Annotated in this window: 90 protein-coding genes and 3 pseudogenes; 60 read left to right on the forward strand and 33 right to left on the reverse strand. The window is 72.8% G+C overall.

The features are described 5' to 3' along the window. Positions 1-202: 202 nt before the first annotated feature. On the reverse strand, positions 203-676 hold the full coding sequence (locus tag ABTW87_RS21235) for a universal stress protein (protein ID WP_350652616.1): 474 nt from the start codon (positions 674-676) through the stop codon (positions 203-205). A gap of 240 nt (positions 677-916) precedes the next feature. Here ABTW87_RS21235 and ABTW87_RS21240 point away from each other — a divergent pair, with 240 nt between their 5' ends. Further along, positions 917-1,885, forward strand: a complete 969-nt coding sequence (locus tag ABTW87_RS21240) for a TerC family protein (protein WP_502891625.1) — start codon at positions 917-919, stop codon at positions 1,883-1,885. Here the strand turns inward: ABTW87_RS21240 and ABTW87_RS21245 are convergent. Beyond that, entirely contained in the window at positions 1,866-2,597 is a 732-nt protein-coding gene (locus ABTW87_RS21245) for a helical backbone metal receptor (RefSeq protein WP_350652618.1), read from the reverse strand. The genes ABTW87_RS21240 and ABTW87_RS21245 overlap by 20 nt on opposite strands. Before the next feature lie 172 nt (positions 2,598-2,769). Here ABTW87_RS21245 and ABTW87_RS21250 point away from each other — a divergent pair, with 172 nt between their 5' ends. Then, positions 2,770-3,630, forward strand: a complete 861-nt coding sequence (locus ABTW87_RS21250; protein WP_350652620.1) for a PDDEXK family nuclease — start codon at positions 2,770-2,772, stop codon at positions 3,628-3,630. Between the two features lie 250 nt (positions 3,631-3,880). Further along, positions 3,881-5,143: a hypothetical protein gene (locus ABTW87_RS21255; RefSeq protein ID WP_350652621.1), complete on the forward strand. Its 1,263-nt coding sequence runs from the start codon at positions 3,881-3,883 to the stop codon at positions 5,141-5,143. Positions 5,144-5,203: 60 nt separating this feature from the next. On the opposite strand, the gene ABTW87_RS21260 is transcribed toward ABTW87_RS21255, so the two are convergent. The 3 genes and pseudogenes from ABTW87_RS21260 to ABTW87_RS21270 all read right to left on the reverse strand — a co-directional run. Further along, on the reverse strand, positions 5,204-6,454 hold the full coding sequence (locus ABTW87_RS21260; protein ID WP_350652623.1) for an MFS transporter: 1,251 nt from the start codon (positions 6,452-6,454) through the stop codon (positions 5,204-5,206). A 192-nt stretch (positions 6,455-6,646) separates the two neighbouring features. Continuing rightward, complete coding sequence (locus ABTW87_RS21265) at positions 6,647-6,991, reverse strand: histone-like nucleoid-structuring protein Lsr2 (RefSeq protein ID WP_350652625.1); 345 nt, start codon at positions 6,989-6,991, stop codon at positions 6,647-6,649. 150 nt (positions 6,992-7,141) lie between these two features. Next, positions 7,142-7,285: pseudogene (locus ABTW87_RS21270) on the reverse strand (DNA-binding response regulator); the annotation flags it as partial. A 191-nt stretch (positions 7,286-7,476) separates the two neighbouring features. Here ABTW87_RS21270 and lon point away from each other — a divergent pair. Further along, positions 7,477-9,813 carry an endopeptidase La gene (gene lon, locus ABTW87_RS21275; protein ID WP_350652626.1) on the forward strand — a complete coding sequence of 779 codons (2,337 nt, stop codon included), beginning with the start codon at positions 7,477-7,479 and terminating at the stop codon, positions 9,811-9,813. A 172-nt stretch (positions 9,814-9,985) separates the two neighbouring features. Here lon and ABTW87_RS21280 read toward each other — a convergent pair whose 3' ends face one another. Next, positions 9,986-11,764 carry a DEAD/DEAH box helicase gene (locus ABTW87_RS21280; protein WP_350652628.1) on the reverse strand — a complete coding sequence of 593 codons (1,779 nt, stop codon included), beginning with the start codon at positions 11,762-11,764 and terminating at the stop codon, positions 9,986-9,988. A 120-nt stretch (positions 11,765-11,884) separates the two neighbouring features. Further along, positions 11,885-12,748: a hypothetical protein gene (locus tag ABTW87_RS21285; protein ID WP_350652629.1), complete on the reverse strand. Its 864-nt coding sequence runs from the start codon at positions 12,746-12,748 to the stop codon at positions 11,885-11,887. Between the two features lie 133 nt (positions 12,749-12,881). Here ABTW87_RS21285 and ABTW87_RS21290 point away from each other — a divergent pair, with 133 nt between their 5' ends. From ABTW87_RS21290 to ABTW87_RS21300, 3 genes are all read left to right on the forward strand, one after another. Then, complete coding sequence (locus ABTW87_RS21290) at positions 12,882-14,036, forward strand: sensor histidine kinase (protein ID WP_350652631.1); 1,155 nt, start codon at positions 12,882-12,884, stop codon at positions 14,034-14,036. After that, positions 14,033-14,638: a response regulator transcription factor gene (locus tag ABTW87_RS21295; RefSeq protein ID WP_350652633.1), complete on the forward strand. Its 606-nt coding sequence runs from the start codon at positions 14,033-14,035 to the stop codon at positions 14,636-14,638. The genes ABTW87_RS21290 and ABTW87_RS21295 overlap by 4 nt, the downstream gene beginning before the upstream one ends. Positions 14,639-14,736: 98 nt before the next feature. Continuing rightward, positions 14,737-15,255, forward strand: a complete 519-nt coding sequence (locus tag ABTW87_RS21300) for a 2'-5' RNA ligase family protein (RefSeq protein WP_350652635.1) — start codon at positions 14,737-14,739, stop codon at positions 15,253-15,255. Between the two features lie 70 nt (positions 15,256-15,325). Here the strand turns inward: ABTW87_RS21300 and ABTW87_RS21305 are convergent, their stop codons facing one another. Further along, on the reverse strand, positions 15,326-17,365 hold the full coding sequence (locus ABTW87_RS21305; RefSeq protein WP_350652637.1) for a tachylectin-related carbohydrate-binding protein: 2,040 nt from the start codon (positions 17,363-17,365) through the stop codon (positions 15,326-15,328). A gap of 590 nt (positions 17,366-17,955) precedes the next feature. Between ABTW87_RS21305 and ABTW87_RS21310 the strand changes: the two genes are divergently transcribed. The 7 genes from ABTW87_RS21310 (at position 17,956) to ABTW87_RS21340 (ending at position 35,263) form a co-directional block, all read left to right on the forward strand. Then, entirely contained in the window at positions 17,956-27,768 is a 9,813-nt protein-coding gene (locus tag ABTW87_RS21310; RefSeq protein ID WP_350652639.1) for a polymorphic toxin-type HINT domain-containing protein, read from the forward strand. Next, on the forward strand, positions 27,768-28,274 hold the full coding sequence (locus tag ABTW87_RS21315) for a hypothetical protein (RefSeq protein WP_350652640.1): 507 nt from the start codon (positions 27,768-27,770) through the stop codon (positions 28,272-28,274). Before ABTW87_RS21310 ends, ABTW87_RS21315 begins: the two co-directional genes overlap by 1 nt. Positions 28,275-28,450: 176 nt before the next feature. Then, positions 28,451-30,721 carry a DUF8189 domain-containing protein gene (locus ABTW87_RS21320; protein WP_350652642.1) on the forward strand — a complete coding sequence of 757 codons (2,271 nt, stop codon included), beginning with the start codon at positions 28,451-28,453 and terminating at the stop codon, positions 30,719-30,721. A gap of 156 nt (positions 30,722-30,877) precedes the next feature. Next, the gene (locus ABTW87_RS21325; protein WP_350652643.1) at positions 30,878-31,717 is read left to right on the forward strand and encodes an ABC transporter ATP-binding protein; all 840 of its coding nucleotides are present in this window, start codon (positions 30,878-30,880) and stop codon (positions 31,715-31,717) included. Beyond that, on the forward strand, positions 31,714-32,493 hold the full coding sequence (locus tag ABTW87_RS21330; RefSeq protein ID WP_350652645.1) for an ABC transporter ATP-binding protein: 780 nt from the start codon (positions 31,714-31,716) through the stop codon (positions 32,491-32,493). The genes ABTW87_RS21325 and ABTW87_RS21330 overlap by 4 nt, the downstream gene beginning before the upstream one ends. Further along, on the forward strand, positions 32,490-34,382 hold the full coding sequence (locus tag ABTW87_RS21335) for an AMP-dependent synthetase/ligase (RefSeq protein WP_350652647.1): 1,893 nt from the start codon (positions 32,490-32,492) through the stop codon (positions 34,380-34,382). Before ABTW87_RS21330 ends, ABTW87_RS21335 begins: the two co-directional genes overlap by 4 nt. Then, a complete protein-coding gene (locus ABTW87_RS21340; RefSeq protein WP_350652649.1) occupies positions 34,379-35,263 on the forward strand; it encodes a branched-chain amino acid ABC transporter permease in 885 nt (294 codons plus the stop codon). Before ABTW87_RS21335 ends, ABTW87_RS21340 begins: the two co-directional genes overlap by 4 nt. A gap of 123 nt (positions 35,264-35,386) precedes the next feature. Here the strand turns inward: ABTW87_RS21340 and ABTW87_RS21345 are convergent. Further along, positions 35,387-36,445, reverse strand: a pseudogene (locus ABTW87_RS21345) (RNA-guided endonuclease InsQ/TnpB family protein); the annotation flags it as partial. A gap of 71 nt (positions 36,446-36,516) precedes the next feature. On the opposite strand from ABTW87_RS21345, the gene ABTW87_RS21350 reads away from it, so the two are divergent. The 6 genes from ABTW87_RS21350 to ABTW87_RS21375 all read left to right on the forward strand — a co-directional run bounded on the left by ABTW87_RS21350 (position 36,517) and on the right by ABTW87_RS21375 (position 44,057). Next, entirely contained in the window at positions 36,517-37,617 is a 1,101-nt protein-coding gene (locus ABTW87_RS21350) for a branched-chain amino acid ABC transporter permease (RefSeq protein ID WP_350652651.1), read from the forward strand. Positions 37,618-37,635: 18 nt separating this feature from the next. Then, on the forward strand, positions 37,636-38,934 hold the full coding sequence (locus ABTW87_RS21355; RefSeq protein ID WP_350652653.1) for an ABC transporter substrate-binding protein: 1,299 nt from the start codon (positions 37,636-37,638) through the stop codon (positions 38,932-38,934). Positions 38,935-39,206: 272 nt separating this feature from the next. Next, a complete protein-coding gene (locus ABTW87_RS21360) occupies positions 39,207-40,271 on the forward strand; it encodes an endonuclease/exonuclease/phosphatase family protein (RefSeq protein WP_350652655.1) in 1,065 nt (354 codons plus the stop codon). Between the two features lie 330 nt (positions 40,272-40,601). Beyond that, positions 40,602-41,567: a DUF5715 family protein gene (locus ABTW87_RS21365; RefSeq protein ID WP_350652657.1), complete on the forward strand. Its 966-nt coding sequence runs from the start codon at positions 40,602-40,604 to the stop codon at positions 41,565-41,567. A 4-nt stretch (positions 41,568-41,571) separates the two neighbouring features. Beyond that, positions 41,572-43,182 carry an asparagine synthetase B family protein gene (locus ABTW87_RS21370; RefSeq protein WP_350652658.1) on the forward strand — a complete coding sequence of 537 codons (1,611 nt, stop codon included), beginning with the start codon at positions 41,572-41,574 and terminating at the stop codon, positions 43,180-43,182. 50 nt (positions 43,183-43,232) lie between these two features. Continuing rightward, positions 43,233-44,057 (forward strand): MerR family transcriptional regulator, encoded by an 825-nt coding sequence (locus ABTW87_RS21375; protein WP_350652659.1) that lies wholly within the window; start codon positions 43,233-43,235, stop codon positions 44,055-44,057. A gap of 42 nt (positions 44,058-44,099) precedes the next feature. Here ABTW87_RS21375 and ABTW87_RS21380 read toward each other — a convergent pair whose 3' ends face one another. The 6 genes and pseudogenes from ABTW87_RS21380 to ABTW87_RS21405 all read right to left on the reverse strand — a co-directional run bounded on the left by ABTW87_RS21380 (position 44,100) and on the right by ABTW87_RS21405 (position 49,584). Next, a complete protein-coding gene (locus ABTW87_RS21380) occupies positions 44,100-44,435 on the reverse strand; it encodes a winged helix-turn-helix domain-containing protein (RefSeq protein ID WP_350652660.1) in 336 nt (111 codons plus the stop codon). After that, complete coding sequence (locus tag ABTW87_RS21385) at positions 44,428-45,156, reverse strand: hypothetical protein (RefSeq protein ID WP_350652661.1); 729 nt, start codon at positions 45,154-45,156, stop codon at positions 44,428-44,430. Before ABTW87_RS21385 ends, ABTW87_RS21380 begins: the two co-directional genes overlap by 8 nt. Positions 45,157-45,332: 176 nt before the next feature. Continuing rightward, positions 45,333-45,671: pseudogene (locus tag ABTW87_RS21390) on the reverse strand (transcriptional regulator); the annotation flags it as partial. Beyond that, a complete protein-coding gene (locus tag ABTW87_RS21395) occupies positions 45,668-46,372 on the reverse strand; it encodes a hypothetical protein (RefSeq protein ID WP_350652662.1) in 705 nt (234 codons plus the stop codon). The gene ABTW87_RS21395 and the pseudogene ABTW87_RS21390, both read right to left, overlap by 4 nt. A gap of 108 nt (positions 46,373-46,480) precedes the next feature. Beyond that, positions 46,481-47,911, reverse strand: a complete 1,431-nt coding sequence (locus ABTW87_RS21400) for an LVIVD repeat-containing protein (protein ID WP_350652664.1) — start codon at positions 47,909-47,911, stop codon at positions 46,481-46,483. A gap of 248 nt (positions 47,912-48,159) precedes the next feature. Beyond that, positions 48,160-49,584 carry an LVIVD repeat-containing protein gene (locus tag ABTW87_RS21405; RefSeq protein WP_350652666.1) on the reverse strand — a complete coding sequence of 475 codons (1,425 nt, stop codon included), beginning with the start codon at positions 49,582-49,584 and terminating at the stop codon, positions 48,160-48,162. Positions 49,585-49,724: 140 nt separating this feature from the next. Between ABTW87_RS21405 and ABTW87_RS21410 the strand changes: the two genes are divergently transcribed. The 5 genes from ABTW87_RS21410 (at position 49,725) to ABTW87_RS21430 (ending at position 55,774) form a co-directional block, all read left to right on the forward strand. Further along, complete coding sequence (locus ABTW87_RS21410; protein WP_350652668.1) at positions 49,725-50,408, forward strand: DUF305 domain-containing protein; 684 nt, start codon at positions 49,725-49,727, stop codon at positions 50,406-50,408. 49 nt (positions 50,409-50,457) lie between these two features. Continuing rightward, positions 50,458-51,696 (forward strand): sensor histidine kinase, encoded by a 1,239-nt coding sequence (locus tag ABTW87_RS21415; protein ID WP_350652669.1) that lies wholly within the window; start codon positions 50,458-50,460, stop codon positions 51,694-51,696. Continuing rightward, entirely contained in the window at positions 51,693-52,358 is a 666-nt protein-coding gene (locus tag ABTW87_RS21420; RefSeq protein WP_350652671.1) for a response regulator, read from the forward strand. Before ABTW87_RS21415 ends, ABTW87_RS21420 begins: the two co-directional genes overlap by 4 nt. A gap of 147 nt (positions 52,359-52,505) precedes the next feature. Continuing rightward, the gene (locus ABTW87_RS21425) at positions 52,506-53,294 is read left to right on the forward strand and encodes an ABC transporter ATP-binding protein (protein WP_350652673.1); all 789 of its coding nucleotides are present in this window, start codon (positions 52,506-52,508) and stop codon (positions 53,292-53,294) included. Further along, positions 53,291-55,774, forward strand: a complete 2,484-nt coding sequence (locus ABTW87_RS21430) for an ABC transporter permease (RefSeq protein WP_350652675.1) — start codon at positions 53,291-53,293, stop codon at positions 55,772-55,774. The genes ABTW87_RS21425 and ABTW87_RS21430 overlap by 4 nt, the downstream gene beginning before the upstream one ends. Before the next feature lie 22 nt (positions 55,775-55,796). Here ABTW87_RS21430 and ABTW87_RS21435 read toward each other — a convergent pair whose 3' ends face one another. Then, on the reverse strand, positions 55,797-57,164 hold the full coding sequence (locus ABTW87_RS21435; protein ID WP_350652677.1) for a serine/threonine-protein kinase: 1,368 nt from the start codon (positions 57,162-57,164) through the stop codon (positions 55,797-55,799). A 542-nt stretch (positions 57,165-57,706) separates the two neighbouring features. Here ABTW87_RS21435 and ABTW87_RS21440 point away from each other — a divergent pair. The 8 genes from ABTW87_RS21440 to ABTW87_RS21475 all read left to right on the forward strand — a co-directional run bounded on the left by ABTW87_RS21440 (position 57,707) and on the right by ABTW87_RS21475 (position 64,657). Then, positions 57,707-58,336: an RNA polymerase sigma factor gene (locus ABTW87_RS21440; RefSeq protein WP_350652679.1), complete on the forward strand. Its 630-nt coding sequence runs from the start codon at positions 57,707-57,709 to the stop codon at positions 58,334-58,336. A gap of 16 nt (positions 58,337-58,352) precedes the next feature. Next, positions 58,353-59,081 (forward strand): hypothetical protein, encoded by a 729-nt coding sequence (locus ABTW87_RS21445; protein WP_350652681.1) that lies wholly within the window; start codon positions 58,353-58,355, stop codon positions 59,079-59,081. Positions 59,082-59,222: 141 nt separating this feature from the next. Then, positions 59,223-60,455: an ergothioneine biosynthesis glutamate--cysteine ligase EgtA gene (gene egtA, locus ABTW87_RS21450; protein ID WP_350652682.1), complete on the forward strand. Its 1,233-nt coding sequence runs from the start codon at positions 59,223-59,225 to the stop codon at positions 60,453-60,455. After that, on the forward strand, positions 60,452-61,789 hold the full coding sequence (egtB, locus tag ABTW87_RS21455; RefSeq protein ID WP_350652684.1) for an ergothioneine biosynthesis protein EgtB: 1,338 nt from the start codon (positions 60,452-60,454) through the stop codon (positions 61,787-61,789). The genes egtA and egtB overlap by 4 nt, the downstream gene beginning before the upstream one ends. Before the next feature lie 13 nt (positions 61,790-61,802). Continuing rightward, positions 61,803-62,549, forward strand: coding sequence for an ergothioneine biosynthesis protein EgtC (gene egtC, locus ABTW87_RS21460; RefSeq protein WP_350652686.1), 747 nt, complete (start codon positions 61,803-61,805; stop codon positions 62,547-62,549). Between the two features lie 36 nt (positions 62,550-62,585). Further along, the gene (egtD, locus tag ABTW87_RS21465) at positions 62,586-63,551 is read left to right on the forward strand and encodes an L-histidine N(alpha)-methyltransferase (protein WP_350652687.1); all 966 of its coding nucleotides are present in this window, start codon (positions 62,586-62,588) and stop codon (positions 63,549-63,551) included. Positions 63,552-63,771: 220 nt separating this feature from the next. After that, positions 63,772-64,359, forward strand: coding sequence for a TMEM165/GDT1 family protein (locus ABTW87_RS21470; protein ID WP_350652689.1), 588 nt, complete (start codon positions 63,772-63,774; stop codon positions 64,357-64,359). 100 nt (positions 64,360-64,459) lie between these two features. Further along, the gene (locus ABTW87_RS21475; RefSeq protein ID WP_350652691.1) at positions 64,460-64,657 is read left to right on the forward strand and encodes a hypothetical protein; all 198 of its coding nucleotides are present in this window, start codon (positions 64,460-64,462) and stop codon (positions 64,655-64,657) included. 87 nt (positions 64,658-64,744) lie between these two features. Here ABTW87_RS21475 and nhaA read toward each other — a convergent pair whose 3' ends face one another. Then, positions 64,745-66,058 carry a Na+/H+ antiporter NhaA gene (gene nhaA, locus ABTW87_RS21480; RefSeq protein WP_350652693.1) on the reverse strand — a complete coding sequence of 438 codons (1,314 nt, stop codon included), beginning with the start codon at positions 66,056-66,058 and terminating at the stop codon, positions 64,745-64,747. A gap of 301 nt (positions 66,059-66,359) precedes the next feature. Between nhaA and ABTW87_RS21485 the strand changes: the two genes are divergently transcribed. Next, positions 66,360-67,814: a tyrosine-protein kinase domain-containing protein gene (locus tag ABTW87_RS21485; protein WP_350652694.1), complete on the forward strand. Its 1,455-nt coding sequence runs from the start codon at positions 66,360-66,362 to the stop codon at positions 67,812-67,814. Here ABTW87_RS21485 and ABTW87_RS21490 read toward each other — a convergent pair. After that, on the reverse strand, positions 67,795-68,343 hold the full coding sequence (locus tag ABTW87_RS21490; protein WP_350652696.1) for an arsenate reductase/protein-tyrosine-phosphatase family protein: 549 nt from the start codon (positions 68,341-68,343) through the stop codon (positions 67,795-67,797). The genes ABTW87_RS21485 and ABTW87_RS21490 overlap by 20 nt on opposite strands. 126 nt (positions 68,344-68,469) lie before the next feature. Here ABTW87_RS21490 and ABTW87_RS21495 point away from each other — a divergent pair, with 126 nt between their 5' ends. From ABTW87_RS21495 to ABTW87_RS21505, 3 genes are all read left to right on the forward strand, one after another. Further along, entirely contained in the window at positions 68,470-69,681 is a 1,212-nt protein-coding gene (locus tag ABTW87_RS21495) for a glycosyltransferase family 4 protein (protein WP_350652698.1), read from the forward strand. A gap of 123 nt (positions 69,682-69,804) precedes the next feature. After that, on the forward strand, positions 69,805-71,589 hold the full coding sequence (locus ABTW87_RS21500) for a DUF4012 domain-containing protein (protein ID WP_350652700.1): 1,785 nt from the start codon (positions 69,805-69,807) through the stop codon (positions 71,587-71,589). Positions 71,590-71,602: 13 nt separating this feature from the next. Beyond that, entirely contained in the window at positions 71,603-72,223 is a 621-nt protein-coding gene (locus tag ABTW87_RS21505) for a hypothetical protein (RefSeq protein WP_350652702.1), read from the forward strand. A 129-nt stretch (positions 72,224-72,352) separates the two neighbouring features. Here the strand turns inward: ABTW87_RS21505 and ABTW87_RS21510 are convergent, their stop codons facing one another. Continuing rightward, on the reverse strand, positions 72,353-73,726 hold the full coding sequence (locus ABTW87_RS21510) for a hypothetical protein (RefSeq protein ID WP_350652704.1): 1,374 nt from the start codon (positions 73,724-73,726) through the stop codon (positions 72,353-72,355). Positions 73,727-73,854: 128 nt separating this feature from the next. Further along, positions 73,855-75,192 (reverse strand): NADP-specific glutamate dehydrogenase, encoded by a 1,338-nt coding sequence (gdhA, locus tag ABTW87_RS21515; RefSeq protein ID WP_350652706.1) that lies wholly within the window; start codon positions 75,190-75,192, stop codon positions 73,855-73,857. Positions 75,193-75,498: 306 nt separating this feature from the next. Here gdhA and ABTW87_RS21520 point away from each other — a divergent pair, with 306 nt between their 5' ends. Together ABTW87_RS21520 and ABTW87_RS21525 are read left to right on the forward strand one after the other, a co-directional pair. Continuing rightward, positions 75,499-76,452, forward strand: a complete 954-nt coding sequence (locus tag ABTW87_RS21520; protein WP_502891627.1) for a pirin family protein — start codon at positions 75,499-75,501, stop codon at positions 76,450-76,452. Positions 76,453-76,503: 51 nt separating this feature from the next. Next, entirely contained in the window at positions 76,504-77,163 is a 660-nt protein-coding gene (locus ABTW87_RS21525; protein ID WP_350652710.1) for a hypothetical protein, read from the forward strand. A 210-nt stretch (positions 77,164-77,373) separates the two neighbouring features. On the opposite strand, the gene ABTW87_RS21530 is transcribed toward ABTW87_RS21525, so the two are convergent. Then, complete coding sequence (locus tag ABTW87_RS21530) at positions 77,374-77,667, reverse strand: DUF2795 domain-containing protein (RefSeq protein WP_350652712.1); 294 nt, start codon at positions 77,665-77,667, stop codon at positions 77,374-77,376. 206 nt (positions 77,668-77,873) lie between these two features. Between ABTW87_RS21530 and ABTW87_RS21535 the strand changes: the two genes are divergently transcribed. Continuing rightward, positions 77,874-78,284, forward strand: coding sequence for a DUF2267 domain-containing protein (locus ABTW87_RS21535; protein WP_350652714.1), 411 nt, complete (start codon positions 77,874-77,876; stop codon positions 78,282-78,284). Between the two features lie 89 nt (positions 78,285-78,373). Here the strand turns inward: ABTW87_RS21535 and ABTW87_RS21540 are convergent, their stop codons facing one another. Continuing rightward, entirely contained in the window at positions 78,374-79,540 is a 1,167-nt protein-coding gene (locus ABTW87_RS21540) for a CaiB/BaiF CoA transferase family protein (protein WP_350652716.1), read from the reverse strand. Between the two features lie 240 nt (positions 79,541-79,780). On the opposite strand from ABTW87_RS21540, the gene ABTW87_RS21545 reads away from it, so the two are divergent. The 6 genes from ABTW87_RS21545 (at position 79,781) to ABTW87_RS21570 (ending at position 83,484) form a co-directional block, all read left to right on the forward strand. Then, the gene (locus tag ABTW87_RS21545; RefSeq protein WP_350652718.1) at positions 79,781-80,788 is read left to right on the forward strand and encodes a TerC/Alx family metal homeostasis membrane protein; all 1,008 of its coding nucleotides are present in this window, start codon (positions 79,781-79,783) and stop codon (positions 80,786-80,788) included. 95 nt (positions 80,789-80,883) lie between these two features. Beyond that, positions 80,884-81,474, forward strand: coding sequence for a sulfite oxidase-like oxidoreductase (locus ABTW87_RS21550; RefSeq protein WP_350652760.1), 591 nt, complete (start codon positions 80,884-80,886; stop codon positions 81,472-81,474). Beyond that, on the forward strand, positions 81,474-82,232 hold the full coding sequence (locus ABTW87_RS21555; protein ID WP_350652720.1) for a ferredoxin reductase: 759 nt from the start codon (positions 81,474-81,476) through the stop codon (positions 82,230-82,232). Before ABTW87_RS21550 ends, ABTW87_RS21555 begins: the two co-directional genes overlap by 1 nt. A 17-nt stretch (positions 82,233-82,249) precedes the next feature. Beyond that, the gene (locus tag ABTW87_RS21560; protein ID WP_350652722.1) at positions 82,250-82,543 is read left to right on the forward strand and encodes a DUF6510 family protein; all 294 of its coding nucleotides are present in this window, start codon (positions 82,250-82,252) and stop codon (positions 82,541-82,543) included. 2 nt (positions 82,544-82,545) lie between these two features. Next, on the forward strand, positions 82,546-82,911 hold the full coding sequence (locus ABTW87_RS21565; RefSeq protein WP_350652724.1) for a nuclear transport factor 2 family protein: 366 nt from the start codon (positions 82,546-82,548) through the stop codon (positions 82,909-82,911). Between the two features lie 54 nt (positions 82,912-82,965). Beyond that, the gene (locus ABTW87_RS21570; RefSeq protein ID WP_350652726.1) at positions 82,966-83,484 is read left to right on the forward strand and encodes a GNAT family N-acetyltransferase; all 519 of its coding nucleotides are present in this window, start codon (positions 82,966-82,968) and stop codon (positions 83,482-83,484) included. Positions 83,485-83,528: 44 nt separating this feature from the next. Here the strand turns inward: ABTW87_RS21570 and ABTW87_RS21575 are convergent, their stop codons facing one another. Together ABTW87_RS21575 and ABTW87_RS21580 are read right to left on the reverse strand one after the other, a co-directional pair. Further along, entirely contained in the window at positions 83,529-83,690 is a 162-nt protein-coding gene (locus tag ABTW87_RS21575; RefSeq protein ID WP_350652728.1) for a hypothetical protein, read from the reverse strand. Positions 83,691-83,768: 78 nt separating this feature from the next. Then, on the reverse strand, positions 83,769-84,854 hold the full coding sequence (locus tag ABTW87_RS21580) for a hypothetical protein (protein WP_350652730.1): 1,086 nt from the start codon (positions 84,852-84,854) through the stop codon (positions 83,769-83,771). A gap of 218 nt (positions 84,855-85,072) precedes the next feature. On the opposite strand from ABTW87_RS21580, the gene ABTW87_RS21585 reads away from it, so the two are divergent. Next, positions 85,073-86,371: an NAD(P)/FAD-dependent oxidoreductase gene (locus tag ABTW87_RS21585; RefSeq protein WP_350652732.1), complete on the forward strand. Its 1,299-nt coding sequence runs from the start codon at positions 85,073-85,075 to the stop codon at positions 86,369-86,371. Positions 86,372-86,416: 45 nt separating this feature from the next. Here the strand turns inward: ABTW87_RS21585 and ABTW87_RS21590 are convergent, their stop codons facing one another. Together ABTW87_RS21590 and ABTW87_RS21595 are read right to left on the reverse strand one after the other, a co-directional pair. After that, positions 86,417-87,202 (reverse strand): spermidine synthase, encoded by a 786-nt coding sequence (locus tag ABTW87_RS21590; RefSeq protein ID WP_350652734.1) that lies wholly within the window; start codon positions 87,200-87,202, stop codon positions 86,417-86,419. Positions 87,203-87,321: 119 nt separating this feature from the next. After that, positions 87,322-88,293: a DUF2267 domain-containing protein gene (locus tag ABTW87_RS21595; RefSeq protein WP_350652736.1), complete on the reverse strand. Its 972-nt coding sequence runs from the start codon at positions 88,291-88,293 to the stop codon at positions 87,322-87,324. A gap of 222 nt (positions 88,294-88,515) precedes the next feature. On the opposite strand from ABTW87_RS21595, the gene ABTW87_RS21600 reads away from it, so the two are divergent. Continuing rightward, entirely contained in the window at positions 88,516-88,830 is a 315-nt protein-coding gene (locus tag ABTW87_RS21600) for a hypothetical protein (RefSeq protein ID WP_350652738.1), read from the forward strand. 60 nt (positions 88,831-88,890) lie between these two features. Here ABTW87_RS21600 and ABTW87_RS21605 read toward each other — a convergent pair whose 3' ends face one another. Continuing rightward, a complete protein-coding gene (locus ABTW87_RS21605; protein ID WP_350652740.1) occupies positions 88,891-89,247 on the reverse strand; it encodes an STAS domain-containing protein in 357 nt (118 codons plus the stop codon). Between the two features lie 69 nt (positions 89,248-89,316). After that, positions 89,317-89,703, reverse strand: a complete 387-nt coding sequence (locus tag ABTW87_RS21610; protein ID WP_350652742.1) for an STAS domain-containing protein — start codon at positions 89,701-89,703, stop codon at positions 89,317-89,319. Between the two features lie 207 nt (positions 89,704-89,910). On the opposite strand from ABTW87_RS21610, the gene ABTW87_RS21615 reads away from it, so the two are divergent. The 4 genes from ABTW87_RS21615 (at position 89,911) to ABTW87_RS21630 (ending at position 93,819) form a co-directional block, all read left to right on the forward strand. Then, the gene (locus ABTW87_RS21615) at positions 89,911-91,599 is read left to right on the forward strand and encodes a PP2C family protein-serine/threonine phosphatase (RefSeq protein ID WP_350652743.1); all 1,689 of its coding nucleotides are present in this window, start codon (positions 89,911-89,913) and stop codon (positions 91,597-91,599) included. Continuing rightward, entirely contained in the window at positions 91,596-92,627 is a 1,032-nt protein-coding gene (locus ABTW87_RS21620) for a cobalamin B12-binding domain-containing protein (protein WP_350652744.1), read from the forward strand. The genes ABTW87_RS21615 and ABTW87_RS21620 overlap by 4 nt, the downstream gene beginning before the upstream one ends. Positions 92,628-92,753: 126 nt before the next feature. Continuing rightward, positions 92,754-93,200 (forward strand): response regulator, encoded by a 447-nt coding sequence (locus tag ABTW87_RS21625; protein ID WP_350652745.1) that lies wholly within the window; start codon positions 92,754-92,756, stop codon positions 93,198-93,200. A gap of 124 nt (positions 93,201-93,324) precedes the next feature. Next, entirely contained in the window at positions 93,325-93,819 is a 495-nt protein-coding gene (locus ABTW87_RS21630; RefSeq protein ID WP_350652746.1) for an ATPase, read from the forward strand. Between the two features lie 21 nt (positions 93,820-93,840). On the opposite strand, the gene ABTW87_RS21635 is transcribed toward ABTW87_RS21630, so the two are convergent. The 3 genes from ABTW87_RS21635 to ABTW87_RS21645 form a co-directional block, all read right to left on the reverse strand. Next, positions 93,841-94,695, reverse strand: a complete 855-nt coding sequence (locus ABTW87_RS21635) for a hypothetical protein (protein ID WP_350652747.1) — start codon at positions 94,693-94,695, stop codon at positions 93,841-93,843. Between the two features lie 282 nt (positions 94,696-94,977). Then, a complete protein-coding gene (locus ABTW87_RS21640; RefSeq protein WP_350652748.1) occupies positions 94,978-95,406 on the reverse strand; it encodes an OsmC family protein in 429 nt (142 codons plus the stop codon). Between the two features lie 81 nt (positions 95,407-95,487). Then, the gene (locus tag ABTW87_RS21645) at positions 95,488-96,420 is read right to left on the reverse strand and encodes a serine/threonine-protein kinase (RefSeq protein ID WP_350652749.1); all 933 of its coding nucleotides are present in this window, start codon (positions 96,418-96,420) and stop codon (positions 95,488-95,490) included. Positions 96,421-96,584: 164 nt separating this feature from the next. Here ABTW87_RS21645 and ABTW87_RS21650 point away from each other — a divergent pair, with 164 nt between their 5' ends. From ABTW87_RS21650 to ABTW87_RS21660, 3 genes are all read left to right on the forward strand, one after another. Continuing rightward, entirely contained in the window at positions 96,585-96,818 is a 234-nt protein-coding gene (locus ABTW87_RS21650) for a DUF8847 domain-containing protein (RefSeq protein ID WP_350652750.1), read from the forward strand. A gap of 66 nt (positions 96,819-96,884) precedes the next feature. Further along, entirely contained in the window at positions 96,885-97,631 is a 747-nt protein-coding gene (locus tag ABTW87_RS21655) for a response regulator transcription factor (protein WP_350652751.1), read from the forward strand. Beyond that, complete coding sequence (locus ABTW87_RS21660; RefSeq protein ID WP_350652752.1) at positions 97,609-99,069, forward strand: sensor histidine kinase; 1,461 nt, start codon at positions 97,609-97,611, stop codon at positions 99,067-99,069. Before ABTW87_RS21655 ends, ABTW87_RS21660 begins: the two co-directional genes overlap by 23 nt. 7 nt (positions 99,070-99,076) lie before the next feature. Here the strand turns inward: ABTW87_RS21660 and ABTW87_RS21665 are convergent, their stop codons facing one another. Then, complete coding sequence (locus tag ABTW87_RS21665; RefSeq protein WP_350652753.1) at positions 99,077-99,931, reverse strand: arginase family protein; 855 nt, start codon at positions 99,929-99,931, stop codon at positions 99,077-99,079. A gap of 146 nt (positions 99,932-100,077) precedes the next feature. Here ABTW87_RS21665 and ABTW87_RS21670 point away from each other — a divergent pair, with 146 nt between their 5' ends. After that, a complete protein-coding gene (locus tag ABTW87_RS21670) occupies positions 100,078-100,779 on the forward strand; it encodes a helix-turn-helix domain-containing protein (RefSeq protein WP_350652754.1) in 702 nt (233 codons plus the stop codon). Here ABTW87_RS21670 and ABTW87_RS21675 read toward each other — a convergent pair. Beyond that, the gene (locus ABTW87_RS21675) at positions 100,776-101,171 is read right to left on the reverse strand and encodes a VOC family protein (RefSeq protein WP_350652755.1); all 396 of its coding nucleotides are present in this window, start codon (positions 101,169-101,171) and stop codon (positions 100,776-100,778) included. The two genes, ABTW87_RS21670 and ABTW87_RS21675, sit on opposite strands and share 4 nt — an antisense overlap. A gap of 172 nt (positions 101,172-101,343) precedes the next feature. Here ABTW87_RS21675 and ABTW87_RS21680 point away from each other — a divergent pair, with 172 nt between their 5' ends. From ABTW87_RS21680 to ABTW87_RS21695, 4 genes are all read left to right on the forward strand, one after another. Further along, positions 101,344-101,493 carry a hypothetical protein gene (locus ABTW87_RS21680; protein WP_165438019.1) on the forward strand — a complete coding sequence of 50 codons (150 nt, stop codon included), beginning with the start codon at positions 101,344-101,346 and terminating at the stop codon, positions 101,491-101,493. A 6-nt stretch (positions 101,494-101,499) separates the two neighbouring features. Next, a complete protein-coding gene (locus ABTW87_RS21685; RefSeq protein WP_350652756.1) occupies positions 101,500-102,912 on the forward strand; it encodes a class I SAM-dependent methyltransferase in 1,413 nt (470 codons plus the stop codon). Next, positions 102,905-105,070, forward strand: a complete 2,166-nt coding sequence (locus tag ABTW87_RS21690) for a sulfatase-like hydrolase/transferase (protein ID WP_502891626.1) — start codon at positions 102,905-102,907, stop codon at positions 105,068-105,070. The genes ABTW87_RS21685 and ABTW87_RS21690 overlap by 8 nt, the downstream gene beginning before the upstream one ends. 168 nt (positions 105,071-105,238) lie before the next feature. Next, positions 105,239-106,522, forward strand: coding sequence for a citrate synthase (locus tag ABTW87_RS21695; RefSeq protein ID WP_350652758.1), 1,284 nt, complete (start codon positions 105,239-105,241; stop codon positions 106,520-106,522). Positions 106,523-106,756: the final 234 nt, after the last annotated feature.

Genomic DNA, 106,756 nt, shown 5'->3' on the forward strand with positions numbered 1-106,756 from the left:
CTCAAAACCGGCACCCACTACGACGAAACCACCGCCTGGGCCCACCGCACCCAACCCGCCGCCGCTTGACGCCCCAACGACATGGGATGTCTGACCCGCACCGGCAACGGGCCCCGCCGCGCGGCGGGGCCCGTTGCCGTCCCCGCCGCAGCGGGTCGCGGGTGGCCGCACCGGACGGACGGGGTGGCCACCCGCGACGGGATCAGCCGTGCAGCACCGGCTCGCCCGCGGTCCGCGGAGCCGCGACCGGCACCGGAACCACCACCACGGGGCAGCTCGCCTTGCGGACGCATTCCTCGCTCACCGAACCGAGGACGGTGTGCCGCAGCCGGCTGTGCCCGTGACTGCCCAGTACCAGCAGGTCCGCGGTCCGGGCGGCGGCGGTCAGCGCGTCGGCGGGCCGTCCCTCGACGACCTCGCCGGCGACCGGGTGACCGGGGCCCTGCCACGCGAGCAGGTCGGCCATCTCCCGCCGCAGCACGTCGTACGCGCGCTGGCGCTCGGCATCCGGATTGGTCGCGGCCGTCGGGCCGGTCTCGATGCCGTCCCACCGCCACGCCACCACGATCTGCACGGTGCCGCCCCGGGCCGCCGCCTCGCCGGCTGCCCACCGCAGCGCACGACGCCCACCCTCGGAGCCGTCGACGCCCACCACGATCAGTCGGTTGTTCTCCATCGTCTGCCTCCTTTCCTCCTGACCGCAGTGCACCTCCGCGCCGAGCGGCGCACCAGGCGCGAAGGGCCCGTGCCGTCGGGTCCTTCGGCGGGGGCCGAGTTCGGCGGAGCGCCACCGGCGGGTCGGGCGGCTCGCCTAGGCTCGGAGGCGACGTGGTCCGGCCTCGTGGGTACGCGACGGGTGGCCGTGCCTCGGGCCCGCCGCCCCGGGACGAGGCGTCACGGATGCGGAGGGCGCCGGTTGGACGAGGCGACGTTCACGGTGCCGCTGTGGGGCTGGGCGGCGGTCGGCGCGGTCATCGCCGTCATGCTCGCGGTCGACGTGCTGTCGCACCGGGACAACCACGTCATCGAGCTGCGCGAGGCGATCACCTGGTCGGCCGTGTGGATCACCGCCGGGCTGGTGTTCGGCGTGGTGGTCCTGCTCTGGCTGGGCGGTGAGCCGGCGGGCGCGTACTACTCCGGCTACCTGCTGGAGAAGGCCCTGTCGGTGGACAACGTCTTCGTGTTCGCGCTGCTCTTCCGCTACTTCCGGGTGCCGGAGGAGTTCCAGCACAAGGTGCTGTTCTGGGGCGTGGTCGGCGCACTCGCGTTCCGGCTGGTCTTCATCTTCGCCGGGGCGCACCTGCTGGACCGGCTCGCCTGGGCGGGGCTGGGCCTCGGGGCGTTCCTGATCTGGACCGGCTGGCGACTCGCGGTGCGCGGCGAGCCGGAGGTCGACCCCGGGCGCAACATCGCGGTCCGGCTGTTCCGCCGGTTGGTCCCCACCGACGCCCGGTACCACGGCGGTCGCTTCACCGCCCGGGTGGACGGCCGGCGGCACGCCACGCTGCTGCTGGTCGCGCTGGTCGCGATCGAGGGCACCGACGTGGTGTTCGCGGTCGACTCGGTGGCGGCGATCCTCGCCATCACCACCGACACGTTCCTGGTCTGGACGGCCACCGCGTTCGCCGTGCTCGGCCTGCGCAGCCTCTACTTCTGCCTGGCCGGCCTGCTGCGGCACTTCGGCTGCCTGCGCTACGGGCTCGCGGTGGTGCTCGCCTTCGCCGGGGTGAAGCTGATCCTCGCCGAGACGCCGGTGGGGAAGGTGCCGGTCTGGCTCACCCTGGCGGTGGTGGTGGTCGCGCTGTCCACGTCGATCCTGTGGAGCGTGGTGGACCTGCGACGGACCCGGCGGCGGGCCAGCCGGGTCAACCCGCCGGGTGGGTGACCGGCGCGGCGAGCTGGGCCGCCAGGACGGCGGGAGCCTCCGCCAGGGACGGCCCGTACCAGGTCAGGTGGCGCCCGGAGAGCAGGGCGCACGGCACGCCCGGAAACGCCTCCGGTCCGTCGGCCGCGGTGAACCGGTACGGCTCGTCGGGCAGCACCACCAGCTCCGGCGCCCGGTCGCGCAGCTCGGCCAGGGTCGGTCGGGGGTACCGCTCGGCGTGGCCCCCGTACAGGTTGGCGACGCCGAGCCGGCGCAGCACGTCCCCGGCGAACGTGTCGCTGCCCAGCACCACCCACGGCCGCCGCCACACCGGCACCACCGCGCGGTGTCGCGTCGTGTCGCCGGGCAGCGCCGCCCAGGCGCGGCGGGCGGCCGCCAGCCATGCCGGCTCGGCCGGCGCACCCAACTCGGCAAGCAGCCCGGACAGCTCGGCGAGCGCCTGGTCGACGGTGCGCGGGTAGGTGACCCGCACCGGTACGCCGGCCGCCGCCAGGGCGTCGGCGTCCTCGCGTCGGTTCTCCTCGATGTTGAGCAGCACCACGTCGGGCCGCAGAGCGCGAACCCGGTCCAGGTCGGGGTACTTGCTACCGCCGACCCGCGGCACGTCCAGCCCGGCCGGGTGGGTGCACCAGTCGGTCGCGCCGACGAGCGCCCCGGGCAGCGTCACCGCGACCGCCTCGGTCAACGACGGAACCAACGACACCACCCGCATCCGACCTCCTCGAAGGAAGGGCCCCTTCTTAACGCCTGGTGCACTGAAAGGGCCCCTTCTTAACATGGCATCCGCCGCGGACGCCGGACCACCGGGGCGCCGACGATGATCGACGTCCTAGACTCGGCCGGTCGCCGGCTGGGGCGACGGAACGGCGGACGGACACAGGGCGATGACGAGCAGCGGCGTGGACGGCGGCTGGCTGCGGGCGCTGCCCGCGGAGAGCGGGCCGGTGCTGGCCCGGGGCGGTCAGGTCGTGCACGGCCCCCGCCGGCTGAGCGACCTGGTGCACCGGCGGCCGCCGGGCGTCACCGGCCACCAGTGGACCACCTCCCTGCGGGAGACCTTCGACCTCGTCGTCTGCGCCGCCGACACCGGGTATCCGACGGTGGCGGTCGAGATCGGCCCGCCTCCGCCCGCGGGCTCGTCCGCCCAGCGCGTGGAGCGGATGAAGGACGCCGTCAGCGCCGCCGTCGGCCTGCCGGTGCTGCGGATCGGCTCGCCGACGCTGCGGGCCGCCGACCACGGCGCGGCGATCCTCGCGTACGTGATCGACGCCCGCGGTTACGCCGAGCGGTGGGCCGGGGAGCCGGGGGTGACCGGGTTCCGTGAGATCCTCGGGCGGCTTCCGGACGGGCGGACCGGCGCGGTCAACGACCTGGGCGCGCTGACCCGGACCGCGGCCGTGGAGGCGTACGTGTCGCGGCGGCTGGCGGACCCCATCGTGCGCGGGTTGCACGTGCAGTGGTCCGGCGGCCCGGCCGAGGGGTGGAGCTGGGTGGCGATCCGCCCCGACGCGCTCCTGGTGGAGCGGGTGACCGTGACGGAGCACCGCTTCGCCTCCGGCGTCGACCCGGCCCGGCTCGCCGAGGATCTCGCCACCCTGGCCGTCGGCGAGCGGTTGCGTGCCCAGGACGACGGCACACCGGCGCTTACCGCACCCGACCAGCTGCGTGCGGAGATCCGCGGGTTGGCCGCGCGCCGCGACGAGCTGGCCGGCGGGTTCGCGTTCGACCACCTCTGCGTCGACTGATCCGCGCCTCCCGGCCCGGCCGAGAAAATTTCTCCGCCCGCCGTTGAACCATCGTCCGCACCCTCCCGTACTCAAGCGGGAATGGACAGGATCTCCCCGACCGCGTCGCCAGGCGCGGAAGACGGTGCGGAAAGGGCATCGTCGTTCATCGACGTGCCGCCGGTTACGTCCCGATGGGTCGTGCCGTCTCAATTCCGTCGGTCCGCCGAGGTCTCGAATCAAATACCGGATCGCGAAGGAGAGCAATTCAATGCGCAGGTCCACACGGGCGCGCCGGTCATCCGGTAACGCGCGGAGCAAGCGGCTGGTGGCCGTGGTCGGCACGCTGGTGGTCTTCGGCGGTGTGGTCGCCGTGACCCAGATCTCGTCGGCCGGCGAACGGCGGAAGGAGCGAACCCGCCCGGCGGCCGCCGCCTGCGTGGAGCCCAGCCCCGGCGCGACCGCGCCGGCCGGGACCGGCACGACGACCCGCACCTGGCAGAACGGCCGTTGGGTACGCAACCACTGGGGCGACGGCCAGCAGTCGGTCGAGGAGTGCCAGGAGACCCGGGACGGCGAGGCCCCGGCGAACAACGGTGGGTCCGCGGTGGCCTGCCCGGACGTCGCCAGCCGGCTGCCGCAGATCCCCGAGCGGGCCCGCGCCGAGGTGGACCGGAACCTCGCCCAGCTGCAGAACCAGATCAACGAGGCCGACCGGCGGCTCGCCGCCGAGGGCAACCGCGGCGACGCCTTCGTCCGCAACGCCATCCTGAGGCCGCTGGCGGACAAGCGACGGGCGACGTTGCAGCGGATCACCATCGCCGTCGACCGGTTCGGTCCGCGGCCGCGCGGGTTGGCCGAACTCGCCGAGTGCCAGGTCGCCCCGACCGGTAACCCCAACGACGGCAACAACGGGGGGAACAACGGCGGTGACAATGGCGGTGACAACGACGGCGGAAACAACGGCGGTAACGCCCCGGGTGCCGGCTTGGGCGTGCTCGCGAACAATTGCGACGAGAGCCGCCTGCAGCCGCACGACGGTTTCCAGAACGGCAACCGCTGCGTCAGCACGTCCTTCGGTGAGGTGGGCGCCGCCGAGAACAACCCGTCCCTGCTGATCACCGACTTCCCGCAGGAGGTCGGCGCCAACCAGCCGTTCACCCTGCGGGTGAGCACCCGGAACCTGATCCGGGACCGCTTCCTCGCCGCCGGCCAGGGCGGGTACTACGTCGAGAGCTCGCTGCTCAACGAGGACGGGCTGACCCGTGGTCACTTCCACACGGCCTGCCGGATGCTGCAGAGCACCGACGAGGCGCCGGCGAACCCGGAGGCCGTGCCGGCGTTCTTCGTCGCCACCGAGGACAGCCAGGGTGGCCGCGACGCGGACGAGGTCGTCATCCAGGTCCCGGGCCTCCCGGAGGCGGGCCTCGCGCAGTGCGCGGTCTGGGCCGGTGACGGCTCGCACCGCATCCCGATGATGGAGCGGGCCAACCAGACCCCCGCGTTCGACGCGGTGCGGATCGAGGTCAACTGAGTGACGGGTGCGGGGCCGTCCGGGGTGTACGACCCGGGGCGGCCCCGCACCGTGCCGGCCTCAGGCCGCCACCGCGACCGCCGGAGGGGTCGGCGCGGCCGTGGCGGCCCGGAGCGCGGCGATCCGCCGGTTGCGGGAGCGGGCGGCGAAGAGGTTGGCGGCGGCCACCACCAGCGCCAGCCCGGACAGGCCCAGCCACAGCGCGTCGACCGATACGCGGTGCGCGACCTGACCGCCCAGGATGGGACCGGCGAACGTGGCGAAGGCGTGGCCGAGTGAGTAGACCCCCTGGTACCGACCGCGCTGCGCGGCGGGCGACAGGTCGGCGGTCAGCGCGGAGTTCGCCGGGGTCATGGCCATCTCACCGAGGGTCCAGACCAGCACGGTGAACGCGTAGAACCACACGCTGTCGGCGAGCGCGGTGAGGGCGAAGCCGGTGCCGATCACCAGGACGGCGACCGCGACGGTGCGGGACCGGTCGAAGCGGCCGACGAGCCGGGGCACGAAGAGCTGGCCGAGGACGATCATGAGGCCGTTGACCGCGATGATCGGCCCGTACGCCGTGGCCGGCAGCCCGTCGGCCTGCAGCGCGACCGGCAGCAGCACGCTCGCCTCGATGCAGAGCCAGGCGAGACCGGTCAGCGCCGTGAAGGTGAGGAAGACCCGGTCCCGCAGGACCGTACCCAGGCCGCCGGAATCGCCCCGCGCGGCCGGACCGGCGGCCGTGACCGCCGGTCGGGACTCGGGCACCGTGAGACCGATCAGGGCGGCGGTGCCGAGCAGCACGGTGGCGTTGATCACGAACAGCAGCACCGGGTCGACGCGGACCAGCAGTCCGGCGATGGTGGCGGCGACCGAGAAGCCGATGTTGATCGCCCAGTAGTTCAAGGTCAGCGCGCGCAGCCGGTCCCGCTCGCCGACCACGTCGATGATCGTCGCGGTGAAGGCGGGCCGGGCCACCCCCAGGCAGAGTCCGAGCAGCAGCGTCAGGGCCGCGATCGCCGCCGGATGCCCGCTCAGGCCGAGCGACAGCGCGATCGCGGCGGCCGCCACGTTGCCGCTCAGCATCGCCGGTCGCCGCCCCCAGCGGTCCGCCACGACGCCGCCCAGGACGCCGCCGGCCGCGCTGCCGGCGCCGTGCAACCCGATCACCATTCCGGCGTACGCGGGGCTGAAGTCCCGGACCGACACCAGGTACACACCCAGGTAGATGGCGACGAAGCTGCCCAGCCGGTTGATCAGCGTGGCGGTCCACAGGTGCCAGAAGGTGCGCGGCAGCCCACCCGCCGTCCGCGTCCACCACTTCCTCATCGGCCGCCCCCGTCCACCCGGAACCGTAATGACCACCAAGCTTGGCGCTCATTACAACCCAGGGGTACGACACGGCTGCGGTCGCCCTTCGGGGCGCGTGGCGCGGATCACGATCACGGCCGGGAATGGCAGGCCCCGCAAATGCCGGCGGGGCCACGCCGAATTCCGGCACGGCCCCGCGCAGGGCGTCGTTCAGCGGTTCTTGTACGCCTCGACGACCTCGACCGGGATCCGGCCGCGCTCGGAAATCTTGTAGCCGTTCTTCACGGCCCATTCCCGGATGGCGCGGTTCTGCTCCCGGTCCATTCCCGCGCCGGAACCGGCTCCCCGCCGCGGCGGCCGTGCCGTCTCCACGCCACCGCGGCCGATCCGCCGGCCGGCCGTGATGTACGGGTCCAGTGCCTTGCGCAGCACACCCGCGTTCTCGTCGGAGACGTCGATCGTGTACGCCACGCCGTCCAAGCCGAACTCGACGGTCCGATCGGCCTTTCCGCCGTCGAGGTCGTCGGTCAGAACCGTGATTACTTTTCTTGCCATCGCCGATTACTCCCTGTGTGGGGGCGGGGTGTGTTCAAAGTTTGACGTATCGCATGGCATAACCGCAACAAAACGCGTCGTACTCATTTAGGTTCGGCTCGGTAATCCTTCGCCGAAATCGGCGCACGGTCGGCCGGAAAGTGCCGCCGGTCAGTCCGCGAGCAGGCCGGCGTGCCCGGCGAGCGCGGCGGCCTCGGCCCGGCTCGAGACCCGGAGCCTGCGCAGCAGTGTGGCCGTCATCCGCTTGGCGGTGCGTTCGGAGACGTGCATCCCGAGGGCGATCTCGACGGTGCTGCGCCCGGCGGCCTGCTCGCCGCGCTGGCGCTGACCGCGCTGGCGATCCCGCTGGCCGTGAGGGTCGGCGGCGGCTCACCGCGGGAGTTGGTCGTACCGCGCCGGAGTGGTCTGGGTCACACCACGGAACAAGGGGAACGATTTGTTACTTGAGTTGAACACGCTCAACTCAACGTGATAGCAGGTGTTCGATGGCGAAACTTCCGGTCCTTCCCCTGACCGACGCCGTGCTGCTGCCCGGCATGGTGATCCCGGTGACCCTCGAGACGATCACCCAGGCCGCCGTCGACGCGGCCCGCGCCACCGGCGACCGGCGGCTGCTCGCCGTGCCCCGCATCGACGGCGAGTACGGACCGGTCGGCGTCGTCGCCACCATCGAGAAGGTCGGCCGGCTGCCCAGCGGCGAACCGGCCGCCGTCGTACGCGGCCTCACCCGCGCACGGATCGGCTCCGGCGTCCCCGGGCCCGGCGCGGCGCTCTGGGTGGAGGCGACCGAACTGACCGAACCCGCCCCCGCCGGCCGCGCCCGGGAACTCGCCCGCGAGTACCGGGCCCTGATGACGTCGGTGCTCCAGCAGCGCGGCGCCTGGCAGGTCATCGACGCGATCGAGCGGATGACCGACCTGTCCGAACTGGCCGACTCGGCCGGCTACGTGTCCTGGCTCAGCCTCACCCAGAAGACCGAACTGCTCGCCGCCCCGGACGTCACCACACGCCTCGAACTGCTGGTCGGCTGGGTGAAGGACCACCTCGCCGAGCAGGAGGTCGCCGAGCAGATCACCACCGACGTGCGCGAAGGGCTGGAGAAGTCCCAGCGCGAGTTCCTCCTGCGCCAGCAACTCGCCGCGATCCGCAAGGAACTCGGCGAGGACGAGCCCGATGGCTCGGCCGACTACCGGGCCCGCGTCGAGGCCGCCGACCTGCCGGAGAAGGTACGCGAGGCGGCGCTGCGCGAGGTCGGCAAGCTGGAACGGGCCAGCGACGCCTCCCCGGAGGCCGGCTGGATCCGTACCTGGCTCGACACCGTGCTCGAGATGCCGTGGAACACGCGTACCCAGGACAACACCGACCTGGCCGCGGCGCGCGCCGTGCTCGACGCCGACCACGCCGGCCTGGCCGACGTCAAGGACCGGATCCTGGAGTACCTCGCGGTGCGCAACCGGCGTGCCGAGCGCAACCTCGGTGTCGTCGGCGGGCGCGGCTCCGGCGCGGTGCTGGCCCTGGCCGGCCCGCCCGGTGTCGGCAAGACCAGCCTCGGTGAATCCGTCGCCCGGGCGCTCGGCCGCACCTTCGTGCGGGTCTCCCTCGGCGGCGTGCGCGACGAGGCGGAGATCCGCGGCCACCGGCGCACCTACGTCGGCGCCCTGCCCGGCCGGATCGTCCGCGCCCTGCGGGAGGCCGGCTCGATGAACCCGGTCGTGCTCCTCGACGAGGTGGACAAGCTGGCCGTCGGCTACTCCGGCGACCCCGCCGCCGCGCTGCTGGAGGTACTCGACCCGGCGCAGAACCACACCTTCCGCGACCACTACCTGGAAGTCGACCTCGACCTGTCCGACGTGCTGTTCCTGGCCACCGCCAACGTCGTGGAGGCCGTCCCCGGCCCGCTGCTGGACCGGATGGAGCTGGTGACGCTGGACGGCTACACCGAGGACGAGAAGGTCGCCATCGCCCGCGACCACCTGCTGCCCCGGCAGCGGGAGCGGGCCGGGCTGACCGTCGACGAGGTGACGATCACCGACGAGGCGCTGTCCCGCATCGCCGGGGAACACACCCGGGAGGCCGGCGTACGGCAGCTGGAACGCGCCCTGGCGAAGATCCTGCGCAAGGTCACCGTCGCACTCGCCACCGACCCCGCGCCGGTCCGCGTCGACACCGGCGACCTCGCCCGCTACCTGGGCCGGCCGAGGTTCACGCCGGAGTCGGCCGAGCGGACGGCGGTGCCCGGGGTGGCGACCGGCCTGGCCGTCACCGGCGCGGGCGGCGACGTGCTCTTCATCGAGGCCACCGACATGGCGGGCGAGCCGGGGCTCACCCTCACCGGCCAGCTCGGTGACGTCATGAAGGAGTCGGCGCACATCGCGCTGTCGTACCTGCGCTCGAACGGGCGCCGGCTCGGGCTGGACCCGAACGCACTCGCCGGACGGCGGATCCACCTGCACGTCCCGGCGGGCGCGGTGCCCAAGGACGGCCCGAGCGCCGGCATCACCATGGTGACCGCCCTGGCGTCGCTGGCCAGCGGCCGGTCGGTCCGGCCCGAGTTCGGGATGACCGGCGAGGTGACCCTCTCCGGACGGGTGCTGCCCATCGGTGGCGTCAAGCAGAAGCTGCTCGCCGCCCACCGGGCCGGCCTCACCGAGGTCATCATCCCGAAGCGCAACGAACCGGACCTGGACGACCTGCCCAGCGAGGTACGCGAGGCGCTGACCATCCACCCGCTCGCCGACGTCGCCGACGTGCTCGCCCTGGCGCTACGCCCGGCCGACGCCGACACGAAGGCGCTGGACGGTCCGGCACTCACCGCCGCCTGAGGTGTAAGGAAGGGCCCCTTGTTAACGCCTGGCGTTGTAGAAGGGGCCCTTCTTAACACGTGCCCTCGGTGATCGGTCCGGGTGCGTTTCCCGCACCTCGCTCCTGCCGGACGGTGTTAACAAGGGGCCCTTCCTCTACCGAAGGCGTTAAGAAGGGGCCCTTCCTTACCGCTCAGCGGCGCTGCCAGCCGCGGTCGCTGCGGTCGTCGTGGCGGCGGTCGCCGTCGGGGCGGCGGTCGCCGTCGGTGTCCCGGTCCCGGCGGACGGTCGCCTTGCGGCCCTTGATCGTGCTGCCGCGCAGCCCGGCGATGACCTCGTCGGCCAGCGCGACCGGCACCTCCACCAGTGAGAAGCGGTCGGCGATCTCGATCGAGCCGATGTCCCGCCCGCTCACCGCGGTCTCGCCGGTGATGGCGCCGACCAGGTCCTGCGGCCGGACGCCGGCGCGCCGGCCCAGCCCGATGAAGACCTGGGTGGTGCCGGCGGCCCGGGGACGTGCCGGACGGCGTTCGACCCGACCGTCGTACCCCGGCCGGCCCTCCCGGGACGGGCGGACCGCGACCTGCGGGATCTCCTCCTCCTCGTCCGTCGTGCCCGGCAGCGTCGCCTCGTGGGCCAGACTGACCGCGGCGAGCGCCACCTCCATCAGGTCGAACTCGTCGCTGAGTGACTCGACGATCGCCCGGAACGGCTCCAGGTCGTCCTCCAGCAGGCTCTCCCGCAGGGCCGCCTGCGTGAGTTCCAGCCGGCGCGTCCGCAGGTCCGCCACCGTCGGGATCTTGTCGATGGTGATCCGCTGGCCGGTGACCCGCTCGATGGTCTTGAGCATCCGGTGCTCGCGTGGCTCGGCGAGGGTGATCGCCACCCCCTCCCGGCCGGCGCGACCCACCCGGCCGATGCGGTGCACGTACGACTCGGGCGCCGATGGCACGTCGTAGTTGACAACGTGGCTGAGCTGCTCGACATCCAGTCCACGGGCGGCCACGTCCGTGGCCACCAGCAGGTCGGCGGTGCCCGCCCGCAGCCGGCCCATCACCCGGTCGCGCTGCTCCTGGCTCATCCCGCCGTGCAGCGCCTCGGCCCGGTAGCCCCGCCCGTTCATCGTCTCGGTGAGCCGGTCGACCTCCTCCCGACTGCGGCAGAAGACGATCGCCGCGGTCGGCGACTCCACGTCCAGCACCCGGCCCAGAGCCGCCGGCTTGTGTGCGCGCGCGACCAGGTACGCGCTCTGCCGTACCCGGGGCGCCGCACCGGCCACCGGCTGCTCGCGTGCGATGAGGATGCGCACCGGATCGGTCAGGTGCGCCCGGGCCATCCCGTCGATCCGGCTCGGCATCGTCGCCGAGAACAGCACGGTCTGCCGCTGCTCCGGAGCGTGCTCCAGGATCGCCTCGATGTCCTCGGCGAAACCCATGTCCAGCATCTCGTCGGCCTCGTCGAGCACGACGGTGGCGAGGTCGCCGAGACGAAGCGTGCCGCGGGCGATGTGATCCAGCGCACGGCCGGGGGTGGCCACCACCACGTCCACGCCGGCGTCCAGTGCGCGCAGCTGCCGACCGATCGGCTGGCCGCCGTAGATCGGCAGCACCCGGGCGCCGAGGTCCTTGCCGTACCGGTGGAACGCCTCGGACACCTGCACCGCCAGCTCCCGGGTGGGCACCAGCACCAGCGCCACCGGGTCCCCGCCGCGGCGGCCGTCGGGCATTCGCTGCAACAGCGGCAGCGCGAACGCGGCCGTCTTGCCGGTACCCGTGGCGGCCTGTCCCAGCAGGTCCCGGCCGGCCAGCAGGGGAGGGATCGCCTCCCGTTGGATCGGCGTGGGCTCCTCGTAGCCGAGCGCGGAGAGCGCGGCCAGCAACTCGTCGCGCAGGTCGAGGTCGGCGAAGGCGGACGCCTCGTCGCCGGCGGGCGGTTCAGTGGGTGGATCGGGCCGTACGGGTGCGGAACTCATGCGTCAAGCCTTTCATCACCGCCTCGGGTCCGCTCCGGCGACCGGCACAACACGCCGCGGCGGGCGGCCGCCACCCCGTACCGACGGTGTCGTCGTGGCGGGCCGCGGCCGACCCGGTCGTCACGGGCTGGTGACGATGAACAGGATCATCGTGGCGCCGAGGGCCGTGTCGAGGACGGCGCACCACTCGGCGTAGCCGCGCGGCACGACCTCGTCCCGCCAGTGGTGGAACGCGTCCCAGACGGCGTGGGCGAGCCAGCCGACGGCCACGATCCACCGGGCGGCGTCTCCGCCGACGACCAGCGCGGCCACGGCCAGCGCGGTCCAGCCGAGCAGGCCCGCCAACTGCACGGTGCGCACCCGGCGGTTGCCCAGCCGGCGCCGCCACGCCCCGACGAGAAGGTAGCTGGCCGCCAGGCCGAGAAGGGTCCACCAGGGAAGGACCGCCGGTGTGATCCAGTTGTCGAAGCTCATCAGCAGTGCGAGTCCGGTCGGCCAGCGGTGGGCCGCCAACCGCACCAGCGGGTGTGCGTCCGGGCCGGGCCGGGTGCCGCGGTGCTCGGCGTACTCGTCGCGGCGCCGCAGCACCGCCGCGGCCATCGCCGGCACCATCAGCAGGTGGCCGCCCACCATCAGGGCCCCGGCGCCGATCAGCCCGACGGCGTACGGCACGGCCAGCAGCAGCACCGGCGCGTACATGGCGGCGGCCATCTCGCCGATCGCCGGCGCGGAATGCCCCCGGTACCACATCCACACCGACATGCCGAGGCTCATGTCCGTGGCCATCAGCAGCGCGCCGGTGCCGGGCGCCGCCGGGCCCAGCCCGAGGGCACCGGCCAGCGCGCCGCGCGCCGGACCCAGCAGCAGCATCCCGACCACCATGGCCAGGACCATCTCCAGCAGGTGCCGGGCGAGCGGTGGAACGCGTCGGGCCGGCAGGTCGTCGTGGGTCGTCGCGGCGCAGGTCGCCGTCAGCTCTGTCATGCGACGAGCGTGCGGGGCGGGCGCGGCCGGGAACCAGGCGCGCACCGTCACCGGTCGACGGTGCGGAACGCACGGCCCGACCGTGCGAGCCGCGGCGTCCTGGTGTGTGGCGCCGCGCTCTACCCTTCAGAGCGTGGTGGAGGCGGCGGTGCCGGACGGCGGGCGGAGCCTGTCACGGGCCCGCACCGCGACAGTGGTCTCCCTCGCTTCCGGTATGGCCGCCACCCTGCTCCTGCCGGCGGTCGGGCTGTCCCGGGAAACCGACCCGTGGCGGGTGGTCTCCGGGGCGGCGGGGCTCGCCGCGTTCGCGGTCGTGCTGGCGGTGGCGCTGCGTACGGTGGTGACGCCCGCGCCGTCCGGCCGGTCGCGGCGGCGGCTGCGGCTTGCGTACGCCGCCGTGGCGGTGCTCGCGGTACCGCTGGTGGCACCGGTCGCCGTGGGCACCTGGCCCACCTGGGCCTGGCTGGGCGCGGCCGTCGTCGGCGGGGTGCCGTTGTTGGGTTCGTTCCGTCTGGTGCTGCCGGTGGTCGCCGCCGCGCTCGCCGTCGCCGGCGCGCTGGCCGCGTGGACCGGCACGTCGGTGACCCGGTCGCTGCTGGTCACCGGCACGGTCGGGCTGGGCGTCGCCGCGGTGAACGGCTTCCAGGTCTGGTTCTGGGAACTGCTCGTGCAGGCCGGCCAGGGGCGGGCGGCCCAGGCGCGGCTGGCGGCGGCGCAGGAGCGGCTGCGCTTCGCGGGCGACGTTCACGACCTGCTCGGGCACCATCTGACGGTCATCGCACTGAAGGCGGAGCTGGCGGCCCGCCTGGCACCCACCGACCCGCAGCGAGCCGGCCGGGAGGCGGGGGAGGCCCAGCGCCTGGCGGCCACCGCACTGGCCGAGCTGCGCCGGACCGTGCACGGCTACCGGAGGGTGGACCTCGTCGAGCAGCTCACGGCCGTGGGCGAGGTGCTCCGGTCGTCCGGAGTGAAGTGCACGCTCGTGCCGCCACCGGTGGAACTGCCGCCGGAGGCGGCGACGCAGCTCGCGGTCGTGCTTCGGGAGGCGGGCACCAACGTGCTGCGGCACAGCCGGGCCGGCTGGTGCCGCATCGAGATCCGGCGGGAGGAGGACGTGGTGCGGATGACCGTGACCAACGACGGGGTGACCGCCACGGCGGTGGCGGACCGGCACAGCCACGGCCTGACCGGCCTGGCCGACCGTCTCGCCGGTGCCGGCGGGCACCTGCGCACCCGCTGCGCCGACGGCGTCTTCACCCTCGAGGCGATCGTGCCGGTCGCCGCATGATCCGCGTGCTGCTCGCCGACGACGAGGAGCTGATCAGGTCGGCGCTCGCCGCCCTGCTCGACCTCGAGGACGACCTGGAGGTGGTCGCCCAGGCGGCCGACGGGGAGGCGGCGGTGACCGTCGCGCTCGCGCACCGGCCGGACGTGGCGGTCGTGGACCTGGCCATGCCCCGCCGGGACGGCTTCGAGGTCGCGGCCGAGCTGGCCCGGGCCCTGCCGGACTGCGCGGTGGTCATCCTCACCGGCCAGGGCCGCCCGCCGCACCTGGCCCGTGCGCTCGCCGCCGGCGCCCGGGGCTTCCTGCCCAAGGGCGCGCCGGGCGGCGCCCTCGCCGACGTGATCCGGCGGGTGCACGTCGGCGGCCGGTACGTCGACCCGGCGCTGGCCGCCGACGCGCTGCTCATCCCACCGTGCCCGCTCACCCCGCGGGAGCTGGAGATACTGCGTCTGGCCCAGGACGGGTCGTCGGCGGCGTCGATCGCCCGCCGCGCGCACCTGTCGACCGGGACGGTCCGCAACTATCTGGCGGCGGTGGTGCAGAAGCTCGGCGTGGCGGGCCGAGCCGATGCGGTCCGCGCGGCGCAGGAGAACGGCTGGCTTTGACCGTGCCGGGCGGCGGCAACCGCGGCGCGGAGCAGGCTCGCGCAGGTTGACGGCTCGACGACACAACCGGCGGCGGGGTGGGCCGCTAACCTGGCGGCGTGCGTACGGTGGAACTGCTCTGCTCGGCGGAGCTGGACGCCGCCGTGCGGGCGGCGTGGGACCGGCTCGCCGCGGCCGGCCTGCCGAGCCTGGCTTGCAACACCCATCCGTCCAACCGTCCACACCTGACCCTCGCGGCGGTCGACGAGTTCCCGCCCGGGGCGGTCGCCCGCCTCGCCGCGCTGCTGGACGCGGCCCTCCCGCTGCCGGCGCGGCTCGGCGACGTCACAGTGCTCGACGGCAGTGCGCCGCTGGTCTGGCTGGTGGAGCCCGGCGCCGGGCTGGTCGAGCTGCACCGGGCGGTCTGGCGGGTGCTCGCCGACGCGGACGGACGTAACCCATGGCACGAGCCGGGCCGCTGGACGCCGCACCTCAGCCTCGCGCTGCGCTTCCGGGACGCCGACCGGGCACTGGCGCGTGCCGTGGTGGGGGCCGCGCCCGCCGGGTCGTTCGGGGCGGCCCGAAGCTATGACAGCGCAGACCGGTCGGTGCTGTCCCTGTCCGGGTACGGCGGCTGACCTGTCTCTTCGCCTTGAGCGGCGGCCGCCGGGGCGGTGTGCCCCGGCGGCCGCCGGCAAAAGATGCAGGTCAGCGACGCGGCGGGGCCGGGATGTCGTGCCGCGTGAAGGTGGGATCCGCGGTGGCGGTGCGGTTGCTGCGGGCGGCCGATGCGTCCGCGGTCTCGTCAGCCGCGTAGAGCCGGATGGCGGAGTTGACGGTGCGGGTGACGAAGCCGATCTGCTGACCACCCGAGTTCTGCCACGTGAACGTCGTGGGGTCGGTGGGGTAGGTCTCGCCGGAGCTCACCGGTCCCCACGTCGTCCAGGTGGTCGATCCGGCGGCGGTCTGCCGGGACCGGTGGATGCTGCCGTCCGTGGCGCGTACGAAGACCCAGACACGGCCCGTGGTGGGGCTGAGCAGGGCGCTGGGGGAGCCGTCGGGTGTGATCGAGCCGTCCCCGATCGCCGTCCACGTGCCCGGCCAGGTGCCGTCGATGTTGCGTAGCTGCGTCTTGACCGTGCCGTCGGTGTTCCGCGCGAACACCATCACCCGGTAGCCCGGCAGGAGGGCGGTGGCGGGCGCGCCGGTGAACCCGGTGCCGCCCAGACCGACCCAGCCGGAGGTCAGGGCACCGGCCCGCCAGGTGGCGCTCCGGACCTCGCCCGTGCCGGTGGTCGCCAGGATCGTGGCGACGCCGTCGGCGTTCGCGACGACGACCGGGTTGCCGGCGAACCCGCTGCCGCCCAGCGACGTCCACGGCAGCAGATCACCGGTACTGCCGTCCTGTCGGCGCGACCACAGGCTGCCGTTCGCGTCGTAGGCGAAGACCGCGAGGCTGTTGTCGGAGAGCCGCACGACGGCCGGCTCGGACTTCATCGCACCGCCCAGCACCAGCCACGGGTTCCAGTCCGGCATGGCCGGCGTCTTCTGGGTGAGCGAGCGGACGTCGCTGGTCGTAGCCTCGTGCGCCAAGAGGTTGACCCGGTCCTGCGCGTCGGCGACCAGGGCCGGCTTGCCGGTGTACGCCTCGAAGCCCGGCGCCGACGACCACTGGATGAAGCCGAGCTCGTCGGGCTTCGCCCGGCCGTGCCGCAACCCTCCGTTGTTGTCGGTGTAGGCGAACTCCAGGGTGCCCAGCGCCGTGGTCGCTGCCGGTGCCTGCATCACCGCGACCGGAGCGTCCGCTTGCACCGGAGTCGACGGCCGTGGCGGACCGGCGTTGGCGCCCTGGCGGCAGGTGTCGGTGGTGGTGAAGACGTTCGGGAAGGCGCCCCAGCCGTTGCCGATCTGGTCGGCGACCAGGTCCCAGGTCTGGTTGTCCTCGCGGTAGCGGTACTGGAAGAGGTCCCCGTCGGCCTGGATGCCGAAGAGGGTGTCACCGCCGGCTGAGAAGAGGCCCTTGGCGAAGCCGGACCAGGAGGTCGAGCCGACCAGCCGGTCCCGGCTGATCCAGCGTTGGCTCACCGGGTCGTAGTGGTGCCGGAACAGGCGACCGTCCGTGTGTCGGGTGTAGAGGACCCCAGGGCCGGCCGCTACCAGCAGGTTGAACCGCTCCCAGCCGGTGTCGAGCACCCGGCCGCTGATCGCCCACGTCCGGGTCGACTCGTCGAAGCGGTACCAGCGCAGCTTGCCGTTGCCGTCGATGAGGTAGAAGTCACCGATCTCGTCGACAGTGATCTTGTCGCGGTAGGACGCTCCGGCGTAGCTCTGGAAGCTTGAACTGATGAGCCAGTCGATTTTCCCGTCGACCTGCTCCCAATTGGAGCCGGTCCAGCGAAAACGGGTGAGGCCATTCGATTTGATGCCGTAGACGCGTCCGTTGGGGCCACCGAGCAGGCGCCCGTAGCTCTGCCAGCCGCTGAAGCCGACGTTTGTGGCCGCGGAGAACGTTCCGCCGTCGCGACCAGGGGTGCTGTACGTACGACGGGCCAGCGTCCCGGCGGTGGTGGAGTTGAAGAAGACCGCTGGACCGGTGCAGGTGAACGAGTCGGTCGCCGCCTGCGCCGGCGCCGTGTGAACGGCGACGGTGACGCCGGTCGTGATGACCGTCAGAGCGACGGCCGAACTGAGGATCCGGCGTCGCGACGATCCTCCCGGAAATTGACTGATTGCGTGGCGAAATGCCATCCGAAAACCTCCCCCGAATTGGGCAGTCAACTGCGACCACCGCGATTCCTGCCGTCGCGTCGAGGCATTGAAAATGCGTTTCCGGCCGTGCTGATGGACTCGGCCCCGGCGCGACCCGGGTCATCATGCCCGACCGGCGAGACCCTGCCAAGGCTGGACTTCGCCAGCGGTGACGGTGCTGAGAAAACACCGAAAAGCAATGATAAATCAGCTCTTACCATCCAGCCGGTCATCACCGAGAGTAGTAAGCCCAGGTGGCTGACGTTATCCGTCGATCGGACTTGACAGGCGGCCACAGCGCTGGGACGGTACAGCGGCGCATTGATGGCGAACAGCACACGGGGGTGTGAAGCCATGTCCATTCGCACGCTGTTGCATTGGCCTGCACGTGGGTCCTCGAACGGTGGTGAACAGGCCCACCCGAGCTGAGTTTCACGCCGTCCCGCGCCACGCCCTCGATCGTTGACGTCACGGCCTCGGCGTCGTCCCGTCACCTGCCCTGGGCTCCGTACCCTTCCGCACCTTCGCCTGGCGCCGACGCCTGCTCGCCGGCCCTCGGCCCACTCCAGCGATCAACCCGGGGGTTGACGATGTCCTTCGGTCTTCGGCGCACCTTCGACCGGTCCCGCCGGCCGGCTCTCCGCGCCCGGCTGTTGAGCGCGCTCGCCGTGCGCCCGCTCGTCGCGTCGGCGCTTGTCGGCGTCCTCGCCCTCAACCTGGGCGGCAGCGGTGTGAGCGGCCTCTCGCCGTCACCCGCCGGCCGCGGGAGTCAGCACGGCGGGACCGCGGCCGGAGCCAAGCCCGGTCAGGCCTGGGGCGCGGCGTCCGGTCGTTCGCACGTCGCGAAGGGGCAGGTCAACCGCGATCTACCGATGACGGAGCGGGGGCGCTACCCGCTGCACCGCCTGCCTCAGGAGGCCAAGCCGGCCGGCAACAAGGCGACGCTTGCGAAGCCGCCGACCGGCACGTCGAAGGGGTACGACCGGACCACCAGCCGGGAGCGGCCCACGGACCGCGACGCCCACCGGCGGGTGTACGACAACGCCGACGGCACCCGCACCACCGAGTTCTCGTCCGCGCCGGTCAACTACCGGCGCCCCGACGGCAGCTGGGCGCCCATCGACAGCAGCCTGGTCCCGGCCCCGGACGGTTCCGGCTGGCAGAACGCCGCGGACGCCACGGCGGTGCGGCTGGCCGACCGGTCCGACGCCGCCGACCTGGTCCGCCTGACGTTCGAAGGCGGGGCCGAGTTCGGCTTCACCCTGGCCGACGCGGCCGTGGTGACCGGCCGGGCCACCGACGACGCGGTCACCTACCCCGGCGTCCGGCCCGGTGTCGACCTGCGCCTCGAACCGCGCCCCGGCGGTGTCAAGGAGACGCTCGTCCTGCACTCCGCCGCCGCGCCGACCTCCTACCTCTTCCCGCTGCGGCTGCGCGACCTGACCGCGAAGCTCGTCGACGGCCAGGTCGTACTGGCCGACAGGGCCGGCGCGCAGCGCGCCGTCATCCCGCCGGGCTACATGGTGGACGCCGGCGACGGGCTGCGCGGCCCGGCCACCTCCACCGGCGTGCGGTACGAACTGGTCGACGCCGACGGCCGGCCCGCGCTGCGGATGACGCTCGACCGGACGTGGTTGCAGGACAAGGACCGCCGCTACCCGGTCGAGGTCGATCCCACGGTCGGCCCGCCGGTGACCGGCATCGGTGCCGACAGCAGCATGTACGTGCACGGCAGCAGCTCCACTTCCGGCAGCCAGGAGCTGCTGATCGGCCGTGCCAACGGCGCGAACGCCGCCGCGTACCTGAAGTTCGGCGGGCTGGTCAACCAGTTGCGCAACCACACCATCCACGGCGCCGCGCTGTCGGTGGTCAACTACGACGCCGCGTCCTGCAAGCCGCGGGCGGTGACCGTCCACCCGGTCACCGAGGCGTGGTCGGCCGGCACCGGCCACTCCTATCCCGGACCGTCCGTGGGCGGCTCGATCGCCGGCAGGTCCTTCGCGCACGGCTACATCGGCCTCGGTCAGTCCCAGTCCGCCTGCCCCGCGGCCGGCGAGATGTTCGACCTCGGTGTCGCCGGCCGGAACCTGGTTCAGCGGTGGGTCAACGGCCAGCAGGCCAACAACGGCCTCTCGCTGCGGGCGTCGACGACCGACTCGTCGGCGTGGAAGCGGTTCGCCGGTACCGGCACCGCCAACCCGCCGAAGCTCTACGTGACGCACTCGCCGTACAACGCCGCGTACGCCATCCCCAAGCCGACGCCCGAACCGCCGGTGCTGCGCAACCAGGACGGCAAGGTCAAGGTCACGGTGACCAACCTCGGCGCCGAGGACTGGACGCCGGCGAACTACTACCTCGCCTACCGCGTCTACAACGCGCAGACCGGGGCGGCCGTCACCCAGCAGCGCTCCGCCAACCTGCCGGCCACCCTCGCGCGGGGCGCGAAGGTCACCCTCGACGCCACCGTGAAGCGGCTGGAGCCCGGCGCGTACTTCCTCGACTTCACAATGGTCCGCACCGGTGGCGCGGTCTTCACCGATCACCAGGTGCCGCCGGGCCGGATCGTGCTCCAGGTCTTCGACGTCCCACCGGTGGTGCAGGAGTTGTACCCGGGCAACGGGTACCAGGCGCCCACCCTTACCCCGCTGCTGTGGGCGCGGGCGGTGGACACCGACGCCCCTCCGGGAGCCTCCCTCAGCTTCAAGTTCGAGGTCTGTGACCGCACCGACGCCGGCGCGGCGACGAACTGCACCAACTCCGGCTACCTGAACAAACCGTCGTGGGTGGTCCCGGCGGGTCGCCTGTCCTGGAGCAAGTCCTACATCTGGCGGGCGTACGTCAAGGACACCGCGAGCGAGGTGCGATCGCCGGACTCGGTGCTGCTGACCTCGGTGCCCCAGCCCGACCTGCTGTCCCGCATCGCCAACTCACCCGAGGCGGAGCGCGACCGGGAGTTCGACGCCCAGGTCGGCAACTACAGCACGGCGGCCATCGACGCGGCCGTGGTGACCGTCGGTCCCGAGCTGAACCTGCTGCGCACGTACAACAGCCTCGACCCGCGTACGAACGGCGTGTTCGGGGCCGGCTGGTCCAGCCGGTACGACATGAGGCTCACGCCGGACAACGACGGCTCCGGCAACGTGGTCATCCGGTACCCGGACGGCCAGGAGGTCCGGTTCGGGCGCAACCCGGACGGGTCATACGCCGCGCCGTCGGGGCGGGTGGCACGGCTGACCGTCGACAGCAGTACCTGGAAGCTGCTCGACCGGTCCGGTACGACCTACGAGTTCTCGCTCAGCGGCAAGCTCAACAAGATCACCGACAAGCGGTCACGGTCGGTCAAGCTGACCTACGACATCATGACCGGCAAGCTGACGAAGGCCCAGGTCGCCAACAGTCAGACCAACACCGCCGGCCGCGCGCTGCACTTCACCTGGACCGGTGACCGGATCACCGCCGTGAAGACCGACGTGGTCAACGGCGCCCAGCTCGTCTGGAAGTACACCTACACCGGCGACCTGCTCACTACGGTCTGCTCGCCCACCAACGCCTGCACCAGCTACGAGTACGCCGCCGGCTCGCACTACCGCACCGCCGTGCTCGACGCCCGCCCCGACTCCTACTACCGACTGGGTGAGGGAGAGGGCACCGCGGCGGCGAGCGACGTCGCGATCAACCTCGGCAAGGACGCCGCCACCTACAAGAACGTGACGCTGGGCCAGCCGGGAGTGGTCGAGGGCACCAGCAACACCGCGGCGGCCTTGAACGGCACCTCCTCCCACGTCGAGCTGCCCAAGGGCCTGGTGAAGAAGAGCCGGGACGCGGCCGTCGAGCTGTGGTTCAAGATCGGCCTCACTCAGACGGGTGGCCCGCTGATCGGATACCAGGACAAGGCCGTCGGCACCGCACCCACCAGCGGTGTCCCGATCCTCTACACCGGCACCGACGGCCGGCTGCGCGGCCAGTTCGCCGGTGGCACCATCGCGCCGATCACCTCGTCCACCGTCGTCAACGACAACAAGTGGCACCACGTCGTGCTCTCGGCGATGGGCACCACCCAGACGATGTACCTGGACGGCGTCAAGGTCGGCGAGCGTACCGGGCAGACCATCGAGCACTCCCTGCTGACCTTCAACCAGGTCGGTGCCGCCTCGGCCACCACGCCGACCTCGTGGCCCGGCTGGGGGAGCACCGTCCAGCGCTACTTCGCCGGGGTCGTCGACGAGGTCGCCGTCTACTCGCACCCGATCGGCCCGGACACCGCCGCGGCCCACTTTCGGTACGCCAAGCCCGCCGCACAGCAGCTCACCAAGGTCACGCTGCCGAGCGGCAAGGTCGCGAGCGAGGTCGTCTACGACACCGCCACCGACCGCGTCAAGGAGTACACCGACGAGAACGGTGGCACCTGGAAGATCGGTCTGCCCGCCATCTACGGCGGTGACAACGACCTGCGGCGCAGCGTGCAGGTCCTGGACCCGGCCAACCGTCCGCACCTGTACGAGTACGACGCCCTCGCCGGGCGGCTGCTGCGCTCCGGAACCCCACTGGGCCTGGAGACCCGTCCGGAGGACCGGCCGGGTGAGCCCACGACCCCACCCACCCCGCCGCCCACCGAGGTGTGCACGCAGCCGGACCCGAACGACCCCGCCTTCTGCACGATCATCCCGGGCAACTCCGGTGGCCCGGTGTTCGTCCTGCACCCGCTCGACGGGATGGCGATCCGGACCTACTCGTACAACGAGGACGGCTACCAGAGCAAGGTCACCAACGAGAACGGCGACTCGGTGGAGATGACCTACGACAGCAGGGGCCGCCTGGCGACCCGCAAGAGCTGCCGTACCTCCACCCAGTGCTTCACCAGCTACTACACGTACTCGACAACGATCACCGACCCCCTCGACCCCCAGATCGACCTGGCCCTGGAGTCGCGGGACGGGCGGTCGAGCGGTCCCGCCGACAACCGTTACCGCACCAGCTACACCTACGCCACCGATGGGCAGCTGACCAAGCAGACCAACCCGGACGGCAGCTCGGTGGCGCACTCGTACACGATCGGCGCCGAGGCGGCGATCGGTGGCGGCATCGCTCCCGCCGGCCTGCTGAAGTCCAGCACCGACGCGAGGCAGAAGGTCACCAGCTACACCTACTACGGCAACGGTGACCTCGCCCGGGTGACCGAGCCCGGCGGCCTGGTCACCGAGTACACCTACGACACGCTCGGTCGCCGCCTCACCGAGAAGGTCATCTCGGACACCTACCCCGCCGGCGTCACCACCACGTACACCTACGACGAGCACTCCCGCGTGAAGACGGTGACCGGCCCGGTGACCACCGACGCGATCTCCGGCGTCCGGCACCAACTGCGCACCACCAACGACTACGACGCGGACGGCAACGTCACCAAGGCCACCGTCGCCGACCTGCTCGGCGGCGACCCGGACCGGGTCACCACCACCGAGTACGACGAGTACAACCGGCCGGTCAAGGTCATCGACGCCGAGGGCAACGAGACCAGCTACGGGTACGACCGCTTCGGCAACCGGACGTCCATGGTGGACGCCAACGACAACCGCTACGACTGGGCGTACACCGCGCAGAACAAGATCGCCGAGGTGCGGCTGCGCGACTGGCGCAGCGACCCGGAGGGGGCACCGGGCACCGGCACCGGCGACTACCTGGTGCTGCACTCCTACTCGTACGACTTCGCCGGCCGGCTCGCCAGCGACACCGACGCGATGGGTCGACGGCTGGAGTACACGTACTACCGGGACGACCTCCTCCACAAGATCGCGATGAAGGACTTCCGGAACCCGGACGGCTCCAAGCGCGACTACGTCGTCGAGGAGAACACGTACGACGCCGCCGGCAACCTGACCGTCAAGAAGGAGGCCAACGGCACACGGACGAGCCAGTTCACCTACGACAACGCCGGCAAGGTGCTCACGAGCGTCATCGACCCAGGCGGGCTCGCCCGGACCACCACCACCGCGTACGACCTGAACGGCAACGTCACCCGAACGACGCGCACCGGCAAGGCGTCCAACGTGCCGTGGGCCGTCCCGGTCGTCAGCGAGACCGTCGACTACACGTACGACAACGACGGCAACCTGTTGACCGAGAAGGTCACCGCCGGCAGTGAGAGCAGGACCACGAGCTACACCTACGACCGGCGCGGCCTGCGGCTGACCGTCACCGACCCGCGGGGCAACGTCGCGGGCGCCGACAAGGCGGCGTTCACCACGACCTACCGCTACGACGAGCTCGGCCGGCAGGTAGGCACCACCGGCCCGGCCGTCACGGCGGAGAGCGACGGTGGTGCGCCGGCCCCCGCCCGCGCCGAGGTGACCGTCGGCTACAACACCTTCGGCGAGCAGGTCGCCACCCGCGACCCGCGCGGGCAGGTCTCCCGGGTCGAGTACGACAAGCTCGGCCGCCCGGTGCGCAACATCGCCCCGTCCTACCTGCCCCCGGGTGTCACCGAGCAGTTCACGCCGGAGATCCGCAGCAGCTACGACGGGCTCGGCAACGTCCTGGAGAGCATCCGGCCCAGCGGCACGACCCGCTTCACGTACGACCAGCTCAACCGCCTGGTGACCCGGGATGAACCGGCAGCGGACAACGACGATCGTGCGGTCACCCGGTACACCTACACCCGCACGGGCGAGGTGCTGTCGGTCACCGACCCCACCGGGGCCCGGATCGAGTCCACGTACGACGACCTGGACCGCCAGGTCACCCAGACCCGCGTCGAGCGCCATCCGGTGCCGAAGAACCTGGTCACCCGGATGGTCTACGACGACAACGGCAACCTGACCTCGATCGTCTCGCCGACGGGCGCGACCACCGTCAACGCCTACGACGCCGTCGGCGACGTCATCCGGACCACCGCGGCCACCGGCGAGGCCACCGTCTTCGGCTACGACTACGCCGGCCGCCAGGTGCGCGTCTCCGACGGCCTGGGTCGCACCACCCGCATCGGGTACGACCTCTTCGGCAACCGCACCAGCGACGCCAACCTCGCACCCGACGGCTCGGTGCTGCGCACGCAGACCTACGCCTACGACGAGGCCGGCAACATGATCTCGTCGACGGACCCTTACCAGACGGTCACCCGGTACGAGTACGACGCCGCGAGCCGGCTGGTGAAGCAGATCGAACCGGTCACCGACGCCACGTCGATCACGACGACGTTCGGTTACGACGTCGCCGGCAACCGCACCCGCTACACCGACGGCCGCCAGAACTCCACCATCTACACGTACAACACTCTCGGGCTGCCGGAGTCGGCGATCGAGCCGGCGACGGCCGCGCACCCGGCGGCGGCTGACCGGACCTGGACGGTGGCCTACGACGCCGAGGGCCGGGCGGTCCGGCTGAGCGCGCCGGGCGGCGTCAGCCGGCAGCGGACCTACGACGCGGCCGGTCGCCTGAAGGCCGAGACCGGTTCGGGCGGCGAGACCGCGACCGCCGCGCGCAGCCTCGGGTACGACCGGGCGGGCCGGCTCACCAGCGTGAGCGCCCCGAACGGCACCAACACCTTCAGCTGGAACGACCGGGGAGCGCTGCTCTCCACCACCGGCCCGTCGGGTGCCGCCAGCTTCGGCTACGACGATGACGGCCGGATGACCTCACGGACCGACGTGACCGGCACCGCGACCTTCGGCTACGTCAAGGGCCGGCTCGACACGCTCACCGACTCGATCACGGGCCAGGCCCAGAAACTGAGCTACGACGCTGCCGGCGAGGTGAAGACCGTCGACTACGGCGGCGGGCGGATCCGCACCTTCGGCTACGACGACTACGGCCGGGTCAGCAGCGACACGTTGAAGAACGCCGCCGGATCGGTGGTCGCCTCGGTGACCTACGGGTTCGACCTGAACGGCCACCTCACCAGCAAGAAGACCACCGGCACCGCCGGCTCCGGCGACAACAGCTACACGTACGACAAGGCGGGCCGGCTCACCTCCTGGACCAGCCCGGCCGGCACGGTCGACTACGCGTGGGACGACAGCGGCAACCGGGTCCGCGCCGGCTCGAAGACGGCGACCTTCGACGAGCGCAACCGGTTGCTCTCCGACGGCGACTACACCTACGCCTACACCGCCCGCGGCACGCTGCGCAGCCGCACCAGTTCCGGCCTGACCGACCAGTACTCGTTCGACGCGTTCGACCGGCTCACCGCCGCCGAGGGACAGAGCTACGGGTACGACGGCCTGGACCGGCTGGTGTCCCGCACCGGGACGACCTTCACCTACGCCGGTCCGGGTGACGAGGTGGTCCACGACGGCGTGGAGTACTTCGCCCGCGGGCCGGCCGGCGAACTGCTGGCCACCGGCCAGGGCAGCAACGAACGGCTCTCGCTGACCGACGCGCACGGCGACGTCGTGGCCGCCTTCGACCCGGCCAACACCGATCTGACCGCGCTCAACGACTCGACCGCGTACGACCCGTTCGGCAAGAAGATCAACAGTGTCGGGGACACCGGCAACCTGGGCTTCCAGGGGGACTGGATCGATCCCGACACCGGCCAGGTCGACATGGGCGCCCGCTGGTACAACCCGGGCACCGGCACGTTCACCTCGCGGGACAGCGTCAACTACAGCAGCGGCGACTCGATCCTCGCCAACCGGTACGCGTACGCCGCCGGCGCCCCGCTCGACTTCGACGACCCGGACGGCCACTGGCCGCGGTGGGTCAAGCGGGCGGCACGGGTGGTCAGCAACACCGTGTCGCACGTGACGAGCACGGTCAGCAGCTGGACGTCGACCGCGTACAGCTGGGGGCGCGCCGCCTGGGACTACGGCCGTTCCGCCCTGCGTGCCATCGGCAACGGCATCAGCTGGGTCGCGAAGAAGGTCGTGACCGGCATCACCACGGTTGTGCGCAAGGTCGGCGAGGGTGTCAACGCCATCCGCAACGGCAACTTCAAGGACTGGGCACGGCAGCAGGCCCGTGCTGCGGCCCAACGGATACACCAGGCCAAGGTCGCGGTGACGAAGGCGGCCAAGGCGGCGGTCCAACAGGCGGTCAAGTTCACCAAGTTGCCGGTCGTGCAGGCTTTGACCAAGCCGCTGATAGCCGGGGCGAAGCTGGTCTCGGCGGGCATCAAGGTCGCGGCGAGCGTCGTGGCGGTGACCGCACAGGCCATCAAGGATCCGGAAAAGTTCCGGCAGAACCTGTTCCTGGAGGTCTCACAGAAACTCGCGCCACTCGTCGAGGGCGCATCAGCGATGTGGGACAAGGCGACCCAGTTCGTCGAGGACCACGCCGCCGAGATCGCCGGCTTCGCGGTCGGTGCGGTCGTGGGTATCGGCTGCGGCGCGGCGATCGGCTGGACCGGGGTCGGCGCGGTCGCCTGCGGCGCCCTCGCGGGCGCGGTCGGCTCGGCGGTCACCGGCTACATGAACGGAAAGCGCGGCTGGGACCTGGTCGGCGACGCGGCCCTGGGCGGGTTGTTCGGGGCGGCCGGGGGCGCCCTCGGCTCCATGGCGGGTCAGGCTATCGGCGCCGGTGTCCGTGCGTTGGGCGGCGGTCTACGGGCGGCCGGCAGCAAGGCCTTGAGCGCTGGGGTCGGCGAAGCTCGCGCGATCGGCGGGGGCATGCGGGACCTCGCGCGGAAGGCGCTCGGCCGGTGCCCGAACAGCTTCACCGGCGAGACCCGCGTGCTCATGGCGGATGGCAGCCACAAGCGCATCGACCAGGTGAAGGTCGGCGACAAGGTCCTCGCCACGGACCCGACAACCGGGCGTACGGAGGAGCGGGCCGTCACGGCACTCATCGATGGTTCCGGCGGCAAACAACTCGTCAGGATCACAATCGATGTGGATGGAACAGGGGGCAATCGGACTGAAGATTTGACGGCTACCGACGGGCATCCGTTCTGGGTGCAGAGCGAACAGCGGTGGGTCGAGGCCAAGGACCTCAAGCTGGGTCACGTCTTCGAAACCGCCGACCACCGGCCAGCTTCGGTCTCCAGTACAAAGAGGTGGTCCGAGTTCCGGTCGGTTTACAACCTGACGATCGACGGCCTGCACACGTACTATGTGGTCGCCGGGGGGACGTCGGCTCTCGTCCACAACGACGTTTGCACTCTGGCTTCCGTTGGTAGGCCCGGTGACCAAATTGTTCTTGGCGCTCTTCCCGATACTGACATCGCCAAGCCCGTGCCGGGTCTTGTGGTGCTCGATGACCCTGCTTGGACCTTCGCCGGCAACATGCAGTGGATCGAGGACGTGGCGGATGCCGGCCGGGAGATCTACCTGGCATCTCCTATCCGGTTCCAAACGCTATGGGACTCGAAGAACGCGCGGCACCGGGTCTTTCACCACGAGATTCAGGCGCTGCTACGGCGCGGATACGAGTTTGTCGATGAGACAAAGATGGTGCCTGGGAGGAAGCCCTGATGACAAAGTCCTCCGATCTCGGTGAAATGCTGCGGTTCAGGCCCCGAGAGGATTATCTGCGGAAACCGATGCCGTCAGAGCGGGACGAGCGGATCACCGGTCTTGTCGAGAAACTGGGTGAGGGGCCAGCCTTCGAAGCGGCAACACGATCTGTGGCGGCCGTGGGGGAGACGGTCTTGAGTCCATATGTGCAGCGAGCCGCAGCCCTCGCTGTGCGGCTGGCGACGCCTCGGTACCTGCGGGCGGGACTCCGCGCGGCGGCCCTCATGGGTGCCAGTGAAGACCCTCGTGACGTGGCCATCGTTCTTGCGCTGCTGTGGCGCAGCGCCGAATTGTTGAAACTTGATCCGGGCGCGGAGTTTAAAGGGATCGCCCGTGCTCTCGGGCCGTACGGGGAACCGTTGGTTGCCTTCGCGGCCCGGCCGCCCGAAGCCCGCACGCTGCAAGCCATGGGTTATGTGGAAATCGGCGAAGGGAACCATTTCCACTACAAGTGCCAATGGTAGCTTCCGTTCATGACTCGGCCATCGGGGGTGCAATGATCCCTTGCCGATATGGCCCCTTCGCAGCCCTTTCTATATACGTCAAGGCCCGGACTCGAGAAAGGGAAGTCATGATTTCTCGCGCAGGGAAGTCCCTTATCCCCCTCATTGCGATTGTTGTCATCCTGACGACGGGCCGGGTGCTGCCGGCCGTCGCCGACGCGGCCGGAAAGGGCGGGGACTTCGTACCCGTCAACACCGTCCTGCTGGACACGCGTAACGGCACCGGTGGCGTGACGGGCGTGCGGCCCGCCGGCTCCACGACGACCGTCACCGCCCTCGGTGTCGGCGGCGTGCCCACCACCGGTGTGCGTGCCCTCCTGGTGGACGTCACCGCCATCGCGCCCACCGGGAACACCCACCTGACCGTGTTCCCGCACGGCGCGACCCGTCCCGTCGCCTCCTCGCTCAACGCCTCGAAGGGCGAGGTTCTGTCCAACTCGGTCGTCGTCGCCCCCGGCACCGCCGGCAAGCTGGACATCTACCACCACAGCGGAAGCACCCACATCAAGCTCGACGTGCAGGGCTACTTCACGACGAGCACGAGCGGCGCCGGTGGGGCGTTCGTGCCGGTCGACCACACGCGACTGGTGGACACCCGCAGCGGCCTCGGCACCAGCACCGGCCCTCTCGGCGCCAACGGCGGCAGCCGTACCGTCACGCTGACCGGCGGGGTGGTTCCGGCTGGGGCGTCGGCGGCGATGATCGACGTGATCGTCACCAACGCCACCGGTCTCGGCTATCTCACCGTCGCGCCGGCGAACCAGGCCGGCGCGGCCAACACCCTCGACTACCAGGTCGGGATCACGTCGATGGGCATGAGCGTGAAGCTCCCCGCCGACGGCAAGGTGGTCCTCACCAACCGGGGCAGCGGCACGGTGCACGCGCTCGTCTCGGTTCAGGGCTACTTCACGGCTACGCCGACCACCGGTGCCGGCCTTCGTACCGTGCCGGCCAGCCGGCTGCTGGACACCCGGAACGTGGGCGCCAAGACGCCGCTGGCCGCCGGGGCGACGGTCGACGTCGCGATCGGTGGCACGAACGGCCTGCCGACCCGGGGTATCGCGGGCGCGGTGCTGAACCTGGCCGCGGTCGGCCCGACCGCCACCGGTCACCTGACCGTGTGGCCGCTCGGTGCGACGCCGACGACGGCGTCGGCCGGCAACTTCAGCACCGGCCAGATCGCCCGGTCCAGCCTCGCGGTCACCAAGGTCGGCACCGAGGGCAAGATCCGGATCAGGAACAACAGCAGCGGCACGCTGCACCTGCTGGTCGACCTGCAGGCCTGGTTCGCCGACCCGGTGCAGGAACTGACGCCGGTGCCGTTCACCCGGATGGCGGTGCTGCAGGGCGAGCCGGACGGCGCCCAGCTTCGCAAGATCACGCTTGCGTTCACCAACAACGCCGGCGGGGTCCAGGTGGGCACCATGGAACCCGGGAACTACAACTCCGTCGTCTGGGCCCCGGTGTTCGGGCAGGAGGCGTACGTGGGACCGCCGTCGCTGCACCAGCGTGCGGACAAGGGGATCCAGGTCGCGGCCCAGAACGTCGACACGGACATCTGGTCGACCAACGAGAACACCGAGGTGGACTACACCTGGCCGGCACCGACGAGTCTGGGTGGTTCGATGGCCGGTCCGCCGACCGGGGTACGCGTCACGGACAACGGCAGCCAGGTCGACGTCCTCTTCGCCGTCGACGTCGACGGCCGGCTGTGGCACTACCGGCAGACCGGACCGTCGCCGGCCTGGGTGAGCCTCGGCGATGCGGACCTGGCCGGTGAGGTCACCGCGGTCAAGGCGGACGACAACGCCGTGCGGCTGGTCGCCCGAACCATCGCCGGCACGGTGAAGACCGCCCTCTACTTCCCGGACGGTGCCCTGTCCGGCTGGACCGACCTCGGAGGTGACATCACCGGCACGCCGGCAGCCGTCTCCCTGCTGGGCTACCGGACCCGGATCGTCGTGCGTGAATCCGACGGGTCGATCCGCACCAAGGTCGAGGTCTCGTCCGGGTCGTGGTCGACCGGGTGGGAGCGGATCGGCGACTTCACCGCCGCCGGCTCTCCCGCGGTGATCCTGGACCCGGTGCTGACCCGGGTGGCGGTGGTCGCTCGCGGACACGACAACGAGCTGCACCAGGTGTTCGAGACGGCGACCGGATCGAACACCTGGGGACAGTGGTCGGTGCTGAACCCGGACCCGGTGAGCTACCCGGAGAACGTGGCCACCGACCCCGCGGTCGCCGTGGTCTCGACCGGCGCCGAGCAGTCCTTCATCATCGTGTTCCGCAACCAGAACGGTGCCTTCCGCGCCTACGAGCGTCGGCTCTCCTCCACCGAGGGCCAGCGCCTGGCGTCGGCGCGGGTCTCGTACACCGGACACACCTTGCCGGTACCGCCGGCCAACTGAACCACCCGCCGATCGAGGAGTTCCCGCTGGCCCCCGGGCCGGCGGGAACTCCGCTTTCGCACCGGGCAGGCGGGCGTTCCCGGGGACGGACCGGAACTCGTTCCGTCCGAAGATCCCACCGATCCGATCTTTTGCGGGGACGTTCCGCACGGTTTAATGCTCGGTAACTTGTGGCGCACGCCACAGGTAACCCTTGGGGGTGCCGTGCTGCAGGTACGGAATCTCGAGGTCGTCTACGACGACGTGATGCTGGTCCTGCGCGGCCTCAGCATCAGCGTGCCGCCCGGGGCGATCGTCGCGCTGCTCGGCGCGAACGGTGCCGGCAAGACCACCCTGCTGCGGGCGATCACCGGCCTGCTCGACATCCACGACGGCGAGGTGGCCCGGGGTGAGGTCACGCTGGACGGCGAGCCGCTGCACCGGCTGCGGCCGGCGGCGATCGTCCGCCGGGGCGTCGCCCAGGTGATGGAGGGGCGGCGCATCTTCGGGGAGCTGTCGGTCGAGGAGAACCTGCGCCTCGGCGGGCACACCGACCCGCGTCGGATCCCGGGCCGCCTCGACGAGGTGTACGAGCTGTTCCCGGTGCTCGCCGAGCGGCGCCGCCGCACCGCCGGCTACCTCTCCGGCGGCGAGCAGCAGATGCTGGCGATGGGGCGGGCGCTGATGGCCGGCCCGCGCTACCTGCTGCTGGACGAGCCCAGCCTGGGTCTCGCGCCCCGCCTCGTGGAGCAGGTCCGGGAGCTGATCCTGCGGATCAACGCCGCCGGCACGGCCGTGCTGCTGGTCGAGCAGAACGCCACCATGGCGCTGTCGATCGCCGCGCACGGCTACGTGCTGGAGACCGGCCGCGTGGTGCTGGACAAGCCGGCGGCGCAGCTGCTCGCCGACGACGACGTCCGCGAGTTCTACCTCGGGCTGCACGCCGGCGACGGATCCACCCGGCGGTCGTTCCGGGACGTCAAGCACTACCGGCGACGGAAGCGGTGGCTGTCGTGACCGAAGAACCGATCCTGACCTTCGACGACGTGCGGCTCGCCTTCGCGGGCGTACGGGCGATCGACGGGGTGAGCTTCAACGTCGGGCGGCAGGAACTGTTCGCGGTGATCGGGCCCAACGGCGCTGGCAAGACCTCCATCTTCAACGTGCTCTCCGGGGTCTACCGGCCACAGGCCGGGCGGGTGGTGTTCGACGGCGTCGACCTGGTGGGCCGCCGCCCGCACGAGATCGCCGCCCTCGGCCTGGCCCGCACCTTCCAGAACGTCGAGCTGTTCGCCAACCTCACCGTCCTGGAGAACCTGCTCCTCGGGCGGCACCACCACATCCGCTACGGGCCGCTGGCGGCGGTGCTGTGGCGGGGCCGGGCCCGCCGTGCGGAACTGGCCGCCCGCGCGGCGGTCGAGGAGATCGTCGACTTCCTGGAACTGGAGCAGTGGCGGCGGATGCCGGTCGGGCTGCTGCCGTACGGGGTGCAGAAACGGGTGGAGCTCGGCCGGGCGCTGGCCATGGAACCGAAGCTGCTGTTGCTCGACGAGCCGGTGGGCGGGATGAACCTCGAGGAGACCGAGGACATGGCCCGCTACATCCTCGACGTCCGCGAGGAGCTGGGCATCCCGATCGTGCTCGTCGAGCACGACATGGGTCTCGTCATGGACCTCGCCGACCGCGTACTCGTGGTCGATTTCGGACAGCCGGTCGCCACCGGGCCGCCCGCCGAGATCCAGCACCACCCCGACGTGATCCGCGCCTACCTGGGGGAGGTGAGCACGACGTGAGCACCACGACCGCGCCGACGGGGGCGGCCGCCGCGGACACCGCCGGCGCCGCCGCCACCACGATCGCCTCGCGGGTACGCGCCCGCGCCCGCGCCACGCCGCGCCGGGTGGCGATGCGGGAGAAGGTCCGGGGCGTCTGGACGGAGGTGAGCTGGGCGGCCTACTGGGACACCGTGACCAGCGTGGCGCACGGCCTGCTCGCCCTGGGCGTCGGTCCCGGAGACCGGGTGGCCGTGCTGGCGGAGAACCGGCGCGAGTGGCTCTGGACCGACGTGGCGACCGTCGCCGTGCGCGCGGCAACCGTCGGGCTGTACCCGACGAACCCGGCCGGCGAACTCGGCTACCTGCTGGCGCACTCCGGCGCGCGGGTGCTCGTCGCCGAGGACCAGGAGCAGGTGGACAAGGTCCTCGACGTCATCGCCGACTGCCCCGACCTGGAGCGCGTGGTCTACCTGGAGCCGCGTGGCGTACGCGGGCGTTACGACCACCCCGCCCTGCTGCAGTGGGACGACTTCGTAGCGCTCGGCGAGGCGCACCGCATCGCCCACCCGGGCGAGGTCGAGCGGGCGATGACCGCCGCGACGGACACCGACGTGGCCACCCTCATCTACACCTCGGGCACCACCGGCCGGCCCAAGGGCGCCATGCTGACCAACGCCAACGTGGACTTCGCCGTGCGAACGGTCACCGAGGGCCGGGGCCTGTCCGACCCGCCGCCCGGCCCGGACGACCTGATCCTGTCGTACCTGCCGCTGTGCCACGTCGCCGAGCGGGTCTTCACCACGTGGGGCAACGCCGGCGCCGGTGTGCAGGTCAACTTCGCCGAGTCCATCGCCACCGTGCCGGCGAACCTGCGCGAGGTGCAGCCCACCCTGCTGTTCGGGGTGCCGCGCATCTGGGAGAAGATCCTCGCCACGGTCACCACGCGGGTCGCCACCGCGTCGCCGCTCAAACGCGCGGTCGCCCGGTTCTGGCTGCGGGTCTCGGACCGGATCGGGGCGCGGCTGGTGGCGACCGGCGGGCGGCACACCGCCGCCACCCGGCTGGCGTACGCGATCGGCTGGATCTTCTGCTACCGGGCGCTGCGCGAGCGCATCGGTGTGCGCCGGGTCCGCTACGCCGCCTCCGGCGCCGCCCCGATCGCGCCGGAGGTGCTGCGCTTCTTCATGGGCATCGGGGTGCCGATGCACGAGGTGTACGGCATGACCGAGAACTCGGCAATCGCCACCGGCAACCGGCCGGGCCGGGTGAAGCTGGGCACGGTCGGCGAACCGCAGTCCGGTGTGGAACTGCGCATCGACGAGGCCACCGGGGAGATCCTCACCCGCAGCCCCGGCGTCTTCGCCGGCTACCTCGACGACCCGGCCGCCACCGCGGCGGTGCTGGAGCCCGACGGCTGGCTGCACACCGGCGACGTGGGGGAGTGGGTGGACGGCAGGCACGTGCGGATCACCGGCCGCGCCAAGGACATCATGATCACGGCCGGCGGGAAGAACATCGGCCCGGCCGGCATCGAGAACGAACTGAAGGCGTCCCCGTACGTCAAGGAGGCCGTGCTGATCGGCGACCGCCGCCCGTACCTGGTGGCGCTGATCGGCATCGAGCCGGACACGGTCGGGCAGTGGGCGCAGGCCCGCCGCCTGCCGTACACCACCTACCGGGACCTGACCACCAAGCCGGAGGTGGTCGAGCTGGTCCGCGGAATCGTCGACGAGGTCAACCGCCGCCACCCGCCGGTCGAGCAGGTCAAGCGGTTCCGGCTGCTGCCGAAAGAACTCGACGAGGACGACGGCGAACTGACCGCCACCCAGAAGGTCCGCCGGGAGGCAGTCACCCGGGCCTTCGCCGACCTGGTCGACGACCTGTACGGCCCGGGCGGTGACCGGTGACCGAGCTGATCGAGAGCCTGCTGCGCGGGCTCGGCACCGGCAGCGTCTACGCCCTGCTCGCGCTCGGTTTCGTCATCATCTACAAGGCCACCCGGGTGATCAGCTTCGCGCAGCCGGCGTTCATGCTCGCCGGCGTCGTCGCGGTCACCTACCTCACCCCCGAGGTCGGCTTCTGGGCGGCCGTGCCGCTCGCGGCGCTCGGCACCGCGCTGCTGGCGCTCGGCGTCGAGCGCACCGCCGTACGTCCCATGGTGGGGCGGCCGGCGTTCGTCGTCGCCATCATCACGCTCGGCGTGGACGTGGCGGTCCGGGTGGTGGTCAACGCGTTCATCGGTCTCGACGTGCGGCACGTCGGCGACCCGTGGGGGCTGCGCACTCTCGCCCTCGGCCCGGTCGAGATGCAGCAACGGCACCTCGCGGCGGTCGTCGCGGCCGCCCTGCTGGTGGCCGGGCTGTTCGCATTCTTCCGGTTCACCCGCACCGGCCTGGCGATGCGCGCCGCCGCGCTGGACCAGGAGGCCGCGCTCGCGCACGGCGTCTCGGTCGGCGCGGTGTTCGCGATCAGCTGGGCCCTGGCCGGCGGCCTCGCCGCGGTGGCCGGCACCTTCGCCGCCGCGGGGGGCAGCGTCGACGGCGCGCTGTGGCTGATCGCGTTGACCGCCCTGCCGGTGATCATCCTCGGCGGGCTGGACTCGCTGCCCGGTGCCGTGATCGGCGGGCTCGCCGTCGGCGTCCTGCAGGAGTTCGTCGCCACGTACGCCAACGACGTCGCCTGGCTCGGCGGCAACGTCTCGGTCATCACCCCGTACGTGCTGATGCTTGTGGTGCTGCTGGTCCGGCCGTACGGGCTGTTCGGCACCCGGGAGGTGGAACGGGTTTAGCGCCTCGATGGATGAATCCAGCGATTCTTGGCTCAGACCGCACCCGACCGACCCGTAGGAGGTGATCGTATGGCTTACGTCATCAGCACCAACACGGTTGCGCTCTGCCGTGGCGAGGATCGTCCTCGCGGCGTTCAGGTCACGTCCCGCGGTGTAACCACAGTGCTCGCACCTGAAGGTTCTCGCACCCAAACCGATGCGGTTCTTGGCTCTCGAACCACATTCGGCGCAGGTCATGGTGGTGTAGGCCGGCGGTACAAGCACCACCGTGCGTCCGGCTCGCCTACCGCGCTCGATCAACTCGCGCTTCGCCGCGCCGATGGCGGCATCCGCAGACTTGCGCGCCATAGTGGACTTGGCGAGGAACACTGGCTTGAAGTCTTCGACAGCGATCATCTGATGGTCGGCGACTATCTTCTTCGCCCACTGTCGGGTGACGTGCGTGTTTTGGCGAGCTGCCTTCTTATGCAGCCTTGCAACTTGGCGTCTTGCGTTGGCGTACCCCTTGGAGGGGCTGTGACCTTTAGGTCTACGACGGCGGCTCATCTTGCGTTGCGCTTTCGCAAGCTCGTCCGCACACCTCTTGCGGTATCCAAGGTATGGCAGGTCGTACACGGAGTTTGTGGTGGTGGCGGTGACCTTCACACCCCAGTCGATGCCAATAGAGCCGCTCGCCGACGGGAAGTCTTCTGTGTCCCGCCTGACTACGAAAGACGCGTACCAGTGCCCAAGGACGTCTCGGTAGACGCGGACGCTCGTTGGCTCCGACGGAAGCTCCCGGGACCAAACGACCGGGATGTCGATGCCGCCCGCGAGGCGCAACCGCCCGTTCCTGAGGGTGAATCCCCGGACCGTGTACTCGAGGGTTGGAAGAGCCCTTTTGCGGTGTTTGACACGCGGCCTACCTCGGCCCTTGATCTTGAAGGAGTGGCTGAGGGCGAGAACGTAAGTGCGCAACGTCTGCTGCTGCGCCACCTGAGAGCCTTGCCGGAGCCAGGTGAACTGGGAGCGAGCGTAGGTAAGCATCTTGGACAGACTGCGAAGAGTCGGTCTGTTGCCGACCTTTTGCTGGTGCACCGCCTCGTTCCAAAGAAAGCGACAGCGCCCCCATTCAGCTGTCAGAGCAGCGGTCGCCTTCGCGCCCGGTCGCAGCCGGTAGGTGTAGCGCACTATCTCTCGCACGTCGTGCAGCGTAGAACGAAGGTGGGACAACCAACGGCAGAGAAGACCAACCGCGTCCGGGGCGGTGAACGATGAGGCACCGGCCGCTGCTGCGCACGTCGTACGCCGAGGACCTGGCGCTGCTGGACACCCCGGCCAAGCGGTGGTGGACCGGTGCGTTGCTGGTGCTGGCGTTCGCGCTGCCCTTCCTGCTCACCGACGACCTGCTGCAACTGCTCGCGGTGTGCTGCGTCGCGGCGATCGGCGCGATCGGGCTCGGCCTGGTCACCGGGTACGCCGGCCAGGTCTCCCTCGGGCATGCCTTCTTCCTCGGCATCGGGGCGTACACCGCCGCGGCGCTGAGCGGCGACCCGGACGGCCGGGTGATCGGCCTCGGCGTCACCGACATCGCGCTGTGGCTGCCGGCCGCCGGGGTGGTCGCGGCGGTGGCGGGCGTGCTGGTCGCGCCGCTCGCGACCCGTCTGCGCGGCCTCTACCTGGCCATCGTCACCCTCGGCCTGGTCTTCATCGGCCAGCACGTCTTCAACGAGTGGTCGTCGCTGACCGGCGGCGCGGGCGTCGGCCGTCCGGCGGCCACGCTGGAGTTCCTCGGCCGTCCCCTCGCCGTCACCGACTCGGTGGCCACCCGCGACCAGAAGCTGTTCTGGCTGATGCTGGTGCTGCTGCTGGTCTTCGCGCTGGCCGCCCGTAACCTGGCCCGCTCCCGGATCGGGCGGGCGTTCACCGCGATCCGCGACCGGGACATCGCCGCCGGGGTGATCGGGGTGAACCTGCCTCGTTACAAGACGATCGCGTTCGCCGTGTCGTCGTTCTACGCCGGCTGCGCCGGCGCGCTGCTCTACACCGTCACCGGCTTCTTCGACCCCAGTTCCTTCAGTCTGCTGCTGTCCGTGCAGTACATCGCCATGGTGCTCATCGGCGGCGCGGGCACCATCTCCGGCGCGATCGCCGGGGCGTTCTTCATCACCCTGCTGCCCCGGCTCACCCGGGAACTGCAGGCGTGGGTGCCGTTCATCAGCACCCAGCCGAACGAGGTGCCGAACGTCTTCCAGGTGGAGACGATCCTCTACGGCGCACTCATCATCGTCTTCCTCATCTTCGAACCACGCGGGTTGTTCGGCCTCTGGGTCCGGGCCCGCACCTACTGGAAGGCGTGGCCGTTCTCCTACTGACCCAAATGTGAGGAAGCCATGGCAAGACCAACGTCGCGGATCGCCCTCGGGGCGGCCCTGCTCCTGCTGGCCGCCGGCCTCACCGCCTGCCGGGGCGGTGACACCGAGACCGACGACTCCGGCCTGAAGACCGACGTGGGCGTGACCTCCGAGCCGTGCCCGGAGGCGGTGGACAAGGAGAAGGGGTGCATCTACCTCGGCATCATCTCCGACCTCACCGAGGGCCCGTTCCGGGCGCTCGCGGTGCCGATCACCGACGCGCAGAAGGCGTTCTGGAAGCGGGTCAACGCCGGCGGTGGAATCGGCGACTACGAGGTGGACGTCAGCCGGTACGTGCGTGACAACAAGTACAACCCGCAGACCCACAACCAGGTCTACCAGGAGATCAAACCGAACGTGCTGGCGCTGGCGCAGAGCCTTGGCTCGCCCACCACCGGCGCGATCCTGGGCGACATGAAGGCGAACAACGTGATCGCCGCGCCGGCGGCCTGGACCTCCGGGTACGCCTTCGAGGACGTGATCATCGAGTCCGGTGCCAACTACTGCATCGAGTCGATGAACGCCCTCGACTACGCGCGGGAGGCGTACAACCCGAAGACGGTGATGGCCGTGCACCTGGCCGGCGACTACGGCGACGACGCCGCCGCCGGGGTGAAGCTGGCCGCCGAGGCGCTCGGTATGACGTTCACCGACGTCAAGACCGACTCGGGCGCCGACAAGCAGGCCGGCGCCATCCAGGCCATCCTCACCGGCAAGCCGGACCTGGTGGTGCTGACCATGGGCCCGGCGGACGCGGCCACGATCGTCGGCCAGGCTGTCGCCCGCGGCTTCGCCGGCCGGTTCATCGGCACCAGCCCGACCTGGAACCCGGCGCTTTTGCAGAGCCCGGCCGCGCCGGCGCTGCTGGCGAGGTACGAGCAGTCCGCGCCCTGGAACGCGTGGGCCACCGACACCCCGGGGCACCGGGCGCTGCGGGAGGCGCTGCCGGGCATCACCCCGAACGACGGCTACACGGCGGGCTGGGTGTGGTCGTACCCGATGAAGGCGGCGCTGGAGAAGGCCGTCGCCGACGGTGACCTGACCCGGGCCGGGCTGCTCAAGGCGGTCAAGTCCCTGTCCAAGGTCGACTACGAGGGCATGCTGCCCGACGGCGCCGGCAACTACGCCGCCGGGCCGAACGACGGGGCGGTCCGGGTGACCGCCATCTACAAGCCGGACCAGGCCGCTCCGACCGGGGTCAGCCAGGTCCGGGACCTGTTCACCGGACCGACCGCGGCGGCGTACACGCTCGACCGGCCCTGCTACGAGAAGCTGTGAACCCTGGCGGGCCCCGGTCGCACCGGCGACCGGGGCCCGCCGCATCCCGGTCCCGCCGGGCACTTCCGGCACGGAAGCGGTCTGGTGCAACGTTGCTCGCTTTCGTCGCACTCTCCGCATACGGTCCTTAACCGAACTATCCTCATCTCACTGCATAAATCGCCTGAAGCTGGCCCCGGCACGACAGGCATGATGTTCGTGAGAGAGGACGCATGAAGCGCGTTCGATCGTCGGGGTTCGGCCCGGCACCCTGGATCTCTCGTCTTGTCGGCGTGCTTCTGACCGCTGTGCTCGGCCTGGCGCTGCTGCCCGGTACGGCCGCGGTCGCGGGCGGCGGCCACGGCGCAGCCACGGTCCGCGTCATGACCCAGAACATGTACGTGGGCAGCGACTTCCAGGCGATCGCCGAGGCACAGACGCCGCAGGAGTTCCTGGCGGCGGTGTCGCTGACGTACCAGCGGATCCTGGCGTCGGATCCAGCGGAGCGCGCCGCCGCGGTGGCGCGTGAGATCGCCCGGAACCGGCCCGACCTCGTCGCCCTGCAGGAGGCGGACATCGTGCGCACCGGCACCCTGCCCGCGACGAACGTGGAATCCGACCAGCTCAAGGCTCTCCTCGGCGCGCTCGGCCGGCTCGGCCTGCACTACGAGGCGGTCGCGATCGTGCCCGAGCTCGATGTCGAGGCTCCCAGCTCGCTCGGCTTCGACGTACGTCTCACCGAACGGAGCGTGATCCTCGCCCGGGTCGGCCACGTCACGGTGTCGAACCTGCAGGTGCAGACGTTCGCGGTCAACCAGGTGCTCCAGTCGGCGGTCGGCCCGATCGCGAGCCGGAACGGTTGGGCCTCCGTCGACGCCACGGTCCGCGGCCGGACGTTCCGGTTCGTCACGACGCACCTGGAGCCGACGCCGCCGTTCACCATCCAGCAGGCCCAGGCGCGGGAGCTGGTTGCCAGCGCGGCGAGCACCCGACTTCCGGTGGTGTTCGCCGGTGACTTCAACACCACCGCCGACGACCCGCAGGACCCGACCTTCCCGACGTACCAGTTCCTGCTCGACTCGGGCTTCGTCGACGCCTGGAGCGAGGAGCGCTCCGACGATCCCGGTTTCACCTGCTGCCAGGCGCCCGACCTGCGCAACCCGGTCTCGACGCTGAGTCTGCGGATCGACCTGGTCCTGTTCCGCGGCAACGTCGGCGTGAAGGAGATCCACCTCGTCGGCGACGAGCAGAGCGACCGTACGCAGTCCGGGCTTTGGCCGTCCGACCATGCCGGCGTCGTCGCGACGCTGCGCCCGCCGCCGATCAAGCCGAAGGCACCCTACGCGCGGCTGCCGTGACCGGCGGACCGGGGCCGTACCGCGGTGGACGGCCCCGGTCCCCGGCTCAGCGGTAGATCCGCAGGTGGTCGAACTCGGCGGTCGCCGCCGGCTCGGCGCCGTGCCGTACTCGACCTGGCGGTGTTCCAGATCGCGACCTGGGCCCGCTATCCCTTCCTACGCCGAGGTGGCGGGCTTGAGCCAGCCGTGCCGAAGGGAGTGGTTCGGGCCGGGCTGAATTCCTCTGGGTGGGATAGGAGGATTGTTCGGACTTGGGCTGTCGCACGTGATTACGTTGTCACACAGGGTGACGTTCGCCGTGATGACGCGACGGGAGAGAGGACCCGACCAATGCGTGTGCCCAGCCGAAGTCCGGGACAGCAGCCCGGTCCGGTCTCGCCCACCGCGCCCGCCCGACGGCGGGCCCCGTCCGCCCTGTCCCGGCGCGCCACGGCGGCCCAGCCCGACCTCGACGCCTACCGGGCGGCCGTCGCCGACCTGCTGATCGAGGTGGGCGCTCTCGCCGGGGCGCCCGGCACCGCAGCCCGGCAGGTGCTGATCGACCAGCGGCTGCGCGAGCCGGCCATCGCCGCCGTGCTGAACGCCACTCCGCAGGGCCTGGTCGGCGCCCGGGAGACACTGCTGCTGGAGATGGCGCGGTACCAGCCGAACGAGCGCAGCTCCGCAGCCGACCTCACCGCCCTCGTCCGGATCTACCTGCTGTCGCGCATCGACGTGATGTGGTGGCGTGACGCGCCCACCTACCTCACCGACGAGCAGGTGAACGCCAGCCCCGACCTGGTCGACCTGGAGTGGCTGCGCCGGCGTGACCTGCTGCGCTTCCGCTACCAGGAGCAGCCGGCCACGCTGCTCGGCCGGGGGGTGCGGGCGCTGCGGCGCCGGGTCCGCCCCGCCGCCACCCCGCGCACGGCCGGCCTGCTGTTCCGCCGGGCCCGCCGGGAGGTCGTGGCGCTGCTCAACGACATCGGCCGGGAGTTCGCCGCACGGACCCCGGTCGGCACGCCGCCGCTGTGGGTGACCAGCCTGGTCCGCAGCGCCGAGCACCAGCACCGGCTGCGGCGGCTGGGCTACGCGGCGATGGTCCCCAGCGGTCACTGCCTCGGCTGGGCGGTGGACGTGGAGATGGAGTGGTTCGGCCGGTTCGGGGTCCGGCAAACACTGGCCGACCTGCTGCTCGCCCGGCAGCGGACGGGCGAGGTCAACGTCGTCGACGAGGGGCAGGCCTGGCACCTGTGCCTGGCGCCGGCGGCGCGCCGCCGGCTGCGGCGGGCGTACGAGACCGAGATGGGGGTCTGAGCCGATGTGCGGCATCGCGGTGAGTCTCGGCCCGGAGGCCGACCCGGCCCGCTTCCGGCGGATGCTGGCCACGCTGGACACCCGGGGCGAGGTGACCGAGACCCGCTCCGAGAACGGCCTGCTCACCGGCGTGCGCCGGTTGCGGGTGGTGGACCGCGAGCGGGCCGTGCAGCCCTGGGTCTCCGCCGACGAGCGCTTGGTGCTCTGCTACAACGGCGAGGTCTTCAACCACCACGAGCTGCGGGCGGAGCTGACCGCGCTCGGGCACCGCTTCCGTAGCGTGAGCGACACCGAGGTGGTGCTCGCCGCGTATCTGCGCTGGGGCGAGGGCATGGTCTCCCGGCTGCGCGGCGAGTACGCCTTCGCGATCGTCGAACGGGCCAGCGGCCGTGCCTACCTGGTCCGCGACCCGCTCGGCGTCAAGCCGCTGTACTGGACCCGGACCCCGGGCTGCCTGCACGTGGCGAGCGAGGTCAAGGCCCTGGTCGGCTTCGGCACGCCGATCGTCGAGGTGCCGCCGGGGCACCACGGCTGGGCGGACGCCGACCGGCCGGTCCGGCTGCGCCCCTACGTCGACCTGCTCTCCCTCGGCGCGGGGCTGCCGACGGTGGACGACCCGGACGAGGCCGCCCTGCTCGTCCGTGCCGCCCTCACCGACAGCATCCGGGCACGGGTGGACACCGACCTGACCGTCGGCGTGGTGCTGTCCGGCGGCCTGGACAGCTCCCTGGCCCTGCTGCACCTGCGCGAGATGCACCCGGACTGCGTCGCGGTCACCGTCGGCGTGCCGGAGAGCCCCGACCTCGCGTACGCGCGGCGGCTGGCCCGGGACCTCGGCGTGCCGCACGAGGTGGTGGAGCTGCGGCCGCGCGACATCCGGCTGGCGGAGATCCGGGAGGCCATCCGCGTCTCGGAGCTCACCGAGTACGGCGACATCATCAACGCGGTGGTCTCGGTGCCGCTGTTCCGGCGGCTACGGGAGCTGGGCGTGAAGGTGGTGCTCACCGGCGACGGCTCGGACGAGCTGTTCGGCGGTTACCCCATGTACCACCAGGTCGGCCCCGAGGCGGCCCGCCGGCTCTTCCTCCACAAGATCCGCAACCTCTGCCGTACGGAGTTGCAGCGGGTCGACCGGGCGAGCATGGCGTACGGGGTGGAGGCCCGGGTGCCGTTCCTCGACCTGAGCGTGGTGGAGCTGGCGATGCGGCTGCCCGTCGGACTGAAGCTGCGCGAGGGGCAGGAGAAGTGGATCGTCCGGCGGGCGTTCGCCGACCTGCTGCCCGACTACATCCGCCGCCGGCCGAAGAATCCGATGTCGTACTCGTCCGGCCTGCACGAGCGCGCCCGCCTCTACAAGCCGCTCTTCGCCCGGCTGCACCGCTCGTTCGGCTACGACCTGCTCGAACCGGTGCGTCGCGACTTCGACAGCGTCCTCACCCGCTGTGGTAACGACCTGGATCGGGCCATCGCCGCCGGGCGGGCCCGTCGGGACTACACGATGCTGGAGCACGCCCGGGACCTGGTGGGCGCGGCGAAGTGGAATGCGGTGCCGGTCGTGCGCCGGCTGGTCGGGCCGCGCCAGACCCGCGGGGACGGCGCGCCGCTGCCGGGGTGACCGGCCCGGGTTGACTCTGACACCGTGTCAGGGCTGACCGTGGAGGGACCATGCTCACCATCGGAGACTTCGCACGGCTCGGCCGGGTGTCGGTCCGGATGCTGCGTCACTACGACAGCGTCGGCCTGCTCCGGCCGGCCGCCGTCGATCCGCACAGCGGGTACCGGTACTACACCGCCGAGCAGCTCCGCCGGCTCAACCGGGTGATCGCGTTGAAGGATCTCGGCCTCACCCTGGCACAGGTGCGGGCGGTCCTCGACGACGTCCTGGACGTCGCCGAGCTGCGCGGCATGCTGCGGCTGCGCCGCGCCCAACTGGAGGCGCAGCTCGCGGCGGACACCGCCCGGCTGGCGGGGGTCGAGGCGAGGCTCCGGGCGATCGAGACGGAGGGTCGCATGACCACTCAGGACGTCGTACTGAAGGAACTGCCGCCGGTCCGCGTGGCCGAGCTGACGGCCGTCGCCGCCAGCTACGAGAGCGCCGACATCGGTCCGGTGATCCAGCCGCTGTACCCGGAGCTGTTCCGGCGGCTGGAAGCGGCGGGCGTGACGCCCACCGGACCCGGGCTCGCGTACTACGAGCCGGCCGGCGACGGCGAGAAGGTCGTCGTTCACGCCGGCGTCGGTGTGGCGGTCGTACCGGACCGGCTTCCGGACGTCGCGGTGGTCGACCTGCCGGGGGTGCCGGCCGCGGCCACCGTCATCCACCACGGGTCGATGGACGAGGTGGAGGGCACGATGCAGGTGCTCGCCCGGTGGATCGAGGAGAACGGCTGGCGCGCGGACGGCTACGCCCGGGAGCTGTACGTCGAGTACTGCGCCGAGGACCCGTCCGGTGGTGTCACGGAACTGCAGTTGCCGGTGCGCCGCGGCTGACCGGGGGACGCCGGTCCCGCCTGTGCGCGGGACCGGCACGACTCAGCCGGCGTCGTCCCCGGCGGCACGGATGCGGGCGACGAGCTGCTCCAGCGCCGCCACCTCGGCGCGCAACGCCGTCCGGCCTTGCCGGGTCAGCCGGAGCCAGGTGCACGGTCGGCGCCCCTCGTAACCCTTGATCACCTGCAGCAGCCCCGCCCGCTCCAGGATCTGCAGGTGGCGGTTGAGGTTCCCGTCGGTGAGGCCCAGCTCGTCGCGCAGTGTCGCGAACCGGCACTCGTGCGCCTCGCTCAGCACGGTGAGGATGCCGAGCCGCACCCGCTGGTGGACGACGTCGTCCAGTGCCGTGGCCGGGTGTGGCCGTCGGTTGTCAGTCACGGGCGGCGCGCCGGGCGGTGACTCCGGTGACGGCGGCGGTGACCAGCAGCGGCAGGGCCATCAGCACAAGATAGTGACCGGGACGCCAGGCCAGCTGGCCGCCCGCATCGTTGCCGAGCATCCAGCCGGGCACGGTGCCCATCGGCCAGCTCGTGCAGAGCCACACGGCCAGCGCGAGGATCCACACCCCGCTCGCGAGCAGTCCCCGGCTCCGCTCCACCCAGCCGAGCGCGACGACCGTCGCGGCGACCGGCAGCAGGGGAGTCAGCAGACCCTCCCAGTTCGGTCCGGTGCCGGCGGTCAACCCGTCCGGCACCGGGCCGGTGGGAACGGCGGCGAGCACCGCGAGCAGCGCCAGCACGCCGAGCCCGGCGGCGGCGACCGCGCGCCAGGGCACCCGGACACCGAGCCGACCGGCCCGCCACCGGTACCAGAACGCGACCACGCTGAACAACAGCGGGATGCCCAGGAACCAGAAGAGGTAGGAGGCCACCGGCGAGCGCTGCTGATCGGGCAGGCCGGCCCAGAAGGGGTGCTCGGCCACGATCGAGTAACGGTCGCCGAACGGTGTCGCGTACAGGGCGGTGCTGGCCAGCAGGAGCGTGGCGACGCCGGTGGCCGGGAGCCAGACGCCGCCGTGGGCGCGCCGGGCCGCCCGCTGGCGCAGCGTGTCCAGCTCGGCGAGGGTGCGTTCGGCCTGGGTGGCGGCGTCGCGATCCATCGGCGTCCTTACTCTGCGATGACGATAACTCTGCATCGCAAAGTCTATGCTCGGCGGGGCGGCGTCCACAAGGGCGGCCGGCGCTGCGCCCCGGGGCGATCCGACGGCAGCTCGACCGCATCCCGACCTGACCGCCGACGATCCGCGTCGCGGTCGTCACCGATCCGCAGGGGCCCGGTGCGCTCGACCCGCGCGATGAGCGTCTTCAGGCGCGTGATCTCGTCGGCGAGCGCGGCGCTGCCGGCGGTGGTCAGCGTGATCCAGGTACGGCCGCGCCGCCCCTCGTAGCCCTTCTCGATCCTGATCAGACCGGCCGTCTCCAGCACACTGAGGTGCTTGGAGAGGTTGCCGGCGGTCAGGTCGAGCTGGGTGCGCAGGAAGCCGAACTCGACCCGGCGGGCCTCGTGGGCGATGGTGAGGATGCCGAGCCGGACCCGCTGGTGCACCACGTCGTCGAGGTCGGTGACCGGATGCGCGGAGGTGGCCTCGTCCGGGGTGTCGACGGGGTCGGTCATCGGGGTCGCCCCGGACGCCGGGCGAGCGCGAAGCCGGCGCTGCCCACGAGCAGGAGGCTGCCGGTGATGATCAGGATGGGCGCCGACTGCCACCGGCCACCCCAGTGCGCTCCCCAGCCGAAGGTGATCGGCACGAGCACCACCGCCAGGTATCCGAGGGCGAACAGCAGCAGTGTGGGGTGCCGCTCCAGCCAGGCCAGCACCAGCAGGCCGAGCCCGATCCCGCCGACCGGGGTGAGCAGCCGGAACAGCATCTGGACGGGGGCGGCCGGGTCGAGGAGCTGTGGGTCGGGGACGATCCACGCCCCGGCGCCGGCCGCGACGGCGGCGAACAGCGCGACCGAGAGCGCGACACCGGTCAGCACGTACGGTCGCACCCGGGTGTCCACTCCGCGGGCCCGGGCGACGCGCAGGTACCCGCGGGCGATCACCACGTACGCCAGTAGCAGCGCTGCGAGCCAGTAGAGCTGCAGGGCCGGTTGCCAGACCTTGCACACCTGACCGCCGTCCACCGCACGGCAGTCGCTGGTGATCGTGGGGCCCCACCCGGAGACGGGAATCGCGCCGAAGGTCACCGCGGCCAGCGCCAGGAGCGGCAGCCACGTCACCCGCTGGGTCAGGCGGACCCGACGGGCCAGGCCGCGCACCTCGTCCAGAAGCCGGCGGGGATCGCTGTCGGCAGGAACTGCATCTGAAGTCATGCCAATAGGTTTCCATGGCAAACCTATTGGCGCTAGTACCTCAACAGTGCTGGTTCCAGACGCGACCGGGCCCGGCCCCCAGGGGGGCCGGGCCCGGCGGTGTGGCGGTCAGCCCAGGTAGCTGGGCTGGGTCTGCACGTTCAGCTCGCGGTAGCGGACCAGGTTCGCAGTCCAGGTACGCCAGTCGGTGAGCTTGAGGACGTCGAGGCCCTTCGCGATGTCGTTGGAGTAGATGTAGCCGTTGTACCAGTACGCGGACCACGTGCCGCCGCCGACGAGGCGCTCGGCGTTGAGCGGACCCCGCTCCCAGTACGCGATCTCCCGGGGGTTGGCCGAGTCGGTGAAGTCCCAGACCGAGATGCCGCCCTGGTACCACGCCTGGACCATGATGTCGCGCCCGAACACCGGGACCAACGAGCCGTTGTGCGCCACGCAGTTCTCGGTGTCGGCGTTGGGCCGGGGGATCTTGAAGTAGCTGCGGAACACCATCGTGCGCCGGTCGCCGCGGCCGACGATGTCGTAGACCGCGTCGGCACCCCGGTTCGGCCCGACGGTCTCGTTGCAGGTGGCCGCACTGCCACCACCCAGTTCGTCGGTGAAGACGACCTTGGTGCCGGCGTTGTTGAACGTGGCCGAGTGCCAGAACGCGAAGTTCTCCGTGTCCCGGACACGGTTGATGATCCGCGGCGCCTCGCGGTTCGAGATGTCCATCAGGATGCCGTCACCCATGCACGCGCCGGCGGCCAGGTTCCGGCTCGGGTAGACGGTGATGTCGTGGCAGCCGCTGGTTGCCGACTTCTGTCCCGGCACGCCCTCGAAGCCGCCGTCGGGGAAGAGGTTCGGCACGGCCACCACGGCAGCGTCGGTGGGGGACTTCACCGGCACCTTGATGATGGAGATCGAGTCGTGTGGTGGCGGGCAGCCGACGTACGTGTCCGACGGGCCGTACGAGGAGACGTACACGTACACCGTCTTGCGGTTCTTGCCCGGCACCAGCGTGTGCGTGTGCGAGCCGCACGCGGTCTGCACGCTCTTGACGTAGCGCGGGTTGGCCTTGTCGCGGATGTCGAAGATCTTGATGCCCTCCCACCGGGTCTGGCTCGACGGCACCGCGGTGCTGGCGCAGGAGTCGTCGCTGCGCGGCGAGTCGGTGGAGAGGAAGAGCAGGTCACCGTGGACGGAGATGTCGTTCTGCGATCCAGGGCAGAGCACCCGCGACACGACGGTCGGCGCCGTCGGTCGGGAGATGTCGTAGATGACGAAGCCGTTGTAGTTTCCGGCGAACGCGTACCGGCCCTGGAAGGCGAGGTCGCTGTTCGTGGCGTCGAGCGGTGCCTCCTTCGGCAGGTTGGCGACCTGCTTCAGGTTGGGGCTGCTGCGGATCTCGTCGACGCCGGGAATGGTGTCGACCGTGCCCGGCGGTGACGCCACCCCGGCGCTGCCGGGTGCGGCGCCGACCAGGCCGGCGACGAGGAAGCCGGCCGTGGCGAGGCTCAGGACGGCGAGCCGTCGGGACCGCGGCGTGGGGAATCTGATCATCGGCGGCGCCCTTCGCAAGGGGATGATGACTGCGGCACACCTTACCGCCGACTGACGTGCATCGATGTGACTCAGATCACATCTTGCGCCGTCTGTCGATGGCGGCCGTGGTCATGACCTCGATCGTCCCGGAGTCCGCGTAACGTCCGACGCCACCCGGTCCCGTTCGGCGTCACAGTGGACGGACCGGGCCCGGCCCTCCGGGGAGGACCGGGCCCGGCGACGCTCGGGTCAGCTCCGCCCGAACGTCAGTAGCTCGGCTGGGTCTGCACGTTCAGCCGGGTGTAGTGGTGCGTCTTCGCGCCCGGGATCGACGCCTGGTCGATCTCGATCACGTCGAAGCCCTTCTGGATGTCGCTCGAGTAGATGTGTCCGTTGTAGTAGTACGCCGACCAGGAGCCGCCGAGGATCAGCTGGGTGTCCGAGAGCGGACCGCGCTCCCAGTAGCCGATCTCCCTCGGGTTTGCCGAGTCGGTGAACTCCCAGACCGAGATGCCGCCCTGGTACCAGGCCTGGACCATGACGTCGCGTCCGGGCACGGGGATCAGCGAGCCGTTGTGGGCGACGCAGTTCTCCGTGTTGGCGTTGGCCCGCGGGATCTTGAAGTAGCTGCGGAACACCAGCTCGCCGTCGACGATGTCGTAGATCGCGTCCGCGCCCCGGTTCGGCCCGACGGTCTCGTTGCAGGTCGCTCCGCTGCCACCGCCCAACTCGTCGGTGAAGACGACCTTGGTGCCGGCGTTGTTGAACGTCGCCGAGTGCCAGAAGGCGAAGTTCACGGTGTCGCGCACCTCGTGGACGACCCGCGGGGCCTCCCGGTCGGAGATGTCCAGCAGGATGCCGTCACCCATGCAGGCGCCGGCGGCCAGGTCCTTCTCCGGGAACACCGTGATGTCGTGGCAGCCACTGGTGTTCCGGTACCCGCCGTCGGGGAAGAGGTTCGGCGTTGCCACCACCGCCGCGTCGGTCGGCGACTTCACCGGCACCTTCACGATCGAGATCGAGTCGTGCGGCGGCTGGCAGTCCGGGAAGGACGCCGACGGGCTGTACGACGAGACGTACAGGTAGACGGTCTTCTTGTCCTTGCCCGGCACCAGGGTGTGGGTGTGCGAACCGCAGGCCGTCTCGACCGACTTGACGTACCGCGGTTTCACCGGGTTGCTGACGTCGAAGACCTTGATGCCCTCCCACGACTCCTTCTCCCGCGCGGACTGCGAGGTGCTCGCGCACGAGTCGTCGCTGCGCGAGGAGTCGGTCGAGAGGAAGAGCAGGTTGCCGTGGACCGAGATGTCGTTCTGCGACCCGGGGCAGTGCACCGTGGACATGATCTTCGGAGCGGCCGGGTTCGCGATGTTGTAGATGGTGAACCCCTCGTAGTTGCCCACGTAGGCGAAGGGTCCCTGGAAGGCGATGTCGGTGCCGAACGCCGCGGTGGTGTCGAACGGAGCCTGCTTCGGCAGGTTCGCGATCAGCCGCAGGTTGTCGCTGCTGGCGATCTCGTCCACGGCGAGCTGGGCGGTGACACCCTCCACGGTGGCGGCCTGGTCGGCGGCGACCTCGTCCGGCGCGGCCTGAACGCCGGTCGGGACGCCCGCGACGGTTACCACGAGGAGGCCGGCGGCGACGCCCGCGAGGCGGCGCCGGACCGGTCTGGACGGAATGGAACGGATCATCGGCGAGTCCCTTCAGAAGGGGATGATGATTCAGGTCACACTACTGTTTGCTTGAGCAACATCTATGTGAGCCAGGTCACATATTCAGCCTGTCGTCAATGGATACGATCGCCACGACCTCGACCTCCAGGGGGTGCCGGATGACCGTGCGAGGCAGATGGGTGCTGACGGCCGTCACAGCGGTCGCGCTCCTGCTGATCGTCGTCACCGTCCTGCTCCGGTCGGAGCCCGATCCGGACCGCACGCCACCTGCGCCGCGAGCCGCGACTCCATCGAGTAGCAGCGATGGACCGTCGGTGATCGTGCCCGGCCGGCCCGGCGAGTCCGCTCAGGTCCGTCCCGCCGAGGAGGTGCGGGGGACCGCGTCACCGGCCCACAACTCGATGGACGCCTGGTACGTGCGGATGATGATCCCGCACCACGAGCAGGCGCTGGCGATGGCCGCGCTCGCCCCGGAGCGGGCCGCCGACCCGAAGGTGAAGGCACTGGCCGACCGGATCCGGGCGGCCCAGGCGCCGGAGATCGGCGTCCTGCGGGCGTGGCTGCAGGCCCGGAAGCTCTCCGCCGACGTCGCCGGGCACGACCACGGCACCATGCGGGGCATGCAGTCGCCCGAGGCGATGCGGCGGCTCGCCGACACCCGGGGCGCCGAGTTCGACCGGCTCTTCGTGCAGATGATGAGCGATCACCACGCCGGCGCCGTCGAGATGTCGAGCAACCTGCTCAAGGTGGGGGCCGAGCCGATGCTCCAGGAGTTCGCGAACTCGGTGGCCGTCGAGCAGAACGTCGAGATCGCCCGGATGCGGGAGCTGCTCGGCTCCTGACCGGGGTGGCGTCACCCGGAGTCCACCACCGTCGCCGCGCGTACGCTGGGTGACCGTGAACCGGACGATCTTCGGCCGCCCGCTGCGGGGCGTCGCCTTCGACCTCTTCGTCTGCGGCGTCGTGGTGCTTCTCGCGCTCGCCGGCGTCGTGGCCGGTCCGCCGGGCGGCTGGCCGGCCATCCTGGTCGGGTTCGCGATGGCGGTGGCGCTGCTGTTCCGGCGCACCCACCCGTCCGCCGTGGCCGCCGCCGTGGCCGTGCTGGCCATGGTCCAGGTGGTCGCCGGGTGGGGCCCGCTGCCGTACGACATCGCCGTGCTCGTCGCCCTCTACAGCGTGGTGAAGTACGCGAATCGGCTCCGCGACGGAGTGCTGGCCGGCCTGGGGGCCGCGGTCGGCGTGGTGCTTGCCGCCCTGCAGACCGAGGGGCCCGTCTGGTGGGCCAGCGCCATCTACTTCGGGCTGGTCACCGGCGCGGTCTGGCTGGTCGGGCTCAACGTGCGCACCCGCCGACTGTACGTGCTCAGCCTGGAGGAGCGGGCCGCGACACTGGAACGCGAGCGGGAGGCCGAGGCGCGCGCCGCCGTCGCCGGCGAGCGCGCCCGCATCGCCCGGGAACTGCACGACGTGGTGGCGCACAGCATGGCGGTGATGATCGTCCAGGCCGACGGCGCCCGCTTCATGATCGACCGTGACCCGGCGGCCGCCCGCGGGGCCGTCAAGGTGGTCGCCGACACCGGCCGCGAGGCCCTGGAGGAGATGCGCCGGCTGGTCGGCGTACTCCGGGAGCCGAGCCCGCCGGAGCCGCCGGCCACGCGCGGTGCGGCGACCGACCCGGACGGCGGCGCGGTGGTCGAGCCCGAGCACCGCCGGCCCGCCCTCGCCGAGCTGCCCGCACTGCTGGACCGGTTCGCCGACGCCGGCCTGCGGGTGCGCTGGACCGTCACCGGGGAGCCCGCACCGCTGCCGCCCGGGCTGGAACTGACCGTCTACCGCGTGATGCAGGAGGCGCTCACCAACTCGCTCAAGCACGCCGGCGTCGGCGCGAGCGTCGAGGTGACCCTCCAGCACACCGACGACGCCGTCGGCGTGCGGGTGGTGGACGACGGCCGCGGCCGGCCGCCGGTGCGGCCCGCGCCGTCCGGCGGGCACGGCCTGGTCGGCATGCGCGAGCGGGTCGGCGTGTACGACGGCCGGCTCACCGCCGGCCCCCGACTCGCCGGCGGCTGGCAGGTCGAGGCGCGGCTGCCGCTGCCCGTCGCCGCCGAGCGCAGCGGGGTGGCGGCGTGACCGTCCGGGTGGTGATCGTCGACGACCAGGCGCTGGTCCGGGCCGGCTTCCGCATGGTGCTGGACTCCCAGCCCGACCTGGAGGTGGTCGGCGAGGCCATCGACGGGGCCGACGCGCTGCGGGTCCTGGCCCGCGTCGAGGCGGACGTGGTGGTGATGGACCTGCGGATGCCGGCCATGGACGGGGTGGAGGCGACCCGGCGGTTGTGCGCCGGCCGGCCCCCGGGCCCGCCGCGCGTGCTGGTGCTCACCACCTTCGACACCGAGGCGGACGCGTTCGCGGCGCTCCGCGCCGGCGCCAGCGGCTTCCTGCTCAAGAACGTCCCGCCCGAGGAACTGCTCGCCGCGATCCGGGTGGTCGCCCGAGGCGACTCGGTGGTGGCGCCGCCGATCACCCGCCGGCTGCTCGACCGGTTCGCCGGCCAACTCGGGCCCGGCCCGGCCGAGGACCCGCGCCTGGCCCAGCTCACCGAACGGGAACGGGAGGTCCTGCTGCTGGTGGCCCAGGGCCTGTCCAACGCCGAGATCGCCGACCGGATGCACGTGGCGGAGGCGACGGTGAAGACCCACGTCGGGCGGATCCTGGCGAAGCTCCAGCTCCGCGACCGGGTCCAGGCGGTGGTGCTGGCGTACGAGAGCGGCCTCGTCACGCCCGGCGGCTGACCCGGCGTACGCCTCAGGTCGTACGCGCCCGACCCGCCGCCACCGCCCTCGGGCGCAGCGGGATCGAGCGCGTGGGCGGACGCCACCGGCACGGTGCGCCCATAGCGTCGGAGACGTTTCCGTTTCCGATCCTCACGGGGAGCACGCATGCCCGTCGCACCACCCGCGCCCGCAACCGCCGGGGTCGCGGTGACCGCCCACGGCCTGACCCGCCGCTACGGCACCGGCCCGGCCGCCGTCCTCGCCCTCGACGGCGTCGACGTCGACTTCGCGGCCGGCGCGTTCACCGCCATCATGGGCCCGTCCGGCTCCGGCAAGTCGACCCTGCTGCACTGTCTCGCCGGCCTGGACCGACCGGACGGCGGGACGGTCCGCGTCGGCGGCACCGATCTCGGCCGTCTCGACGACCGGGGTCTGACCCTGCTGCGCCGGGACCGGATCGGGTTCGTGTTCCAGACGTTCAACCTGCTGCCGGCGCTCACCGCCGAGGAGAACGTCGTGCTGCCGATGGCGATCGCCGGCCGGCGCCCCGACCCGGCCTGGCTGCGGCAGGTGGTGGCCGCCGTCGGCCTCGGCGATCGGCTGCGGCACCGGCCGGCAGAGCTGTCCGGTGGACAACAGCAGCGGGTGGCGGTCGCGCGGGCCCTCATCACGAAGCCCTGGGTGATCTTCGCCGACGAGCCCACCGGCAACCTCGACTCCCGCTCCGGCGCGGAGGTCCTGCGGCTGCTCCGCGAGGCCGTCGACAGCCTCGGCCAGAGCGTCGTGATGGTGACCCACGACCCGGTCGCCGCGAGCCACGCCGACCGGGTGGTGTTCCTGGCCGACGGCAGGTTCGTGCGGGATCTCGCCGAGCCCACCGCCGAGCGGGTGCTCGACGCCCTCGCCGGCCTCGACCCGGCCCGGCGTCCGACCGGCGGGACGGTGGCCCGGTGATCCGGCTGACCCTGAGCTCGCTACGGGCGGAGGCGCTGCGCCTGCTGCTGTCCGCCCTCGCCGTGGTTCTCGGCGTCGCGTTCGTCGCCGGCACGCTGATGTTCGTCGACGGCATGCGCGCGGGCGCGTACGACCGGGCGGCCACCTTCGACCGTCACACCGACCTCGGCGTCTACCCGGCCGGCGAGCAGCCGCTGCCGGCGGTGCTCGTGGAGCGGGTCCGGGCCGTGCCCGGTGTCGTCGCCGCCGAGGGCGAGCTGCTCGGCTCCGGCGGCGTCGTCGGCTCCGACGGCCGGCCGGTGCTCGGCTACGCGGTGCTCGCCGCGATCCCCACCGATCCCGCGCTGCGGTCGTACGACGTGGTGGCCGGCCGGCTGCCCGACCGGCCCGGTGAGGTGGTCCTCGACGCGTCGACGGCATCCGCGGAGGGCTTCAACCTCGGCGCACCGGTCCGGGTCGGCGGCGCGAGCGGCGCCGCCCGCCCGTACATCCTGGTCGGCACCGTCGACGTGGACGCCACTCCGCGCGACGTCGGCGGCCCGTTCATCGGTCTGGTCGGCGCGGACGCGCTCGCGGTGACCGGGCAGCGCGGCTACGACCGGATCATGGTCGCGACCGCGCCCGGGGCCGACGGTCCGGCCGTGGCCGACGCGGTGGCGGGTGCGGCCGGCACCGCCACGGCCGTGAAGTCCCGCGACCGCATCCTCGACGAGGCGGTCGAGGACGCCGTTCGCGACCTGGACCAGTTCAACCTGGTGCTGCTCACCTTCGCGGCGGTGGCGGTCGTGGTGGCCGGCTTCGTCATCGCGAACACGTTCGCGATCGTCCTGGCCCAGCGGACCCGCCGGACCGCCCTGCTGCGGCTGGTCGGCGCCACCCGCGGGCAGGTGTTCCGGGCCGCGATGCTGGAGGCCGCCCTGGTGGGGCTGGCCGCGTCGGCCGCCGGCGTCGTGCTCGGCGCGGGTCTGGCGGTCGGCCTGAGCCAGCTGATGTCCCGGCTCGACGCGCCGCTGCCCGGCGGGCTCGCCGTCACGGTCCCCACCGTGCTGGCAAGTCTCGCGCTGGGCACGGCGGTCACCGTGGGCGCCGCCGTCGCCCCGGCCTGGCGTGGCACCCGCGTCGCCCCGGTGGCGGCGCTGACCGACTCGGCGGTCCAGCCGACCCGGCGGGCCGGACGGCTCCGCCTGGTCGCCGGCGCGCTGGTGCTCGCCACCGGGGTCGCCGCGCTGGTCGGCGCCGCACCCGCCGGCCAGGTCCCGCTCGTCGCGGCCGGCGGCGTGCTCGCGTTCTTCGGCATCGTCCTGTTCGGGCCGGTGCTGGTCCCCGCACTGGTGCGGGTGTTCGGCCTGCCGGCGCGCCGGCTGCTCGGCGCGACCGCCACCCTCGCGGTGGCCAACGCCGTCCGCAACCCGCGCCGGATCGCGGCGACCGCGACCGCCCTGGTCATCGGCATCGGTCTGGTCTCCGCCTTCGTGGTCGGTGCGCAGAGCGCCAAGGTGGGCATCGAGCGCAGCGTCGACGACGAGATCGGCGTGGACTGGCTGGTCACCGGGATCGGCGGGAACCTGCCGGCCCCGGTGGCGGGCGAACTCCGCGCGCGGCCGGAACTCGCGGTCGTCCACGAGCAGCGCAGCGCCGTCTGGGCCGATGTCGAGATCCGGGCCGCGCACCCCGCGCTGCTGGGTCGGACCCTCACCGGCGTGCACGCGGGCGACCCGGACCTCCTCGGGCCGGGAACCGCGCTCGTCGGCCGCGAACTTGCCGCCGAGCGCGGCTGGACCACCGGCGTCACCGTCACGGTCCGTGACCGGCCGTTGCGGGTGGCGGCGGTGGTCACCGACGACGGTCCCGCGTTCGCGGGCAGCACGGTGCCGGACGGGCACGTCGTCCACGTGGTCGACGCCGACTTCACCGCCCTGTTCCCCGACGAGCGGGGCCACCTCGCCGAGATCGAGCCGGCGACCGGCGTCGGCCCGGACGAGGCCCGGGCGGCGATCGAGGCGGTGGTCACCCGCTACCCGACGGTCAACCTGATGGACCAGGGCGCGTACAAGAAGATGCTCACCGGCACGGTGGACATGCTGCTCGCCGTCGTCACCGGGCTGCTCGGCCTGGCCGTGGTGATCGCATTGGTCGGCGTCGCGAACACGCTCACCCTGTCGGCGGTCGAGCGGACGCGGGAGAACGCCGTGCTCCGCGCGGTCGGCCTGACCCGGGGCCGGATGCGCCTGATGCTGGCCGTCGAGGCGGTGCTGACCGCGCTGGTCGGGGCCGTGCTCGGGGTGGGCCTGGGCACCGCGGTGAGCGCGGCGGCGATGGCCCTGCTGGGCCGGCTCACCGGCGAACTCGTGGTGGTGCTGCCGATGGACCGGCTCGGGCTGATCCTCGGTGTGGCGGTGCTGGCCGCGTTGGCCGCCTCGATGCTGCCCGCCCGCCGCGCGTTGTCCCGGCCGGTCGTGGAGGCGCTCGGCGTTCAGTGAGCCACGCGGCCGTGCGCCGTCGTCAGGCGCCGCCGGGGACGTCGGGGACGGTGCCCTGGTCGGGCGGTGGATCCACGGGTGCGGTCGTGGGGGGCGTTTCGGGTTCGGTGGTGGTGGTCGTGGGAGCCGGCGTCGTCGTGGTCGGGGCCGTGGTGGGCGGCGGGCTGGTCGGTTGCTCGCTCGGGGTCGGCGACGGGTCCGGCGTCGTCGACGTCGACGGGGACGGGCTGCCGGTGGACCCGGTCGGCCGGTACGAGCGCTGCGGAGTCGGAGAGCTCTCCACCGGCAGCACCGGCACGGCGTCGACGCTCGTCGCGTCGTCGGCGGGCGTGCTGCTCGGCGTCGGCACCTGGACCGCCGGGGCGTTCGCCGCCCCGCTGAGCCCGATGGCGGTGCCCAGGCCGGCCACCGCCACCAGCACGGCCGCCGCCGCCCCGACCAGCGGCCCCCGGCGGGCCCGGGCGGGCGGCTCGGCCACGGCGACGTCGGCGCGGGTGGCCGGACCCGCTCCGCGCAGCGACCCCGGCCCGGCCGCGGCCACCATCGCGGTGGGCGCCGACGGATCCGACACGGCGGCGCGGGCCGCCGCGGCCATCGCCGCGCCGCTGCTGAACCGGTCCGCCGGGTCCTTCGCCAGGGCCCGGCCGACCAGCGCCCGGACCGCCTCCGGGATGTCGTGGGGCAGCTCGGGCGGCTCGTCGTCGAGGTGCCGGACGGCGACCTGCAGCGGGTTGTCGCCGGTGAACGGGGGACTGCCGCTGAGGCAGCAGTAGGCGACGGCCCCCAGCGCGTAGATGTCGGTGGCCCCCGAGACGGGTCGCCCGGCCGCCTGCTCCGGCGCCATGTAGAGCGCGGTGCCCGGTACGGCGTTGGTGCTGGTGATGCTTGTGACGTTCGTCGAACGGGCGACCCCGAAGTCGACGAGGACGACGCTGCCGTCCTCCTGCACCAGCAGGTTGCTGGGCTTGACGTCGCGGTGCACGATGCCGCGCCGGTGCGCGGCGTGCAGGGACTGCGCGACCTGCCCCACGATCGACATCGTCTCGGCGACGTCGAGCCTCCCGGCGGCCTCGATCCGCCGGGACAGCGGCTCGCCCGTGACGAACTCCATGACCAGGTAGTCGGCGCGGCTGCCGTCGGCCAGCAGGTCCTCGCCGGAGTCGAAGACCTGGACGATGCCGGGGTGCCGCAGCGCGGCCATGATCCGTGCCTCGGCCCGGAAGCGGGCGATGAAGTCGGGGTCGGACACCAGCGCGGGCAGCAGCACCTTGATCGCCACCGGCCGGCCCAGGACCAGGTCGGTGCCCCGCCAGACGTCCCCCATGCCGCCGGTGGCGACACGTTCGTCCAGGCGGTACCGCCCGCTGAGCACGACACCCGAAGCCAACACAGCAATACCGTACCCACCGTGGGCACTCTCGACGCGCCCTGACCGGGCCGCCCCCAGCCGGCCGGCCGCTGATCCGGCGGCGGCCGGTGCGGACCCGACTCCGGCGTGGTGTGGCGTTCCGGCTACGGTGGGTGAGCCGACCCGCCCAACCGTGACCTAAGCTGGGCGAACGCCACCGGCCATCCCGGTCGTTCGGCTCCGCAGCGCCGTTGGCGGTGATCACGTTACGGCAACACGCCGTCCGATCGGCTTGATAATTCTCTCTCTTTTCCTGAGCGCGGGCGACTTGTCCGATCGGCCGGCCGCTCCTACCGTTGGCGCGACTCTGGCCCGCATGCGGCCATCGGCGACGACCGCCGATGGCCGGGGCCGCCCTGGCGGGGGCCAGGCGTAAGGTCGGGCCGGCAGGCTCCGGCGTGAGCGGGCAGCGGGGGGCTGAGGGTGCGGGATCAGGTCCGGTCGCCGGACCGGTTGGTGGTCACGCGCGACGGTGCCGATGGGTGCCGGCCCGGCTGTGCGGCCACCGGACGGAAGCGAGCGGCGTGACGGAAGAGCTGAACGAGGCCGTCGTCGCGGCGCAGGCCGGCGACGAGGAAGCCTTCCGCTTCCTCTACCGCAGTCTCCAGCCCGGTCTCCTGCGCTACCTGACCGCGCTGGTCGGCGCCGACGCCGAGGACGTCGCCTCGGAGACGTGGCTGCAGGTGGCCCGGGACCTGCCGGGCTTCGCCGGCGGGGAGTTCCGCGCCTGGACGGTGACCATCGCCCGGAACCGGGCGATGGACCACCTGCGCCGGCAGCGGCGGCGCCCCTCGCTCCCCGTGCCGGTGCAGGCGTTGAGCGAGCTTCCCGGCGACGCCGACACGGCTGAGCGTGCCGGCGAGACCATCGGCACCGAGGCGGCGCTGGCGCTGATCGCGACCCTTCCGCCCCGGGAGGCCGAGGCGGTCCTGCTCCGGGCGGTCATCGGGTTGGACGCGGAGACCGCGGGACGGGTGCTCGGCCGGCGCCCGGGTGCCGTCCGCACCGCCGCGCACCGCGGCCTGCGGCGACTCGCCGCGCTCATGGAGCGCCGGAGCGCGGCGGGCGAGGCCGCCGAGACCGAGGGCACGACCCCACCCCGTCCCCGCGACGCCCGACGGCGGGCGCCGCACGCCGAGCCGGCGGACGGCTGACGTGAGGGGATACAGGATGATCTTCCGCCGCTCCGCGCGGCACGGCGGCGCCGAACTCGACCGGCTGCTCGACGCCGGTGCCGGTGTGCCACCGACTGGGGCCGACCCGGTCGCCCGGCTGCTGTCCGCCGCGGCCGCCCCGGCCCGGCCCGACGAACTCGCCGGGGAGGAGGCCGCCCTGGCCGCCTTCCGGGCCGCGCGGGTCGCGCCGGTCCGCCCGGCGGAGCCGCCGCGCCGCCGCCGGCCGATCCGCGCCGGAGCGGTGGCGTGGGCCGCCGGCATCGCGGTCACCGCTACCGCCGGTGTCGCCTTCGCGGCGGCCACCATCGACCGCCCGGGTCTCCCGATCCCACCCCGGCCGGTCACGCCCGCCCCGCTGACCAGCGACAGTGCGCCGGCGAGCCCGACCCGCCCGGGTGGTGACGGCACCTCCGGTACGCCGAGCGGGGGCCCGACCTCCAGCGGACCGGGGTCGACCACCGGCGCGCCGAGCGCCGGAACGCCGACCACCGGCGCGCCGTCGCCCTCGTCTGCGGGACCGTCCCAGCGGCTGGCGGGGCACTGCAAGGCGTACCTGGCGAAGTCACCGGCCCAGCGGGAGAAGGCCCTGGACAAGCCGGCCTTCGCCGACCTCGTGACCGCCGCCGGCGGTCGGGACCGGGTCACCACCTACTGCACCGAGCTGGTCGGCGAGCCTGCGCCGCCCGCCACCGGGAAGCCCGAACCGGAACCCTCCGCCGACTGAGCCCGGCTCGCGTTCGCGCCGGTCGCGCCGCGCCGATCTGCTAGACAGAAGGAGGCCGGCCCCGGAGGCGCCCGCCGATGTCGGTGGGTCGCGTTACGGTGACACGGACCGGACGTCGGCGCGGCGAAGGAGGTCCAACCTGTGGTGACGTCGCCGGAGGTGGACCGGGTCACGGTCCTGACCTCGACCACCGCCGCCGCGGGCCACCTCGCCCGGATCTGCTTCAAGACCGGGCCGCCGCGGCACATCGGGGTCGAGCTCGAATGGACGGTGCACGACGCCGTCGACCCCGCCCGCCCGGTCGAGGCCGACCGGCTGCGGGCCGCGCTGGGGCCGCACAGCCCTCGCACACTGGACAGCACGAGCCCCGCTTCTGAGCTCCGGCACGGCAGTTCCGTGACCGTCGAGCCGGGCGGGCAGGTGGAGATCTCCACCGCGCCGCGTACCTCGATCGCCGCCCTCGTCGCCGCCGCGGATGCCGACACAGACCAGCTCGCGGGCCGCCTGAGCAGCGCCGGACTGGTTCTCGGCGGTGCCGGAATCGATGAGCACCGGCCACCCCGCCCGATGGTCGAGACCCCCCGCTACCTAGCGATGCGGCGCGTCTTCGACCGACGCGGGCCGGCCGGGCGCACCATGATGTACAGCACCGCCGGCCTCCAGGTCTGCCTCGACGCCGGTGAGACGGACCAACTGGCCGACCGGTGGGCCGCCGCGCACGCCGTGGGCCCGCCCCTGCTCGCCGCCTTCGCCAACGCCGGCCGGCACGCCGGACGACCGACCGGGTACGCGTCGGCCCGGATGGCCGCGTGGCTCGCCATCGACCCGGCGCGCACCCGGCCGGTGTGGACTCCGGAGCAGGGCGACGCCGACCCGGTCGCCGGCTGGACGGCGTACGTCCTCGCCGCGCCCCTGCTCTGCCTGCGTGACGGGCCGGACTGGACACCTCCGGCCGGGGTCACCTTCGCCGACTGGCTCGACGGCGCGCTGCCCCGGCCGCCCACCACCGACGACCTCGACTATCACGTGAGCACGCTCTTCCCGCCGGTACGGCCGCGCGGCTACCTGGAGCTGCGCTACCTCGACGCGCAGCCGGCGGGTTCCTGGTCCGTGCCGGTGGCGGTGCTCGCCGCGCTGTTCGCCGATCCGGTCGCCACGCGCGCCGCGCGGGCAGCGGCCGGCCTCCAGTCTCACCGATGGAGCGCCGCCGCCCGGCACGGTCTGCACGACCGGGGCCTCGCGGCGGCGGCGGCCGACCTGCTCGACCTGGCCCTGGCCGCCCTGCCCCGGCTGGGGCTGCCGGCCGCACTGCACGACGAGATCGACCGAGCCGTACGACGGCGGCGTGACGCCGCCGGAAGGAGGCACCCGTGACCGAGACGACGACCGACCGGCGGGACGGGGAGGCGCTGCGCGGCCGGATCGCCGAGGAGCTGGAGCGCGCCCGCGCCCGCACCGCGGCGCTTACCGACGCGGTCGACGACGCGGAGCTGGTGCGGCAGCACTCACCGCTGATGTCGCCGCTGGTGTGGGATCTCGCTCATGTCGGCAACCAGGAGGAGCTGTGGCTGGTGCGGGACGTCGGCGGCCGGGCGCCGGTCCGCCAGGACATCGACGACCTGTACGACGCGTTCAAACAGCCCCGCAAGGACCGCCCGGCGCTACCCCTGCTGCCGCCGGCGGAGGCCCGCGCGTACGTGGCGACCGTTCGCGACAAGGTGCACGACCTGCTGGACCGGGTCACCTTCGGGGACCGGCCGCTGGTGGTCGACGGGTTCGCCTTCGGCATGATCGTCCAGCACGAGCAGCAGCACGACGAGACCATGCTCGCCACCCACCAGTTGCGCTCCGGCCCGGCCGTGCTGCACGCGCCGCCGCCACCCGAGCCGCGGGCCCGGGTGGGCGGGGAGGTGCTGATCCCGGCGGGCGAGTTCACCATGGGCACCGACACCGACCCGTGGGCGCTCGACAACGAGCGGCCCGCCCACCGGGTGCACGTGCCGGCGTACGTCATCGACGCGGCGCCGGTGACCAACGACGCGTACGCGGCGTTCATCGCCGACGGCGGCTACGACGACCCGCGCTGGTGGAGCGCGGCCGGCTGGGCACACCGGCAGGAGGCCCGGCTGACCGCCCCGATGCACTGGCGGCGCGACGGCGACGGCTGGGCGTACCGCCGCTTCGGCCGGTGGGCGCCCGTGCGCGATGACGAGCCGGTGGTGCACGTGAGCTGGTACGAGGCCGAGGCGTACGCCGCCTGGGCCGGCAAGCGGCTGCCGACCGAGGCGGAGTGGGAGAAGGCGGCCCGGTGGGACCCGGCGACCGGCCGGTCCCGCCGCTACCCGTGGGGCGACGCCGACCCGACGGCCGAGCACGCCAACCTCGGTCAGCGGCACCTGTGGCCGGCGCCGGTGGGCGCGTACCCGGCGGGCGCGTCGCCGCTGGGCGTCCACCAGCTCATCGGTGACGTGTGGGAGTGGACGTCGACGACCTTCCGTGGCCATCCCGGGTTCACGGCCTTCCCGTACCGGGAGTACTCCGAGGTCTTCTTCGGTGACGACCACCGGGTGCTGCGCGGCGGGTCGTTCGGCACCGACCGGGCCGCCTGTCGGGGCACGTTCCGCAACTGGGACTTCCCGATCCGGCGGCAGATCTTCAGCGGCTTCCGCTGCGCCCGGGACGCCACCGCCGAGGAGGCGCGAGCGTGAGGGCCGCTGCCTGATGTGCCGCCACCTGGCGTACCTGGGGCCGCCGGTCACCCTCCGGGAGCTGCTGTTCGACCCGCCGTACTCACTCGTGCGGCAGTCCTGGGCGCCGCGTGACATGCGCGGCGGCGGGACGATAAACGCGGACGGGTTCGGCGTCGGCTGGTACCCGGGCGACGGCGAGCCGGTGCGTTACCGGCGGGCCCAGCCGATCTGGAGCGACCCGACGATCGCGCAGCTGGCCGGGATCACCTCCGCCGGCGCGGTCCTGGCGGCGGTGCGCTCGGCGACCGTCGGAATGGCGGTCCTCGACTCGGCCGCCGCGCCGTTCGCGGAGGGCCGGTGGCTGTTCAGCCACAACGGTGTGGTGCGGGGCTGGCCCGACAGCGTGGTCCCGCTCGCCGGCGCGCTGCCGGTGCGCGACCTGCTGACCCTCGACGCGGCCACCGACTCGGCGCTGCTGTGGGCGCTGGTCCGGCACCGGCTGCGCGCCGGGATCAAGCCGGCCCGCGCGGTCGCCGAAACGGTCGCGGCGGTGGCCCGGGCCGCACCCGGCTCGCGGCTCAACGTGCTGCTCACCGACGGGCAAACGGTGGTGGCGAGCGTGGCCGGGCACGCACTGTCGATCCGTACGACGCCGGCCTCGGTGCTGCTGGCGTCCGAGCCGCACGACGACGCGCCCGGCTGGCAGGCGGTGCCGGACGGGCAGCTGGTGGAGGCCACCGCCACCGGGGTGCGGGTCCGCGCCCTGGCGGAGGTGTGACCACTGACATGTACACCTCGACCGGGAAGGGCAGACATGCGCGCGGAGCCGTTGGAGATCCACCTCGAGGAGCAGGACCTGGGGCGCCAGCTGCGGGAGGACGTTCGCGCCGGCCTCACCGCCGGGGAGAAGTGGTTGCCGCCGAAGTGGTTCTACGACGCCCGGGGCAGCCAGCTCTTCGAGGAGATCACCGGGCTTCCGGAGTACTACCCGACCCGGGCCGAGCGCGCGGTGCTCGTCGAGCGGGCCGTCGAGATCGCCGCGGTGACCGGGGCCAAGACGTTGATCGAGCTGGGCTCCGGCTCGTCGGAGAAGACCCGGCTGCTGCTGGACGCGTTCACCCGGCACGGTGACCTGGGCACGTTCGTGCCCCTGGACGTGTCGCTCAGTGCGCTGCGACAGTCCACCGAGCGGATCGCCGCCGACTACCCGGGGCTGCGGGTGCGGGGCATCGTCGGGGACTTCACCCGGCATCTCGACCGGCTGCCGGCCGGCGGTCGGCGGCTCGTGCTGTTCCTCGGCGGCACCATCGGCAACCTCCTGCCGGCCGAGCGTGGGGATTTCCTCGCCGCGATGCGTGCCGTGCTGGAGCCGGGGGACTGGCTGCTCATCGGCACCGACCTGGTCAAGGATCCGGCCGTCGTGGTTCCGGCGTACGACGACGCGGCCGGGGTGACCGCCGAGTTCAACCGCAACGTGCTGCGTGTGATCAACCGGGAGCTGGGCGCCGACTTCGACCCGGAGGCGTTCGACCACGTCGCGTGCTGGGACCCGGAACACGAGTGGATCGAGATGCGGCTGCGCGCGCGGCGGCCGATGCGGGTACGTGTCCTCGACCTCGACGTTGCCTTCGCCGCCGGCGAGGAACTGCGGACCGAGGTCTCGGCGAAGTTCCGGCCCGAGGGCATCGCGGCGGAGCTGGCGGCGGCGCGATTCACCGCCCACGAGTTCTGGACCGACCCGGACGGGCTGTTCGGTGTCACCCTCGCGCGGGCCGAGTAGGTGAGACCGGCCACCCGGCGCCTCGTCGGCCGTCCGTGATCGGTTAGGGTGGACGGCGCGAAGGGGAGTAGCCCCCAATGTCGTGGTCGACACACTGGCGCGTCCCGCGCCCGGCCACGCGGCCCCGTTCCGACGGGGCGGGCGAGACCTTCGACCCAGGCTTGTGCAGCCGGGTCGAGGTCGCCCTTGCCCTCCTCCCGGCCTGATCCGGAAGGATGTCATGGAGGGTTTCCTCGTTGCGCTGGTCGTCAGCTTCGGCGTCATCTTCGTCGCCGAGCTGGGCGACAAGTCCCAGCTGATGGCGCTGACCTTCGCGACCCGATTCAAGCCGGTGCCGGTGCTGATCGGCATCACGGTGGCCACGGCCGTCGTGCACCTGGCCTCGGTGGCGATCGGGTACGGTCTGGGCGCCGCGCTGCCCACCGAGTGGATCGCGCTGCTCGCCGGTGTGGCGTTCCTCGGCTTCGGCGCCTGGACGCTGCGCGGCGACACCCTCACCGCGGAGGAGCGGCGCAAGGCCGAGAAGTCCAGCCGGTCGGCGATCGTGGCGGTCGGTGTCGCGTTCTTCCTCGCCGAGCTGGGTGACAAGACCATGCTGGCCACCATCACCCTGGCCACCCAGTACGGCTGGTTCGGCACCTGGATCGGCTCGACAATCGGAATGGTCGCCGCCGACGCCCTCGCCATTCTCCTGGGGCGGATCCTCGGCCGGAAGCTGCCCGAGAAGACCGTGAAGTACGGCGCGGCGATCCTGTTCGCGATCTGCGGGCTCTGGCTGATCCTGGAGGCGGTCAGTCAGCTCACCTGACGCCTGCGCGCAGGCGAGTATCCGCACCCCGTCCGGGGAAGAACGATCACGACGCCGCCGCCGGCGGGCGGCGGAAGCGGACGTTCCGGGAGGTTGACCCATGAGCAGGCACGACGAGCCGAACGAGTACGGGTTCGCGGGCGGCGCCACGGCGCCCCAGCCGCCGCCGGGCGGCCGGGCGGACGAACAGGACCGGGCCGAGGAGGTGGCGGTGCCCGGCGACGACCTCATGGAGCCGGTCAGCGACGCCCTGGCCGACGAGCAGGAGGAGCGCCGCCGTACCGAACGGCGCGCCTGAGACCGACGGCGGGTGCCGGGGCCGACGGCCGGTCCCGGCATCCGCCGTCGTCTCGTCCCCTGCGCCCGGGTGCGACCTGAGGGCCGGTCAGCCGTTGCGGTGCTGGTAGACGTCGGGGATCCCGTCCTGGTCGGCGTCGACCCGCTCCGCCGCCGCGATCCGCCGGTAGGCGGCGTTGCGGCGGACCAGGACGGCGGAGGCGAGCAGGGCCGCGATCACCGAGCCGCTGAGCACCGCCGCCTTGACGTTGTCGTCGGCGGCGGTGCCGGTGCCGAAGGCGAGTTCGCCGATCAGCAGCGACACGGTGAAACCGATGCCGGCCAGCAGGGCGACGCCGAGCAGGTCCGTCCAGGTGATGTCCTCGTCGAGCCGGGCACGGGTGAACCGGGCCAGCAGGAACGTCGAGCCGAAGATGCCGAGCACCTTGCCGAGCACCAGGCCGGCGACGATGCCGATGACGATCGGGTCGGTGACCACCGCGCCCAGGTCGGCGCCGCGCAGCGACACCCCGGCGGCGAAGAAGGCGAACACCGGGACGGCGAAGCCGGCGGAGACCGGCCGCCAGCGGTGTTCGAGGTGCTCGGCGAGCCCGTGCCGGTCACCGTCGCGGCCGCCCAGCACCGGGACGGCGAAGCCGAGCAGCACTCCGGCGATCGTGGCGTGCACGCCGGAGGAGTGCACGAGCGTCCACGCCACCACGGCCAGCGGGATCAGCGCCCACCACCACGTCTTGCGGAGCTGCACGAGCAGGGCGAAGAGCGCGATCGGTACCAGCGCGCCGAGCAGCGGGAGCAGGTGGAAGTCGTCGGTGTAGAAGATGGCGATGATCGTGATGGCGAGCAGGTCGTCGACCACGGCGAGGGTGAGCAGGAAGGCCCGTAGACCCTGCGGCAGGTGGGAGCCGATGACGGCGAGCACCGCCAGCGCGAACGCGATGTCGGTGGCGGTGGGGATGGCCCAGCCGCGCAGGTTGTCGCCGCCGGCGCCGAGATTGACGCCGACGTAGATCAGTGCGGGAATCGCCATTCCGCCGATGGCCGCGACGACCGGCAGCGCGGCGCGGCGCGGGTCGCGCAGTTCCCCGGCCACGAACTCCCGCTTGAGCTCCAACCCGACCACGAAGAAGAAGATCGCCAGCAGGCCGTCGGCGGCCCACGCCCCGAGGCTCAGGTCCAGGTGCAGATCGGCTCCGCCCGGCCACGGCACCCACCGGGTCAGCGCGGTGTAGGAGTCCCCCCAGGGCGAGTTCGCCCAGACGAGTGCCAGGATCGCGCCGAGCAGCAGCAGGCCCCCGCCGACGGTCTCGGTCCGCAGCACGTCGGCCAGGAAGCGGGCCTCCGGCCAGGAGGTACGCGAAAAGAGGCGGCGGGCGCGGCCGTCGTTCGGGGTGCGGTCGGTCATACGCGCGGTCCATCCTGGTGGAATCGGGGCAGCAGGGATCCATTGCCGACCAGGCTTCCCGGCACACCGATCTCCACCCTATCCAGGCGGATCACGGACGGCGAGCGGAGACGACGTGACCTCGCCCGCGCCTTTCCGTTTGTCCGGTAGGGACAATCGTGCGCCGTGTCTGATCGGTGAAATGACATAACTCCGGACATTAGACGCATGAGCCGCTTTAATGGTTTCACGCGATTAAGTCGACCTTGGGGGTTTTCGTGAAGTTCTTTGGCGTTACCGGCCTGGTTCGGAGGCCCGCCTGATGGACCTGTTCCGTCACCTCCGCCTGGTGCGCCGGCACTGGTGGATCGTGCTCGTCACGCTCATGGTCGCGCTGGGCGTCACCGCCCTGGTCACCGTCCGGGCTCAGCCCCGGTACGTCGCATCGGTGACCTTCTTCGTCACCACGCCGAGCCAGGGCGTGACCGACGCCTATCAGGGCGGGCTCTTTCTCCAGCAGCGCGTCAAGTCGTACGCGGAGCTGCTCACCAGCGACCGCCTCGCGCAGAGCGTGGTGGCCGACAACCAGGTCGGGTTGACCGCCGAGCAGGTCCAGAGTCGCGTCAGCACCGCCACCGAGAACGGCACGGTCCTGCTGCGCGCCTCGGTCACCGACACCGACCAGACCCGGGCGCTGCGGGTGACCGAGGCCCTGGCGGCGAAGTTCGTGGAGCTCGTGCAGAAGGTCGAGACCACGCCCGACGGCAAGGCGGGCCCGATCAAGATCGAGGTGGTCAGCGGTCCGGCGGTCAGCCCGACGCCGGTCTACCCGCAACCGGTCCGCAACTTCGCCGTCGGCGCCCTGCTCGGCCTGCTCGCCGGCGTGGGCCTGGCGATCCTGCGCGGGCTCGCCGACGTCCGGCTGCGCGACGCCGCCGGCCTCCAGCGCGTCACCGGCAGCCCGCTGCTCGGCGAGATCCCCTTCGAGGCCACCGCGAAGGCGTCGCCGCTGATCGTCGGCGAGGCGGCGACCTCCGCGCGGGCCGAGGCGGTCCGCAAACTGCGGACCAACCTGCGCTTCGTCGACGTGCACGAGCCCGCCCGGGTCATCGCGGTCACCAGCGCGCTCCAGGGGGAGGGCAAGACCACCCTCTCCTGCAACCTCGCCATCGCCCTCGCCGAGGCCGGCTGGCGGGTGCTGCTTGTCGACGCCGACCTGCGCCGGCCGAAGGTCGGCGACTACCTGGGGCTGGACAACGGCGTCGGGCTCACCGACGTGCTCGTGGGCGACGTGCAGGTCGGCGACGTCGTGCAGCGGTGGGGCGACAAGTCGTTGCTGGTGCTGCCCAGCGGCTCCGCGCCGCCCAACCCGAGCGAGCTGCTCGGCTCGAAGGCCATGGCGGACCTGCTGCTGGCGCTGCGCGAGTCGGCCGACATCGTCATCATCGACACGGCGCCGCTGCTCGCGGTCACCGACGGCGTGGTCGTCGCCGTCCAGGCCGACGGCGCTCTCCTGGTCACCCAGCAGGGCCGGACGTCGCGGTCGCAGGTGGCCACGGCCGCGCGGTCCCTGCACTCGGTGTCCGTCCGGATGCTGGGCTGCGTGCTGAACATGGCGAAGGTGCCGAAGGCCGAGGCCTACCAGTACGAGGCGTACCGGGTGGTCGTGGCGGCAGAGCTGCCGGCCGAGCGGGTCTCCACCCCCCGGCACGCGGCGCCGGCCGAGGCGGGCGTGGTCAGCGACCGTACGCAGGAACTCACCCGGCTGTCCCGATGAGCGCGGCGAGGGGTCGTAGCGATCGTTCGATCTCCTCGGCGCAGCGTCGGAAGTCGGCGGCCCCACCGCCGATCGGGTCCCGCAGGTCATCCGTGTCGGGGGTGGCTGGTTGCAGCCGCCCCCGGGCGCGGGCGGCGGCCTGCACCGCGGCCCGCAGCGACTCCTCCGGCGACGCCGGTTCCGCCGCGGCGGCGAGCCGGCCGAACTGGCGCAGGGTGAACGTCCGGTGCAGCGCGGCCGGCGCGAGGGCACTGCACAGCGAGCGCTGGCGGCGGGTCGCCGTCAGCACGAGCGTCGCGCCGGCCAGGTGCTCCCGGCAGAGCCGGCGGCTGCGGAAGTCGGCCGGGTCCGCGCCGGTCGAGGCGGCGATCTCCGCCGCGTACGGGTGCATGGCCAGCCCCTCGACGGCGTCCGTGCCGGCGCTGGACACCTCGACCGGTCGGCCGGCCAGCAGCCGACGGGCCAGGTACTCGGCCATCGGCGACCGGCACAGATTGGCGTGGCAGACGAACAGCACCCGGTCGACCATCGAGACCCCTCATCCGGACGTGACTGTCGTCCGGCACGGGCGGCCGGACGCGGAGGGGCTGCCGGAATCGTACGCGGACAGCGGCCGGCGCCGGCAGGACGCCGCGCCGAGCACGGGGGAGCAGCGATGAGGATCGGCATCCTGACCTACCACTTCCCGCCGGAACCCGCCTTCATCCCGGGCAGCCTGGCCGAGGAACTGGCCCGCCGCGGTCACGAGGTGCGGGTGCTGACCGGGTTCCCGGACTACCCGGGCGGGCACGTCTATCCGGGCTGGCGCCAGCGCTGGCACCACGAGACCCGCAGCGAGCGGCTCACGGTACGCCGGGTGCCCCGCTATGCCGGGGGAGACGGGTCGGTTCGCGGCCGGGTCGCCGGCTACCTCTCCTTCGCCGGCAGCGCGTCGCTGGTCGGCCGCCGGTTCCTGGCCGGGGTCGACGCGCTCTACGTCCACCAGCCGCCGGCCACCGCGTTCGCCGCGGCCGGCCTGCTCCGGCTGCTCGGCCGGGTGCCGACCGTCCTGCATGTGCAGGACGTGTGGACCGAGGACGTGCCCGCGACCGGCGAGCACGGACGGTGGGCCGCCCGGATCGCCGGGGCGATGGCGCGAACCTACCGGGCCGCCGACGCGATCGCGGTCGCCGCGCCCTCCCTGCGGGAGTTAGTCGTGGCCGCGGGCGCCGATCCGGACCGGGTCGAGGTCGTGCTGAACTGGACCGACGAGCGGATCTTCCACCCCGCCCGGCCCAGCGCGGCGGCCCGCCGGCTGGTGCGGCGCGACGACCGGTGCGTGGTCATGCACGCCGGCACGATCGGCGCGCGGCAGGGCCTGGAGACCGCGGTACGGGCGGCGGCCGCCCTCGACGGCACGACGGATCTGGTCCTGGTGGGATCGGGCGAGCAGGAGCGGCGGGTGCGGGGGCTCGCCGCCGAGCTGCGGGCCGACAACGTGCGGTTCGTCGAGCGGCGCTCGCCGCTGGACATGCCGGACCTGTACGCGGCGGCCGACTACCAGCTGGTCATGCTCCGGGACCTGCCCGAGCTGCGCGGCACGCTGCCCGGCAAGCTCCAGGCGGCACTGTCCTGTGCCGCGCCGGTCATCGCGTCGGCCGGCGGGGACACCGCCGAGGTGGTGGAACGCGCCCGCGCCGGGCTCTCCTGCCCACCGGAGGACTGGGCGACGCTCGCCGATCGGTTCTGGCTGGCCGCCACGATCCCGCCGCCGGCCCGCGACGAGATGGGGCGCCGCGGCCGGGAGGCGTACCTGCGGCAGATGTCAATGCCGGCCGGCGTGGAGCGCATCGAGCGACTGCTGTACGACGTCGCCGCGGCCCGCTGAGCCGAAGCACACTCACAATCACTCAATCCCGTCATAACCACACACCTATGTCGTTACGGTGTTAGAACGACATGAGGTATCGACCCGACTGTCCGATTTCGGGGGAGACGGAGTGTGGTGTAAGTGGCCGAGAGTGACGCCCCGCGCCAGCGGCGCGGTCGGTCCCGCCGGCGTCGGCGTGCCCGGCTGCGGCGGGCACTGCTGGCCGCCCTGGTGGCCGGCTCGGTGCTACTGGTCTCGGCCGGCTGGGTGGGCTTCCGCGGCTGGCAGGCGCGCGCCCACCTGGTGAACGCCGCCGGGCTGGCCCGGGACCTGAGCGCGCAGCTGGTCGGCGGGGACACCGAGCGGGCCCAGCGTACGCTCGCCGCGCTCCAGGAGCAGGCGGGTGCCGCCCGCCGGGCCACCGAGGACCCGGGCTGGTGGCTCGGCCGGCAGGCCCCGTACGCCGGGGACAATCTCGTGGCCGTCCGGCAGATCGCCGTCGCGATCGACGACCTGGCCCGCGAGGCGTTCCCGCCGTTGCTCCGTGCCGACCTGACCACCCTGCTGCCAAAGGAGGGACGCCTCGACGTGCGCGGCCTGCGGGCCCTCGCGACCGACCTCCAGGCCGTCGACGCCACGGTCCGGCAGGCCCGGGAGAGCCTCACCGAGGCGCCCACCGCCGGTCTGGTCGCCCAGGTCCGGGCTGCCCTCGCCGACCTGCGCGGGGAGATCGACCGCCTGGCCGACCTGACCGGCGCCGCCGGCCAGGCGTCGCGGCTGCTGCCGCCGCTGCTCGGCGTCGACGGTCCCCGCAGCTACCTGCTGGTGTTCCAGAATCCCGCCGAGCTGCGGGCGACCGGCGGCATGATCGGCGCGCACGCCGTGCTCGAGGCCGAGAACGGGCGGGTACGGCTGGGCAAGCAGGGCACCGCGGTCCAACTGGGGCGCTTCGAGAAGTCGCTGAAGGTGCCGGCCGAGGTCCACGCGCTCTGGGGCGACCTGCCCGGCATCTACCCCGCCGACGTCAATCTCAGCCCGCACTTCCCGACGGCGGCCGCCCTGTACCGGGAGATGTTCCGGCGCCACACGGGTACGGCGGTGGACGGCGTGCTCGCCACCGACCCGGTCGTGCTCTCGTACCTGCTGAAGGTCACCGGCCCGGTCCTGGTGCCCGGGGGTGCGCCGCTGGCCGCCGACACCGTCGTCCGGACCCTGCTCAACGACACGTATCAACACCTCAAGCCACGTGAGCAGGACGAATACTTCGGTGCCGCCGCCGCGGCCGTCTTCGACGCGCTGTTCACCAAGACGGTTGACCCACGCGGAGTTTTGTCCGCATTCGACCGTGCTGTCACCGAACGCCGGATATTGTTCTGGAGTGCCCGACCGGAAGAGCAGCGGACGCTCGTCGACAGCCGGATGGCCGGTGTGCTTCCGGAACAGGACACCGTGCCGACGGTCGGCGTCTTTCTCAACGACGGCAGCGGCGCGAAGCTCGGCTATTACCTCCGGCCGGAGGCGACCCTGACGGTCGGAGACTGCCAGTCCGACGGCACCAGGGAACTGCGGCTGCGGATCACCCTGCGCTCGGCGGCACCGAAGAACGGGCTCAGCACATCCGTCCTCGGGCTCGGCCTGGCCGGGGACCCGTACACCGTCCGGACGTTGGTGTCGGTCTACAGCCCCGCCGGTGGCGGCGTGGCAGGCGCCCGACTCGACGGCAACGACCTGCCGGTCGGGGCCGGTACCGAGCGGAAGCGGCAGGTGGCCACGGCCAGCGTGGAGGTGCCACCGGGCACCGCCCGCACCGTGGAGGTGACCGTGCACACCGCGAAGACCGGCAGCGGAACGGCCGAACTCTGGCTGACCCCCACCGCCACCCCATGGACCACCCAAGTAGTTACCGCACCAAGCTGTGACCAGTAGGAGGGAACCAATCATGCGGCTATCCCGCATCATCATGGCGCTCACGGTCGGACTGGCCGTGGTGGCCGTGCCGACCGCGGCGGGGGCGGCGCAGCCGCAGCCGGCGCCAACAGTGACCACACAACCGCCGGTGTACCCGCCGGGCGGCGGGGTCGAGCTGACCGTGGACGATCCCCGGATCGTCCTCGGCGAGACCGTCACCCTGTTCGGCCGGGGCTGGAACCCAGGTGAGCGAATCCGCATCGAGGTGTCGTCGAGGCCGCTGGGCAACGCGATGACCGCCGTGCGCGGCAGCAACGGAGACCGGATCGCGATGGCGCCGGTCGCCCGGCCGGTCCGCGACGAGCCCGACATCCGGGAGTTCAGCGCTCTGGCCGACGGCACGTTCGAGGTGACCTACAAGCCGCGCCGCACCGGGTACTTCACCTTCCGCGCCATCGGGGAGTCGCGCCGTACGGACACCGCGCAGGTGACCGTCGTGGGCCGGGGTGGCGGCGGTCTGCCGGTCACCGGCGACAGCACCAGCACGCCGATGAAGGTCGGTGGCGGGCTCGTCGCCGTCGGTGCCGTCCTGCTGCTGATGACCTTCGCGTGGCGCCAGCGCCACCGCCTCAACGGCCGGGGCGTGCGCTGACCGGTAACCACGCCGGGCAGGGCCCGGAGAACCGTGCGACGGGCGCCCGTCGGAGCAACCTCCGACGGGCGCCCACCCGTGCAAGGAAGGGCCCCTTCTTAACGCCTGCGGTAGTGAAAGGGCCCCTTGTTAACAGGCCGGGTACAGCCGGCGGGTGCCGACTCCAGCGGCGTACGCGGCCGCGTCGCTGAACCGGCAGCCGTAGTTCGCCGCCGCCACCACCGCCGGGTCGGTGACGGTGTCGCCGGCCGGGCGCTTGCCGGTGCGTACCCAGGAGGTCAGGTCGTCCCAGGCGGCGCCGGCCTCGGCCGGGGTGAACTCGCAGTGCTGCACCGCCCGGATGGCCCGCTGCACGACCAGCCGGCTGCGGCCGTGCCTCGCGACGTCCCGGGCGTACGCCTGCTCCATCGAGAACGGGACGAACAGGTCGCCCAGGTTGTGCAGGCTCAACACCGGCACGGTCGGACGGCCGGCGATCCGCGGCACCTCGGTCAGCGTCGGGAGGAGCCGCTGCCACAGGTTCTCCGGCGCGACCCGCTGCACGGCGGAGTTGACGTCCACCGGGCTGTTCGGGGCGTACCGGGTCAGCAGGTTGGTGGCGAGCTGCCCCGGGCGCTCGGCGGGGGAGTCGCCGCCCTCGGTGGCGCTGATGGCGAAGAGGAAGTCCTTCCAGACCGCGAAGGTCGCCTCCGCGCCGGGGCGCGGCCCGCCCGAGCGGTTGATGGTGATGTCCCGCAGTTGACGGCCCCGCTCGTTGGTGATCCCCGGGCTGGTCGGCATGACCCCGGTGAGCCCGAGGGCGACCTGGATCCGCGGCACCGCGTTGGTCAGGTAGTCCGGCGGCGTCGGATACGCCGGCACGCCGGCGAGGGCCTGCGCGACCAGGTTGTAGTCGAGGAAGAAGTCCAGCAACGTCTGGTCACCGAGCACGCCGCACATGGGCAGCCCGCCCGCGTAGTAGCCGGGGTACTGCTCCAGTGATCGGGCGAGGACGTAGCCGCCCATCGACACGCCCGCCAGGTACGTCCGATGCGGGCGCTTGACGACGCGCCGGAAGTGGTCGGCGAGGTCCTTCGTGCCCAGCACGCCGGCGCGGATGTCGAAGCCGTTGCGGTAGTACGACGAGGACGCCCAGGCGTACCCCTGCTCCAGCAGGCGCTGCCGCAGCCCGTACGCCGGCGGCTCCGGCGACAGGACGGTGGTCTGCCCCCGGTAGCCGTGCGCCCACATCACCAGGTCGCCGTTCCACTGCCGCGGCACCTCGATGATGTAGCCGGAGTGGCGGTGCACGCCCTGCCGGACGGTGGTCGGCGCGCCGCCGACCACCAGCGGCTGCAGCGGCGGATTGCTGATTGTGTAGCCGGGCAGGGGTTGCGTGCCGTCGGCGTGGCGGTCGCCGGTGGTGGCGGTGGCGGGCCCGGCGCCGGCGAGCCCGACGGTGAGGGTCAGGGCGACGCCGGCACCGAGCAGGCGGCGGAGGGTACGGACGGTCGAGGACGGCATCGGCGCTCCCGCTCGGGACGGTGGCCGCCCGGTGGTGGGCCGGGCAGGTGGTGCCTACCGGTCGGTAGGGATCCGACGGTAGGCACGCCGTTCCATCGCCGTCAATGGCTGACTGACCAACCGGTCAGTCAGACCAGCCCGTGCGCCAGCATCGCCTCCGCCACCCGGCGGAACCCGTTGATGTTCGCGCCGGCCACGTAGTCGCCCGGCAGCCCGTACTCCTCAGCGGTCGCCCAGCAGCGGGCGTGGATGTCCCGCATCGTGTCCCGCAACCGCTGCTCCGAGTGGGCGAACGTCCACGAGTCGCGGCTGGCGTTCTGCTGCATCTCCAGGGCGCTCACCGCCACGCCGCCCGCGTTCGCCGCCTTGCCCGGCGCGAACCGCACACCGGCGCGCCCCAGGATCCGCACCGCCTCCGGCGTCGTCGGCATGTTCGCGCCCTCGACCACCGCGACGCAGCCGCCGGCCACCAGATCCGCGGCCTCCGCGCCGCCGATCTCGTTCTGCGTCGCACACGGCAGGGCAACGTCGCAGGGCACCTCCCAGACGGTACGACCGGACACCGCCACCGCGTGCGGCACGTGACGCACGTAGTCGTCCAGGCGGCCGCGGCGCTCCTCCTTCAACTCCCGCAGCAGCTCCAGGTCGATGCCCTTCTCGTCCAGCAGGTAGCCGGTGGAGTCGGAGCAGGCGACCACCTTGCCGCCGAGTTGGTGCGCCTTCTCGATCGCGTAGATCGCCACGTTCCCGGAACCGGAGACCACCACGCGCTTGCCCTCGATGCTGTCCCCGGTCTGTCGCAGCATCTCCTCGGCGAAGAACACCGCCCCGTACCCGGTCGCCTCGCGCCGCACCTGCGCGCCGCCGTACGCCAGGCCCTTGCCCGTGATGACCCCGGACTCGTAGCGGTTGGTGATCCGCTTGTACTGCCCGAACAGGTAGCCGATCTCCCGGCCGCCCACCCCGATGTCCCCGGCCGGCACGTCGGTGTGCTCGCCGATGTGCCGGTAGAGCTCGGTCATGAAGCTCTGGCAGAAGCGCATCACCTCACGGTCGGAGCGGCCCTTCGGGTCGAAGTCGGCCCCGCCCTTGCCGCCGCCGATCGGCAGACCGGTGAGCGCGTTCTTGAAGATCTGCTCGAAGCCCAGGAACTTGACGATCCCGAGGTACACCGACGGATGGAAGCGCAGCCCGCCCTTGAACGGGCCGAGCGCGCTGTTGAACTCCACCCGGAAGCCGCGGTTCACCCGCACCCGGCCGTGTTCGTCCTCCCACGGCACGCGGAAGATGACCTGTCGCTCCGGCTCGCAGATGCGCTCGATGATCCGCGCCTCGACGTACTCCGGGTGCCGCGCGAGGGCTGGTCCGATGCTCTCCAGCACCTCCCGGACCGCCTGGTGGAACTCCGGTTCCCCAGGGTTGCGGGAGACCACGCGGGCGAACATCGCCTCGACCGTTTCCGGCATCCGAACACGTCCCTTCGATCGCTCCGGCGGCCTCGGTGCCGCCCGTTGCCGGCGGTGCCGCCGAGCGCTTCCGGATACGGACCGTGACCCCGGTCCGGTTCACGGATCCTTGTCGGTCTTGCCTTCTCCCAGCGTAGACCCCCTGCGGACAGATCTTGGCGGCTCACCGTCCGGCACCGGGGGCAGGCCCTCACGATCTCCGACAGTGGGATTCCGGGCGGGTCGTCCCGCGAGGTTCGGGCGCCACTGTCGGGTTGGGGCGGGCGCCCGGCGGCGTACAGTCGGGTCGTGGAGCGTGCCGAGAAGATGCCGGCGGAAACCCGACCACCGGGTGTGGCGGCGGCCGATCCCGGCAGCGTGCTGCTGCCGGGCCACGACGTTCCGCTCGGGCGGTACACGACCGTGCGACGCCTGCTGCCGCAGCGGCAGCGGCGCCTGGTGGGCGCCTGGTGCTTCGTCGACCACTTCGGGCCGGACGACGTCGCCGAGCGGCCCGGCATGGAGGTGCCGCCGCACCCGCACACCGGCCTGCAGACGGTGACCTGGCTGCTGGACGGGGAGATCCTGCACCGCGACAGCCTCGGCAACGTGCAGCCCATCCGGCCGGGCCAGCTCAACGTGATGACCTCCGGGCACGGCATCGCCCACTCCGAGCGCTCGCCGCAGCCGCACCCGCCGCTCATGCACGGCGTCCAGCTGTGGGTGGCGCTGCCGGACCCCGCGCGGGCCGGCGCGCCGGACTTCGCCCACCATCCCGAGCTGCCCCGGTGGCGCGACGACGAGCTCGACGTGACCCTGCTGGTCGGCGAGTTGGGCGGGGAGCGGTCCCCGGCCGTCGTGCACACGCCGCTGCTGGGCGCGCAGCTCGAGCCGGTCGGTCCGGCGCCGGCGACGCTGCCGCTGCGGCCCGACTTCGAGTACGGGCTGCTGGCCATGTCCGGCGCCGGCGACATCGACGGCGTGAACCTCAAGCCCGGCGATCTTCTCTACCTCGGCAGCGGACGGGAGCGCCTCACCCTGCGCGGCGAGCCGGGCAGCCAGCTGCTGCTGCTCGGTGGGACACCGTTCGAGGAGCCGCTGGTGATGTGGTGGAACTTCGTCGGCCGCTCGCACGAGGAGGTCGTCGCGGCCCGGGACGACTGGATGGCGGGGCGGCGCTTCGGCACCGTCGCCGACGACCCGGCCCCACCGCTGCCCGCGCCGGCGCTGCCCACCACCAGGCTGAAGGCCCGCGACCGCAGCGGTGGCGTGCACGGCTGAGGCGTACCGACCGCCAGGAGTGTCGGCGGCCCGGACGGGTAGTCGCCGCCCATGCCGACCAACGCCACCATCGAGGACAAGAAGCGCCTGGTCCGCCGGCTCGCCGGTAGCGGGCGCGGCTTCGCCGAGCAGTACGGCTTCCGGGTCGTCAACAATCCGTCGAGCCTGTTCCAGATCCTCTGCCTCGCCGTGCTGCTGTCGCGACGGGGCGACTTCCGGCGTGCCCTGGACAGCGCGCACGCCCTGTACGCGCAGGGCTGGGACAGTGCCGCCCGGTTGGCCCGCTCCCTGCATGCCGAGCGGGTGCGGGTGCTGCGCGACAGCGGGCAGCGCGGTGACGTCGACGGGCTCGCCACCGCGCTCGGGGACCTGGCGCAGACCGTCGTCGACCGGTACCGGGGTGACCTGCGCCGGCTGCGCGCCGTCGCCCACCACGACCCGGAGCGGGAGCGTGCCCTGCTGACCGAGCTGCCCGGGGTGGACGCCACGGTGGTCGACCTCTTCCTCCGCGAGGCGCAGGCGCTGTGGCGGGAGGTCGCGCCGGTCGCGGACCGGCGGGCACTGGCCGCGGCGCGGAAGCTCGGACTCGGGCGCTCGGCCGACGACCTGGCCGGGCTGGCCGGCAGCGGTGAGTCCGAGCGCCTCGCCTGGCTGGTGGGCGCCCTCGCGCGGGTGGATCTGGAGGGGCAGTACGCGCAGGTGACCCGCTGAACGTACGTGTGGCTTCCCACACTTATCCGAAACTTCTACCCGTTCGGTGGATGCCGTGTCGTATGCTGATCGCGGCAGAGATGCCCGCCCGGTTCGGGCGTAGGGCAACTGCCTGGTGGGCGCGACCCGGTTCGGGCGCGTCACCACCGGGACAGGTGCGCGTGTGGCGCCCCTGGTCGCGGTTCGCGACCCGGGGCGCCCGCCTGTCTCTCAGATGCTGCGCAGATGCTGCGACACCCGCTGGTGCCGCTTGTCCCGCGCCTGGGCGGCGCGCTGCGACGCGCCGACCTCCGGGGCCGCCTCGATGCCCGCGGAGCGGGCCACCTCGTTGCCGTTGGCGTAGTCGACCGGCGGCAGGGCGCGCAGGGCACGCAGCACGTCCGGCGGAGCGCCTTCCCGTTCGGCCTCGCGTACCACGTCGTCCTTCTCGGCCGGGTAGTCCAGGCTCGACAGGTACTGCAGCACGTCGGCGTACGTCGCCATGATGGTGAGCTCCTCGGGCATTCGGGACTCGCGCAGCTGGGACTCACCCGGGCCGCGCGAGGTCCCGTCCGGTCACGACCGGCGGCGGTTACCCGCCGGGGACCGCCTCACGCACCTGACCGGCCGGTAACCCGGCCCGCTTTCCGGTTCGTTTCCGGCCCGCTTCCCGGCTCGTTTTCCGGCGCTTCGCCCGGGTACCCGGCGGGCCCGGACCGAGGGAGCCCAGCATGGACTACGACACCTTCGTCGACCAGGTCGCGCAGCGTACGCGGACCACCTCAACCCAGGCGGTGGAGCTGACCCGGGCGGCGCTGGAGACCCTCGCCGAGCGATTGACCGGCGGGGAGGTGCTGGACCTGGCCGTACAGCTGCCCCGGCCGCTGCAGCTGGTGCTGAAGCCGGGGCCGGACAACGAGGCGGCCCAGCGGCTCGGGGCGGCGGAGTTCGTCACGCGGGTGGCCGCCCGTGCCCACGTCGACGAGCCGACCGCCCGCGACGCCGTCCGCGCGGTCTTCACCACGTTGCGGGAGGCGATCACCGGGGGCGAGTTCGACGACGTGGTGGTGCAGTTGCCGCGCGAGTACCGCGACATGGTGGAGCCGGCACTGGCCCCCGGCGCGACGCTCCGGCGCTCCTGACCCGACCAGGCGCGGCTGCCCGCGACCGCGGGTGTGAGAAGGGAACCCTTCTCGACGCTATGCGTTAAAAAGGGGCCCTTCCTTGCGCTTCAGGCGACGGCGCCCGCGCCGCGCAGCTCGGCGATCCGGCCGGCGTCGAAACCCGCCTCGGCGAGCAGTTCGTCGGTGTGCTCGCCCGGCTGGGGCGGAGGACGGCGCAGCGCCGTCGGGGTGCCCGAGAACCGCGGCGCGGGCGCCGGCTGCGTCACCCCGTCGCGGTCCACGAACGTGCCGCGGGCCGCCAGGTGCGGGTGCCGTGGCGCCTCCGCCCAGTCCAGCACCGGGGCCACGCAGGCATCCGACTCGCCGAGCAGCTCCGCCCACTCGTCGCGGGTACGGGTGCGGAACAGCCGCGCCCAGGCTTCGCGCAGCGCCGGCCAGTTCGCCGGGTCCGTGCGGTCGAGCGCCTCGTCGCCGGGCAGCGGGAAGCCCGTGCGACGGACCAGCTCGTCGTAGAAGCGCGGCTCCAGCGCGCCGACGGCCAGGTGCCGCCCGTCCGCGCACTCGTACGTGTCGTAGAACGGGGCGCCGCCGTCGAGCAGGTTCAACCCGCGCGGGTCCTGCCACATACCGAGCCGGCGCAGCGCGTGGATCTGGGTGCTGAGCACCGTCACGCCGTCCACGATCGCCGCGTCGACCACCTGCCCGGGCGCGCCGCCGCGCACCGCGTACAGGGCGCTGACCAGGCCCAGTGCGAGCATCATCCCGCCACCGCCGAAGTCACCCAGCAGGTTCATCGGCGGCACCGGGCGCTCGCCGGCCCGCCCGATGCCGTGCAACGCACCGGTCAGCGCCAGGTAGTCGATGTCGTGCCCGGCGTACGGGGCGGCCGGGCCGTCCTGCCCCCAACCGGTCATCCGCCCGTACACCAGGCGCGGGTTGACCGCGTGGCAGTCCGCCGGGCCGAGGCCCAGCCGCTCGGTCACACCCGGGCGGAAACCCTCGATCAGCGCGTCCGCGCCGGCCACCAGCGCGAGCACCACCTCGCGCCCACCCGGCGACTTCAGGTCCACCCCGACCGAGCGTCGGCCGCGGTTGAGCAGGTCGGGGTGCGGGCTGCCGAACGCGGACGCGTCCACGTCCGTCACCCGATCCACCCGGACCACGTCGGCACCAAGGTCCGCCAGCATCATCGCGGTGAACGGCCCCGGGCCGATGCCGGCCAGCTCGATCACCCGTACGCCGGCGAGGGGGCCGGCCGGCAGGTCGTCGGTCACCGGGCCACCATAGGCGGTGCCGGGTTTGCGCGGTAAGGGGCCGGGAACGCGGTCGCCGACCGGCTGGCGCGCCCCGTTTGGCGGCCGGAAACGGGCTGACCTAACCTTGTCGCGACGAGGGGAGTACTTCCCACGAACCATTCCGGTCAGTACGGCGGGCCCGGAGCGCGCCTCGGGTGGTTGCCCACGAAACGTGGGTGAAGGAGACCTCGAGCATGACACCGTGTTCGAGGAGGCTCCATGACCGAGTTGTACCTTGCCGCCGAATTGCAGTCGGTGGGCACCCCCACGCTGTGGGCCGTCACCATCGCCGGCGTGCTGGCACTCCTGGCGCTCGACTTCCTGGTCACCCGGCGCCCGCACGAGGTGTCGATCCGGGAGGCGCTGGCCTGGTCGGCGTTCTACATCGCGCTGCCGCTGGCGTTCGGCGCGTGGGTGTGGGCCCGGTTCGGCTCCACCCAGGGCGTCGACTACCTCACCGGTTACCTGGTCGAGAAGTCGCTGTCGGTGGACAACCTCTTCGTGTTCATGCTGCTGCTTGCCGCGTTCGCGGTGCCGTCCGTGCTCGCCCAGCGGGTCCTGCTCTTCGGCATCACCGGCGCGCTCGTGCTGCGGGCGGTCTTCATCGCCCTCGGCGCCGCCGCCCTGCAGACGCTCGACTTCGCCTTCCTGCTCTTCGCCGTCATCCTCCTCGTCACCGCCGTGAAGCTGCTGCGCGACGCGATGTCCGGGCACGAGAAGGAGATCGACATCAGCCGGATGCGCTCGGTGCGGCTGCTCCGCAAGTTCATGCCGGTGACCGACGAGTACCAGGGCACGAAGATGATCGTGCGCATCGACGGCCGGCGCACCCTCACCCCGCTCGCCCTGGTCGTGGTCGCGGTGCTCGCCACCGACGTGGTGTTCGCGGTCGACTCGGTGCCCGCCGTGTACGGCATCACCGAGGACCCGTACCTCGTCTTCGCCACCAACGCGTTCGCCCTGCTCGGCCTGCGGGCGCTCTACTTCGTCCTGCACGCCGCGCTGAGCCGGCTGGTCCACCTCAGCTACGGCCTGGCGGTCATCCTCGGCTTCATCGGCGTCAAGCTGGCCCTGCACTGGGCGCACGGCATCTGGAAGGGCGTGCCGGAGATCCCCACGCCGATCTCCCTCGCGGTGATCGTGGTGGTGCTGGTGGTGGTCACGCTCACCAGCCTGCGCGCCACCCGCACCCAGGTCAGCTCCGAGAAGGAGATCGTCCGGGGGTAAGGAAGGGCCCCTTGTTAACGCCTGCGGTAGAGGAAGGGTCCCCTGTTAACACCCCGCCCCCGGACCCGGGGTGGTACGACTGACGGGTGGGAATCGTGTCACCGGGCTTCCAGGGCCGGCCCCGCTCGGCGGAGCCGGCGCTGCCGCCGGGCCAGTACCTGACCGAGGACTTCCCGGTGCTGTCGGCCGGGCCGACGCCCAGGGTGCCGCTGGACACCTGGGAGTTCGTCATCACCACGGAGACCGGTGCCGAGTACCGGTGGACGTGGGACGAGATGATGGCCCTGCCGCAGGAGACGCCCATGGTGGACATCCACTGCGTCACCCGCTGGTCCAAGCTCGGCACCAACTGGCAGGGCGTCTCGCTGGACACCTTCCTGGACGGCGTCGACACCGCCGCCAACTACGCGCTGGCCCACTCGTACGGCGGCTACACCACAAACCTGCCGCTGGCCGACCTGCGCGGTGGACGGGCCTGGGTGGCGCACACGTACGACGGCGGGCCGTTGCCCGGCGAGCACGGCGGGCCGGCCCGGCTGCTGGTGCCGCACCTCTACTTCTGGAAGTCGGCCAAGTGGGTGCGCGGGCTCCGGCTCGGCGCCACCGACCAGCCCGGCTTCTGGGAGACCGCCGGCTACCACGACTACGGCGACCCGTGGCACGAGCAGCGGTACCAGGGCGACTGATGGCCGCACCGACCGCCGCCGTACGCGTGGTCCCGCTCAGCTGGCGGGTCGCCCGCCTGGTGGAGCGCCGGGTGGAGACGCCTACCGCGCACACCCTGGTCCTGGACGTGCCGGGCTGGCCCGGGCACCTTCCCGGGCAGCACGTCGACGTGCGGCTCACCGCCGAGGACGGCTACCAGGCGGCCCGGTCGTACTCGCTGGCCGCCCCCGCCGACGGCGAGCGGATCGAGCTGACCGTGCAGCGCGTGCGCGACGGGGAGGTGTCCCCGTACCTGGTCGAGACGTACGCCGCGGGCGACCCGGTGGAGGTGCGCGGACCGGTCGGCGGCTGGTTCGTGTGGCAGCCGGAGGAGACCGCGCCGGTGCTGCTGATCGGCGGCGGGTCGGGGGTGGTGCCGTTGATGGCGATCGTACGGGCGCGGCGCGCCGCCGGCAGCCGGGTGCCGTTCCGGCTGATCTACTCCGTCCGTACGCCGGCCGACGTCCTCTTCGCCGACGAGCTGCGCCGCCGGGCCCGCGACGACCTCGGCCTGGACGTGGCGTACGTGTACACCCGGGAGGCGCCGGACGGCTGGCGCGGTGAGCCGCACCGGATCGGCCTGGCCGACGTCAACACCCACGGCTGGCCGCCGGAGCTGGAACCGCTCTGCTACGTCTGCGGGCCGACCGGCTTCGTGGAGACCGTCGCCGACCTGCTGGTCGGGCTGGGACACCAGACCCGCCGGGTGAAGACCGAACGGTTCGGCCCGACCGGCTGACCCGCCGAGGGGGAAACATGACGGACATGTCCTACCTGGACGGCAACATGCTCGACGGCCCGCTGCGGGAGCTGTTCGCCGTCGACCTGAGCGCCGCCACCGGCCGGTGCGACAACTGCGGTCGCCCCGGTCCTGTCGCCGGGCTGCAGGTCTGGTCGCACGCCCCCGGCCTGGTCGCGCGTTGCCCCAACTGCAACGGGGTGATGCTGCGCCTGGTCCGGGCACCCGACCGTGCCTGGCTGGACCTGCGCGGCGCCACCTACCTGCAGGTGCCGATGCCGTTGGACCAGCCGCACCCGCGCCCGCTGTAGCCGTGGCCGGGAATCTGCGGTCGCGGTCGGCGCTGGAGGTGTTCGAGGATCACCTGCGCCTGGCCGACGCGCACGACTTCGAGAACGACATCGCGCGCAACGTCGCGCCCGACGTGGTGGTCCTGGAGCGGCGGGGCGTCTTCCGTGGCCACGACGGCGTACGCGAACTGGCGCGGTTGCTTGAGGAGGAACTGCCCGGCGGCCGGTACACGTACACGAACAAGCTGGTGGAGGGCCGGGTCGCGTTCCTGGAGTGGACCGCGCGGGGCGGCGGCGCGCGGGTCCGCGACGGCGCCGACTCGTTCGTCATCGAGCAGGGCTGGATCGTCGCCCAGACCATCCACTACACGGTCGAGCGGGCGGGGTGACGGCGGCCACCACGGGTGGACACCGGTGAGCCGGCCCGGCGAGAGTGGTCCTCCGTGAGGTACCTGCGCACCGACGGACGGGTAGGCATCCGGCGGCCCCGACCCGCCGACGAGGCCGAGTTCGTCGCCGCCGCCCGACGCAGCCGAGAGCTGCACCACCCGTGGCTGTCCGCGCCGGCCGACGGGCCGGCGTACGCCGCCTACCTGGCGAAGCTGCGCCGCCGCGACCACTCCGGCTACCTGATCTGCGACCGGGCGAGCGGCGCGATCGCCGGGTACGCCAACATCAGCGCGATCGTCATGGGCGCACTGCGGGGCGGGTTCCTCGGCTACGCCGCGTTCCTGCCGTTCAGCGGCACCGGACACGCCTCGGCCGGCGTCGGGCTGGTCGTGCAGCACGCCTTCACCGCGCTCGGCCTGCACCGGCTGGAGGCGAACATCCAGCCGGGCAACGAGCCGTCCCGGCGGCTGGCCCGCAGACTGGGCTTCCGCCTGGAGGGCTACTCGCCGGACTACCTGTTCATCGACGGGGCCTGGCGCGACCACGAACGCTGGGCCGTCACCGCCCCGTGACGGCGTGGACCCGGCCTCCCGACCGGGTCCACGCCGACCGGCGCTCAGCGGCCGGGGCCGCGCGCCTCGGGGCGCTGGCCGCCCAGCCGCTCGAAGCGGCCCTGCTTCTGTTCGACCCGCCGGCGCTGGCGCGGCGTGAGCTGTCTGCGACCGCTCTGCCGCAGGTAGATCGGCTGCCGCTGGTCGTTCGACATCGGCGTGCTCATGGGTGCTCCCCCTTCCTCGGTGGGACCACCCTGCGCCCGTCCCGGGTGAGACGCCCTCACCCGGGACGGGGGAGGCGGTCAGACCCGTGAGGTGAAGGCGACAAGGAAGCGGTGCGGCGTGCTGACCCCGGCACCGTCGAAGCAGATCACGTCGACCCCGGCGTCGAGCGCGTACGACCACGGCTGGGTGAGGTGGCAGTAGTTCGGACCGGAGCCGACCGCCACCACCTGCGCGTGCGTCTCCCGGACGCCGAGCTGGGGGAAGGTCGCCAGGTAGCGCCCGGCGGGGGCGAGCGCCGCGATGCTGTTGGCGCCCACGCCGAGCACCGAGTTGTCGTTGGTCGCGCCTCCGGCGGACGCGTCGAGGTGGCCGAAGCGGGTCGGTGGGGCGACCGAGCCGACAACCGCGCGCCGCCGGTGGTACGACAGGGTGAAGTCGCTGTTCGTCGGCGTGCCCGCGTGGTCGAAGCAGGAGACGTACGCGACCACGTCGGTGCCGGCGGCGAACCACCGGTACACCTTGCACCGGCGCGGCAGCGCGTTCGGCTGCACGGCCGTGACCTGCACGTTGCCGGCCTGTACGCCGGCCAGCCCGACCCCGGGCAGCTTCACCGTGTACTGCCCGACCCCCAGCGCTCCGACCCCGTTGAGCGCCCCTGTCGAGTTGTACGACTGGGCCAGTCCCGCACCAGCCGTGACCTGCGCGTACGCGTGAGCGCTGCCGGCCGGCAGCACGCCGGAGCTGGTCGTCCAGAGCACCGTGAACGGGCTGTCCTCCCGCGTGCCGCCCGGCTTGTGGCACTGCACGTCGACGATCTGGTCCGCGCCGGACTGGTACCAGCGCACAACCTCGCAGTAGTGGCCGGTCCGGTTGACCGGCGTCACGTGCGGCACGCCCCGGGAGCCGGTGCCGATGTGCGGGAAGCGGACCAGGAAGCGACCGGGGGCCACCTTCGCGCCCTGCGCCCAGTCGGCGGGGAACGCCGTCTTCCAACTGCCCCACTGGCGGGTGGTGTCGAGCACGGTCCACGCCGGCACGGTCGGGTCCTTCACGTACGCGAAGCCCCACCGGTCGGCGGTGGCGGCCGCGGCCGGGGCGGGTGGTGCCAGTGCGCCGGCGGCCAGCACGGCGGCCAGCGCGGCGGCGAGCGAACGGAGTCGCATCGGTCCTCCTCCTGGGGGACGGGAAGGGTTGTCCCGCCGAGCCTGTGTTCCGGCCACCGGTGTCACTGTCGGCTACCGAACGGACACGTTGTCCGGAGTGCGGCGCTGTCGGCTCCCCGCCACCGGCGGAATCATCCCCCGACACCCGGCGGCCCGATGTTGCCCGATCCAACCCGGGAGCCACGTTTGTTCCGGCCGGCGGCGGGAACGGCCTCGAAATGACGAAGCCTCGTGTGGTGATCGTGGGGGCCGGGTTCGCCGGGTACCACGCGGCGAAGACGCTCAGCCGGCTGGCGAAGGACCGGGCCGAGATCGTCGTCCTGAACGCGACCGACTACTTCCTCTACCTGCCGCTGCTGCCCGAGGTGGCCGCCGGTGTCGTCGAGCCGACCCGGATCTCCGTGCCGCTGGCCGGAACGCTCGACGGGGTCCGCATCGTGGTCGGTGAGGCGGACCACGTCGACCTGCAGAACCGCTGGGTCGGGTTCACCCAGCCGGAGGGCGAACGGAACCGGCTCGCGTACGACCGCCTCGTCCTCGCCGTCGGCAGCGTCAACAAGCTGCTGCCGATCCCCGGCGTCACCGAGTACGCCCACGGCTTCCGCAGCCTGCCCGAGGCCCTCTTCCTGCACGACCACGTCGTGCGGCAGATCGAGCTGGCCGAGCAGGCCGCCGACCCGGCCGAGCAGCAGGCCCGCGCCACGTTCGTCGTGGTGGGCGCCGGCTACACCGGTACCGAGGTGGCCGCACACGGTCAGCTGTTCACCGACCGGCTCATGGCGCAGCGGCCCCGGCTGACGATCCGGCCCCGGTGGATGCTGCTCGACGTGGCCCCCCGGGCGCTGCCTGAACTGGACCGGCGGATGTCGGACACCGCCCACCGCGTCCTCGACCGGCGTGGCGTGGACGTCCGGATGGGGACCTCGGTGGCGGTCGCCACCGCGGACGGGGTGAAACTCACCGACGGCGACTTCGTGCCGACCTGCTCGCTGATCTGGTGCGTCGGGGTCCGCCCGGACCCGTTCGTCGCCCAGCTCGGCCTGCGTACCGAGAAGGGCCGGCTGGTCACCGACGAGTACCTCAACGTCCCCGGTTTCCCCGAGGTGTTCGCCTGCGGCGACGCGGCGGCGGTGCCCGACCTGACCCGGCCCGGCCAGGTCTGCACGATGACCGCCCAGCACGCCCAGCGGCAGGGCAAGCTCGTCGCCCACAACATCGCCGCCTCGTACGGGCAGGGCACCCGCAAGTCGTACAAGCACCACGACCTGGGCTGGGTGGTCGACCTGGGTGGCCGGGACGCGGCGGCGAACCCGCTGAAGGTGCCGCTGTCCGGCCTGCCCGCCAAGGCGGTGACCCGCGGCTACCACCTGCTCGCGATGCCCGGCAACCGGCCCCGGATCGCCGCCGACTGGCTGCTCGACGCGACGCTGCCCCGGCCGGCGGTCCAGTTGGGGCTGGTGCCCGCGCACGCCGTACCACTGGAGAGCAGCACCCCCGAAGTCCCGGCCCGCGTGTAAGGAAGGGCCCCTTATTAACGCCTGGAGTTGTAGAAGGGCCCCTTCTTAACGCTCGCTGTCATCGCTGCGCGGCCGAGCGCCGGCGGCGAACGTGTCCAGCGCCGCTCCGTGCAGCACGACGCCGGGCAGCGGATCGCGCAGCACGCGCGGCACCAGGCGCGCCACCGGCAGCCGGTGCGGCCGCCGCGCCGCGGCGAGCACCACGTTGCCGTACCGTCGGCCGCGCAGCATCCGCCGGTCGGCGACGACGCACACGTCGGCGAACACCTCCCGCAGGGTGGCCGCCTGCACCCGGGTCACGACCAGGGGTGGCAGGTCGGTGACGTTGACCAGGTAGATGCCCTCCGTCCGCAGCACCCGTGCGACCTCCCGGGCGAACTCGACCGTGGCCACGTGCGGCGGCATCCGGGCGGCCCGGTAGATGTCGGCGAGCACCAGGTCGTACGCGTCGCCGGGAGCCCCGGCCACCGCCTCCCGTGCGTCGGCCACGCGGACCTCGATGCCGGGCGGTACGGGTGGCAGGTCGCGCGCCACCAGGTCGACAACCGCCGGATCCCGCTCGACGACCAGCTGCGCCGAGCCGGGCCGGGTCGCGGCGAGGTAGCGCGCCAGCGTCAGCGCGCCCCCGCCGAGGTGCAGCACGTCCAGCCGGTGACCGGCGGGCGCGGCGAGGTCGGCCACGGCGGCCATCCGGCGGACGTAATCGAAGTGGAGGTAGGTCGGGTCGGCGACGTCGACGTAGGACTGCTCGACGCCGCCGGCGAGGAGCGTACGCCCGGTGGGCCGGGCCGGGTCGACGACCAGCTCCAGCCGATCGTCGAGCGCGTCCATGAGATGGCACGCTAGCGGACCCGGCCCGCGCGCATCGCCTGCGCACCCACCGCCGCCGGGCTGTTAACAAGGGGCCCCTCCTCTACCGCAGGCGTTAAGAAGGGGCCCTTCCTTACACCTCAGCCGCTGTTGATGCCGGCGCCGGCCTCGTCGATCGCGTCGTCCACGGCGTGCGCCAGGTCGACGTCCTGTGCGGTCACCGCACCCGCTTGCCGGGACCGGACGGTCACCACGGCGGTGGTGGCGTCGGGCCGGCCGATCCGCGGTCCACGGCCGGTGTCCTGCCGGAGCCGGTCGAGGCGGTCGAGCACCCGGTCGAGGTTGTCCGCCGGCAGCTCCACGGTCCGCGAGAGCCCGTCGCGGTCACCGGACCAGTACGGCAGGTCGACCAGCGCCTCCCGTAGCTGCGTGTCGCCGAGCGGCGGCGTCGTCGTGGTGGCGCCGACCACGCCGCCGCCGGGCTCGGGCGGGGCGAGCAGGTCCCGCAGCCCGTCCGGGACGTGCAGCGACTCGACCAGGTCACCGTCCCGGTCGGCCAGCGCGGCGAGCGTGGCCTCCGCCTGGTAGCGGGCCTGCTCCGGGGTACGGCCGCTGAGCCGGCCCACTTCGGCGAGGAAGCCGGGCAGGTCGGCGTGGCTCTCGATGCCGTCGACCGGCGTGACGTCGTGCAGCGACATCGGCACGGCGGACAGCAACCGGCGTCGCTCCGCCTCGCCGAGCGCCCAGGCCAGCGCCAGGACGGTTGCTTCCGCTCCCACCTTGGCGGTACGGAAGTCGACTCCGGCACGCCGGCTCACCTCGTCCACCAGTTCCTGGTAGCCCATGGTGGTCACGCCGGCGGGTCCGGGGTCCGGAATCGGCCGGGGATTCTCCGGGATGCCGGCCGGTGGCGGCGCCGGCCCGCCGCGCGTGGTGTCCGGTTTGCGGCGGCCGGCAGGTGCCGGCCCGTGTCGACGTCCCTGGTCGAGGCTGGTCAGCTGCTTGGTGGCGCTCAGGCTCGCGCCGGTCTCGCTGGGCTGCCGGCCGCGTTCGCGGGCCTGCCGGGCGAGCGTACGGCGGCGTTGGTTGTCGCCCTCCATCTGCTTGCGCATGGTGACACCTCGCTTCCGCTGGTGTTCCCTGGCTTCCGCCGGTCGCGTTCCCGCCGTCCCGGACCACGAAACGACACGCACCGGCCGGGCAGCCGACGTGACGGGGCCGCCGGGGCGGGTCGGAAGCTTCATCCGGCGGGGGTGAGGGGCGCTCACCCGGCCGGGCCGGACGATCGCAGTGGACCGGAGGACTTCCGGAGGTACGCGGAAGGGAAGGTCGTGATGAAGCGGATCGTCGAGATCGTCCCCGCCCGACCCGGCTGGTACGCGCGCTGGCGCCTCGAACCCGGTGGCACCCGTTGCTACCCGGTCAGCCTGTGGGCGCTGCTGGAGGAGGCCGACGGCACCGGCCGGGAGGTGATCGGAGTGGACTGTGTCGGGCAGTGGCCCGGGGCGGACGACAACGAGGCGGGTGGGGTCTTCGTCCGTTACCTCTTCCAGACACCGGACTCGGGGGCACCGGAGGACGCGGAGCCGCCGTCCGGGGCGCCCCAGCGCGCGACCGGCCCGCGCCTGCAGGCGGTGCCCGCGCCCTGATGCATCACTCCGGCCCCCGGCCCCTGGTCCCAGGGCCGGGGGCCATCCCCGCTCGGACGGTCAGCCGACCTCGCGCAGGCCGTCTTCCGGGCGCTCGTCGGCCGCGTGCTCCACGGTCAGCAGCTCGAGCAGCCCGGTGCGGTCCAGCAGGCCGCGCAGGTGCGGTCGCACGCCGCACAGCCGCACCACCCCGGTGCCGTCGCGGTGCATCACGACCAGCGCGCTCAGGCCGGACGAGTCGCAGATCTCCACGCCGTCGAGGTCGACGAGAAGGTCCCGGTGGCCCTCGCGGCGCAGCTGTGCGGCGGCGGCGACGAGGTCGGGCGCGGTGTCGTAGTCCAGTTCGCCGGTCAGCCGGAGCCGGGCCCGGCCGGCGTCGAGCCGGCTCACCTCGATCGTCAGCAGCTGTGCGGCCATGTGTCCATGTTCCCAGCACGCACCGCGACGGCAAGTCAGGGGGCGGACATCCGGTGTGGCGTGGCGGGATCAGGCGGGCGCGGCGGGGAGCTCGGCCGTGTCGGGCCGGGCCTCGACCGGGCGGGCGAGCAGCCCGGAGATGCCGGTCATGTCGAGGATCGCCTCGAGGAACCGGGGTACCGCCCGCAACCGGATCACCGTGCCGCCGGACTGGCTCTCCCGCCATGCGTGCACGATCACACCGAGGCCGGTGCTGTCGATGAACCGCAGGTCGGCGAAGTCCAGCAGGAGTTCGGGCGGCGTACCGGCGAGGATCCGGTCGATCTCGTCCCGCAGCGGTGTCGCGGTCCTGTAGGCGAGGTCGCCGCCGACCCGGATGAGCGGGGCGTCCGGTTCCGAACGGTCGACGGTCATGCTCAGCGGAGCCGGCTCGGTGTTCCTCCCGAAGGGTGGCACGATCACGCCTTTCCACGGGCTCCCGGTGGGGTGAGGAGTGCCGAGATCGTAACAAGCAGCACTCGACCGCGCCTGGTACGCGAGACGCCGGCCGGCGTCGGCGTGGGGTGGCGGTGCCGGCGCACCGGCGTAGTGTGGGACCGGAGATCCGACCACGAGCGCCACACCCGGCGCAGTGCTGTGCCGATGAGGAGTGGGGCTTCGCTGGTGACTGTTGCCGACGTCAGGGACCAGGACCCGGGCGACGGCCGCCCGGCGCCGGCCCGCGACACCGGCCGCGCCGCCCCCGACTGGTCGGAGATCGCCGAGCATGTCCGGGAGGGCCTCGTCGTCTGTGACGGCGACGGCGTCGTGCGGCATGTCAGCCCGGTCGCCGGGCGGCTGCTGCCGGAGGTCGCCCCGGGCGGGCGGCTGGCCGCCGCGGGCGTTCCCGGGCTCGTCGCCGGGGGCGACTTCACCCATCACGGCCGCCGGCTGCGCTCCCGCCGGGTCGCCCTGTCGTCCGCGTGCACCTGCTGGTACGTGGAGGACGTCACCGAGGCGGTCTCTCGCGCGGACGCGCTGCTGGCCGAGCGGGCCCGGTCGGCGTTCCTCGCGGCGGTCGGCGAGAAGCTCGGCAACCCACTGCACCCCGACCGCGCCGCCGCGGCGGTCGTCCGGCTCGCCGTGCCGGCCCTCGCGGAGGTGGCGGTGCTGGTGCTGGCGCCCCGTTCCGGCCGGGCCCGCTGGTGGCGCGCCCGGCGCACCGGCGACGAGGTGCCGGTCGTCGACAGCGGCGTCCTCGCGCCCACCGACCTGCCGGCGGCCGTGGCACAGGCACTGGACGGCACCGAGCCGCACGCCGTCGACTGGCTGTCCGAGCAGGCCGCCGAGGCGGGCTGGCTGCCCGCTCCCGGCGCGTCGGACACCGCCGCCCGGGTGCTGCCGCTGCCCGGCCGGGACGCACCGGCCGGCGCGCTGCTGGTGAGCCGCCAGGGCGGCCGCTGGTACGAGGAGGCCGAGGTCGACCTGCTGCGCGCGTTCGCCGCCCGGGCCGGCGCCGCGCTGACCACGGCGCTGCTCTACCGGGAGCAGGCCGAGGTCGCCGACACGCTCCAGGCCAGCCTGCTGCCGGTGGAGCCGGCGGCGGCGAGCGGCGTCCAGTGGGGCACCGCGTACCGGCCGGCGCTGGGCGGGCTGCGCATCGGCGGTGACTTCTACGGCTCGCACCGGCTGCCCGACGGCGGGTCGGTCTTCTTCCTCGGTGACGTGTCCGGCAAGGGCGTCGAGGCGGCGGTGTTCACCGGGCAGCTGCGGCAGTGCCTGCACGCGCTGCACCGGGTCGAGTCCCACCCGGGGCGGCTGCTCAAGCTGCTCAACGACGCGTTGTTGGAGACCACCCAGGCGCACGACCGCGGACGATTCGCCACCGTGGTGCTCGGCGTGGTCCGCCCGCACCGCGACGGCGGCCTCACCCTGACGATGGCCGGCGGTGGTCACCTGCCGCCGCTGGTGCTGCGCAACTCGGGCGAGGTCGAGCAGGTCCCGCTGCGCGGCATGCTTGTCGGCGTCGTGCCGGATCCGCGCATCGGCGAGCAGACGGTCCGCCTCGATCCCGGCGAGACCTGTCTGCTCTACAGCGACGGCGTGACCGAGGCGCGCGGCGGGCGGCGGGGGCACGAGCAGTTCGGCACCGACCGTCTCGTCAACGCCCTCACCGGGTGCCACCGGATGCCGGCCCCGGCCCTCGCCGAGCGGGTCGAGCAGGTCACCTGTGACTGGCTGGCCGACGGCGACCACGACGACATCGCCGTGCTGGCGCTGCGAGCCACCGGCCCGGCCGGCCGCACGCCCCGGCACCTGCACGCCGTACCCGATCCGGCGGCGTCTTCCGACGACGGGCGGGCCCGACCGTGACCACCCTCTCCGCCGGTGCTGGCCCGGCCGCCGCCTGGTTCCAGTACCTGCACTGCCTCGCCGAGGCCGACGAGTACGCCGCGATCGACGTGGCGACGGGTCTGCTCGACGCGGGCGTGTCGGCCGAGCGGGTGCTGCTCGACCTGGTCGCCCCCGCGCAGGCGGAGGTGGGGGAGCGCTGGGCCCGCAACGAGTGGAGCGTGGCGCAGGAGCACGCCGCCACGCACATCAGCGAGCGGGTCGTGGCGGCCGTCGCCGCGTACGCCGATCCGCGGCCGACGGGTGGGCGCGTCGTGGTGGCCTGCCTGGACGGCGAGTGGCACGCCCTGCCGCCCCGGCTGGTCGCCGAGGTGCTGCGGCTGCGTGGTTGGCAGGTCACCTTCCTGGGGGCCAGCGTGCCGGCCGCGCACCTGGTGTCGTACCTGCACCGGCACGACGCGCACGCCGTAGCCCTGGCCTGTGCCCTGCCGATGCGGCTGCCGCACGCGCACCGCATGATCGAGGCCTGCCGGCGCTCCGACGTGCCCGTGGTGGTCGGCGGGCGGGGCTTCGGCGCCGACGGGCGGTGGGCCCGCCAGCTCGGCGTCGCCTGGGCGCCGGACGCGCCGACCGCGGCGGACCTGGTCGCCGACGAGCGAGCGCTGCGCGCGACGCCGCCGGCCGAGCTGTCCCACCTGGCCGACGACGAGTACGCGAGCCTGGTGAAGCGACGCGGTGAGCTGATCGAGTCCGGGTTGGCGGAGCTGCGGGACCGGATGCCGGCGACCCGCGACTACACGCCCGCTCAGCTCGACTCGACGGTCAGCGACCTCGGTTACATCGTGGATTTCCTGGCCGCCGCGCTCTACGTGGATGACGGCTCGCTCTTCACCGAGTTCGTCGACTGGCTGGTCGACATCCTCACCAGCCGGCGGGTGCCGGCCGCCGCCGTCGGGTTGACCCTCGGGCACTTCGCGGCGGAGCTGCGTGACTTCCCCCGCGCCGCCCGGTTCCTGGCGGCCGGACGGGCGGTCACGACGGCCGGCTGAGGCGCGCCGCGCCACGCCACGCGACGGGCCGGCCCGATGTGACGATCCGCCCCCGGATGGGCTAGATTTCCCCGCCAGCACGGTGACCGCGAGGTCCCGCTCCGTTGACAGAAGAAGCAGGTGACCATGGGTCCGACGAGCCCGAGTCCGGTCCGCATCCTGGTGGTGGACGACGACCCCGGTGACGTGCTGATGATCGAGGAGGCGCTCGCCGATTCCGATGTCGACAAGGTCATCGACGTGGTCGGCGACGGCCAGGAGGCGATGGAGTTCCTCCGCCGTACCGGTCGGCACACCGAGGCGGTGCGGCCGGATGTGATCCTGCTGGATTTGAACATGCCGCGGATGGACGGCCGGCAGGTGCTCGGCGAGGTCAAGGGTGACGCCGACCTGCGGACGATCCCGATCGTCGTGTTGACGACCTCGAACGCCGACACCGACATCGTGGGCAGTTACACCCTCCAGGCGAACGCGTACGTCACCAAGCCCATCGATCTGGACGACTTCAACGACGTGGTGCGCCGCATCGACGAGTTCTTCGGCCGCGTGGTGGTGCTGCCCAAGCGTCCCTGAGCCCGCGCCCGGACGGGCCCGACCGCTCGCATGCTGAACATTTTTCCCGAACCCCCTCGGCGGCCGTCCCCAGCACCGAAGATCCGAAGGTGGGGGAAGTACCAGCTGCCTGGGGGGCGACAGTATGAGGTTCTCGGTCGTTGACATCGGCTACGACCAGCGGCAGGTCGATTCCTGCCTGGACGAGCTCGGTATCCGGTTGAGCCGGCTCGCGGCGCGGGCGGAGAGCGCCGCGGCGCCCGGGCGGGAGTGGGACGAGATCCGCGAGGAGGCGGTGAGCCTCTGCGGGCTGCTCCAGCGGCTCGATCTCGGCGACAGCGACGGGAGCCGGTGGTACGCCGGTGGGGTCGAGCGCGAGGCGGCCGAGCTGCTCGCCCGTGCACGGCTGGAGCTGGACGCCGTCCGCGAGGAGGCCCGGGCGCTGCGCGAGCGGGTGTACGCCGAGGCGGTGCAGGCCCGCCGGGACTTCGAGGAGGCGTTGCACGCCCGGCGCCGTCGGGAGGCGCGGGTGGACGAGATCCTCGGCGGCCTGACCGAGCCGGTGCCGGCGGACACGCCGACCGCCGCCGCGTCCGTCACGGCGGGTCGTACCCGGGCCGCCGGCCAGGCCACCCGGTAGCGCCGGCCGGGCCGGCCCGGCTCAGACGAGCGCGGCGACGATCGTGGTCGCGCGGGCCTCGTGCTGGGCGTACGCGTCGGGGAAGGCCGAGACCTGCACCGCCTGGGCGGCCCCGGCGACGCTCATCTCCTGCCAGCCGGGGATCTCGAGCAGCGCCTCGTAGAAGGCCCGCGCGGCGTACGAGGGGCGCATCAGCTGGGCGACGGTGCCCCAACCGCTGCTGGGGCGCTGCTGGAACAGGCCGACCGAGTCGTGGTCCCAGCCGACGGCCTGGTGCGGGTGGTTCTGCGACTCGGGCACGCCGCCGTTGGCGTAGTTGAGGAGGGTGCTCTCCTGCATCGCGGTGGCGACGGCGACGACGAGCGCCCGGCGCGGCATCTTCATGTCGAGCCCGACGTCCACGATGACCTTGGCGTTGTCCATCTGGATCTGGTTCAGCCCGGCCACCGGGCGCGGTCGCGCCGGCTTGGTCGGCTTGGGCTTCTTCGGGGCCTTCTTCTTGGTCGCGGTGGGGGAGGGCTGCACGGTGGGGCTCGGGCTGGCCGGGGCGGGGGAGGCGGCACGGTCCAGGGAGCGGGAGGCGCGGTCGTCGGTGACGACCCGGTCGGCCACGGCTTCGGCGACGCGGGTCCGGTCGGTGTCGTCGTCGGCGAGGCGGTTCACGCCGGCGACGGCCGTGACGCCGAGGCAGCAGGTCAGGCCGGTGGCGAGCGCGACCCGCGCGGGGGCCGACGCCAACAGCGCGCGTCCCCGGCGACGGGGCGGTTCGGGGACGCGGTGCCGGCCGATCGTCCGTTCGGTGGAGGCGGCATCGGCGGACCGGCTCTCCGGTCGCGTCTCGGTCGTCTGCTGGTCGAAGGTGTCGTCGGGGTGCACCCGCCGAGGCTAGAAAGCGGATCGCCGGTTGCCATCGGTCCGTTTGGTGGCATGCGCCACATTTAGCGGCAATACCTCGGATGAAGCGCCCTAGGTGAGCAGCAAAGCCACCATTCACCACTGTCCGTCATGACGGAAATAGCGGCCTAGTACGGCCGGAACGGCACGAATTATTGATCTTGCGACACCAGTGACACCTGAGTTCCACCCATCAGTCGAACGGATGAACGGTCACCGGTCGAACGGCGGGCATCGGGCTGGCCGGACGTTTCGGCGGCGACGTCAGTGCCGGCCGTTCTCCGTCGAGGTCACCGTCAGGTGATGGCGGCTGCCGTCCCCGCTGGAGAAGGGCCAGAGCCGGTCGGCGTACTCGACCAGCTCGGCGAGCTGCTGGCGGGACAGCCCGGCCGACGAGATGGAGGCGTGCACGTCCGCCCGGTACCGGCCGTCGTCGTCGCGGCCGAGCTTCGCCTCGGCCCGCACCTGTACGGTGTGCGCCTCGTCGGTGATCTCCCCGGCCGCCTCCACGGCGGCGTGGTGCAGGCACGAGGCGAACGCGGCGGCGAGCAGCTGCGACGGGCTCAGCCCGGTGCAGTGCGGCGCCAGCGGCGACGCCAGCGCGGTGGAGAGCCCCCCGTCGTCGGTGCGGACATGCCCGCCCTCCGCCGTCGCGGTGGCGGTCTCGTTCAGCCAGGAACTGTGCTGCGACATCGCGTTCCTCCCGTCACTCACCCGCCCGGCTACCCGGCGTCCGGCCGGTGAAACCGCGCCCAGGGCGGCGGGAGGTGCTGGTCAGACCCCGTCGGGGACGGCGGCGACCTGGGTGGCCTCGGCCGCCGCGCGCTCGGTCCACGGCGCCACGGTCGCCCGGGGCCGTGGCGGCGTCGGCTGCCGCAACGGCACGTAGACCCGGGCGTCCACCGCCTCGGCGAGCAGCAGGGCGGCCATCAGGCTCGTCGGCCGGCGGGCCGGGTCGGCGGCCAGGCACCGGGCGCACAGGTCGGCGACGTCCGGCGGCAGCCCCTCGACCCTCGGCAGCGGGTCCGGCGGCCGGCGGCGCCGGATGCCGAACAGCTCCGTCGTCGTCCCGGCCGGGTAGGGCAGCCGGCCGGACAGGCAGTAGTACAGCAGCACGCCCAGGGCGTACATGTCGGCCGCCGGCGTGGCCGGGGCCCGGTCGAGCTGCTCGGGCGCCAGGTACGCCGGAGTGCCGACCACCATGCCGTCGGGGGTCGGGTCGGCCACGCCGGACGGCGTGGCGATGCCGAAGTCGAGGACCTTCACCCCGGCCGGGGTGAGGATCACGTTGGCCGGCTTGACGTCGCGGTGGACGATGCCGTGCGCGTGGGCCGCCGCGAGCGCCGCGCTCACCTCCGCGCAGACCCGTACGGCGATCCGCCAGTCCAGCGGCCCGTGCCGCAGGTGGGCGGCGAGCGTCTCGCCCTCGGCGAGCTCCATCACGATGTACGGCACCTCGTGGCCGGCGGTCGTCCCGGCGGTGCCGAAGTCGTGGACGCTTGCCACGTTCGGGTGCACCAGGCGGGCGGCGGACCGCGCCTCGGCCCGGATGCGCTCCACCCGGTCGTCGTGCGCCTCGCGGGCCGGGGCGATCAGCTTCACCGCGACCGGCCGGTCCAGCACCTCGTCGTGGGCCGACCAGACCTCCGACATACCGCCGACGCCGATGCGCTGTTCGAGCCGGTACCGCCCGTCCAGCGTCCTCATCCGTGGCTCCTCGTCCTCGTTGCCCGACCGGTGCTTGCGGTGCCGGTACCCGGGCTCCGATCAGGGCAAACCGGCGTCGCAGCGGCCGGCGCCCGGCGCCGTGCGGTAGCTTGCGAGCCGGGGAGGACGGCACACCGTCGGCGTACGCGGGATGCGGAGGCGCGATGAGCGAGGTGACCGTACGCTTCGTCGGCGGGCCGGCCCACGACCTGGTCCGCGCGCTGCCGGCCGACCCGGACGGGGCGCCGCCGGCCCGCTGGGTGCTGCGTCATCCCGGCGGCGCGGGCGCCACGTCGGCCGGTGGGCCGGACCACCTCTACGAGCGGGACCGCCCGGACGGCGGCGGGACGTGGACGATGCGGTTCGTGCACAGCTATCCCGTCGGCATGTCCGAGTAGCCGCCCACAGCGGGCGCACAGGAAGCGCACAAACGTGGCACAGCGGACCCGCCGACGATGGGGGCCATGGTGACCAACGAGCAGACCGCGCCGGTCCGGATCGAGCTGCGCCGTCCGGACGGCCAGCCGGTGCGCGTGCTGGTGGTCGACGACGAGCCCACCCTGACCGACCTGCTGTCGATGGCCCTGCGGTACGAGGGCTGGCAGGTGCGGACCGCCGGCGACGGCACGGCGGCGGTGAGCGCGGCCCGCCAGTTCCGGCCGGACGCGGTGGTGCTCGACGTGATGCTGCCCGACCTGGACGGCTTCGCGGTGCTGCGGCGCCTGCGGGACGTGGCCCCGGCCGTGCCGGTGCTCTTCCTCACCGCGCGCGACGCCGTCGAGGACCGGGTCGCCGGGCTGACCGCCGGCGGCGACGACTACGTCACCAAGCCGTTCAGCCTGGAGGAGGTGATCGCCCGGCTGCGGGCGCTGCTGCGCCGCTCCGGCTTCGCGGTGGCCGCCCGCGAGGAGGCGGTGCTCACCGTCGGCGACCTCACTCTCGACGAGGACAGCCACGAGGTACGCCGCGGCGGCCAGCTGATCACCCTGACCGCCACCGAGTTCGAGCTGCTGCGCTACCTCATGCGCAACCCGCGGCGGGTGCTCAGCAAGGCGCAGATCCTGGACCGGGTCTGGAACTACGACTTCGGCGGCCAGGCCAACGTCGTCGAGCTGTACATCTCGTACCTGCGGAAGAAGATCGACGCCGGTCGCGCGCCGATGATCCACACCCTGCGCGGCGCGGGCTATGTCCTCAAGCCGGCGGAGTGACCGGCCGGACCGGCTACGGCGGTGGCTGGCCGGCTGGTCGCTGCGGACCCGGCTGGTCGTCATCCTGGTCGCCCTGCTGGCGGCGGTCAGCATGGCCACCGGCGTCATCGCCACGATCGCGCTGCGGCAATTCCTGATCGACCGGGTCGACGCGCAACTCGTCGGGGGGCCGGCGCGCCGCCCGGCGCTGCCCGCCGGACCGGGCTGGGTGCCGCCCGGCTCGCCGCCCGGGTCGGTGACCGCGATCGTCGTGGACGGCACCGTGACCCGGGCCTGGATCCAGTCGGGGAACCAGCGCGGTGGCGAGGCGCTGCCCGCCGACCAGGTCGCGGCGCTCGCCCGGGTGCCGGCCGGGGCTGGTCCGCGTACCGTCGGCCTGGGCGAGCGGGGTGATTACCGGGCGGTGGCGCGAGCGGTGCGCGACGGCGAGGTGTGGGTGCTGGCCCAGCCGCTGTCCGACGTCGAGGACACCGTCATGTGGCAGATCGCCGCCCAGGCGGCGCTGGCCGGCGCCGGTCTGCTCGTCGCCGGTACGGCCGGTGCGTTCATCGTGCGGCGTACCCTGCGCCCGCTGCGGCGGGTGGCCGCCACCGCCGGTCGGGTCAGCGAGCTGCCGCTGGACCGGGGCGAGGTGGCGCTGTCGATCCGGGTGCCGGCCGCCGACACCGACCCGCGCACCGAGGTCGGCCAGGTGGGCGCCGCGCTCAACCGGATGCTCGGGCACGTCGCGGCGGCGCTCGCCGCGCGGCAGGCCAGCGAGACACGGGTACGCCAGTTCGTCGCCGACGCCAGCCACGAGCTGCGCACTCCGCTCGCCGCCATCCGTGGGTACGCCGAGGTGGCCCGGCGTGGCCGGGACCGGGTGCCGCCGGACGTGGCGCACGCCCTGCGCCGGGTCGAGTCGGAGAGCACCCGGATGACCCGGCTCGTCGACGACCTCCTGCTGCTCGCCCGCCTGGACTCCGGCCGTCCCCTCGGGGTGGAGCCGGTGGACCTCACCGCCCTGGTGGTCGACGCGGTGAGCGACGCGCATGTCGCCGGACCGGAGCACCGGTGGCAGCTCGACCTGCCGGAGGACGTGGTGCGGGTGCCCGGCGACCCGGCCCGGCTGCACCAGGTGCTGGCCAACCTGCTCGCGAATGCCCGCGTGCACACGCCCGCCGGCACCACGGTCACCACCTCCCTCGCCGCCGAGCCGGACAGGGCGGTGCTGCGGGTCGCTGACGACGGTCCCGGGATCCCCGCCGACCTGCAGCCGGAGGTGTTCGAGCGGTTCGCGCGCGGGGACAGCTCCCGGTCCCGGGCGCACGGCAGCACCGGGCTCGGGTTGGCCATCGTCGCCGCGGTGGTGGAGGCGCACCACGGGACGGTGTCGGTCGAGAGCCGGCCCGGCCGGACGGTGTTCACCGTGCGGCTGCCGTCCGGGGCCGACGGGTGAGTGGCCCTCAGGCCGTCAGCACCCCGGCGAGGACGTCGACGACCCGCTCCGCGTGCCGCCCGTCCGGATCCTCGTCGGGGTTGAAGTCCGTGACGCTCATCCCGAGCAGCCGGCCCGACCGCACCATCGGCCCGATCAGGGCGGTGACGTCCGCCCAGTCCAGGCCGCCCGGCTCCCGGTAGGTGACCGCCGGCAGCACCAGCGGGTCGAGCACGTCCAGGTCGAGGTGCAGCCAGGCGGGCCCGACCCCGTCGCCGGCGAGGTTCGCGCCGACGGCCGCCGCGGCGGGCCCGCGCAGCCGCTCCGCCAGCACCGCGTGGATGGCCGGGTCGAGCCGGTCGGCCTCCGCCGCCGAGTCCTCGTCGTACGGGGGCCGGCAGCCCAGCAGGTGCACCTGGTCGGCGTCGACCAGCGGCCCCTCCCGGTCGAGCAGGCCGGCGGGACCGTGCTCGGTCACCACCGACAGGTCCATGTCGGCCGCCTCGCCGGTGGGGGAGGTGCGACCGTCGAAGAAGTCGCGGTGCCCGTCGAGGAACCACAGCGCGAACCCGGACGGCAGCCCCTGCAGGACGCCGGGCAGGATCGCGCAGTCGCCGCCGACGACCAGGGGGTGGCGGCCCGCGCCGACCAGCTCGGTGACCCGGGCGGCGATGACCCGGCCCGCGCGGCGTACCTGGTCGGCGCCGATCACGCCGGTCTCCGGGTCCCGGACCGGGTCGGTGATCACCGCGTCGACCGCGCCGCCGTCCTCGGCGCCGAGCCGGTCGATCAGGCCGGCCGCCCGCAGCGCCACCGGCGCCCGCCGCTCGCCGCGCCCCCGCCCGGAGGAGTCCAGCGGCGCGTCCACCACCGTCCATCGCACAGAATCGAGGCTAGTCCGTCCCGGCCCGGCGCTTGCCCTTCCCACGAAGAACGGATGATGCCCAGCCGGTCGACACGCCGGGACGCGGACCGGCCGACCATCATCCGTAGGCAGTCGTGTCCGACCCGGGTGGCAGGCTGGACTGCGTGTACCGGGAACGTCCCGCTCGAATCGGCGGCGCCGTGCTCTGGACGGCAACCACGCCGGCCGGGGCCGGCCCGACCCGGGTGCTGCCCGACGGCTGCGTCGACCTGCTCTGGTCCAGCCGGGCAGGGCTCCTGGTGGCCGGCCCGGACCGCTGGGCGTTCCTGAGCCGGAGCGAGCCGGGGGAGCGGTGGGTGGGGCTGCGCCTGCCGCCGGGCACCGGCCCGGCCGTCCTCGGCGTGCCGGCGGTGGAGTTGCGGGACCGCCGGGTTCCGCTCGCCGCGCTCTGGGGCGACCGGTCGGCCGCCGCGCTCGCGGCCCGCATCGACGAGGACCTGGTCGGGGACGTCGCGGCCCGGGTGCTCGTCGGGGTGGCCGCCAGCCGGCTGCGGGAGGTCGGCGGCCCGGACCCCCTCGCCGCCCGAGTGACCGCCGCGCTGGCGGCCGGCGCAACGGTGGCCGAGGTCGCCGATCGGGCCGGGCTCGACCCGCGTGCCCTGTACCGCCGCGCCCGGCACCTCTTCGGATACGGCCCGAAGACCCTCGCCCGGATCCTGCGCCTGCAGCGGGCGCTGGCGTTGGTCCGTGCCGGCGCGCCGCTGGCCGGGGCGGCGGCTCGGGCCGGGTACGCCGACCAGGCCCACCTGACCCGGGACGCCCGCGACCTGGCCGGGGTGCCGCCGACGGTGCTGCTCGGCCGCTAGCCCGGCAAGGGGGCGAACAGGTCCACCCCATTGCCCTCGGGGTCGTGCACCACCGCGTACCGCTGGCCCCAGAAGGCGTCCCACGGCTCGCGTTCGCCGTGGTATCCGGCGGCGGTGAGGGCGGCGTACCAGCGGTCGACCTCGGCCGGGTCGGCACAGCGGAAGGCGAAGTTGACCCGGGGGCTGCCGGTGGGGGGCGTCCAGTCCGGGTCGAACGAGCGGATCATGTCGAGCGCGTCCCAGGCGAGCCGGACGCCGCCGGGCAGGGTCACCTCCACGTGCGGCTCGGTCTCCGCGCCGGGCGGGATGTCGAGCCCGAGCTGGCGGTAGAAGTCGAGGGTGCGGGCCATGTCGGCGACGGCCATACCGATCAGGTCGAACTGAGGCGTCATGCCGGCCACGCTAGGGCGCTCCCGGCCGCGCCGTCTTGAACGGATCGGACGCCGGGTGCCGGGTCTCGCCCTCGCCGGGCCGGGATTCCGCGTACTGTGTCGGACAAGTCCGGCGTACCGGTCAAATGCGGCCTGGTGACGCCGGGAGGGTCGACACGGGAAGGAGCGGTCGGTGAACCATCTGGCCTACCTGGACGCGGGATCGGGCAGCCTGATCGTGCAGGCGGTGGTCGGCGGGGTCGCCGGCGTCGCGGTGGCCGCCAAGCTCTACTGGCGGCGCCTGGTGGACCGGTTCCGCAAGCAGCCCTCCGACCGGCACTGACCGGCGATGGCGCATCCCGACACCGACCTGCGGGCCGAACCGGCGTCGTTCCGGGACCCGGCGAACCGCGTCTTCCACCAGGGCACCGACGTGCTGCGCGGGCTCGACGAGCGCGCCGCCGCCGACTGGCGGGCCCTGGCCGCCAGCGACTTCTTTCCCGTGCTGCTCGACCAGGGCAAGGTCTGCGGCACGGTCGAGACCAGTCCCGTGCCGCAGGGCTGGGCCGCCGTGCTGCGCCACGAACGCATCCCGTTCGTCTCGCACCCGTACGAGTGGTCCCACGCCATGCTGCGCGACGCGGCCCTGCTGCACCTGGAGATCCTGCGGGCGGCCCTGCCGGCGGGCTTCACCACCAAGGACGGCTCGGCGTACAACCTGCAGTGGCGTGGCGTGGAGCCGGTCTTCATCGACGTCGGGTCGTTCACGCCGGTCCGCGACGGCGAGCCCTGGGCCGGCTACCGCCAGTTCTGCCAGACGATGCTCTACCCACTGCTGCTCGGCGCCCACCTCGGGCTGGACTTCCAGCCGTGGCTGCGCTCCCGCGTCGACGGCGTCGAGGCCGACCAGATGCGCCGCCTCTTCACCGGCCGGCGGCGGTTCCTGGCCGGCGTACCCACCCACGTGCACCTGCACGACGCGATGCAGCGGCGCAACGCGCGGTCCAGCACGACCGAGGTCCGCACCCAGATGCGCGCCGCCGGCTACTCCCGCGATCTCGCCGTCGCCACCGTACGCGGGCTGCAACGCCTGGTGAACCGGCTGGACCGGCCCACCCCGGCCAGCCACTGGATCGACTACCAGCGCACCTGCGGCTACACCGCGGAGGACCGCGCCGTCAAGGAACGCTTCGTCGCCGCCGCGCTGGCCGCCGGGTCCACCGCCCGCCTCGCGCTCGACCTCGGCGCGAACGACGGCCGGTACGCGCGCCTGGCCGCCCGGCACGCCGACTACGTCGTCGCCGTCGAGCAGGACCCGGCCGTGGTCGACGGGCTGTACCGGGCGCTGCGGGCCGAGGGGGAGCGCCGGGTCCTGCCGCTGGTGATGGACCTGGCCGACCCGTCCCCGGGCGGCGGCTGGCGCGGCGTCGAGCGGGCCGCGTTCGCCGAGCGGGCCCGGGCCGACGTGGTGCTCGCCCTGGCCGTCGTGCACCACCTCGCGATCGGGCGCAACGTGCCGCTGCTCGAGGTGGTCGACTGGCTGGCCGGATTCGGCGCGCCGGGCGCCCGGCTGGTGGTGGAGTTCGTGCACCCGGAGGACCCGATGGCCCGCCGGTTGCTGGCCAACAAGCCGGAGAACCTCTTCCCCGACTACCGGCGCGACGAGTTCGAGCGACTGCTCGGCGCCCGCTGCCGCGTCGTCGACCGCCTCGACCTGCCCTCGGGCACCCGGACGCTCTTCCGGGCGGTCATTGGTGGCTGATCCGGCCGCCGCGCCCGTGCCCCCGGGACCGGGCGAGGAGGGTGCCGGGTCCGGTCGCGCCCGCGTCTGGCGCAGGCTGCGTCCGGGCGCCGGCGCCGGCCGCGTCGGCGTGTGGCGGCGGTCGCGTTCCGGCGGTGCCGGCCCGGGTGGCGGTGCCGGAGTGCCGGACGGGTCCGGCGACGGCTGGCGGGTCGAGGCCCGCCGGCTGCTGGAGGTCGCCGCCCTGGTCGGGCTCGTGGTCACCCAACCGCTGCTGGACGTGCTCGGCCGCAGCCCGGACTTCTTCCTGTTCCACCGCGCCGGACGCGGCGAGATCCTGCTGCTGGCGGCACTGATCGCGGTCGTCCCGACCCTCGCCGTGGGGCTGCTCGGCGCATTGTCGCGGCTGGCCGGGCGCGGTGCCCGAGCGGCCGCCCACACGGTGCTCGTCGGCCTGCTGCTCGCCGCGCTGGCCGTGCAGGTCGGCCGGCACGCGACGCCGCTTCGGGGCGTACCGCTGCTGGTGCTGGCGGTCGCGGCCGGCGCGGCCGGTGCGGCGGCCCACCGGCGCTGGCGCGCCCCGGCGCGGGTGCTGCGGGTGGCCGCGGTCGGGCCGCCGGTGTTCGTCGCGCTGTTCCTGCTCGCCTCACCCACCTCGACGGTGGTCCTGCCGCGCTCCGGCGGTGGCGCCGCCGGCGTGGCGGGCGCGGGCGGGCACCCGCCGGTGGTCATGCTGATCCTCGACGAGCTGCCGCTGGTCTCGCTGCTCGGCCCGGACGGGCGGATCGACGCGGCGCGGTTTCCGCACTTCGCGGAGCTTGAGGACGGCTCGACCTGGTACCGCAACGCCACCGGCGTCAGCGGCTGGACGCCGTACGCGCTGCCGGCGATGCTGACCGGCCGCTACCCGGCGACCGGGGCGGCCCCGCACTACTCCCAGCACCCGGACAACCTGTTCACCGCCTTCGGCGGCCTGTACGACATCCGCGCCGAGGAGAGCATCACCCGGCTGTGCCCGCCCAGCCGCTGCGAGACGCCGGTGCGCCCGGAGCAGGGCGCGGGGGTGCTGGTGCGGGAGAGCGCGAAGCTGCTGGCCCGCCTCGTCGCGCCGGTGGACAGCCGGGTCGACCCGGAGGACTCGTACCGGGAGCGGACCGCCACCGAGGCGGGCATCGACGCCGCCGAGCCCGTCCCGGAGGACCCGAAGTTCCGCTGGGACCGGCTGAACGCCAACCAGCCGGCCCGGTTCACCCGTTTCCTCGCCGGGCTCGAGCCGTCCGCCCGGCCCACGCTGCACTTCCTGCACCTGCTGATGCCGCACTCGCCGTGGGCGTACCTGCCGTCGGGGGTGCGCTACGAGGCCCCGGAGGACTTCCCGAACGAGGGGGAGGGTTGGGTGGAGCTGGCCCGGCAGCGCCACCTGGCGCAGCTCGGCTACACCGACCGGCTGATCGGGGAGACGCTGCGCACGCTGCGCGCCACCGGCCTGTACGACCAGGCCCTGCTGGTGGTCACCGCCGACCACGGGGTCAGCTTCACCAAGGGTGGGCAGGGGCGGGGGATGGGCGCGATCCGGGTCGCCGCCGACGAGGTCGCCTGGGTGCCGCTGTTCGTGAAGTCCCCCGGTCAGCGCGCCGGCCGGGTCGACGACCGGAACTGGCAGCACGTCGACCTGCTGCCCACGGTCGCCGACGAGGCGGCGATCCGGCTGCCCGGGCCGGTCGACGGGCGCTCGGCCCGGCAGGAGCCCCGCGCCGAGGCGGGCAAGGTCTTCTACGACCGGCCCGCCCAGCCGACGCCGATCACCGGCGGGGTGCCCGCGCCCGCGCCGCCCGCCGCACCGCATCCCCTGGTCGGCACCCCGGTGCCGGACGCGCCGGTGACCGGATCGGCCCGGGTCGGCAATCTCGCCGCCTTCCGGGACGTGGACCCGGACACCGGCCGGCTGCCCGCCATGGTCTGGGGCGATCTGCCCGACGACGTGGCCGACGGCACACCGCTGGCCGTCGCGGTCAACGGCCGCGTCGCCGCCGTGGTGCCGGTCGTGCCGCGCGACACCGGCGGGCGCCGGTTCGCCGCCCTGCTCGCCGACGACCGTCTGTTCCAGGTCGGAGCGAACCGCCTCGACCTGCTCCTCGTCGCCGCCGACGGCACGCTCGACCGCCTCGCGCCGCGCTGAACGCCCTTCCGCCCACCGCCCGACCGGCGGGGTTTCCCAGCCCGCTGGTCGGGAATCGGGTGACGCATACCTCACCGCAGAACCACCGCGGGCGGTGTCCCCGGATCCGCGAATACGGTAGAAGCGAAGGCAATTCAACGAAGATCTGCCGGCGAAGCGAGGAACCACATGACGGAAGTCAAGCTCGATCACCCCGGTGGGCAGCTGTCGATGCCGGTGCACGCCGCGGTCGAGGGCCCCGGCGGCATCGGTGTGGGCAAGCTGCTCAAGGAAACCGGGATGACGACGTACGACCCCGGTTTCGTGAACACGGCAGCCTGTTCGTCCGCGATCACCTACATCGACGGCGACGCGGGGATCCTCCGCTACCGCGGGTACCCGATCGAGCAGCTGGCCGAGAAGTCCTCCTTCCTGGAGGTCTCGTACCTGCTGATCTACGGCGAGCTGCCCACGCAGCAGCAGCTCACCGAGTTCACCGAGCGGATCCGGCGGCACTCGCTGCTGCACGAGGAGATGCGCCGGTTCTTCGACGGCTTTCCCCGGGAGGCACACCCGATGGCGGTGCTCTCCTCGGCGGTCAGCGCGATCTCGACCTTCTACCAGGACAGCCTGGACCCGTTCGACGCCTCGCACGTGGAGATGTCGACGGTCCGGCTGATGGCGAAGGTGCCGACCATCGCGTCGTACGCGTACAAGAAGTCGATCGGCCAGCCGCTGCTGTACCCGGACAACTCCCTCGGGTACGTGGAGAACTTCCTCCGGATGACCTTCGGCGTACCCGCCGAGCCGTACGAGGTCGATCCGGTGATGGCCCGGGTGCTGGACATGCTGTTCGTCCTGCACGCCGACCACGAGCAGAACTGCTCCACCTCGACCGTCCGGCTGGTCGGCTCCAGCAACGCCAACCTCTTCGCGTCCGTCTCGGCGGGCGTGAACGCCCTGTTCGGCCCGCTGCACGGCGGCGCCAACCAGGCCGTGCTGGAGATGCTGGAGAAGATCCAGGCCGAGGGCGGCGACGTCCGCTCCTTCGTGCGCAAGGTCAAGGACAAGCAGGCCGGCGTCAAGCTGATGGGCTTCGGGCACCGGGTCTACAAGAACTACGACCCGCGCGCCGCGCTCGTGAAGAACGCCGCCCAGGACGTGCTCGGCCGGATGGCCAAGCCGGACCCGCTGCTGGACATCGCGATGGAGCTGGAGGAGATCGCGCTCGCCGACGAGTTCTTCGTCTCCCGCAAGCTCTACCCGAACGTGGACTTCTACACCGGCCTGATCTACAAGGCCATGGGCTTCCCGACGAAGATGTTCACGGTGCTGTTCGCCCTGGGCCGGCTGCCCGGCTGGATCGCGCAGTGGCGGGAGATGATCAACGACCCGGAGACCAAGATCGGCCGCCCGCGGCAGGTCTACACCGGCGCCGCCCAGCGCGACTACGTCGACTTCGCGCAGCGCTGAGCTGACCCGCACGCGAAGGGGCCCCGCCGCCGGCGGGGCCCCTTCGCGCTTGTGCCGCCGGGCGCCGACCTGCGCATGATCGCGCTTCATGCGCACATGTAGTGGCCTCGTGCGCGCCCCGAAGCCACTACATGTGCGACAACGCCGTTGCGTTAGGGCTGTGATCGGCGGGTCAACCCCTGCTGGATAGTGGGAACGGGACTCCTGGTAGATCAACTTGTGTCGAGCAAGAAG

Origin of the sequence: Micromonospora sp. NPDC126480, from assembly GCF_040302465.1 — a bacterium.
GTDB lineage: Bacteria > Actinomycetota > Actinomycetes > Mycobacteriales > Micromonosporaceae > Micromonospora.

Bases quoted from the DNA above. Each gene is read 5' to 3' on its own strand.
- ABTW87_RS21470 (WP_350652689.1), top strand. From the start codon at position 63,772: ATGGAGGGTTTCCTCGTTGCGCTGGTCGTCAGCTTCGGCGTCATCTTC.
- ABTW87_RS21280 (WP_350652628.1), bottom strand. From the start codon at position 11,764: ATGAGTTCCGCACCCGTACGGCCCGATCCACCCACTGAACCGCCCGCC.
- ABTW87_RS21490 (WP_350652696.1), bottom strand. From the start codon at position 68,343: ATGGTCGACCGGGTGCTGTTCGTCTGCCACGCCAATCTGTGCCGGTCG.
- gdhA (WP_350652706.1), bottom strand. From the start codon at position 75,192: ATGCCGGAAACGGTCGAGGCGATGTTCGCCCGCGTGGTCTCCCGCAAC.
- ABTW87_RS21595 (WP_350652736.1), bottom strand. From the start codon at position 88,293: ATGCGCAAGCAGATGGAGGGCGACAACCAACGCCGCCGTACGCTCGCC.
- ABTW87_RS21520 (WP_502891627.1), top strand. From the start codon at position 75,499: ATGCCGGCGGAAACCCGACCACCGGGTGTGGCGGCGGCCGATCCCGGC.
- ABTW87_RS21645 (WP_350652749.1), bottom strand. From the start codon at position 96,420: ATGAGGACGCTGGACGGGCGGTACCGGCTCGAACAGCGCATCGGCGTC.
- ABTW87_RS21545 (WP_350652718.1), top strand. From the start codon at position 79,781: ATGACCGAGTTGTACCTTGCCGCCGAATTGCAGTCGGTGGGCACCCCC.
- ABTW87_RS21260 (WP_350652623.1), bottom strand. From the start codon at position 6,454: ATGAGGAAGTGGTGGACGCGGACGGCGGGTGGGCTGCCGCGCACCTTC.
- ABTW87_RS21325 (WP_350652643.1), top strand. From the start codon at position 30,878: ATGCTCGGTAACTTGTGGCGCACGCCACAGGTAACCCTTGGGGGTGCC.
- ABTW87_RS21525 (WP_350652710.1), top strand. From the start codon at position 76,504: ATGCCGACCAACGCCACCATCGAGGACAAGAAGCGCCTGGTCCGCCGG.
- ABTW87_RS21695 (WP_350652758.1), top strand. From the start codon at position 105,239: ATGACGGAAGTCAAGCTCGATCACCCCGGTGGGCAGCTGTCGATGCCG.
- ABTW87_RS21650 (WP_350652750.1), top strand. From the start codon at position 96,585: ATGAGCGAGGTGACCGTACGCTTCGTCGGCGGGCCGGCCCACGACCTG.
- ABTW87_RS21375 (WP_350652659.1), top strand. From the start codon at position 43,233: ATGCTCACCATCGGAGACTTCGCACGGCTCGGCCGGGTGTCGGTCCGG.
- ABTW87_RS21675 (WP_350652755.1), bottom strand. From the start codon at position 101,171: ATGACGCCTCAGTTCGACCTGATCGGTATGGCCGTCGCCGACATGGCC.
- ABTW87_RS21315 (WP_350652640.1), top strand. From the start codon at position 27,768: ATGACAAAGTCCTCCGATCTCGGTGAAATGCTGCGGTTCAGGCCCCGA.
- ABTW87_RS21310 (WP_350652639.1), top strand. From the start codon at position 17,956: ATGTCCTTCGGTCTTCGGCGCACCTTCGACCGGTCCCGCCGGCCGGCT.
- ABTW87_RS21395 (WP_350652662.1), bottom strand. From the start codon at position 46,372: ATGACTTCAGATGCAGTTCCTGCCGACAGCGATCCCCGCCGGCTTCTG.
- ABTW87_RS21630 (WP_350652746.1), top strand. From the start codon at position 93,325: ATGAGGTTCTCGGTCGTTGACATCGGCTACGACCAGCGGCAGGTCGAT.
- ABTW87_RS21400 (WP_350652664.1), bottom strand. From the start codon at position 47,911: ATGATCAGATTCCCCACGCCGCGGTCCCGACGGCTCGCCGTCCTGAGC.
- ABTW87_RS21580 (WP_350652730.1), bottom strand. From the start codon at position 84,854: ATGCGACTCCGTTCGCTCGCCGCCGCGCTGGCCGCCGTGCTGGCCGCC.
- ABTW87_RS21365 (WP_350652657.1), top strand. From the start codon at position 40,602: ATGCGTGTGCCCAGCCGAAGTCCGGGACAGCAGCCCGGTCCGGTCTCG.
- ABTW87_RS21285 (WP_350652629.1), bottom strand. From the start codon at position 12,748: ATGACAGAGCTGACGGCGACCTGCGCCGCGACGACCCACGACGACCTG.
- egtC (WP_350652686.1), top strand. From the start codon at position 61,803: ATGTGCCGCCACCTGGCGTACCTGGGGCCGCCGGTCACCCTCCGGGAG.
- ABTW87_RS21355 (WP_350652653.1), top strand. From the start codon at position 37,636: ATGGCAAGACCAACGTCGCGGATCGCCCTCGGGGCGGCCCTGCTCCTG.
- ABTW87_RS21245 (WP_350652618.1), bottom strand. From the start codon at position 2,597: ATGCGGGTGGTGTCGTTGGTTCCGTCGTTGACCGAGGCGGTCGCGGTG.
- ABTW87_RS21575 (WP_350652728.1), bottom strand. From the start codon at position 83,690: ATGAGCACGCCGATGTCGAACGACCAGCGGCAGCCGATCTACCTGCGG.
- ABTW87_RS21295 (WP_350652633.1), top strand. From the start codon at position 14,033: ATGATCCGCGTGCTGCTCGCCGACGACGAGGAGCTGATCAGGTCGGCG.
- ABTW87_RS21265 (WP_350652625.1), bottom strand. From the start codon at position 6,991: ATGGCAAGAAAAGTAATCACGGTTCTGACCGACGACCTCGACGGCGGA.
- ABTW87_RS21385 (WP_350652661.1), bottom strand. From the start codon at position 45,156: ATGGATCGCGACGCCGCCACCCAGGCCGAACGCACCCTCGCCGAGCTG.
- egtD (WP_350652687.1), top strand. From the start codon at position 62,586: ATGCGCGCGGAGCCGTTGGAGATCCACCTCGAGGAGCAGGACCTGGGG.
- ABTW87_RS21590 (WP_350652734.1), bottom strand. From the start codon at position 87,202: ATGGACGCGCTCGACGATCGGCTGGAGCTGGTCGTCGACCCGGCCCGG.
- ABTW87_RS21410 (WP_350652668.1), top strand. From the start codon at position 49,725: ATGACCGTGCGAGGCAGATGGGTGCTGACGGCCGTCACAGCGGTCGCG.
- ABTW87_RS21510 (WP_350652704.1), bottom strand. From the start codon at position 73,726: ATGCCGTCCTCGACCGTCCGTACCCTCCGCCGCCTGCTCGGTGCCGGC.
- ABTW87_RS21555 (WP_350652720.1), top strand. From the start codon at position 81,474: ATGGCCGCACCGACCGCCGCCGTACGCGTGGTCCCGCTCAGCTGGCGG.
- ABTW87_RS21445 (WP_350652681.1), top strand. From the start codon at position 58,353: ATGATCTTCCGCCGCTCCGCGCGGCACGGCGGCGCCGAACTCGACCGG.
- ABTW87_RS21475 (WP_350652691.1), top strand. From the start codon at position 64,460: ATGAGCAGGCACGACGAGCCGAACGAGTACGGGTTCGCGGGCGGCGCC.
- ABTW87_RS21685 (WP_350652756.1), top strand. From the start codon at position 101,500: ATGGCGCATCCCGACACCGACCTGCGGGCCGAACCGGCGTCGTTCCGG.
- ABTW87_RS21250 (WP_350652620.1), top strand. From the start codon at position 2,770: ATGACGAGCAGCGGCGTGGACGGCGGCTGGCTGCGGGCGCTGCCCGCG.
- ABTW87_RS21425 (WP_350652673.1), top strand. From the start codon at position 52,506: ATGCCCGTCGCACCACCCGCGCCCGCAACCGCCGGGGTCGCGGTGACC.
- ABTW87_RS21350 (WP_350652651.1), top strand. From the start codon at position 36,517: ATGAGGCACCGGCCGCTGCTGCGCACGTCGTACGCCGAGGACCTGGCG.
- lon (WP_350652626.1), top strand. From the start codon at position 7,477: ATGGCGAAACTTCCGGTCCTTCCCCTGACCGACGCCGTGCTGCTGCCC.
- ABTW87_RS21255 (WP_350652621.1), top strand. From the start codon at position 3,881: ATGCGCAGGTCCACACGGGCGCGCCGGTCATCCGGTAACGCGCGGAGC.
- ABTW87_RS21660 (WP_350652752.1), top strand. From the start codon at position 97,609: ATGTCCTCAAGCCGGCGGAGTGACCGGCCGGACCGGCTACGGCGGTGG.
- ABTW87_RS21655 (WP_350652751.1), top strand. From the start codon at position 96,885: ATGGTGACCAACGAGCAGACCGCGCCGGTCCGGATCGAGCTGCGCCGT.
- ABTW87_RS21505 (WP_350652702.1), top strand. From the start codon at position 71,603: ATGCGGCTATCCCGCATCATCATGGCGCTCACGGTCGGACTGGCCGTG.
- ABTW87_RS21405 (WP_350652666.1), bottom strand. From the start codon at position 49,584: ATGATCCGTTCCATTCCGTCCAGACCGGTCCGGCGCCGCCTCGCGGGC.
- ABTW87_RS21625 (WP_350652745.1), top strand. From the start codon at position 92,754: ATGGGTCCGACGAGCCCGAGTCCGGTCCGCATCCTGGTGGTGGACGAC.
- ABTW87_RS21585 (WP_350652732.1), top strand. From the start codon at position 85,073: ATGACGAAGCCTCGTGTGGTGATCGTGGGGGCCGGGTTCGCCGGGTAC.
- nhaA (WP_350652693.1), bottom strand. From the start codon at position 66,058: ATGACCGACCGCACCCCGAACGACGGCCGCGCCCGCCGCCTCTTTTCG.
- ABTW87_RS21530 (WP_350652712.1), bottom strand. From the start codon at position 77,667: ATGCCCGAGGAGCTCACCATCATGGCGACGTACGCCGACGTGCTGCAG.
- ABTW87_RS21305 (WP_350652637.1), bottom strand. From the start codon at position 17,365: ATGGCATTTCGCCACGCAATCAGTCAATTTCCGGGAGGATCGTCGCGA.
- ABTW87_RS21605 (WP_350652740.1), bottom strand. From the start codon at position 89,247: ATGGCCGCACAGCTGCTGACGATCGAGGTGAGCCGGCTCGACGCCGGC.
- ABTW87_RS21600 (WP_350652738.1), top strand. From the start codon at position 88,516: ATGAAGCGGATCGTCGAGATCGTCCCCGCCCGACCCGGCTGGTACGCG.
- ABTW87_RS21560 (WP_350652722.1), top strand. From the start codon at position 82,250: ATGACGGACATGTCCTACCTGGACGGCAACATGCTCGACGGCCCGCTG.
- ABTW87_RS21640 (WP_350652748.1), bottom strand. From the start codon at position 95,406: ATGTCGCAGCACAGTTCCTGGCTGAACGAGACCGCCACCGCGACGGCG.
- ABTW87_RS21235 (WP_350652616.1), bottom strand. From the start codon at position 676: ATGGAGAACAACCGACTGATCGTGGTGGGCGTCGACGGCTCCGAGGGT.
- ABTW87_RS21485 (WP_350652694.1), top strand. From the start codon at position 66,360: ATGGACCTGTTCCGTCACCTCCGCCTGGTGCGCCGGCACTGGTGGATC.
- ABTW87_RS21370 (WP_350652658.1), top strand. From the start codon at position 41,572: ATGTGCGGCATCGCGGTGAGTCTCGGCCCGGAGGCCGACCCGGCCCGC.
- ABTW87_RS21535 (WP_350652714.1), top strand. From the start codon at position 77,874: ATGGACTACGACACCTTCGTCGACCAGGTCGCGCAGCGTACGCGGACC.
- ABTW87_RS21495 (WP_350652698.1), top strand. From the start codon at position 68,470: ATGAGGATCGGCATCCTGACCTACCACTTCCCGCCGGAACCCGCCTTC.